This window comes from Plantibacter flavus (genome assembly GCF_900177615.1).
Lineage (GTDB): Bacteria > Actinomycetota > Actinomycetes > Actinomycetales > Microbacteriaceae > Plantibacter > Plantibacter flavus.
The window spans coordinates 520,543-635,311 of sequence record NZ_FXAP01000001.1 but is presented as its reverse complement, the minus strand read 5'-3'; the positions used below and the strand labels follow the sequence as shown (position 1 = coordinate 635,311).

Below are 114,769 nucleotides of genomic sequence, written 5' to 3'. Positions count from 1 at the left end.
AAGTTGGCCGAGATCGCCGCCAACAGCACGCCGACGAGCAGCAGGATCGGGAGGACCACGAAGGCGTCACCGAGATCGACGAAGTTGACGTACCGCATGCGGTCCGCCAGGTATCCCTGGACGAACACCTGGACGATGGTGATCACCGCCCCGGCCGCGAGGATGGAGCCGATGAGCGCGGCGAACACACCCTCGAGGATGAACGGTGTCTGGATGAACCGGTTCGATGCACCGACCAACCGCATGATGCCGAGTTCCCGGCGTCTCGAGTACGCCGACAATCGGATGGTCGTCGCGATCAGCAGGGCTGCGGCGACCAGCATGAGCGCTGCGATCCCGATCGCCGTGTAACTGGCGATGTTCAGGACCGAGAAGATCTGGTCGAGGTACTGGCGTTGATCCGTCACCTGCTCCACGCCCGCGACGCCGGAGAACGCCTCGACGAGCACGTCGGACTGCGAGGCGTCCTTCATGTTCACCCAGAAGGTCTCGGGCAGCTGGTCCGCCGTGACGAACTGTGCGATGTCGTTGCCCTTGAACTGCTCTTGGAAGTTCGTGAACGCCTGCGTCTGGTCCTCGAAGTAGAACTTGTCGACGAAGGGGGCGAGGGTCGACGACTCCAGGGCGCTCTGGACCGCGGCGCGCTGCTCCTCGGTCGCGGCGCCGGCGGCGCAGGTGTCGCCCGCGCTGTCGGCGGTGCAGAGGTAGATCGCGACCTGCGCGCGGTCGTACCAGTAGTTCTTCATCTGGCCGATCTGCATCTGCAGCAGGACGGCCGTACCGACGAAGGTGAGCGAGATGAACGTCACGAGCACGACGGAGACGACCATCGAGACGTTGCGACGCAGGCCGTTCCAGACCTCGGACCAGATCAGTGCGAGTCTCACTTGGTCGGCCCCACGTTCTGCTCTCCGTCTTCAGTGCCGCGCGCCGCGGCACGCAGGCCGAGTCGCTCGGCGAGCGACAGGTGTTCGACCTCGATCGGGTCGATCTCGTTGCGTGCCGGGAGCCCGATGGGGCCCGTGGCGTTGCTCAGGCGTTGCGGAGGCGCGACCTCCGGGACCGCAGCCGCCGGTGGCACGGCGGGCTCCGCTTTCGGCGTCGTCGGCTCGGCCTCGGGCGCTTCCGGTGTCGACTCCTCGGCTCGCGTCGCGGGGGTCTCAGGCTCGGCGACGGGCGCTGCGGCCGGCTCCTGGATCGGCGTCGAGCTGGACACCCGGGTGACGACCTCGTCGGTGTCGGCCTGTGGCGGGGTCTCGCGCAAGACCGCGGCGGGCGCGGTCGGTTCGACTGGAGCGGTCGGCGTGGCCGCGGTGGCGGCGACCGCGGCTGCGGCAACGGCACTCGTCGTGGGCTCGGAGCTGGCAGCGACGGACGAGGTCGTGGTCGTCACCGGAACCGACGAGGTCTCGACGGCGGGTGTGACCGGGGTCGAGGCCGTTGCGGGAGCGGTCTGTGCCGACGGGCCGGCAGCCTTGGAGGATCCTCTGACGAGACCCGGGATGGCCGCGGTCGTGCCGTATCCACCGTGGCGTTCGTCACGGACGATCTGACCGTCCTGCAGCTCGATCACCCGGCGCTGCATCTGATCGACGAAGCCGGCCTCGTGCGTGGCCATGACGACCGTCGTCCCACCCGCGTTGATGCGCTCCAGCAACTGCATGATGCCGGCGCTGGTGGCGGGGTCGAGGTTACCGGTCGGTTCGTCGGCGAGCAGGATCTGCGGCTTGTTGACGATCGCCCGGGCGATGGCGACGCGCTGCTGCTCACCACCGGACAGCTCGTGCGGCAGGCGCTGCGCCTTGCCGTCGAGTCCGACCATCTTGAGGACGTCGGGGACGGCCTCCTGGACGAAGCCGCGCGACTTGCCGATCACCTGGAGGGTGAAGGCGACGTTCTGGTAGACCGTCTTGCTCGGCAGCAGTCGGAAGTCCTGGAACACGACCCCGAGGCTGCGCCGGAAGTACGGCACCTTGCGGTTCGAGATGGAACCGAGGTCGTGGCCGAGCACATGGATCTTGCCCTTGCTCGGCTTGTCCTCCTTGAGCATCAGGCGGAGGCAGCTCGACTTCCCCGACCCCGAGGCACCGACGAGGAAGATGAACTCTCCCCGGAGGATCTCGAAATCGACGTCGTTGAGCGCGGGACGCGAGGTTCCCGGATACTTCTTGGAGATGTGATCAAACCGAATCATGGCTCCTTGAGCTTATGGAGCGACCTGCCGATTACGGGCAGGACACGCCCGCGATCCGTACCCTGTACGAGGGCTGGGCGAACACTATGCCGCGGTACGCTACTCCGGCTTCGACATCGACCGCCAGCGGATGCCCGCGGCGATGAACCCGTCGAGATCGCCGTCGAACACCGCTGCGGGGTTCCCCTGCTCGTGCTCCGTCCGCAGGTCCTTGACCATCTGGTACGGCGCGAGCACGTAGGAGCGCATCTGGTCGCCCCAGCTCGCCGTGATGGTGCCGGCCAGCTCCTTCTTGGTCGCGGCCTCCTGCTCCTTCTGGATGAGGAGGAGTCGCGACTGGAGCACGCGCATGGCCGCGGCGCGGTTCTGGATCTGGCTCTTCTCGTTCTGCATCGAGACGACCGTGCCGGTCGGCAGGTGGGTGATGCGAACGGCGGAGTCGGTGGTGTTGACCGACTGGCCGCCAGGGCCGCTGGACCGGAAGACGTCGACACGGATGTCCGACTCGGGGATCTCGACGATCTCCGTCTCCTCCATGAGCGGGATGACCTCGACGGCGGCGAAGCTCGTCTGCCGCTTGCCGGCGGCACCGAAGGGGCTCATGCGCACCAGGCGGTGCGTGCCCGCCTCGACGCTCAACGTGCCGAAGGCGTACGGTGCGTCGACCTCGAAGGTGGCCGACTTGATGCCGGCCTCCTCCGCGTAGCTCGTGTCCATGACGGTGACCGGGTACTTGTGCTGCTCGGCCCACCGCAGGTACATGCGGAACAGCATGTCGGCGAAGTCGGCGGCGTCCACACCGCCGGCACCGGCGCGGATGGTGACGACGGCGGGGCGAGGGTCGTACTCGCCGCTCAGCAGCGTCTGCACCTCGAGGTCGCCGAGCACCTTCTGGAGGCTGATGAGCTCCTGGCGGGCCTCTTCGGCCGACTCCTCGTCCTGGGCGTCGGTCGCGAGTTCGATGAGCACCTCGAGGTCGTCGAGCCGGTTCGCGATGCTGGTGATGCGGGCGAGCTCGGACTGACGGTGGCTGAGGGCACTCGTCACCTTCTGCGCGTTCGTCGTGTCGTCCCAGAGATCCTGGGCACCCGCCTGCTCGCTCAGCGTCGCGATCTCGGCTTCGAGACGGTCGACGTCGACGACGGTGCGGATGTCGTCGAAGGTCGAGCGGAGGGTACTGATCTGTGTGGAGAGGTCCAAGTCAAACATTTGGCTTCAGCCTACCGCGCAGGGCCGCGGGCGTACGATCGAGGGGATGACTTCCGACGAACGCCCGTTCCAGCTGCGCTCCGTGGCCGTCTCGGTCTTCCTCCCCACACTGTTGTTCTCGATCGGTGAAGGCGCCATCATCCCGATCATCCCGGCCGTCGCCGGGAACCTGGGGGCGACGCTCGCCGTCGCCGGCGTCATCTCATCGCTCATCATGCTCGGCGAACTCGTCGGCGACGTCCCCTCCGGGTGGATCGTCAGTCGGATCGGCGAACGCTTCGCGATGATGTGGGCGGCGCTGCTCGCGGTCGTCGGGGTCGCCACGGCGGCCATCTCCCCCAATCCGTTCGTCCTCGCCGTGGGCATCTTCTGTATCGGGCTCGCGACCGCCGTGTTCGGTCTGGCACGGCACGCCTTCATGACGACGTACGTGCCGATGCGGTACCGGGCGAGGGCGCTCTCCTCGCTCGGCGGCGTCTTCCGCGCCGGCACGTTCATCGGCCCGTTCCTGGCGGCGGGCGTCATCCACCTCACCGGGACGTCGCAGGCGGCGTTCTGGGTGATGGTCATCTGCTGCGCCGGGTCGGCGGTCACCCTGCTCGTCCTCCCCGACCCTGCGGAGATGTTCGGGCGACCGCCGTCGAAGCGCACCGCCGACGGCGAGGAGCGGACCGAGGGTGAGGAGCTCGCGTCCGAGGAGTCGAGTGGCCTGATCGCTTCGATCCGAGCCCACGGCGCGGTCCTCACCAGGATGGGGACGACCGCCGCGCTCGTCGGCGCCCTGCGCTCGTGCCGGGCGGTCCTGCTCCCCCTGTGGGCCGTGAGCATCGGCGTATCGGAGACGGACACGGCGCTCATCATCGGCGTCGTCGGCGCGGTGGAGTTCGCCCTCTTCTACGCCAGCGGTCAGGTCATGGATCGTTGGGGGCGGATCTGGACCGCCGTACCCTCGATGATCGGGCTGGGCTCCGGGTTCATCGTCCTGGCGTTCACGCACGACCTCGATGAGGCGCGGGTCTGGTTCATCGCCGTCGCGCTCGTGCTGGCACTCTCCAACGGGCTCGGTAGCGGCATCCTCATGACCCTCGGCTCCGACCTCGCGCCACCGGACCGTCCCGCGCCGTTCCTCGGCGCCTATCGCTTCCTGGGTGACGCGGGCACCGCCGCCGCTCCACTGGCGATGTCCGGGATCACTGCGGCTGCGTCGATCTCCCTCGCCGCCGGCACCATCGGCGGTGTCGGGCTCATCGGCGCATTCCTCCTCTTCCGGTTCATCCCCCGCTTCATCGACCGAGGCACGCGCCCGTTCCCCTGATCGTCGGGGGCCCGTCCGCCGTCACCAGAAAACACTGCGCGCGCTCGCCGTCGCCTCGATCCGGAGGCCCTGCGGGACGAACAGCGTCAGCATCGGCGGCCGCCAGTCCGACGCCAGCGAGACCTCCGCGCTCCGGCCGTCGGGCGTCCGCGCCGCGACGATCTCGACTCCGGTGAGCGCACCCGCACCACCGGTGGCGAGGTCGTCGCGCGCACTCGAACGGACCGAGTCGTCGTCGAGGACGGGTCGGAAGGTTCCGTCGGGCTGGATCGTGACGTCGTCGATGGAGAAGGACTCCGCGGCGGTCGCTGCCAGTCGGTCGGCGAGATCGAGGAGCCGCTTGTGCTCCACGTACAGGGATGTGGCAGCGCTCCCGACGAGGACCACGGCGAGCGCCACGACGGCGAATCCGATCGTCAGGAGCATGGTGGACCCGTCCTCCTCGCTGACATCCGGACGTCGGCGTCCGCCCGGCACTCTCATTCCGCCTCGCTGAACCGGTCGTCGAACCGGGAGATCGGTGCCGTGGCGGCGCCGGTCACGGGGACCGCGGCCTGGACGCCGACGATCTCGGGCATCAGCGGCAGGACGACGAGGATGTCGACGGTGACCGTGACGGCACCGCCGCGCTGCCCGCACGGGAGACCGGCTGGTGCGCAGTCGAGGGTGACGGACGACTGGGACCGGTCGAGCCCGAAGTCGTCGAGCGCGAGCGCGAGCGAGTCCTCGACGCGGTCGCGACCCGTGGCGTCGTCGTCGGCCCGCGCGTAGAGTTTCGCCGCCTGCGCCGCGGCCCCGCCGGCCGCGAGCACCGCCGCCTGCACCTCGGCGAGCGCGACGATGAGATAGACGATCGGCACGAGGAGGACCAGACCGACGGTGATGAACTCGAGGGAGGCCGATCCGTCGTCGTCCAGTGCGGTCGGTCGGCGACGCAGCTCATCACTCGAGTGTCTCGAGGACTGCATGACCCTCCACCTCCAAGACGCCGGGCAGCCCGATCAAGCCCACGACCGGAAGCGGTGCGCGGACGGTCACGGTGACGATGCCGGCTCCGCGACGTTCGGCCAGCGTGGTGCTGACGTCACCCGTGTAGCCCTCGCCCACGGCGACGGCGATGAGCTGGCGTGCCCGGTCGGCGCCGTCGAGCAGTTCGGTGTCGGCCAGTGCGCCGAACCGGGCTCCTTCCGCCGCCGCGTCGATGAGCGTGTTCCGGACGTGCAGGGCCAGTGCGAGCTGGACCACGGACATCATCAGGACGGTGAGGATCGCTCCGACGAACACGAACTCGGCGACGGCTGATCCGTCCTCGCCGCGCACGAGTCGCGTCCGCCATCCGCCGATCTCGGGCTCAGATGCCGGAGACACGGTCGATGGCCTGTTCGAACACCTGCGTGAGCGCCGGGCCGGCGACACCCCAGATGAGGAGGACGAGCCCGGCCGTCATGAGCGTGATGAGGACCCAGCCGGGGACGTCGCCGCGCTCCTCGGTGAGGAGGGAACGACTCCGGTCGAGCGTGCGGTCGAGGAAGGAGGGGGAGGACATGTGGAACCTTTCGTCAGAAGCCGGTCCGGAGCACGAACACCCCGGGGAAGACGGCGATGATGATGGACAGGGGCAGGATCAGGAAGACGAGGGGCACGAGCATCGCGACCTCTTTCTTCCCGGCGGATTCGAGGAGACGGCGTTTGGCGGTGTCGCGTCCGTCGTGTGCGTGGTCGAGGAGCACGGCTGCGACCGGTGTGCCGCGTTCGAGCGCACCGAGGATCTGGTCGACGCATCGCGACAGCATCGGCATCGCGAGTCGTGCCTCGAACTGCCGGAGTGCGGTGGCGAACGGGATACCGGTGGAGACCTCCGCCATCACCCGGCGGAACTCCCTGCCGAGTTCTCCGCTGGACCCGATGCGCGCCACGCGGTCCGTCGCGTCCGTGATCGCTTCGCCGGCCGCGAGACTCAGACTGAGGAACTCGAGCACCGTCGGCAGCTCCTCCTCGATCCGCGCGAGGCGCCGACTGGCGGCGAGCGCCAGCAGTTGGTCGCGGAGGACGATTCCGGCCACCGCCCCGACCGCGGGAAGTGGTGCGGCGAACGGGAGCGGGAGCCGACCGTTGCTGAAGGAGAACACGGCGAGCGCCGCGGCGACCGCGAAGCCGCCGAGCCCCCAGAGGAGTTGCAGCAGTCGGTACCGCTCGAGCGTCGGTCCCCCGGCTTGACCCAATCGACGGATGACGAGCTCCTGATCGGCGCCGACCAGGCCGAGCGACCATCGAACGGCGCGGAGGACCGGAACCAGCAGGGTCCCGAGGACTGGTAGCGGGTCGGTCGAGCGGCGCGCGGCTTGCGAGCGGGCGTCGCTGGAGAGGTCGGCGACGTAGGGGGCGATGCGGTCCGCGAGCCGTGGTCTTCCGAGTGCCGGCAGGAGCATCGCGAGCGCCCAGAGGCCGACCCCGAGGATCGCTCCGAGGCTGAGGGCCCACGCTCCGTCGGCACTCACCGGAACCACCGTCGTTCGGGCTGGAGCCGTCCGACGCGGAGCATCGCCTGGTAGGCGAGAGCGGAGACCACGACGCCGGCGATGATCAGGACCGCTCCCTCCCGGGAGTTGTAGGCGGCCGAGGCCTCCGGCCGGGACGACAGGAGCAGGAGGATCGCCCAGGGTGCCGCGACGCCCAACCTGGCGGCGTTCACCACCCAGGACTGCCGGGCCTCGGCTTCAGCTCGGATAGCCGACTCCTCGCGCAGCCCCGCGGACAGCGCTCGGAGTACCGCCGGCAGTTCCGTGCCTCCCACGTCGCGGGCCATGCGCACCGTCTCGAGGATGCGGTCCGCGACCGGGTCGGCGAGCGCGGTCTTCAGGTCGTCGATGCCGTCGGCGAAGCGGCCGGCAGCCCGGTAGTCGGCGCTGAACGCGGCGAACGCCGGGCGGAGCGGTGCGGGTCCGACGGTGTCGAGCGCGGCCACCGCATCCGGGAGCGAGAGCCCGGACCGGATCGCGGACAACAGGTGGTCCACGACATCCGGCCACAGTCCCCGCTGCAGGCGACGTCGCGAGGTGGCGCGGGCTCGGAGCACGATCACCGGGGCGACGAGTCCGGCGACGGCGACGACGACGCTCAACGGCAGGACCCGGCAGAGCGCCTGGACCACCGCGCCGGAGACGAGACCGGTGAGGACGGAGACCACGATGGCGGCCGCCCAGTACCGACCGGGCAGACCGGCCAGGATCAGGAGTTCGCGGAGCGCAGCAATCGGCCTCCATCGCTCCAGGGTGTCGCGCAGCGGCTCAGGGTCCGGCCACCACCAGGGTGCGACGGTGAGGAGGAGGCCAGCGGCGAGGACCGCTCCGACGACGAGACTCATCGCTCGCCGACGGCGAGGATCGAGGCGAGCGAGATCCCGGCCGCACGGTACTTCGCGTCGTTCAGCGGGAAGCGACCGGTGGCGCGGAGCTCTCCGTCTCGCTGCGCGAAGAGGGTGGAGGCCTCGATCGTGTGGGACTCCCCGCTCCCGCCGACCGCGATGATCTCCGCCACCCGTCGGCGTCCGGACCGGTCGAGCTCGCAGTGAACGACGAGGTCGACGCAGGATGCGACGGCCGGGCGCACGAACCCCGAGTCGATGTTCCGGCCAGCCAGCAGTGGCAGCGTGCAGAGCTTGCCGATCGCGTCGCGCGCGGAGTTCGCGTGGATACTGCAGAGCCCGGGCAATCCGCTGTTGAGGGCGATCAGGAGATCGAGGCTCTCCGCCTCCCGGACCTCGCCGACGACGATGCGGTCCGGCCGCATCCGGAGCGCTTCCTTGATGAGCCTGCGGAGGGTGATCTCTCCGGTGCCCTCGAGGCTGGCCTGTCGGCACTGCATCGCGACGACATCGCGGTTGCCCGGCGCGAGCTCGAAGGTCTCCTCGACGGTGACGATGCGGAGGGCCGGGTCCAACGAGGCGATGAGGGCGCCGAGCATCGTGGTCTTGCCGGCCTGCGTCGCGCCGGACACGAGCAGGTTGGCCCCCGCGGTCATGCTGGCGCGGAGGAACTCAGCGGCCTGATAGCTGATCGACCCTGCGGCCACGAGCTGACCGAGGTCGCGGATCCGCGCGGAGAACTTGCGGATGTTGATGGACATGTGCCGACGCGTGACGTCGGGGATGACGACGTGCAACCGCGAGCCGTCCGGAAGCGAGGCGTCGACGAACGGGTTCGCGAGGTCGACCCGACGACCGGTGGCGCGCAGCATCCGCTCCACGAGGTCGCGGACATCACCTTCGCCGAGGACCACGTCCGTGAGCTCCGACACCCCGCCGCGGGCGACGAACACCTTGGTCGGCTCGTTGATCCAGATCTCCTCGACACTCGGATCATCGAGCAACGGCTGGATCGCCCCGAACCCCGTCACCGCGGCGAGCACCTCGCTCGTCATCCCGTGCTCATCGTCGATGAGCGGCGTCGTGTCGTTCAACGCCCGCTCGTTGTAGCGACGCACCTCCTCACGGGCGATCCGCCCCGCGCCCCCACGCCGACCCGGCTCCCCGAACTCCTCACGCACCCGGTCACGCACGCGCGCCGTGATGATCTCCGCCGCTGTCCCCATGCCGCCATCCTGACGAACACCGGCCACACCCCGCAGAAGTTATCCACAGCACCACCCGCTCGACGCGTCACCGACCGGTCACTAGGCTCGGGGACCGTGCCGACCACCTTCCGCATCGACGGCTCCCGCATCCACGACATCTCCTCGTTCTACGACGTGATGAACGAGCTCGTGATGCAAGACGAGGACTGGGATCTCGGCCCCAGCCTCGACGCCCTCGACGACATCCTCTACGGCGGGATCGGTGCGCTCCGCGATCTCGACGACGTGCGCTTCGTCTGGACGGAGCATGACGCGAGCCGCACCGCACTCGGCGTCACGGCCACCCGCGCCTGGTTGCAGGAGAAGCTCGAGCGGGGCGCACCGTTCGACACGGCCCGGATCAACACGCAGCTCGACGACCTCGACGCCGGCCGAGGCAAGACCTACTTCGACCTCCTCCTCGAGGTCTTCGCCGGCCACCCGGACATCCGACTCGAACTCGCCTGACCCGGTCGGGACCCGGCGGTCTCGCTCACACCGTGGCGAACCGCTTCGCCGAACGCTCCTTCGCCTTCTGCGCCTCGACCTCGCGATCCTTCGGCGGGGCGGTCGTCACGAGGTCCTCGAGCAGGTGGCGGGTGATGTGGGCGATCTCCGCGACCGCCCGTTCGAAGGCCTCAGCGTTCGCCTGGGACGGCTTCGTCGACCCGCTGATCTTCCGCACGTACTGGAGCGCCGCGGCCTCGACCTCGTCGTCGGTCGCCGCCGGCTCGAAATTGTGAAGGGTGTGGATGTTCCGGCACATGCAGGCATGGTAGCCCTGGCACACGCCAGGATCCAGAGGTGATTCCTGTGCTGGTCCCACGCCGCAACCGCTTGCGGCGGTCGACCCGAGCCGGAAGAGTGGGCGCCATGATCAACGGCTACACCGCAGACCAGGTCCGAGCCGCAGAGGCACCACTCTTGGACGCCGGGGAACCGCTCACGGCGCGAGCCGCCCACGGACTCGCCGAAGAACTGCGGACGGTCCTCGCCGATCGCGCGGAGGGCCTCGAGGGCGAGGCACCCGACGTCTGGAAGATCCTGCTGCTCGTCGGCTCAGGCGACAACGGCGGTGACGCCCTGTTCGCGGCGGCAGAGCTCGCCGGCACGACCGGTCCGGACGACGTCCCGATCGACCTCGTCGTGGCCAGGACCGGCGACCACGCGCACGAGGCGGGCTACGCCGCGGCGGTCGAGGCCGGTGTCCGCTTCCTCATGAACTCCCCCGCCGAACCGGACGACACCGCCGACGAAGCCAAGGGCGCTGCGATCGTCGTCGATGCCGTCTTCGGGATCGGGGCAAGCCGGAACCCCACCCTGCGCGGTGCGCCGAAGGCGATCGTCGAGGCGGTCCTACCGGTCGTGCAGAACTCCGGCGGACCGACGGTGGTCGCCGTGGACGTCCCGAGCGGCATCGACCCCGACGAGGGAAGCGTCCCCGAGGGTGCCGTCCTGCCGGCGGAGGTCACGGTCACCTTCGGCGCGGTGAAGGCCGGGCTCCTCATCCCGCCCGGCTCGGCCTACGCCGGCGACGTCCGACTGATCGACATCGGCCTCGGCCCGCAGCTGGCCGACGTCACACCGTTCACGACGCTCGACCAGGCGGACGCCTGACCGACTGCTCAGCCCGGCCCGTCGCCTGGGCGATCGGCGTCACCGACCACCCAGGCAGTGCATGACGCTCAGGAGCCGACGGGGGCAGCCGATCGCCCGGACGCGACACCCGCGAGCGCGTGGCCCGCGAGCGACCCGAGGGTCCGGAGCCCGTCGCGCGACAGCACCGACTCGAGGTGCCCCTGGACCGACGCGAACCCGCGACCACGCATCGCGAACACGTCGCCAGACGCAGCATCGGCGGCGATCTCGACCCCACCGACCGGAGCCTCACCCGCCAGCCGTGCGGTGAAGGTGTTGTAGAACCCGATCAGCGACTGCTCACCGAAGAGGTCGAGGTCGAGCTGCAGCCCCTGTCGGGGCGCGTCGAGGCGTTCGATCGGCAGCCCGAGCTGGATCGCCAGCACCTGGTGACTCAAGCAGACGGCGAGCAGTGGCGCCCCGGCGGCGAGGCGCGCGGACACGATCTCGTGCATCCGGCGGACGCGCGGGTCGGCGAGGTCGAGCGGGTCGCCCGGACCCGGACCGGCGACGAGGAGGTCGACGTCCACGAGCGCGTCGGTCACCGCCGACCAGTGCTCAACGCTGACGGTCATCCCGAAGTGACGCAGCTGGTGGGCGAGCATCGCGGTGAACTCGTCCTCGGCGTCGACGATGACCGCGGTACGGCCCGACAGCGAACCGACGGGCGCCGGGTGCTGCGGCTGCAACCAGAAGGACGCCAACCGTTCGTTCCGCGCTCGGAGCGCGTCCTGTACTCCGGGTTCCGCCGCGAGGTCGACGGTCGGGCCGAGCTCGGCGGGTGCCATGACGCCGAGCGCGGTCAACACGCCGGCCGCCTTCGCCGCCGTCTCGGCGACCTCCGACTCGGGATCCGAGTGACGGACGAGCGTCGCACCGGCGGGAACGCGGACGAGACCCGCGTCGTCGACATAGGCGGTGCGGATGAGGATCGGTGCGTCGAGTTCGTAGTCGCCGTCGCCCACCGGGGTGAACAGCGCGAGCACGCCGGAGTAGTAGCCGCGCGCGTTCCGCTCGTGGCGGGCGATGACCGAACACGCGTTCTGCATGGGCGAGCCGGTGACCGTCGGTGCGAACATCGTCAACCGCAGGACCTCGCGGACGTCGAGTTCGCTCGTCCCGGCGAGCAGGTACTCGGTGTGGGTGAGGCGCGACATCTGCTTGACGTAGGGGCCGAGGATGCGTCCACCGGAGGCGCACACCCGGCTCATCATCTTCATCTCCTCGTCGACGACCATGAAGAGTTCCTCGGTCTCCTTGACGTCGCCGAGGAACGCGCGGAAGTCGTCGCCGGTCGCGCCGGAGCGTGGGTGGCGGAAGGTGCCGCTGATGGGGTTCATGGTGACGGTGCGTTCACCGGTCGTCGCGTCGCGGGCGACCGCGACGTGGCGCTCGGGCGTCGCGCCGGCCATCGAGACGCCCGGCGTGTGCACGGCGAAGGTCCAGTAGGCGCCGGTCTCCCCCGACAGGAGCGCGCGCAACCACGCGAGGACGGCGCGCTCGGCCGGCACCTCGGTCGTCGCGGTGAACTCGCGGCGGATGACGAAGTTGGCGCCCTCGCCGCGTCCGATCTCATCCTCGATGACGCGGCGCACGATCGACGCGTAGTCCTCGTCGGAGACGTCGAACCCGCCGTCGACCAGCGGGACCGCGTCGGCGGGGAGTCGCTCGAGCACCTCGTCGAGCGTCACCGTCTCACGCTCGCTCACCACGAGGCAGCGCAGCGGAGCGCCGTCGTCCATCGCCGCAAAGCCGCGCTCGCGCACCTGGCGATAGGGCACGAGGGTGAGGACCTCGGGCTGGTGGTCGTCGCCGGTGGCTCCGAGCGGGATGTCGGCGAGCGACTCGACGTCGACGACGTCGCCCGTGTAGAGGTCGACGGCGTCGCTGCCGTGTCGGCGGAGCACCGCGAACGGGAAGTCGGGGCCGGCGTGCAGCACGCGGTGGAGCAGGGTGGTCATGGTGGTGTCCTCAGGCTGGGACCGATCCGACAGGGCCTCCGAACGAGAACGACCGCCCTGTCAGGCGGTCGAGTCGTCGTGTGTGCACGTGCGCGGTCCGCCTAGGAGGCGGGCCACCAGCTCGTTGCACACGTCGTTCGCATGGTGCCGAGCATACACGGGCCGACCCGGGCTCCGCTGTCCATGGCTCCTCCCCCGAAGCTCAGGACGTTCCCGACCTCGCTCCCGTAGACTGAGCGGGCCGCGGGAGTGGTGGAATTGGCAGACACGCAGGATTTAGGTTCCTGTGCTTTCGAGCGTGAGGGTTCAAGTCCCTTCTCCCGCACGCGACATCGTCGTACGCCGTTCCATCCCTCCCCCTACAGCAGGAGCTCCGCATGGTCCACACCGCCCTCATCCCCTGGCTCGACCCGGAGGGCATCATCACGGCCGTCGGTCCCTGGGCCCTCGTCGTGGTCTGCGCGATCGTCTTCGCCGAGACCGGCCTCCTCGTCGGATTCCTGCTCCCCGGCGACACCCTGCTCGTCATCACCGGCCTCCTCGCGTTCGGCTCCGCCCGCGTCATCGAGATCGACATCTGGTGGGTCTGCCTCGCGATCGGGTTCGCCGCGTTCCTCGGCGGCGAGGTCGGATACCTCATCGGGCACAAACTCGGGCCGAAGGTGTTCGAACGCAAGGAGTCCGGCCTCTTCAGCATCAAGAACGTCGAACGGACGAACGCCTTCTTCGAGCGCTTCGGCGCTCTCGCGGTCATCCTGGCGCGCTTCGTGCCGATCGTCCGGACCTTCGCCCCGGTCGCGGCCGGCATCGGCCACATGAACTACAAGAAGTACTCGCTCTACAACCTCATCGGCGCGCTCATCTGGGGCGCCGGGCTCACCTTCTTCGGCTACCTGCTCGGATACATCCCCCCGGTCGCCACCTTCGTGCAGAACTACATCGACGTCATCCTCATCGGAGCCGTCGTCCTCACCCTCATCCCGACCACCTGGCACTACATCCAGTCGAGCCGGAAGGCGAAGGCGCTGCAGGGCACCATCACCGAGGAGGAGCGTCGGGCCGCGGCTTCGAAGCTCGCCGACCAGGACGTCTTCAAGCGCGACCGCGGGAACGACACGGTCTGATCACCGGTGGCGCCGCCCGCACGAGCGGTCGCCACGGCCGGACCGCCCACGCGTCAGCGGTGGTGCGACTCCTCATGCGAGGCGTGTTCCTCGGGTTCCAGCTGGAACGTCGAGTGCTCGACGTCGAAGTGGTCGTGGAGGCACGAACCGAGACGGTCGAGCAGCTCCCCCGTGCCACCATCGGCGAACACCTGCTGCTCGACGACGACGTGTGCTGAGAAGACGGGCTGGCCGGACGTGATCTGCCAGACGTGGACGTCGTGGACGGCGACGACCCCCTCGGTGCCGAGCAGATGGTCCCTGATCTCCTGCACGTCCGTGTCGGACGGTGCGGACTCGCTGAGGACGTGGACGACGTCGCGGAGCAACGACCACGCCCGCGGCACGATCATCGCGGCGATCGCGAGCGATGCGATGGCATCCGCCTGAGCGAAACCCGTCGCCATGATGACCACCGCGGCGATGATCACGGCGATCGAACCGAGGAGGTCGCCGAGGACCTCGAGGTAGGCACCGCGCATGTTGATCGACGTGTCACGGCCACCGCGCAGCACCTGGAGGGCGGCGAGGTTCGCCACGAGACCGATGACGGCGACGATCAACATCGGCAGGCTCTTGACCTCCGCGTCCGCCGGCTCGACGAGGCGGGACACGCCCTCGATGAGGACCGACACCGCGACGGCGATCAGGATGAGCGCGTTGATGAGCGCGCCGAACACCTCCGCGCGCTGATACCCGAAGGTCTGGCGGTCGGTGGCCGGTCGGGCGGCGACGATCGTGGCGACGAGCGCGATGATCAGCCCGGTGAGGTCGGACAGCATGTGCCCGGCGTCGGCGAGGAGGGACAGCGAACCGCTCACCCAGGCGCCGACGAGTTCGACTACGAGGACGGTCGCGATGATGGCGATCGCCACCGCGAGTCTCCTGCGGTTGGCGGTGCCGGCGTGTGCGTGATCGTGACCCATGATGCATCAACCGTAGGAGCTTCCCAGCGCCCGCGGAAGGGTTCATGCCGAGATAGGAATGGTCCTGAGTATCATGCTCAGCTGGCGGTCGAGGCGGGCTCCTCGGGCACGAGCCGCTGCAGCACCGGGACGAGTGCTCGGAAGGCGAGCGCGCGGTGGCTCAGCTCGTTCTTCTCCGCCGGTGACAGCTCCGCCGCCGTCCGTCGCTCGCCGTCCGGGATGAACGCCGGGTCGTACCCGAAGCCGTTCGTCCCGCTCGGCTCCGTCGCGAGGGTTCCGCGCCAGGTGCCGACGGCGACGTGCTCGAACGGCTCCATCCCATCGATCCCCGGTGGCACCACGAGGGCGAGGTGGCAGGCGAACCAGGCGGCACGATGCTCCTCGTGCACGTCCCGCAGCTGATCGAGGAGGAGGGCGAGGTTCGCGGTCGCGTCGTGCTGCGAGCCGGCCCAGCGCGCCGAGAAGATACCCGGCGATCCACCCAGGATCTCGACGCCGATGCCGGAGTCGTCGGCGAGCGCGATGGAGCCGGTGTGGGCGGCGGCGACCCGCGCCTTGATCAACGCGTTCTCGCTGAAGGTCGTTCCGTCCTCGACGGGCTCCGGGCCGTCGTAGGCGAGGACCGTGATCCCGGGGACGTCGCGGCTGACGAGCCGCTGGAACTCCTCGACCTTGTGCTGGTTGTGCGTCGCGAGGACGATCTCGACGCCCATCAGCGTCCGAGGGCCTCGAACTGGATGGCCTTGAGCGACGCAGCGCCACCGACGGCGAGGTCGAGCAGGGAGTCGAGTTCGCGGCGGTCGAACGGGGCGCCCTCGGCCGTCCCCTGCACTTCGACGAACGATCCGCCGCCAGTGACGACGACGTTCATGTCGGTCTCGGCGCGCACGTCCTCGACGTAGGCGAGGTCGAGCATGGGCACACCGTCGATGATGCCGACCGAGACGGCCGAGACGCTGTCCGTGAGGGGCGACGCCTTCTGCGAGATGAACTTCTTGCCGCGCGCCCACTCGATCGCATCGGCGAGGGCGACGTAGGCGCCGGTGATCGCCGCTGTGCGGGTGCCACCGTCCGCCTGCAGGACGTCGCAGTCGATGACGATCGTGTTCTCGCCGAGGGCCTTGGTGTCGATCACGGCGCGGAGGCTCCGACCGATGAGTCGCGAGATCTCGTGGGTACGACCGCCGATCTTCCCCTTGACCGCTTCACGGTCCATCCGCTCGTTGGTGGAACGGGGCAGCATCGCGTACTCCGCGGTGACCCAGCCACGACCCTTGCCGTTCAGCCAGCGCGGCACGCCGTTGGTGAACGAGGCCGTGCAGAGCACCTTCGTCCGGCCGAAGCTGATGAGTGCCGACCCCTCGGCCTGCTCGCTCCAGCCGCGCTCGATCGTGATGGGACGCAGCTGGTCGTTGGTGCGGCCGTCGGCGCGCGCGATGTCACTCATGGATGTGCTCCTCGAACTGGTGGGATGGAAGGTCGATGACGCCGGTCTGGACGAGCGAGACGGTGGAGATCTCCCGACCCATCAGACGGTTGGCGAGGGCGATGAAGTCGTCGGCACTGCTCCCGGTCGCCTCGTACCGGTGGGTGGCAGGTTCGCTGCTGTCGCGCAGCAGGTCACGGGTGACGAGCACGCGGTAGACGTCGTTCGCGGTCTCGGTGTCGCTCGAGACGAGCGACACCTGCGGACCCATCACGTAACTGATCGCGCCCTTGAGGAAGGGGTAGTGGGTGCATCCGAGGACCACGGTGTCGACGCCGGCGTGCCGGAGCGGGGCCAGGTACTCCTCCGCGGCCTCGAGGAGGTCGGGGCCGGTCGTGACGCCGGCCTCCACGAACTCCACGAACCGGGGGCAGGCCTGGCCGAACACCGTCAGCTCGGGATTGACCTCGAAGAGGTCCTGATACGCCCGCGAGTTGATCGTGCCCTCGGTCCCGATGACGCCGATGCGCCCGTTCCTCGTGCTCCGGACCGCGGTCCGCACAGCGGGCTGGATCACCTCGACCACCGGCACCGAGTAGCGTTCGCGTGCATCGCGGAGCATCGCCGCCGATGCGGTGTTGCAGGCGATCACCAGCATCTTCACGCCCTGGTCGACGAGCGAGTCGAGGACCTCGAGCGAGTAGCGCCGCACGTCGGCGATGGGCTTCGGGCCGTAGGGCGAGTGGGCCGTGTCGCCGATGTAGATCACGGACTCGGCGGGGAGCTGGTCGCTGACCGCTCTCGCCACCGTGAGTCCGCCGACGCCGGAGTCGAAGATGCCGATGGGTGCGTCGTTCACGATGACCCAGCCTACCGTCCCTGCCGATGGACGTCGCTGACCGACCGATCACCACGTTCCGAGCACGCTCGCGGCTAGGCTGAACGGGTGCACGAGTCCTCAGCTCTCCTCACCGACCGATACGAACTCACGATGCTGGACGCCGCCCTCCACCGCGGCACCGCGGATCGGGAGTGCCTGTTCGAGCTGTTCGCCAGACGCCTCTCCGGCGGCCGTCGCTACGGCGTCGTGGCCGGCACGGGCCGATTCCTCGAACTGCTCAAGCACTTCCGCTTCGGCGAATCGGAACTCGAGTGGCTGCGCGAGGAGGGCGTCGTCAGCACGACGGCGCTCGACTGGCTCGCCGACTACCGCTTCTCGGGATCGATCTGGGGCTACCGCGAGGGCGAGGTCTTCTTCCCCGGTTCGCCGATCCTGGTCGTGGAGGGCACGTTCGCCGAAGCCGTCATCCTCGAGACCTTGGCGCTCAGCGTGTTCAACTACGACAGCGCCGTCGCCACGGCCGCCGCGCGCATGACCTCAGCGGCGGGCAGCCGCCCCCTGGCCGAGATGGGCTCCCGTCGGACGGGCGAGCGGTCGGCCATCGCCGCAGCCCGGGCAGCGTACATCGCCGGCTTCAGCGCCACCTCGAACCTCGAGGCCGGACGCAGCTGGGGCATCCCGACGATGGGGACGGCCGCGCACTCCTTCACCCTCCTGCACGACTCCGAAGAGGACGCCTTCCGAGCCCAGATCGACACGATGGGCGCCGGTACAACGCTGCTCGTCGACACCTACGACATCGAGGAGGCCGTGCGACTCGGCGTGCGCCTCGCCGGCCCGGAGCTCGGAGCCGTGCGCATCGACTCCGGCGATCTGCCGATCGTCGTCGGCCAGGTCCGCCGCCTCCTCGACGAACTCGGCGCCACGTCGACCCGCATCACGGTCACCAACGACCTCGACGAGCACGCCGTCGCGGCCCTGGCCGCGTCCCCGGTCGACTCCTACGGTGTCGGCACCTCCGTGGTCACCGGCTCCGGCTCCCCCGCCATGGGCATGGTCTACAAGCTCGTGGCGCACCGCGACGACCAGGGCGACTGGATCAGCGTCGCGAAGAAGTCAGCCGAGAAGGCGACCGTCGGCGGCCGCAAGACCGCTGCGCGTGCCTACGATCGGCACGGTATCGCCCGCGAGGAGCGCATCTACCTCGGCGACGGTCCTGCGGGCGAACACGAGGGTGCGGCCGATCCCGCCTCGGAACGCCCCCTGATGGTCCAGCTCGTCGAAGGCGGACTCGTGGACGAGCAGTACCTCGGTGCCGCGGGGACGCGTCAGGCCAGGGAACACCGGGCGCAGGCGGTAGCGGAACTGCCACCCCGGGCCGTCAGCCTCACCCGCGGCGACCCCGTGCTCCCGACCGTCTACCTCGAAGGCTGACCGCGGCGACGCGTCTCAGCGTCGGCCGCGGTGCGCTCCAGCGTCAGTCGCGGAGGAGCTTCTCGTAGATCTCCTTGCAGGCCGGGCAGATCGGGAACTTCTCGGGGTCGCGACCCGGCGTCCACTTCTTGCCGCAGAGCGCCTTCACCGGCTTGCCGCTCAACGCCGACTCGAGGATCTTCTCCTTCTTGACGTAGTGCGAGAACCGCTCGTGATCGCCGGGCTCGATGTTCTCGCTCTCGATCAGCTCCTCGAGCTCACGATCCATGATCGCCGTGCTCCCACCGTCGGGCGTGCCACCGGGATCGATCGTGCTCATCTGCTGCTTCGTGCTGTCATGCTGCGCCATGGCTCCATGGTACCGCCGGACGGCACCCGGGTCTCCTGCGGGCCGATCCGGTCGCCGACGTCGGGTCAGTGCGAGCTGGCGAAGCCGACGATCTCGGGGCTGCGACGGTCGAAGACGCGACCTCCGGCGAAGATCCCGATCACGAGGACGAGGATGCCCGTACCCGCACCGACCGCGAGTGCCCCGAAGTTCCAGTTCGGTTCACCGGTGAGCCCGAGCACGGCCAGCCAGCCGGCGGGAATCGTGAGGAGCACCGTACCGAGCAGGCTCAGGAACTGCGCGGACATGCCGCTGCTGCCCGGGACCTGCGGCTGCTGGAACGGGCTGTCGCCGGGAAGCGACGTCGGGTACGGGAACCGCGCGGACACGAAGCTCGCGACACCGGCACCGCTGAACAACAGGCACGTGCTCACCCCGATCATCGACGGCAGGGCGTCCCAGTCGCCGTAGAACAGGATGCTCAGCGTCGACCCGACCGCGATGAGCGGGATGCCGATGAGGAGCACGGGGAAGAGCCGGCCGATCCGATCCGATCGTCCGCGGACCCCCGAGGCGACGTGCAACCAGACCGCGGTCGAATCGAAGGCGAGGTCGTTGTGCAGGAGCCAGCCGAGGAACCAGCACACGACCGGGAGTGGGACGAGTGCGAGGACATTCATCGGGATGCCGGCGACCAGCATGGGCACGAAGAAGATGAAAGGCGCGATCGGGATGATCACCAGCGAGACGAGGTACCGCGGGTCGCGCAGCCAGTAGGTCATGCTCCGAGCGGCGATGGCTCCGGACGGGGAACCGGGGAGCAGGTCGAACCAGCCCAGACCGGTGCTGTCTCGGCCCGTCCCGAGGCGTTCCGGCGCCACGAGCAGTCGGGCGACGAACGCCTGCCAGGCGAACCAGAGCAGAGCGATGGTCGCCGCGGTGAGCAGCAGCTTGACGACCGCCGGTGCGATGCCGCCGAGTGCGGCATCTCCGGGGAACGACCAGACGGCGCCGAGCGGGGTCCAACTGAGGATGTCAGCGACCCGGCCGAGGACGGCGAATCCGTCGCGCTGCCAGTCCACGGTGGTGAGAGCGATGATCGCCGGGGCCACGGCGATGATGAGCACCAGCCCGAGGACACCCATGACCTCCTTGGCGCGACGCGTCGAGAGGAGACTCGCGGAGATCGAGGTGGCGATCCGGGCCAGGAGCGCGCAGAGCAGCACGCCGAGGACGGCGGAGACCACGGCGAGGACGGCGGGTAACGGCGACCGCGACCAGGTGACCACCGACGAGGCCGCGAGGACGGCGAGGACGAGCGACGGCACCGACACGAGCGCCGCCACGAGCAAGCCGGCGGACAGGGTGCGGTTGGGCAGCCCGAAGAGGGAGAACGCCCGAGGATCCAGCTGATCGTCGACACCGAAGACGAGCGGAAGGATGATGAACCCCAGGACGACGGCCGATCCGGCCAGCACGAGCAGGTTGCGGGTGACCTCCGGATCGCCACCGCGCAGCGCGACGAGACCGGTGCTCGCGAGCACGACGATCCACACGCCGACCGCGATCGCGAGGACGAGCCCGACCAGTCGCCAGGGGCTGCGGCGGAACGCGTTGAGCGTCAGCTGCAGTTTCAGTCGGAGAAGCTGTGCAACCATTCCATTCCCTCTGCCGACTTGCGGCCCCCGGCGAGCTCGACGAACCGCTCCTCGAGCGTGCCCGTTCCGCGCACCTCGTCGACGGACCCGGCGGCCAGCACCTTGCCCTGCACGATGATGGCCACGTGATCGCACACGCGCTGAATGAAGTCCATGCCGTGGCTCGAGAGCACGACGGTTCCGCCGTTGGCGACGTACCGCTGGAGGATCTCGATGACGTTCGCCGCGGAGACCGGGTCGACCGATTCGAAGGGCTCGTCGAGGATGAGGAGCCGCGGCGAATGGATGAGTGCGGCTGCCAGCGCGATCTTCTTCGTCATGCCCGCCGAGTAGTCGGAGACGAGACGACCGAGCGCGTCGTCGAGGCCGAAGGCACGGGCCAGATCGGCGGTCCGCGACTTGACGGTCGCGGGGTCGAGCCCACGCAGGACGCCGGAGTAGTACAGGAGCTGACTACCGGTCAGGCGGTCGAACAGGCGCAGCCGGTCGGGCAACACACCGATCGCCCGCTTGGCCTCGGCGGGATCCTGCCAGACGTCGACCCCCTGGACGGTGATGGACCCTGCGTCGGGACGGAGGAGCCCCGTGACCATGGACAGCGTGGTGGTCTTGCCGGCGCCGTTGGGCCCGACGATGCCGTAGAAGGAGCCCCGGCGGACCTCGAGGTCGACGCCGTCGACCGCGACCGTGTCGCCGAACTGCTTGACGAGTCCCGAGATCGACAGGACGACGGGATGTGCGTCGTCGTCGGCAGCCTCGGTGCGCTGCGCCGTCGTCGCTGCGGGCGACGAGGTGGCGGCGGCCGGCGGGGTCGACGCGGGACGACCGACAGGACGCTTGGGGGCTGCCGCCGGAGCGACGACCTCCTCCGGCGCAGGCGCCACCGACACGGACTCCGACGGCGTCGTCTGCCGGGCCGTGTCGTCCGGAGTCTTCTCGGCAGTGGATGACGCGTTCGTCGGGGTCTCGGTCTGCGTGTCGTCGGGCCGAGGCTCGTCGACGGCGATCCGGTCGACGACCTCGGGGGAAGACTGCTCGGGCGCGGTCGACGTCGTCGCCCGGTCGACCGATCCCGGTGCGCTGACCTCGTCGAGGACGGCGGCACCCGCGGCGGCCGTCTGTTCGGTCTGCTTCGCGGCGCTGGTGCGCGCCGGTGTGCGCTTGGCCGGAGTCCGGGCCGTCGTGGACTTCGTCGTCGAGGTCCGGGCGGTGGTCGTCTTGGCGCCTGCGGCCTTGGTCGCCGGCTTCGCGGCTGCGGGGCGCGCCGTCGTCGACCTGGGCGTCTTCGGGGCGGTGGTCGTCTCGGCCGACTCAGTGCTCTCCGCACCACCGGCTGCAGCGGCCGACTTCGCGGGCGTGCGCTTCGCGGCGGTGGTGCGCGCCGTCGTCGACTTGGTGGCCGTGGTCTTCGCCGCCGAGGTCCGAGCGGTCGTCGAGCGTGCCGTGGTCGTCTTGGGTGCCGGTGCGGCCGCGTCCTCGGACTCCCCCGAGGTCTCGCTCGCCGACGTGGTGCGGGTGCGTGGCGTGCTCGCTCGCTTCGCCGGAGCCTTCGCCGTTCCGGATGCCCGAGCCGTCGTCGAGCGCGGTGCGCGCTTCGGTGCTGTCGGCGCCGCAGCGGCCTGATCGTCGGAAGCGGCCGTCGGCGCAGGTGCACCAGCGGCGTCGGCGGGGTTCGGCGTACCCGGACTCGTCGACGTGCCGTCGGCAGGCGCGGGCTGCTGAGCGGGATCTGGCGGAGTCGTGGAAGTCACCAAGCAAACCTACCAACAGCGGCGGCCGCAGCGGACAGCGGAGTCTCAGGATGAACGGTTGACACATCTCCCCCAAGCTGTGTAAACGCCGGGTGGTCGATCACAAAACGACAACGGACCCTGGGAACCCCTGACAGACGGAGTTCACCGCGGCTAGCCTGTATTTTGGCATAACGGAGTGTCTTTCAATGCACGTCTTGGTTAATCCTCGGTGAATCGTCCACAGCATCGTGGCACCGCGTGATTCCATACCCACACTGAGGAGAACAACGTGACCACCCAGGTAGTGATCCTTGCCGCAGGGATGGGCAGCCGTCTCGGCCGCTCGCTCCCCAAGCCCCTGACCGAGCTCAGCGACGGCCGCACCATCATGCAGCAGCAGTTCGACAACATCCACCACGCGTTCGGAGCGAGCGCCAAGGTGACGATCGTCGTCGGCTACAAGCTCGAGCACATCATCGAGGCCTTCCCTGACGCCTCCTTCGTCTACAACGAGCAGTACGACCAGACCAACACCTCGAAGAGCCTCATGCGCGCCCTCGCCGCATCTCAGGCCGGCGGCGTGCTCTGGATGAACGGCGACGTCGTCTTCGACCCCGCTGTCCTCGATCGCGCTGCCGCGATGATCGCCAAGGACCGGTCCTTCGTGACCGTCAACACCTCCAAGGTGTCCGACGAGGAGGTCAAGTACACGACCAGCGCCGAGGGCTACATCAAGGAGCTCTCGAAGACCGTCGTCGGCGGGCTCGGAGAGGCCGTGGGCATCAATTACATCTCGTCGCAGGACAAGACGATGCTGCACCGCTACCTGACCAAGGTCGGCGACCAGGACTACTTCGAGCGCGGCATCGAGCTCGCCATCGAGCGCGAAGGCATGCTCGTCGAGCCGGTCGACATCTCCGACCTCTACGCGGTCGAGGTCGACTTCGCCGAGGACCTCGAGCGCGCGAACCTCTTCGTCTGAGGGTCCCGTCCACATCGCGCACGAACGCCGTCCCGACGCTGAGCGTCGCGGGCGGCGTTCCTGCGTCGCCTCGATAAGGTTGGTCACGTGAGTTCTTCTGCTGAAACGCGGCCAAGGATGTCGCGTTCGGCGAGGTATCGCCACGCGCTCTGGATCCTGACCGTCCGAGACCTGCGTGTGCGCTACTCGACGAGCGCGCTCGGCTACGTGTGGTCCATCCTCGACCCCCTCGTCATGAGCGGGATCTACTGGTTCGTCTTCACGCAGGTGTTCCGGCGCGACGTCGGCGAGGAACCGTACATCGTGTTCCTCCTCGCCGCCCTGCTGCCGTGGATGTGGTTCACGGGCTCGGTGTCCGACAGCACGCGCGCCTTCCTGCGCGAGGCGAAGCTCGTGCGTTCGACGACGATCCCCCGCACCATCTGGGTGAATCGGATCGTGCTGTCGAAGGGCATCGAGTTCCTCGCGGCGCTCCCGGTCCTCGCGGCCTTCGCGATCTTCAGCGGCGCGCAGGTGAACCTCGACATCGTGCTGTTCCCGCTCGCCATCGTCATCCAAGCCGTCCTGACCATCGGGCTCTGCCTGATCGTCGCTCCGCTCGTCGTGTTCTTCCGCGATCTCGAGCGAGCCGTCAAGCTCGTCCTGCGGTTCATGTTCTACGCGACGCCGATCATCTACAGCACGACGGCGCTGCCCGACAAGATCGAGCCCTTCGCGGCGTTCAACCCGCTCAGCGGCATCTTCGCGCTGTACCGTTCCGCGTTCTTCCCACAGGAACTCAACTGGCACCTCGTGGGCGTGTCCGCCGCCATGTCGGCGGTCATCCTCGCAGTCGGTCTCCTCGTCTTCAAGCGCTGCGAGCGCTCCGTGCTGAAGGAGATCTGATGCCCACAGGTAACGCAACCGCCGGTCGACCGGCGATCTCGGTCTCCGACGCAGGTATCCGGTTCCGGCGCAACCGTGGCGGTCGGCGGAGTTTCAAGGACCTCTTCGCTGGTCGCGACCGCCGCTCGAAGCCGGGCGAGTTCTGGCCCCTGCGCCACGTCTCCTTCGATGTCGCCCCGGGCGAGGCGATCGGCGTCGTCGGTCGGAACGGTCAAGGCAAGTCGACGCTGCTCAAGCTCGTCGCGGGCGTCGTGCTGCCCGACGAGGGCACCATCGGTGTGCGCGAGGGCGTCGCGCCGCTCATCGAGATCACCGGTGGCTTCGTCAACGACCTGACGGTCCGCGACAACGTGTACCTGACGGCCGGCCTCCACGGCATGTCTCGCCGAGAGATCGACGGACGGTTCGACGACATCATCGCGTTCGCCGAGATCGCCGACTTCATCGACACCCCGTACAAGCACCTCTCGAGCGGGATGAAGGTCCGCATCGCCTTCGCGGTGATCGCGCAGCTCGAGGAGCCGATCATCCTCGTCGACGAGGTCCTCGCCGTGGGCGACCGGGCGTTCCGCGAGAAGTGCTACCGGCGCATCGAGGAACTCCTCGAGGGCGGGCGCACCCTGTTCTTCGTCTCGCACAACGAGAAGGACCTCAGGCGGTTCTGCACGAGGGGGCTCTACCTCGACAAGGGGGCGCTCGTACTCGACGCCCCGATCGACGACGTGCTCGACCGCTACAACGCCGACTACAACAGCTGAGGCCCGCCAGCAAGCGTCAGTCGACCCGCAGTGGGTCGACGTAGACTGGCCGCCCCGCCCACGAGGAGGTCGTCATGACCGGACCGCAGCAGGGACCCGTTCCAGGTCCCGCCCAGTTCCCCACCGCCGCAGCACAGCAGCCCATGCTGCCCGAGCCGGGATGGGTGCGGGCGCTCGACCGACTGCTCTGGGTCCAGCGACCGGTGGTCGTGGCGCACATCCGCTCGATCCGGCGGATGTACCCGAACGCGACGGCCGACCAGCTCATCCGCGTCCTGGAGCGCCGGTACCTCACGACGGTGACGACGACGGGGGCCGCCGTCGGCGCGACCGCTGTCGTCCCGGCGATCGGGACGGCGACGACCCTCGCGCTCTCCGGTGTCGAGACGGCGGGGTTCCTCGAGGCGACCGCCCTGTTCGCCCAGTCGGTCACCGAGGTCCACGGCATCGCCCTGGCGGATCCGATGCGATCCCGCGCGCTCGTCATGACCATGATGCTCGGCAAGGCCGGCACCGACCTCCTGCGCAACTTCGGTTCCCAGGCGGCCGGCAAGGGAGTCCCGCGGCAGGCGTTCTGGGGCCAGACGATCACCCAGGGTCTGCCGTCGATGATCGTGGGCCCGGTCGCCGACCAGCTGCGAGTGCGCTTCGTGAAGCACTTCGCGGCGAGCGGCAGCGCCGGCGTCATCGGCAAGGCGCTCCCCTTCGGCGTCGGAGCGGCCGTCGGCGGGATCGGCAACCACATGCTCGGTCGCCAGGTCGTCCGAGCAGCGCGTCAGGCGTTCGGGCCGGCGCCGTTCGTCGTCCCGCTCGACCTCGAGCCGCGGATGCGGGCCGTCTCCGGCAGCTCCGGCTTCGGCAAGGTCCGCGATCAGGTGTTCCGTCGCCGGAAGCACCTGGCCATCGAGCAGGGCGGCGAGGCGTCCGGCAGCGACGGGCCAGAGCAGCGCCCCTGATCCACCCCTGGAGGACCTCAGATCACTCCCGGCCGGTCCGCGCCGGATGCGGCATCCCTCCAGGTCCATCGCGTACCGTCGGAGGGTGAGACTTCCCTTCCTGCGCCGCCCCCAGAAGCCGTTCCCGGAAGGTCGCCACTTCGCGGTGACCTGGGGCCTGTCGGACGACTTCGGCGGCATGACCGAGGCGATGCTCCAGCGCTCCCGCGCGTTCATCCGACTGGCGGGCACCCCGGTCGACGTCATCACCTTCGACCACCGACCGGACTACCCGGAGTTGGAGGGGCGGCTGCGTACGCGCGGAGACCTGATCGACGGCCTCCGGGTCGTCAACCTCTGGGACTGGCTGCGCGACAACCCCCTGCCGGGTGGGTCCCTCGATCTGGCGCGCCACGGATTCACCCCGCTCCCCCTCGACGACCTCGGCACCGAACGGCGTCGCGGTGACGCCGTCCTCAGCCGCGAGCGACACGACGACGCGGGTCAGATCCTGCAGGTGGACGTCTACCGAGCCGACGGCACCCTGCTCTTGTCCGACCGCCGCGACACGCGTGAACGGGGTGTGAAGGGCGGCCGGTCGGTCGTCCTCTGCGACGAGCAGGGTAGCCCCGTCCGATCCTGGGGACGCATCTGGTCCCTGTATCGCGCCTGGTTCGACGCGCTCACCGCGGGCGCTCCGGCTTGGATGATCGTCGACAGCAAGACCATCGCCCCGTTCGTCCTGAGCTACCGGAAGCGCAATGTCGTCACCGCGCACGTGGTACACGCCTCGCATCTCCAAGGCACGGAACGGCCACACGGTCGGCTGCGGGAGTCCCGGCGAGCGGTGTTCGAGGCGCTCGACGACTTCGACCTCGTCGCGCTCCTCAGTGATCGACAGCTCGCGGACGTGACGACCATGCTCGGCGAGCACGCCTCGCTCAGTGTCATCCCGAACTCGCGCGAACTCGTCGCCCCGGAGGTCGCACGTGCTCCCCGGCCTCGCAGCCGCGGGATGTTCCTCGGCTCGCTCACGGCCCGGAAGCGGCCGGCGCACGCGATCCGCGCCGTCCTCGCCACCACGTCCACGGATGGGCCTCCCCCGACGCTCGACGTGTACGGCGGCGGTGAGCTGCTCGACGAGCTGCAGTCGCTCCTCATCGCCGAAGACCCGGAGCACCGCGTCGTCCTTCACGGCTACGACCGCTCCGCCCGGCAGCAGCTCGGCTCGGGTTCGTTCCTCGTCATGACCTCGACCTCGGAGGGCTTCCCGCTCGTGCTCATCGAGGCGATGGCAGCCGGGTGTCTTCCCATCGTGGTCGACGTCCCCTACGGACCGGCCGACATCGTCCGCGACGGTTGGAACGGGTTCCTCGTGCCGTCCGCGGAACCGGCCGTCGTGTCGGCCGCCATCGAGCGCCTGCTCGCCCTTCCTGAAGCCGAGGTCGACGCGATGCGTCGCAACGCCAGGACGACCGCGGAGCAGTACGACGACGAAGCCGTCACCCGTCGGTGGGCTCAGGAGTTGCACGCGGCCGCTCGCCGGAAGAAGCGGAACGCGCTCGTCCCTCGCGTCGGCTGAGCATCCGGGAGCGCACCGCCGCGACCCCCGTCTGCACCCCTCGGCCGACGCGGCGCGCCAGACCATGGGACGGACGCTCGACGAGCTGGAAGAACCCGGCGGCGATCAGCAGGCTGAGTGGCACGCCCACGATGCCGACCAGCCACCAGCGCTCGTCGCCGAACATGAAGGCGAGCGTGGCCAGGATCGGGGCGTGCACGAGGTACAGGCTGAACGACACCTTGCCGAGCCACAGGACGGGCGGGGTCTCAAGGAGCCGTCGGGCGAACGGGCTTCCGATGGCGACGACGATGAGACCGGCCGCACCCACGCCAGACAGGCCCCAGAGCGCCTGACCCAACGTGGAGGAGGACTCGACGTAGGGTCGGGAGAGCCAGCTCGCGACGAGCAGGAGCGCGGACCCGCCCGTGAGCGACGCCCACTGTAGGGGGCGGGACCGATCCGCCGCCCAGGCGCGAAGGTCATCGAGTCTGACAGCGAGGAGCGTCCCGATGAAGAAGGCCGGCAGGTACACGGCGGCGTCCATCCCGGCAACCCGTCCGAGCACCATCACCACGGCCATCAGTGCGGCGACCGGCCACGCCCAGCGACGCAGCAGCCGAGCGAGCAGGACGGCGACCGGGAGGAGGAGGGTGAAGATCAGCTCCCAGCGCAGTGACCACAGGGTGTTCACCAGGTCGTAGCTCACCGGCGTCAGGGTCGCCTCCGTCAGGAGGTGCAGCGGGTCGACGCTCGTCGCGTTCGCATTCGCGATCCACTCACCGGTGGTCACCGAGGCGGGATCCCTCGGGATGAGCAGGATGAGTGCGGCGGCGAACAGCAGCGACCCCCAGACGGGGAGGTAGAGCCGCACGAATCGCGCGGCGAAGAACCCCGGCCAGCTCGCGCCGCCTCGCAACAGCGGGAGCGCGACGACGAGACCGCTCAGGACGAAGAACACCTGCACGGCCTCGGTGCCGGCGAAGAGCAGCTTCAGTGGTGTCTCGGTCGCGATGTCCCAGGCGGGCTCCGAGATCCGACCCGTCGCGAAGGGTCGGGCGAGCAACGACACGTGGTAGAGCACCACGACGACGCTGGCGACGCCACGAACTCCGTCGAGGGAGGCCAGTCGCCCGGAGGACGGATTCACCTGCCCGACCCTACGCGGTTCTCCTGGGCGCGGACTCAACGGCTCAAGGCGCCTCAGGCGCGTCCTTCGTCGTCGTCATCCTCGTCCTCATCGTCCTCATGCTCGTCGAGCTCCGGCCGGCCATCGGCGTGCACGAGGGCGAACCGTTCCCACTCCGACATCAGATGCTCGATGGCGCTGTGGAACCTCGCCGTCGTCACCCCGGGCGTCGTGTCGCCGAAGTAGTACTCGACCCAGTGCTGGAGTCGCGCGACCGTCTCGGGATCGCCGAGGAGCCGGTCGACCCCGTCGACGATGTCCGCGGCGTCCGAGGCATCGAGCCATTCGCACGCCGAGAGGTACCCTCCGGTGTCGATCTCCGCCTCCGGATTCACGGGACGGGTGATCATGAGCGGCTTCCCGCTCGCGAGGCGGTCGTAGACCATCGCGGAGATGTCGACGATGGCCGCGTCCGCTGCCGCCAGCTGCCAACCGAGGTCGGCACCCGTGTCGACGACGTGCTGGGCCGAGGCGTCCGCACGGTTCGCCTCCTGGAGCGCGGCCATGATCTCGCGGTTCGCGCTCGCGTACACCGGATCGACGACACCGCTCCTCGGGTGCGGGCGGTACACGACGCGGTGCCGCCCGGTCGCGATGAGTGCTCGGACGAGAACCACGCCGTGGCTCGCGATCGAGCCGTATGCCGCAGCCGTGCGGTCGCCCTCCCAGGTGGGTGCGTACAGGACCACGGTCCGCTCATCGGGCGTGTAGGGCAGTTCGCCCGAATAGTGGTCGGCCTGCGGGCGGCCGATCATGATCGCGCGCTTGTCGAAGTCGTAGTCCCAGAGCACCCGCTCCAGCCGGTTCCTCGCCGCTTGGCCGGCGATGAGGCTGTAGTCGTAGGCCTTGAACTGGTTCGTGGTCATGTACATCTTGTCGCTCTCGCCATGGTTGACGAAGACGTGCCAGCGGGAGCCGTAGCGGAACATCTGGAAGTTCTTGGCGTTCTGGTTGACGTACAGCACGACGCGGATGTCCTGTTCGGCCAGCGTGCGCTCGAGGGCGACGACCGTCCGGACGTAGGCCGTCGGGATCGGCGACTCCTCGAACAGCTTGGCCGCAGCGGTCGCACCGCGACTGAGGATGAGGACGGGCCACTGCTTCGACAGTTCGGCGAGCGGCCGATACCACTGTCGGATCTGGTACATGTTGACGGCACCGTCCGCGAAGTACACGGCCACCTTGTAGCGCCCCGGCTCGATCACGGGAGCCGCCTGCATCTGCGCGGCGAGGACGGCTCTGGCCCGGCGGTTGGCGAGCAGGTCCTTGGCGAGCGTGATGGCACGACGACCGTCTCTGATCAGTCCCATGTCAGCTCCAGCATCCGTCAAGCGTAACGACGCCAGGTCACGGTGGGATCACGACGGGTGCCCGCCGCTCAGATGAGGGGAGGTCGCCCTGCGCGCGTCATCCGCCAGACCGTCCGCCAGCGCAGTGGGCGACGTTCGCCGGGGGCTGTCCGCCAGCCCTCGCGCCAGCCGCCGAACCAGGGACGGAGGGCCTCCGGCTTCCGCCACCACCGGATCACCTGGATCGCGGTCCAGGAGCCCACGTACAGCGGAATGAGCGGCACTGGGAGGTTCCGCCTCGCGAGCCAGACCCGGTTCCGCGCGTTGAGCCGGTAGTAGGCGGTATGCCTCGTCGGTTCGGTCACCGGGTGGTTCGCTTCGAGGGACGCCTCGTACCAGGCTCGCCTCCCCTGGTCCCAGACCCGCCAGGCGAGCTCGATGCCCTCATGCGCGTAGAAGAACGGGTCTGCCCATCCGCCGACGGCGTCGAACACCGACCGCGGCAGTAGGACGGCCGCTTCGAGGCAGGAGAACACGGCGCTCGAATGCCCGGGGTCCTTGTCGCGGGTGCGCGGCACCCAGCGGGACGGTGTCGCTGCACCGTCCGCGTCGGCGAGCCGGGGCTGGATGAGGCCGATGGAGCGGTCCGCGTCGAGCATCGCGATGGCGTCGCGGAGGAACGTGGTGGACGGGATGGTCGCGTCGTCGTCGAGGAAGAAGACGAACTCCCCCTGCACGGCGTCGGCACCACGGTTGCGGCCGGCCGGGATCCCGAGGTTCTCCGGCAGGGCCAGGCCTCGAGCACCGTCCGGAAGTCCGCTCGGCTGCCAGCCGTTGCCGACCACGACCACGTCGAGCTCCACCGCTTCTTGGGCGAGCACGCTCTCCACGGCTGCGGTGAGCTCGACCGGGCGGGTCCCCTGCGTCAAGACCACGACGCCGACGGAGCGCGTCACTGGGATCGGGCCGGACATCACGCGTGGAGCCGCTTCGACGAGACGATCGCGATGAAATGCCCGACGAGTGTCAGGAACGCGAGCGGTACGAGGATCACGAGCACCCAGCGCATCGCCGCGACGTCACCGACGAACAGGCCGACCACGGACGCGGCGAAGATCACCATGGTGAGTTCGACCGAGTGGAACAGCCGGTGGAACGGGAGGAACCGCGCCACCGTCCGCGCCGTCGCCAGCAGTCCCCCGCGCGGCGCCGACTCCTCGGTCGAGTAGGTGAGTTTCGGCGCCCCGAACCCGGCGCGGGCGACCCGCACCATGTCGTTCAGCGCCTTGTTGAGCACGACGAACAGCGCGAGTGCGAATCCGAGGGTTATCCAGACGAGATCTTCGGGCGCATCGACCGGCCACGCGGCGGCACGGATGCCGAGCGCGATCGCGATGAGCGACTCGGTGGAGTAGTGGCCGACGGAGTCCAGGAACGCGCCAGCCGGACTCGACGTCCGCCGCCAGCGCGCGACCTCACCGTCGCAGCAGTCGACGAGCATCTGCGTCTGCCCGAGCACGAGCGCAAGGGCCGCGCCTCCGAACCCGGGGATGAGCAGCGCGGCGGCCGTGGCCCAGCCGGTCAGGATCATCAGACCCGTCACGCCGTTCGCGCTGATGCTCGTCCGGAGCAGCAACCACGTGACGTACGGCGACAGGTCTCGCAGGTACAGGTCGGCGGTCCAGTGCTCGGCGTTCTTCCGCGCGCGGACCTCCGGCGGTTGCGCCACGGCACGGAGTTCGGCGATCGTCCGCGGGGGCGTGAGCCTCGGCCCGGTTCCGGCCGTGCTGGGATCCGACATCTAGACCGCCTTCGGTGGATTGCGCAGCGCGGAGATGCCCTTCGCGAGCGAGCCGTAGCCGAGCACGAACCCGGTGCCCCAGCAGAAGTGGATGCACGGCAGTACGGCGAGCATCCAGAGGCTCGTGCGTACCCCGTCCCGCCCGGTGACGACGATGCTCGCGAGCAGCACGATGGCCGCGTAGGCGATGGGGGCCGTGAACCCGAGGAGCAGCCACGGCGTCGCTCCCGCACCCAGCTGGACCAGGCCCCCGAGCCCGAGGAGCGTGCCGAGCACGATGCCGAGCACCAGGACCGGCGGCGCGAAGTAGCGGAGCGTGCCGCGGGTGGGGAAGCTCCGGCTGAGCTCGCCGCGCCAGAGTCCGGTGGAGAAGAACTGTCGCGCCAGGGCCCGCATGCTCGCACGCGGGCGGTAGACGACCCGCAACGCGGGCGTGAACCAGACGAGGCCGCCGGCCTGCTTGATCCGGCGGTTGAGCTCCCAGTCCTGTCCGCGTTTGATGCGTTCGTCGAACATGCCCACCCGCATGAGCATCTCGCGGTCGAAGACGCCGAGGTAGACCGTGTCTGCCGGCCCCTCTCGACCGCCGACGTGGTGGGGTGTGCCACCGAGCCCGACGCGCGAGCCGTACGCTCGCGCCACCGCCGTCTCGAAGCTCGTGCGCCCTTGGGCGTCCATGATGCCGCCCACGTTCTGCGCCCCCGTGCGGAGCATGGTCTCGACCGCGAGTCGCGCGTAGTCGTCGGGCAGCTCAGAATGGGCGTCGACCCGGATGACGATCGGATGCGTCGACGCGGCGATCGCCAGGTTGAGTCCGGCCGGGGTCGACCCCACGCGGTTCTCCAGCACGTGGATACGCGGGTCGGCCGCCTGGAGCTCCCGGACGAGCTCGGTCGTGCCGTCGATGCTCGGCCCGACGGCGATCGTGATCTCCACGTCGCCGGTGTAGTCCTGCGCCAGGAGGCTGTCGACGGCTGCCCTGACGTGTCGGACGTCGTTCAACACCGGCATCACGTAGGAGACTCCGGGCGACGACGGTGCGTCGGCCTGGCCTGTGTCGTTCGACATGGGGGTTCACTCCGTGTTTCGTTCGATCGAGCCTAGCAGCCGGTCGTCGGGGTGGCCCGGACGCGGAGGACGCCCGCACGGTGGCCGTGCGGGCGTCCTCCGGGGCCTGACGCCCGTGGTGTCAGAGCGCGAGTTCGCCGAGCGTGACCTCGGCGGTCTGCGAGTCGTTGCCGCGGGTGAAGGTGAGCTTCGCCGTCGCCCCCGCCGCGAGCGCCCGCACCTGAGCGGTCAGGTCGTTCGCACCCGTGACCGGGACGCCGTTGAACTCGGTGACGATGTCCCCGGACTTCAGACCCGCGGCCTGCGCGGCGCCGTTGTCGGTGACCTTGTCGATGAGCGCGCCGGCGACCGTGCTCTTGGCGTCGCTGGAGGCATCCTTAACGGTCGCGCCGAGCAGGCCGTGGGTCGCCTTGCCCGTCTTGATGATCTCATCCGAGACGCGCTTGGCGATGTTCGCCGGGATGGCGAAGCCGACACCGATGCTGCCACTCTGCGACGACGAGTCGGTGCTTCCGGCGCTCGCGATCGCGACGTTGACACCGATGAGCTTGCCGGTGCCGTCGACGAGCGCGCCACCCGAGTTGCCGGGGTTGATCGCCGCGTCGGTCTGGATGACCGCGATGGAGATCGAGGAGGTCGGCGCGGTCGGGGTGGTCTGCCCCGGCACGTCGAAGTTCCACGGGCTCTGGTTGTCGCCGTTCGAGTCGCCGGATCCGCCGTCGTCGCTCGATCCGGAGTCCGGAACGGCGGAGGAGGCGACGGTGATGCTCCGGTTGAGCGCGCTGACGATGCCGTCGGTGACGGTTCCCGCCAGTCCGAGCGGCGCACCGATCGCGACGGCCGTCTCGCCGACGTTGAGCTTGTCGGAGTTCGCGAACTCCATCGGGCTGAGACCCGAGGCGTCCTCGAGTTTGATGACCGCGAGGTCGTAGATCGGGTCCGTGCCGACGATCTTGGCGTTGTACAGCTTGCCGTTCGCATCGGTGACCCGGATGGTCGGGTCGGCGACCTGGCCGTCCAGGGTGACCACGTGCGTGTTCGTCAGGACGTAACCGTCCTTGCTGAGGATGATCCCCGAGCCGGTGCCGGCGCTCTGCCCGCCCTGGACCGAGAGGGTCACGACGCTCGGCCCGGCCGTCGCGGCGATGGCCGTGGTCAGGCTGACATCGGCGTCGTCGTTGATGGTGAACGCCTTCGAGCCAGCCTCGTTGCTCGAGACACTCGACTTCGTCGCGTTCGTGACCCAGAGCGTCGCCCCGGCGCCGGACGCTCCTCCGATGAGGGCGCCGACGGCGAGCATCGCGACCATGCCCGCGAGCGGGCGGTTGGTCTTCTTCGTCCGCGCTGCCGGTGGCGTCGGGAGGCCAGGGTGCTGCCCGGTCGGCTGCTGGGCGTACGGGGACGCACCGTAGGGACCGTGCTGCTGACCAGGCTGCTGCTGGGCCGTGGGCTGCTGACCGGTGGGCTGCTGGTACGCGGCGTACGGGTTCGGCTGCTGCTGACGGGAGAAGGCTGCGGACGGGTGCTGCGGCGCCTGCTGGTACGACGAGCCCTGCTGGGCCGCGCCATACGGCTGATGCGTCGGCTGACCGGCTGGCGGTGCGACCGGTGGCATCGCGGTCGGGGGCGGGAAGTACGCTCCTGAGGTCGACGGCCGTGCCTCGCCCGCGGGAGGCACTGTGCCGCCCGCCTGCTCAGCGGGTGCGGACTGCGGCGCGGTCTCACCGTTCGGGGTGGACTGGGGGTGTTCGGCGGGCTGCTGTCCGTCTGCGGTGTCGGTCATGGCGATTCTGCTCCTTCCAAGCGCAGTCAGCTTCCCGTGCTGAGCTGAGTGTTTCATTCGCGCCCGCTGTGCGCCGGCTAGGGCTTCGCCGCAAGGACCTGCGCATGGTGTCCTAGATTGGGAGCGGCCCGCGCCCGCGGCCACGGAGGGAGATCGACATGGTGGTTGACGGACCCTGGCGGCGCACCGCCGAAGGCGCCGGCCTCGTCGACGAGGACGGACACGTCTCGTCGACGATCTTCGCGGAGATGAGCGCGCTCGCGCTGCGGACCGGAGCCGTCAACCTCGGCCAGGGGTTCCCCGACGAGGACGGACCCGAAGCGGTCCTGGCCGAAGCGGTCGCGGCCATCGAGCGCGGCGAGAACCAGTACCCGCCCGGCCCGGGCACCCTCGACCTCCGCACCGCGATCAGCGAGCACCAGCGACGGTTCTACGGTCTCCAGCCCGACCCGCAGGGAGAGGTGCTCGTCACCGCCGGAGCGACCGAGGCGCTCGCCGCGACCCTGCTCGCCCTCGTCGAGCACGGCGACGAGGTCGTGACCTTCGAGCCGTTCTACGACGCGTACGGCGGACTCATCGCCCTCGCCGGCGGCCGGCACCGGACGGTCAAGCTGCGCGCACCCGACTTCCAGCCGGACCCGGACGAGCTCCGCGCCGTCGTCACCGATCGGACCAGGATCATCCTGGTCAACACGCCGCACAACCCGACCGGCACCGTCCTCGACCGAGGGACGCTCGACCTGGTCGCCGAGTTGGCGGAGCGCCACGATGCGATCATCGTGACGGACGAGGTCTACGAGCACCTGACCTTCGACGTCCGGCACGTCCCCATCGCGACCCTGCCGGGTGCCGCCGGACGCACACTCACGATCTCGTCCGGTGGCAAGACCTTCAGCACGACCGGGTGGAAGATCGGCTGGTTGAGCGGACCCCGAGAACTCGTCACGGCCGTCTCGACGGTCAAGCAGTACCTCAGTTACGTCAACGGCGCGCCGTTCCAGCCGGCAATGGCGACCGGACTCCGACTGCCCGACGCCGCGTTCACGGCCATCGCCGACGGTCTGCGCGGCAAGCGGGACCTCCTGAGCGCTGGCCTCTCCGCCGCCGGTTTCGACACCTTCCGACCGGACGGCACCTACTTCATCGTGGCCGATGCGGCTCGGTTGGGCTTCGACGATGCTGCGGCGTTCTGCCGGGCACTGCCCGAGCTCGCCGGCGTCGTCGCGGTGCCGCTGTCGGCGTTCTGCCTCGACCGGCACGACCCGGACTACGCGTCACTGGTCCGGTTCGCGTTCTGCAAACGCATCGAGGTGCTGGAGCGGGCCGTCGACGGCCTCGCCCGACTCCGCAGCTGACGCTCCGATGCACAAGACGACGGGCACCGGATCGCTCCGGTGCCCGTCGTCTCATCGATCCGCTACTTTGTGAGCGAGTCCACGTACTCCTGGTTGTCGCTGATCCACTGCTTGACGACCGGCGCGTAGTCCTTCGAGTCACCCTCGTTGAACATCGCGTTCTCGAGCGAGAACAGTCGCTCCGAGTCGAAGTCGAAGTCCTTCAGCCACCCGGCGAGCGTCGGGTACTCGTCCGCGAAGTCGGCCTTGCCGAAGCTGTGGATGCCTTCGGCATCTCCGAGGGCGCCCTTCGGGTCCTCGAGGTCCTTGATCGGGAACGCGTCGTAGGCCCAGTGCGGACGCCACAGCGTGACGGCGATGTTCTCGCCGGCGTCGGTCGCGGCCTTCAGCTCCGAGAGCATGGCAGGAGTGCCCGAGGTCAGGAACTCCCAGTCGTCGAGGCCGTACTCGGGGATGACCTTGTCCTGGGTGGCCTCGGTCAGCCCGGCACCGGGGTCGATGCCGACGAGGCGGCTGTCGAAGAGGTCCGCGTTGGCCGCGAGGTCCTCGAGCGAGTCGACAGGGGCGTCCTCGTTGACGGCGATCGTGAGCTTGGCGTCGGTGTTCCAGGCGCCGAGGTCGACGACGTCGTCACCGAACTTCTCGATGTAACTCGCGTGCGTGGTCGGCAGCCAGACGTCGAGCGTCAGGTCGTAGTCACCGGTGCTGAGGCCAGAGAACACCGGGGCGGGCTCCGCCTCCTCGAGGGTGACGTCGTAGCCCTGCTCCTCGAGCACGGCCTTCCACAGCTCGGAGGCCGCGATGCCCTCGTCCCAGCCGCTGAACACGGCGATGGTCACCGCCTGCTTGTCGCCGTTCTCGAGCGTCTCGTCCGAGGCGCCCGCGGAGCAGCCGGAGATGGCGAGCGTCGCCGCCGCCCCCGCTGCGATGGTGGTTGCGATCTTGGTGCGGTACTGCATGTTCGATGATTCCTTTCGTCCCGCGTGACGCGGGGATCGGTGTCGTCGGATGGAAGCTGTGTGCCGGTGGGTCACCGCACGGTGGTCGGCGACTCGGCGGGCGTGCGCTGCTCCTCACCGGAGGCGGTGCTGTCGGTCGTCGTGGTGCTCGAGGCAGGCGCCGGTCGGATCCCGCCGGGCGAGGACGGGGCAGCCTTCGTGCCCTTCCCGCGCTGCTTGCGACCGCCGCCGAGGGAAGCCGTGAGACGGTCCAGGAAGATCGCCAGGATGACGACCGACAGGCCCGCTTCGGAGCCGAGCTGGATGTCGATCCGGGAGAGGCTCTTGACGACGTCGCCACCCAGGCCGCCGGCGCCGACCATGCCGGCGATGACGACCATCGAGAGCGAGAGCATGATGACCTGGTTGACTCCGGCCATGATGTTCGGCATCGCGAGCGGCAGCTGGATCTGGCGCAGGATCCGCCAGGAGGAAGCACCGAACGCGTTGCCGGCCTCGACGACCTCGCGGTCGACGTTGCGGATCCCGAGTTCCGTGAGACGGACGGCCGGGGCCAGCGCGAAGACGATCGTCGCGACGATGCCCGGGACGACGCCGATGCGGAACAGGATGAGCGCGGGGATGAGGTAGACGAACGCAGGAGTCGTCTGCATGAAGTCGAGCAACGGCCGGATGATCGACGACGCGACCTTCGAGCGCGCCGCCAGGATGCCGAGCGGGATCCCGATCACGATGGCGATGAGTCCGGCCACGAGCACGAGCGAGAGCGAGTCCATCGCGTTGTCCCACTGCTCGACGCCGACGATGATCAACAGCCCGACCGCGGAGCCGACGGCGAACACCGGGCCCCGTGCGACGAAGGCCAGCAGGGCGGCGACGATGATGATCACCCAGAACGGCGGACCGCTGAGCACGAGGTCGACGCCGTCGTACAGCCCCTGGAAGACGCTCCGGATGACGTCGAAGACGGGCTGGAAGACGTCGGTGATGAAGTCGACGAAGGCTTCGACCCACGCACCGATCTCGGGGCGGGTGATGGCGTCCAGGAACCCGGACGACTGGAGACGGATGCCGTTCATCGGACACTCCCTTCCGGCAGGCTCGCTGCCGGTTCGGCGGCGCTGGTCTCGATCGACGAGGTCACGTCATCGGGGTGCTGCGGGTCCTCCGCGGTCGACCGCAGGGTCGCCGTGATGAGCTCGACGGGCACCGTCGCCGGCGGCCCGACGAGGCTGATCTCGTCCGTGTTGGTCGAGACGTTGCCGACGGCGGCGAGCAGGGTCACCCGCGGGACGACGCCCAGCAGGCGCGTCCGCTCGTCCACGACCGCGACGGGCAGGGCACTCTCGACGGCGGACTCGAAGAGGTCGACGAGCGCCGCCTCCGGCGAGACCGTGGCGAGGTCGGCGGTGATGACGCTGCCGAGCTCGTGGTCGCCCGCGCGGACGAGACGCAGCACGTCCTTGTCGCGGACGACGCCGAGGAGCTGCCGACCCGGACCGACCACGAAGGCGGTCGAGGTCTGCAGGTCGCGCATGATGCGCAGCGCAGCCCTGGGTCCGGCGGATGCGGAGACGACGGAGCGCGCGGGTTCCATCACGCCACCGGCGGTCAGGACGCGGGCGCGGTCGACGTCCTGGACGAACTGGGCGACGTAGTCGTTCGCCGGGTCGGTCAGGATGTCGTTCGGGGTGCCGACCTGGACGATCCGGCCGTCGCGCATGACGGCGATCCGGTCGCCGAGGAACATCGCCTCGTTGAGGTCGTGGGTGATGAACACGATGGTCTTGCCGAGCTCGGCCTGCAGCTCGACGAGCTGCTCCTGCATCTCGCGGCGGATGAGGGGATCGAGCGCGGAGAACGCCTCGTCCATGAGGAGGATGTCGGTGTCCGAGGCGAGTGCGCGGGCGAGGCCGACGCGCTGCTGCATCCCGCCCGAGAGTTGGCCCGGGAGCTTGTCCTCCCAGCCTGCGAGCCCGACGCGCTCGACGACGGCCTGGGCCCGCTCGCGTCGTTCAGCGGCCGGCACACCCTTCACCTCGAGTCCGTAGGCGGCGTTCTCGAGCACCGTGCGGTGCGGCAGCAGGGCGAAGTGCTGGAAGACCATCGAGATGTTGTCCTGTCGGACTGCACGCAGCTGCTTCGAGGACACCCCCGAGATCGGCTTCCCGGCGATGGTCACGGTGCCCGCCGTCGGCTCGAGCAGGCCGTTGAGCATCCGGATCAGCGTCGACTTGCCCGAGCCGGAGAGGCCCATCACGACGAAGATCTCGCCCTGTTTCACCTCGAACGAGGCGTCGATGACGGCTGCGGTGGTCCCGCCGGAGGCGAGTTCGTCACGCGAGGCACCGGCCTGCAGGCGTTTCACGGCTTCCTTCGGCTTCCTGCCGAAGACCTTGTACAGTCCCGTCGCGGAGACGGCAATCGTTTCGGTCATGTGTTCTCCTGGAAGCGCACGCGGAACCGCGGTGCGCTCTTCCTGTCGATCGTCAGGCCGGGTCGAACGGCTCTCGATCCGCCCCATCGGCGCACTGATGGACAGCGCGCGGGCTCGGATCACGTGGGGCGACAACGGCTACCGCGTGGCGTTCGACCGTACGTCCAGCACGCCGTCACGGGGCGACAGGGGGCGGGACGCGGTTACGTAGGTCAGCCCTTGCGGGCCGTCGACAACGCTAACGAAACTCACAGCTGCTGGCTAATCGAGGATCCCCCAAAAGGCGGACATCGCGCACGGCCTCCATGGCAAAACCGAACATAGTCAGGGTTTTCCGCGGAACTCCTTCGTTATGCGTTCGTGACCTTCGCTCGGCCGGTGCCGGCGTGGATCGACCTCACTCCCCCACCGCGACGCCGATGAACGAGTGATCGAACACCAGGCTCGTGCGGGTCGAGGCGACCGTCGGATCGGCCGACAGGTGCTCGACGACGAAGTCGCGGATGTGGGCGCTGTCCCGCGCCGCGAGATGGATGACGAAGTCCTCGGAGCCGCCGAGGAAGAACACCTGCACGACCTCCGGGAGCTGTCGGATGCCGGCGCTGAACTCGGCGATACGGGCGCGAGCCCCTGCCCTGATGTTGACGCTGATGAGCGCCTCGAGACCGAGCCCGACCGCGACCGGATCGATACGCGCCGAGAACCCCGTGATCACGCCGCGGTCGACGAGCGACCGCACTCGGGCGACACACGTCGATGGGGCGATGCCGACGAGCTCCGCCATGCGGGCGTTCGTCATGCGCGCGTTCTCCTGCAGGAGGCGCAGCAGCGCGTGGTCGACCTCATCGAGGTCCGCGCGCGTGTGCAGATTGTTCGTCATTCTGCGCCCCTTCTGCGTTCCAATCGAATCATCATCGAATTCAAGCGTGAGTTCCGCGGAAGCTGCGGTGTTCATCCGTCTGAAACGCAGCAACCTCAGAATAGTCGCACACCGTCCACCGACGAGCGGGAGAGCCGAGCCTTGGCCCAGCCTGCGAGAGGAACCAGCCATGCGAATCGGCATCCCCACGGAGATCAAGAACAACGAGAACCGGGTCGCCGCGACACCCGGCGGCGTCCACGAACTCGTCCGACACGGCCATGAGGTCGTCGTCCAGGCGGGCGCCGGCCTCGGATCCGGCAATCACGACGACGCGTATCGCACCGCCGGGGCGACCATCGCCGCCGACGCGGCCTCCGTCTGGGCGGCTGGCGACCTCCTACTCAAGGTGAAGGAGCCCGTCGCCGCCGAGTACGGCTACCTGCGGGCCGACCAGACGCTCTTCACCTACCTCCACCTCGCGGCGGACCGTCCGCTCACCGACGCCCTGCTCGCCTCTGGGACCACCGCGATCGCTTATGAGACCGTGCAGCTCCCCAATCGCTCTCTGCCGCTCCTGCAGCCGATGAGCGAGGTCGCGGGACGGCTGTCGACCCAGGTCGGCGCCTACCACCTCATGCGCGCCACCGGTGGACGCGGGATCCTGCTGGGCGGCGTGCCCGGAACCCCCAAGGCGAAGGTCGTCGTCATCGGCGGCGGGGTCGCCGGCGAGCACGCCGCAGCCAACGCGCTCGGCATGCAGGCGGACGTCACGATCATCGACATCTCCATCCCTCGCCTGCGCGAGCTGGAGAACCGCTTCAATGGGCAGATCCAGACCAGGCCGTCATCGGCTTACGAGATCGCGGAGCAGCTCCGCGACGCCGACCTCGTCATCGGATCGGTGCTCATCCCCGGGGCGCAGGCCCCGAAGCTCGTCACCGACGCCATGGTGGCGGACATGAAACCCGGCTCGGTGCTCGTCGACATCGCTATCGACCAGGGCGGCTGCTTCGAGGGCTCCCGGCCGACGACGCACGACGACCCCACGTTCCGTGTCCACGACAGCCTCTACTACTGCGTGGCCAACATGCCCGGCGCCGTCCCGGAGACCTCGACGCGCGCGCTGACCAACGCCACCCTCCGGTACGCACTCGCCATCGCCGACCAGGGCACGGGAGAAGCGGTGGCGGCCGACGCAGCGCTCCGCGCGGGCGTCAACATCCATGCGGGTGCGGTCGCCAACGCCGGCGTGGCCGCGGCGTTCGGCCTCCCCGTCGCGACGATGGGCTGACCCGCCGCTCGCCGGCCGCGGGCGACCATTCCCGGAAACGACGAAATCCCGGTCTCGAGGAGACCGGGATTTCATCTTTTCTGTTGCAGGGGCAGGATTTGAACCTACGACCTCTGGGTTATGAGCCCAGCGAGCTACCGAACTGCTCCACCCTGCGGCACAAGAGATAAACCTAGCATGCATTCTGAGGGCGTGCAAATCGCGTGCCGTTGAGCACCCCGATTCCGGCCGAATCCCTCCTCCTGGAACGCCGAACGGCGCCGCCCGTCAGGGCGACGCCGTTCGGATTGCCGGCTCGGAATCAGCCGTTCAGCAGTGCGAGCGCCTGCGCCAGTGCGTCGGAGATCTTCTTGTCCGCCACCCCGTAGGCAGCCCAGTCACCGCTCGCCATGGCCGCGTCCTTCTCGACCATCGCTGCCTTCGCCTGGTCGAGCAGCGTCTTGATCTGCGCGTCCACCGTCGGGTCACCGGTGCTCGGGGTCGAGCCCGTGTCGGTTCCACCGCCGGTGTCCGTGCCGTCCGTCGGGGGCGTCGTGCTGTCGCCCGGGACGTTGGTGTCACCCGCATCCGCACCCGAGTCGCCGCCGAACAGGACGTCGAGCGCCTCGTCCAGCGTGTCTTCGAAGGCGATCTGGTCGCCGAAGGCGACGAGCACCTTCTGCAGGAGTGGGAAGCTCGTGTCGCCGGTGGACTTCACGTAGACCGGCTGCACGTAGAGCAGCCCGCCACCGACCGGCACGGTCAGCAGGTTGCCGTTCAGCACCTCTGTCTGGCCCTGCTTCAGGATGTTGATCTGGCTCGACACGCTCGGATCCGAGTCGAACGTGTTCTGCACCTGGCCGGGGCCCGGCACGGTGTCGTCCTTCGGCAGGGTCAAGAGTCTGATCTTGCCGTAGTCGGAGCTCCGCTTGCCGTCCTCGGCGCCGGCGTTCGCATCGACCGCGAGGTAGCCCGTCAACACGTTCCGCGACTGCTCACCGCCCTGACGCGGGATGAACGTGGAGTACAGGGAGAAGGACGGTGCGTCCTGCTCGGGCAGCTGCATCGTCAGGTAGTACGGCGGCTGGTACTTCTTCTCCGTGTCGGTCGACTGCGGGTCGTTGGGGGTGACCCACGCGTCCTCGCTGGAGTAGAACGAACCGGCGTTGGTGACGTGGTACTGGCCGAGCACCGAACGCTGGACCTTGAAGAGGTCGGCCGGGTACCGGACATGGCTCATCAGATCACCGGACATGTCCGACATCGGCTTGACCGTCGACGGGAACACCTTCTGCCAGGTCTTGAGGATCGGATCCTGGTCGTCCCAGCTGTAGAGCGTCACCTTGCCGTCGTACGCGTTGACGGTCGCCTTCACCGAGTTCCGGATGTAGTTGACGTCGTCGAGCGCGTAGTTCTGCGCCGGCGTGACCGAGTCGGAGATCGTGTCGGACAGGCTCACGGTCTTCGAGTAGGGGTAGCTGGCGCTCGTCGTGTAGCCGTCGACGATCCAGACGATCTGACCGTCCACCACGGACGGGTAGGGGTCGGAGTCGAGCGTCAGGTAGGGAGCGACCTTCTGGACCCGGGTGAGCGGATCGCGGTCGTAGAGGATCTGCGACTGGCTGTTCACGGAGTCGGAGAGGAAGATCTGCTCCGACTGGAACTTGAGCGCGTAGACGAGCTTCTTGAAGACGTTGTCGAGCTTTGGCCCGCCATCGCCGTCGAAGGTCGTGTAGGTCTGCGACTCACCCTGCGTGCCCGACGGGTAGTCGAGCTCCACCGGGTCCGCGCCCTTGGGAGCGCCGACGATGGAGTAGTCGGGCGACTGCTCACCGAAGTACACGCGCGGCTCGAAGTCGCCGAGCGCGCCGGTGGTGGGGATGCCCGACTCGAGGAAGACCGGCTCTCCGGAGGCCGAGCGCTGGTTGCCGTATGCGGCGACCAGACCGTACCCGTGGGTGTACACGACGGTGTTGTTGATCCACGACTGCGAGTTGTCGAGGCCGGCGACGTTCAACTCGCGGACCGCGACGACGGCGTCCTGGGTCTTGCCGTCAATGTTGTAGCGGTCGACGTCGAGCTGCTTGTCGAAGGAGTAGAACTGCTTGAACTGCTCGAGCTGTGCGACCGACGCGCTCACGAGTGACGGGTCGATGATCCGGATGTTCGCCGTGGTCTCCGCGTCCTGGCGGAGCGCACCGGGAGTGGCGTCGGTGGTGGCCGCGTACTCCTCCTCCTCGACGCCGGCGATCCCGTAGGCGTCGCGGGTCATGTCGATATTCCGCTTGATGTACGGCGTCTCGAGGCTCTTCGCGTTCGGCTCGACCTGGAAGCGCTGCACGATCCACGGGTAGAGGCTGCCGACGATGAGCGATGCGACGATGAGCAGCGCAGTGCCGACGAGCGGCAGACGCCAGCGGCCGGTGAACGCGGTGACGACGAACAGGACGGCGACCATGAGCGCGATGCCGGCGAGGATCACCCGACCGGGGATGGTCGCGGCGACGTCGGTGTACGAAGCTCCGGTGATGAGCGTGCCGGTGTCGTTCAGCGTCGTGTACTGGTCGAGCCAGAGGCTGACGGCCTGCAGGATCAGGTACAGCGCGGCGAGCACCGAGATCTGCACACGGGCCGCCATCGAGATCCAGACCTCGCGGCTGACCACCCGGATGCCTCCGTAGAGGTAGGTGACGACGGCGGTTGCGATGAGGGCGATCAGGACGACCGCCGAGGAGAAGGCGACCACGGCCTGGAAGAACGGCAGGTCGAAGAGGTAGAACGACACGTCGAGGTTGAACTGCGGGTCCTTGGTACCGGAGGGGGTCCCGTTCATCCACAGCAGCACCAGCTGCCAGCGCGAGGCTGCGGCGACACCGCCGAAGAGCCCGAAGAGCGCCGGGATCCCGTAGGTCGCGAGTCGGCGGAGCGGCTCGACCACCTGCTGGTAGCGGTCGACCTGCGAGCTGAGCTTCGCGTAGACCGGACGGGTCCGGTAGGCGATCTCGATGGCCAGCCAGACGGGGAGGGCCATCCCGACGAACCCGACGAGGAACATGGCGATCGCCGCGATCCACTGCGTGGTCAGGACCTCGGTGAAGCCGAGCTGTTGGAACCACAGCAGGTCGGCGTAGAACCCCGAGAACACGAAGAACCCGATGAGGAGCGCGGCGATGATCGCCACCGTGATCGCGATCGGGGCGCGTCGGCGCTGAGTGGACAGGGGCTTCTCTGCTGCTGCGGATGTCACGTGTGGCCTCTTCAGATAGGGGTCGTCCCACCTATCCTAAAGCGGCCGGGCTGGGAGAGCGCCCGAAGCGTTCAACCGGCCGAGCAGGTGGGCAGCTTGCTCGTGTCGGCTCCGTCCGCGATGGCCTTGAGCGCTGCGAGCGAATCGTCGAGGGTCTTCACGGCGAAGACCGTCAAGCCGTCGGGGACGTGTCCGGCGACCTCGTCGCAGTTGCTCTCCGGCGCCAGGAACCACTCGGCCCCGGCGTCCTTCGCGCCGAACAGCTTCTGCCGGATGCCGCCGATCGCGCCGACGTTCCCGTCGGCGTCGATCGTCCCGGTACCGGCGACGTCCTTGCCGCCGTTGAGCTCGCCCGGGGTGAGCAGGTCGATCATGCCGAGCGCGAACATCATGCCGGCGCTCGGGCCGCCGACGTTGTCGAGCTGGATGGTGATGTCGACGGGGAGGTCGTACGTGGTCTTGGTACCGATGCCGATCACGGTCGAGGTCGTCCCGTCGGACGCGGTCGCGGTCGTCGGCGTGATCTCGACGGTGCTCGCCGCTCCCCCACGCATGATGTCGAGCGTGACCGGCTTGTCCGTGCCGTTGGCGTTGATCGCGTCCCGCAGGCCGGCCAGGCCGGTCACCGGCGTACCGTCGACCGCGACGATCTCGTCGTCGAGCCGCAGCACACCCTGTGCGGGGGCGCCCTCCGCGATCTGTGCCACCACGATGTGCTCGGGAACCTCGTACCCGAGCTCGCGCAGAGCCGCCGCGACCGAGTCCTGCTGCGAATCGACCATGAGGGTCGCGTTCTGCTCGTCGCGCTGCTCGGTCGTGACGCCGGGCGGGAAGTAGAGGTCCATCGGCACGACGGCGCGGCTCGGGTCGAACCAGGCCGAGACGATGTCGAGCCAGCCCGGGCTCCGTTGCGGATTCCCGACCAGCTGGACCGTCAACATGTCGAGCGTGCCGCCGGTGTCGTAGGTCTGCTCGTCGTGGACCTCGATGAGCGGGACGTCGCCGTCGTCGCCCTCGGTCGTACCAAGCACGTTGAACACGGGACCCGGCTGTTCGATGACGTACGGCGCGGGTACGGCCGACAGCACGCCGAGGAGGACGAGCGAGAGGCTGAGCACGATCCACCCGAACCGGGCGCGACGATTGCGACCCTGACCGGTCGGCGCCGAAGCGGTGGGAGCCTCATCGGCGAAGAGCGACATGCAAGCCTTCCGGAGTGTTCGCGGTGGGCGGAAACCCGACCAACCATACCCCGGCGATTCTTCAGCGAGGTGCGACTAGCGTAGAAGGCCCAGCACCGAGCTATCTGAGAGGCGGCTGACGTGCCAGAGGATTCCGACAAGAGTCCGGAGGACGAGTTCCGCGACATGCTCCGCGAGCTCCTCTCCGGCAACGGTTCGTTCGACCCGAGCCAGCTCGCCGGCGCCGCCGGCCTTCCCAGCGATCCGGCCAGTCTCGCTGCGCTCATGTCGCAGCTCCAGGGCGCACTCCGCTCCGGTGGCGACGGCATCAACTGGGACACCTCGCTCCAGCAGGCCAAGACCATCGCCGGAGACGGCTCCCAGGACACGACCCCCGAACAGCGTGCGGCGTTCGAGCAGGCGTTCCACATCGCCTCCCTGTGGCTCGCCGACGTCACCGACGTGGCCGAGCTGTCGAGCGAACCGGCCCTGTACACGAGGACGCGCTGGGCCACGAAGACGATGCCGTTCTGGACGCAGCTCGCCGAGCCGGTGGCCACGAACATCGCGAACGCCCTGACCGGCGTGCTCACGGAACGCGCGCCCGAGGAGCTGTCGAGCATGATCGCGAACGCCGGACAGCTCGTCCGCGGCATCGGCGGCACGCTCTTCGCGATGCAGCTCGGACAGGTCGTCGGTCAGCTCTCCAAGGAGGTCGTCTCCGGCGGCGACATCGGCATCCCGCTGCTCGACGACAACGAGGCCGCCCTGGTGCCCCAGAACGTCGCCGACTTCGGCGAGGGTCTCGACATCCCGGCGGATCAGGTCCAGATCTACCTGGCGGTCCGTGAACTCGCACACGCACGACTCTTCCGCCACGCCCGCTGGCTCCGCCTGCACCTCATCTCCTCGATCACCGACTTCGCGCGCGGCATCCGGATCGACACCGAGCGACTCGAGGAGCTCGCCGAGAGCTTCGACCCGTCGAACCCCGAGGAACTCCGGGAGGCCATGACGAGCGGGGCACTCATCCCCGCCCGCACGGAGGCGCAGGACGCGAGCCTCGCCCGACTCGAGACGACGCTCGCCCTCATCGAGGGCTGGGTCGACGTGGTCACCGCGGCAGCCACCGAGCGCCTCCCCCGCTCCGCGGCCATCGCGGAGACCGTCCGCCGACGCCGCGCCGCCGGTGGACCGGCCGAACAGGCCTTGGGCGCGCTCGTGGGACTCGAACTGCGACCCCGCCGGCTGCGCGAGGCTGCGCAGATGTGGCAGCAGGTCACCGACGCCGTCGGCACCGCGCAGCGCGACGCCCTGTGGTCGCACCCAGACCTCGTGCCGACCGCGGCCGACATCGACGCCCCGGAGGCGCTCATCGCGCGCCTCGAAGCGGAGGCCAGGGGCGAGCGTCCCGAGCAGGACGAGATGGATCTCGCGCTCGAAGACCTCCTCCGTGGTGAGGAACGCGGCGACCAGCACGACGACGAGCCCGGTTCGGAGCCCTCCGGCCCGAACGGTGCCGGCGGTCCCCCGGTCTGATCCACGGCTACGCTCCACAGCTCGTCATTCCGGGCGGGCTGTGGAGAGTGCCGACGCGACCGGTCGTCGACCCGCCATCATCGATGGATGACGACGCGCCTCGATCCCAGGAGACCGCTGCTCTGGCGAACCCCGCACAGCCTGCAGGTGGGAGTCGATGAAGCGGTCGTGCTCGACAGCGTCCGGACCGAGACCGAGCAGGTCGTCGCGGCACTGCGTGCCGGCTTCCCTGCTCTGGTGGAACGACGACTGCCGGACGCCTTCGACATCCCAGCGCAGGAGTTCGATCGCGTCCTCTCGACGCTCGACCCGGTGATCGAGCACGACGACCCCACCTCCGGACCCACCGTGACGCACCGGGTCGTCGTGGACGGCGCGAGTCCGGCGGCCGAGCTCCTCCGACGCCTCCTCTCCGAGCAGGCGTCGGTCGGACTCCTGCCGCCGGAGTCCGGGTCGACCGGATCCGGGTCGCAGTCCGGCCACGTCGACGTCGCCGTCCTCGTCGCCGACTTCGTCATCCCGCCGAGTCGGTACACGCGCTGGCTGCGCGACGACGTCCCGCACCTGCCGGTCGTCTTCAGCGATCGTGTCGTGAGGATCGGGCCGTTCGTGACACCCGGTTCAGGGCCATGCCTGCACTGCGTCGAGCTGCACCGCACCGACGACGATCCGGCCTGGCCGGCCGTCGCCTCCCAGCTCCTCGGGCGCCGCTCGCCACTCGACACCCACCTCCTCGGTGCGGAGGTCGCGACCCGCGTGACCCGTCTGGTGCTCCGACACCTCGACGCGTCCCAGCCCATCCTCGCGAGCACCCAGCTCGTGGTCGACGCCGCGACCGGTGGGGTCAGGCGCCGCGTCGTCCGGGAGCACTCGAGGTGCGCATGCCGAGCTCTGCCAGGAATCGCGACGGCTCGCGTCGACCACCACGTTGCTGCGTCTCGGACCAGGACAGGTTGAGCAGCCGCTTGGCGCGCGTGATGCCGACGTAGAGGAGCCTCCGTTCCTCGTCCGCCTGCTCGAACTGTTTCGCGTAGGAGATCGGCAGATAGCCCTCGGAGAGCCCGATGAGGTGCACGGCCTCCCACTCGAGGCCCTTCGCCGAGTGCAGGGTCGCCAGCGTGACCGCCTCGACCGTCGGCTCGTGCTGCGCGGCCTGCCGCAGTTGCAGCTCATCCGTGAAGGCGCGGAACGAGGTCCCCTCCGGCGCCTGGTCGACGAGCCCCATGATCGCGTTGAGCGACTCCCAGCGGTCGCGCACCGCGCCGCCGCCGTCGGGCGGGGCCTGGCTCCAGCCGAGCGACCGGAGCACGTCGCTCACGGACTTGAACAGGGGCTCACCGCTGATCGAGACGGAGGCCGCGCGAAGCTGGAGCAGGGCCTGCCGCACCTCGGGTAGCTCGAAGAAGCGCTTGGAGCCGTGCATGACGTAGGGCACGCCGGCTTCACCGAGGGCCGTCTCCAACGCCGCCGCCTGAACGTTGATCCGGTAGAGCACGGCGATCTCCGAGGCCGGGACGCCCGCCTGCAGCTGCACGAGGATCTCCGAGGCCACGCCTCTCGCCTCGGACAGCTCGTTCGGGTACTGCCGTAGGCCGACCGCCGGCGTCTCGGGCCGTGCGGTCTGGGTGCCCTCGTCGTCGCGCGCGGTGGCCGCTGAGAGGTGCAACGCCCCCGGGCGACCCCGCATGAGCGTGTTCGCCGCGGCCACGACCGGCGGGGCGGAGCGGTAGTTGCGCTCGAGCCGGACGACCGTGGCGTCGTGGTACCTGGTCGGGAAGTCGAGCAGGTAGTCGGAACGGGCACCGGCGAAGGAGTAGATGGTCTGGCTCGCGTCGCCGACGACGCACACGTCCCGTCGTCCGCCCAGCCAGAGTTCGAGGAGCCGGTGCTGCAGCGGCGAGACGTCCTGGTATTCGTCCACGACGAAGAAGCGGTACTGCTCGTGCACCTGCATGGCGACGGCGGGCTCGGTCTCGATCATGCCGGCGCAGGCGAGCAGGACGTCCTCGAAGTCGATGCGCCGGCGCTCGTCCTTCAACTGCTCGTAGGTCTCCTGGAGCGAGACGACCTGCTCGAGGGACAGCTTGGCCGGCAGCGGCCGGTTCGACGCCGCGTACTGCTCGAGGGTCAGGCCGGACACCTTGCGCCATTCGATCTCGCCCGCCACGTCGCGCAGGGTCGCGGTGTCGACCCGCAACCGGAGCCGTTCGGCTGCGTGCCCGAGCACCCGGCCCTTGCTCTCGACGAGCGAGGGCACCTGTCCGCCGACGACCTGGGGCCAGAAGAAGTTCAGCTGCGAGAGCGCGGAGGCGTGGAAGGTCCTGGCCGAGACGCCCTCGGCTCCGAGTGCCCGGAGCCGGCCACGCAGTTCCGCAGCGGCGCGGCTGGTGAAGGTGAGCGCCATGACGCGCGACGCCGTGTACGTCCCGGTCGCGACCCCGTAGGCGATGCGATGGGTGATCGCGCGGGTCTTGCCGGTGCCTGCGCCGGCGAGCATGCACACGGGTCCGCGGAGCGCCTCCGCTGCGACGGCCTGGTCGGGGTCGAGTCCGGCCAGCAGTTCGGCCGGGCTGCTCATCGGCGACCCTCGGTGGTGCCGCGCCTCATCGAGACCAGGATCCGCGAAGCCACTCGTCGATCACGGCTCGTGCGATCGACGACGGCCCGGGGAGGATGACGTCGGTGGCCGGGTCCTCGAGTTCCTCCCGGGTGAACCACCGCAGGTCGAGGATCTCCTGGCCGTCCGGGACGAGCGCCTCCGGATCCTGATCCTCCGCGAGCGGGGCGACGAAGCCGAGCATGAGCGAGCGCGGGAACGGCCACGGCTGCGAACCGAGGTAGACGGGCGCACCGAGACGCATCCCCGACTCCTCGAAGATCTCGCGGGCGACGGCCTGCTCGAGGGACTCGCCGGCATCGACGTAGCCGGCCAGCAGTGAGTACCGGTTGTGCTCCCACATCGCGTTCGACCCGAGCAGGATCCGTCCCTGAGGATCGACGACCGCGACGATGACCGCGGGGTCCATGCGTGGGAAGAGTTCGTTGCCGTCGACCGGGCAGTGCCGTGCCCAGCCGGCGTTGCGGACGGTGGTCGGCGAGCCGCAGTGCGCACAGAACGGCTCGGCGCGATGCCAGCCGGCGATCGCCAGCGACGTCGCCAGGATCCCGACGTCGCGGTCGGACAGCCGGTGTCCGCTCCGGCGGAGGTCGAACCAGCGGTCCTCATCCTCGGTGATCGCGTCGGCATCGGCCTCGGCGAGGACCCACAGCAGGATGTCGGTGCCCGGTGGTGTCCCCTGGCTGTCCTCGACGGTGCTTCCGAGGTAGACCATGAGCTCCGGCTCGGGCAGCTCCGAGGGATCCAGGAGGTCGAGCGCGTCGCCGGTCACGAGTGCGCGCCGGCCGCGGAGGACGACGGCTCGGGCGTTCGGATCGACCCGCAGTCCGTCGAGCACGTCCGGTCGTGAACGGAGCTCGCCGTGACGGTCGAGTCCGCCTCTCGCAAGCGGTAGACCGGCGAGTGCGCGAACCTGAATCGTCATGGACAACCTCTCTGAGGGCGTGGCGAGCGCGGCTCACCGGGACGGCCCCGTACCCTGGATGTCATGGCCAGATCCCATCTCACTCTAGCCGCGTTGGCCACCTCGGCCGTCGCCGACCTCCAGGTCCGCGGGTCCGGCGCGCACACCGCCGGCGGCGAGGGGAACTACGACGCGGCCCGTCTCGTGACGGCCGACGGGCGCGAGCTCATCGTGCGCATCCCGACCTCACAGCAGGCCGAGACGGAGCAGTCCGCGGACCTCATCGCCCTCCGCGCACTCACGCCCGGTATCCGCAGCAGGTTGCCCTTCGACGCCCCGACCGTCGTGGGACAACTGCCCGTCGACGGCACTCGCGCCGTCGTGCTCGACTTCGTGGCCGGCAGTCACCTCGACCCGACCGCGCTCGGCCGCGACGAGGTCCTCTCCGACTCACTCGGTGCCGCGGTCGCCGCGATCCACTCCCTCCCGACGGCCTTCATCGCGGAAGCGGGCCTCCCGCTGCTGTCCACCGAGCTCATCCGGGCGGACGCGCACCGCATCGTGTCCCGCGCCGCCGAGACGAGGCTCCTCCCGACCGCCGTACGCGAGCGCTGGCAGGCGGCCGTCGAGGACCACTCGCTCTGGCAGTTCCAGCCCACCGTCATCCACGGATCCCTCGCCGCCGACCGGGTGCTCGTCATCCGTCAGGACGGCCACGGCCTGGTCAACGGCGTCATCGAGTGGGGCTCGCTGCGGGTCGGCGACCCGGCCCTCGACCTCCACTGGATCGCGACGCTCGGCGCGACCGGCGAGCAGGCGCTGACCGCCTACGCGGCCTCGTGCTCCCGCGGACCCGACCGCTTCGTCACGCTCCGCGCCCGCCTCTACGCGGAACTGGAGATCGCCCGCTGGCTCCTGCACGGCCGCGACAGCCATGACGAGACCATCGTCGAGGACGCGGTCGCGATGCTCGACGGACTCGTCGACCGCGTGCTCGGCGACGTGACGGACCCCCTCGGCACCACGACCGGACCCGTCCTCGACGTGGACGAGGTCGAGGACATGCTCGACCGCACCCCGATCGGCTCGTCGTCCCCCGGTATCGCCATGCAGACCGACACCTATGACCGGTCGGAGCTCGAGCGTGCCCTCGGCCGCGATCCCGGCGGCTCGGACGATGACGACACCGACGACGGTGAGACCGACGACGTTCGCGACCACGTCGAAACCGACGCGGACGCGAACGCCACGGATCAGATCGACACCTCGTCGTTCGAGCTCTGGGACTCGGCGGCCTCCCCGAAGGACCGCTCCCACTCCGACAGGAGCTCCTCCTCCGAGTAGAGGCGTTCCGGCCGGAGCTGCACGTCGTGGCTCACGTAGTAGAGCACGGCGTCGATGCGCTCGGGGTCGACCTCCCGGTGGTGCGCGTACGCCAGACGGTAGAGCGCGAGCTGGAACGAGGCGTTCCGCACGTCCTCCGGCGTCGTGGGTACCGCGCCGGTCTTCCAGTCGACGATCTCGAACCGGTCCCCGCGCTCGAACACCGCGTCGAGCTTGCAGACCACCACCCGTCCGGTGTCGCCGAGCGGCACGTGGATCTCGGTCTCGACCTCGATCGGTCGGACGTCCGCCCATTCCGAAGCGAGGAACCGCTCGGTGAGCTCGTCGAACCCGATCCCCTCCGACGCATCCGGCCCCGGGCGTTCGACGTCGAGCTCCTCGGGGAGCGCGTCGACCAGCTCCTGCAGCCCGAAGCGTCCGTAGTGCGCCTCGACCCACGAATGGAACCGGGTCCCGAGGCGGGTCTGCCGGTATGGCCGCTGCGGGACGGGGCGACGCAGACGTTCGAGTGCGGCCTCCGGTTCGGTGACGAACTCCTTGAACTTGGACGCGGGGATGCGCACGGGGAGTTCACCGCGCGCGGTCGTCGTCGCGGCACGGCGTCGTTCCTCGAGGAGCAGCGTCAGCTCGTTCTCGAGGGGGCCGAGGGTCGCGAGCAGCTCGGACTCGGACCGCCCGCGCCGCTGGTCGACCTCGGCCGCCGCCCGCTCGACGACGCTCCGACGCGCACCGAGCGGATCGAGTGGCCAGTCGAGGACCGCGGCACCGGAGTCGACCGGGTTCTCCTCGAAGGCGGATGCGGCTGGGAGCGGTGCAATGGCGCCCGCCGAGGCCAGCTCCAGGAGGTAGGTGCTCGCAGCGCGGGGCCGCTTGCGATCGCCCGACCAGAACGAGCCGGTGAGCAGGAGGTCGTGCTTGGCGCGGGTCACCGCCACATACGCGAGCCGGCGTTCCTCGTCGAGCGCACGTTCGCCGAGCGCCTCCGAGAAGGCGAGCTGAGCGTCGACGACCTCCTTCCGCGTCTCGGCCGTCCGCCAGGCGAACTCCGGCAGCTCCGCCGCGTCGCCTCGGAAGTCGTACGGCAGTGTCCCGAGACGCACCCAGCCTTTGCCGTCCTTCGGTTTGGCGGGCAGTTCGTCGACCACGAGCCGCGGGATCGCGACATGGTCCCACTCGAGGCCCTTCGAACCGTGGATGGTGAGCAGTTGGACCGCACCCTGGTCGGGTGCGTCGCTCGCCGGTCCGAGGTCGTCGCGGGCGAGCGAGCGGTCGATCCACGCCAGCAGGCTGCCGAGCGTCACCTGCTCCTCCGCCTGGATGAACGAGATGACCTCGTCGTGGAACGCCTGCAGTCTGGCCGGAGCGCGCGCCGCGGAGCCGGTCGACTCGTTCGCGACGACCTCGATGTCGAGTCGCAACTCGCGTTCGACCGCTCTGACGAGATCGGGGAGGCCGCTGCCCGCACGACGCCGCAGGGAGGCGAACACCAGTCCGGCCTCCCGAAGACGCGAACGCGCCTCGTCGGTGAACCCGGCGGCGAGGCCCGCCGGCACGCGGTCGGCGGCGATGAAGTCGAGTGCGTCGATGATCGACCGGCCGTCGTCGTCGGCGACCGACTCGCGGAGCCGGGCGGCCAGTTCGGCGTCGTACCGCTTCGTCTTCCAGTCGATGGCCTGCAGGTACCGGGCCACCTCCACGAGATGACCGAGGTCGTGGACACCGATCCGCCAGCGAGGCCCACTCAAGAGCCTGATGAGCGAGGACCCGGCACCGGGATCGTGGATCACCCGCAGTGCCGCCGTCACGTCGACGATCTCCGGCGATGAGAGCAGACCGCCGAGACCGAGGATGTGGTGGGGGACGCCGAGCGCGGCGAGGCCGTCGGCGAACTCCTGCATCGGTCGACGCGCCCGGAACAGGATCGCGGCCGAACCGGCCGGGTCTCCCCCGCGTTCGGCGAGCAACCGATCCGCGCACCACTCGGCGACCACCCGGATCTCCTCGGCACCGGTCTCGGGGAACTCGACGGCGAGGGAGCCCGCCCCGGCGCCGGGCTTCGGCTCGAGGTCGAGGACTCGCAGCTTCCCCGCCGTCTGCGCCTGCTGCTGCAACGGGCGGACGAGGACGTTCGCGGCTTCGAGGACCGTGCGGTCGTTCCGCCAACTCGTGGACAGGTTGAACTGGGTGGCGGCGACCTCCCGACCGAAGTCGCGGGAGAACCGTGCGAGGTTCGCCGCGCTCGCGCCGCGCCAGCCGTAGATGGACTGGTGCGGGTCGCCGACCGCCATGACGGGGTGGTCGGCGAACAGGGTCGACAGCAGTCTGGTCTGCACGACCGAGGTGTCCTGGTACTCGTCGAGCAGGACGACGCCCGCGCGATCGCGTGCGACGGCGGCGACCTTCGGCGAACGTTCGCAGGCGGCGAGCGCGAGGGCGACCTGGTCGGAGAACTCGACGAGTCCCTGCCGGCGCTTCTCGTCGGCGTACCGGTGCGCGAGGTCGAGCAGGACCGGCAGGGCACCCACGACCTCGACGGCCTGGTCGATCTGCGCGTACGCCCCGCGACCGCCGTCGGGGAGCTCGCCGATGCCGACGAACCGTTCCACGAAGCCGAGCAGCTCCTCGGTGGTGCCGTCGATCTCGGCGAGCTCATGGCTCAGCGAGAGGACGAGCTCGGCCACCTGGTCGACGGACTTGCCGAGGGTCGCGAGCCGTTCGTCTCCGTGCCGGACCACGACGCGCCTCGCGAGTCGCCAGGCGGACGCCTCGGACAGCAGGACGGACTCGGGCTCACGGCCCACCAGGAGGGCGTTGTCGCGGAACAGGGCGTTCGCATAGGCGTTGTAGGTGGACACCTCGGGACGGTCGAAGAGCGCGTCGGCAGCGGGATCCAGGATCCCGATGTCCTGCAGGGCCGCGATCCGCTTGCCGATCCGCGCCGCCAGCTCGCCCGCGGCCTTCCTGGTGAAGGTGAGCCCCAGGATCCCGTCGACGCTCACGTGCCGGTTGGCGAGCAGCCACACGACGCGTGAGGCCATGGTCTCGGTCTTGCCGCTCCCGGCACCGGCGACGACGAGCACGGGCGCCATGGGGGCCTCGATGACCTCGACCTGCTGCGTCGTCGGTTGTGGGAGGCCGAGCAGGCCGGCGAGCATCTCCGCCGAGTAGGTCTCCTCCGTACTCACGAACTCACCGCCGGGACGACGTGGATGGCGCACTCGCCGAACGCGAACGGGTCATGGCAGTGGGTCCCGACACGGGCCTCGAAGACCGCGCCCGCCATACCGACCGCGTCCGCCAGCACACGCTCGCGGAAGCGCTCGAGGGCTTCGTCGTCGAAGGCGGGCTGGGCCGGGTCGTAGTACTCCTTGCGCTTCGTGCCGGCCGACACGACGATGAGCTTCGCGCCACCGCTCAGCAGCCCCTCCGTACCGGTGATCGCACCGGACGCCACCGCGAGCTGGTAGGCACCGAGCTGCGCCATGTCGGCGACCTCCCGGTCCTGTCTGGGCGCCGAGCCGCCGGTCTTGAGGTCGGCGATCACGACGCGTCGCGTCCCGTCGGCGTCGGGCACGAGTTCGACGCGGTCGATCGAGCCGCCGAGCACGGCCGCGCCGCCCAGCTCACCGATGGGGATGCGGAGGCTGAACCGGCTCTCGTTGCCGATCGAGGTCACGCCCGCCCGCTCCGCGTCGTGGAGGTACGCGGACAGCCGGTGGACGAGTTCCGCTGCACGCCGTTTCGTCGCCGCGCCCTCCCAGGCCGCCTCGAAGTGGAGTTCGTCCCAGCGGTCCTCCACCGCTGCCCAGAGCGCGGCCTCGTCGGAGGACTCCGCGTGTTCGAGCGCGGCGTGAACGATCGTGCCGAGCCCGGAGGCGAACCCGGAGGCTCCGCCGCCCAGTCGGGCGATCGCCCAGTGCAGCGGGCACTCCTCGAAGGCCTCCATGCGAGACGGGGAGACCGGCAGCTCCTCGACGGCGGGGTCGTGGAGCGGTGCCGTCGAGCTCGGTGCGGCAACGCCGTACCACTCCTGGGTCGGAGCGCCAGCGACTCCCGCGGTGGCGAGGATGGCCAGGGCCGAGGCGGACGCGGCACGCTCGGCCGGGTCTGCGGGGCGGATCCGCCGCGTGAGCGAGCGACGCAGGGTGCCGACGAGGCCCCGGAGCGACAGGGGCGACAGGGACGCACGGTGCGGATCGGGTTCCGGGAGCAGGGTGAGGAACGGGCTCGCCTGGTGGTCGTCGTCGACGACCGCGACCACCATGAGCGACCGGTGCGCACGGGAGGTCGCCTGGGCGAAGAGCCTGAGCTCGTCATGGAGGACCGCACGTCGTGCGTCCGCCGTCGCCGTGGCCGTGCCCTCCAGCAGCTCCACGAGCTCCGAGGCGCCGAGCAGAGAGTCGCGGACCCGCAGGTTGGGCCACACGCCGTCCTGCATGCCGGCGACGACGACGGTGTCGAACGCGGTCCCGACCAGGGCGGCGGGCGTCGCGATCGTGACCGCCTCCCGGAGGCCCGTCGGCGCGAGGGAGTCGTCGCCGACCGTCTGTTCGAGCAGGCGGTCGAGGAAGACGGAGGCCGGGGTGTCGGGCTCCGCCTCGACGAAGGTGCGCGCCGCATCTGCCAGCTGGGTGATCGCGTCGAGGTCGCGGTTCGCCTCCTCGGCGGCCTGACCGCTGCCCTTCGACAGCGAGACCCAGGAGCGCTCGAGTCTGCTCCGCGACCAGAGGCCGTAGACGAGCTCCTCGGCGGACGCGCCCGCCGCGGCCTGCGCGCTCGCCTCGGCGAGGCTGTCGGCGAGTGAGCGGGCGCGGGCGGCGGAGGGCGTCTCGAGTCCGATGAGTGCGCCGGGGACGGCGAACGCCTCCTCCAGCAGGCGGTCCGCGCTGCGGTCGAGGCCCTCGGCGAGATCCGCGTGGCGGAGCGCGGCCCGGAGTCGCCTGACCCCGATCGAGTCCAGTCCGCCGAGCGCACTGTGGAGGAGTTCGGTCACGACCTCGGCGTCGAGCGGCGTCCGTCCGAGCGCCACCGACATGGCGAGGAGGACCGACCTGACGAACGGGTGGTCGCGCAGCGGTGCTCCGCCCGTGCTCGCCCGGGTGGGCACCTCGAGGGAGGACAGGCCCCGTTCGATCGCCGGGATCAGCCCGCCGCTGCGGACGACCACCGCCATGTCTGCCCATGCGACGCCGTCGAGGACGTGGCGCTCGCGGAGGAACCGTGCGACGACCGCGATCTGCTCGGCCGGGGAACCGGCCGCCACGGTGACGACGGAGTGTTCGGGCGTCTCCGCGTCATCGACCGGTGACGCGGCCGTGCGATGGAGGCCGGCACCGGCCGTGCCGATGCGCTCGGCGACGCCGCGGACGGTCGCCCGGATGTCCGGTGTCCCGCGGTGGACCTGCCCGAGGACGAACATGTCCACCGGGCGGCCGAGCACCTCGGCGAACCGCCCGAGGGCGTCGGCTCGGGCACCGTGGAAGGCACCCGTCGTGAGGTCGGGGTCGCCGAACGCGACGATCGTGACCCCGTGTCGGGCGAGCGCGGCGAACAGCTGCAGGACGCCGTGGGTCGCCTCCTGGGCGTCGTCCACGAAGACCACCCGCAGGCTGCCGAGCACGCCCGTTCCCGGTTCCTGTTCGTCGAGGAGACGGACGGCGCGGGCGAGGGCCGCCGCGGGCGTGAGGTGTCCGCGCCAGTCGTCGGCGAGGAACCCCTCGATGAAGCCCGCGGACGCGACCCACTCGTGACGCCCGTGCTCCGTACCGAGCCGGCGCAGCTCGGCAGGCGCGACGTCGTGTTCGACGCTGCGTTCCATGAGGTTCCGGAGCTCGGTGCGGAACCCCTGCAGGCGTCTGACCTCGGGACCGAGCTCGGAAGGCCACAGCGGACCGGTCGCGTCCTGTTCGTCGCCGAGGAGTCGCTCGGCGATGGTCTGGTCCTGCTCGCCGCCCGTCAGCAACCGCGGTCGTCCTGAACCGGCGAACGCCCCGGAGCCCGCGATGACCTCGAGCGCGAGGGAGATGGCGGTGCGCGCCAGGGATCCGGGTGTGGCGCGCGCGACCCGTGCCTCGAGGCGGTCGCGGAGGACCTGCGCCGACGACCGGGAGGAGGCGATGACGAGCACCTCGTCGGTACGCAGACCGCGCGAGTGCACGCGTTCCGCCACCGCTTCGATGAGCGTCGTGGTCTTGCCCGTGCCGGGAGCACCGAGCACGACGGCGGACCGGTCGTCCGCGAGCCGCAGCACGGCCTCCTGCGAGTCGTCGAGCCGGACCCCCGTGCCGACAGCCGGGTCGCCGATGGGCGCGCGGTCCGCGTCACGGACCGCACCCGTCGGATCGTCGGAGGCGTCGGGAACGGTCATGGTCCGCACGTTACCGGAGCCTCCCGACATCATCGCGACGGCTGACCGGTGTTCCGCTGTTCGCTGACAGCAGCCGACCCGCGCCGGTCGGAGGACCACGACTCCCGTAGTCTTGCCCTACGCAACCGAAAGGCACTCAAGGTGGAAATTCGCATCGGAATCCTCAACAGCCCTCGCGAGATCGGCTTCGAGACCTCGCAGCCGGCGTCGGAGATCGAGCAGGCGGTCAAGACCGCGCTCGAGACGGACGCCAAGCTGCTCGCACTCAAGGACGACAAGGGCACCAGCTACCTCATCCCGACCGCGGGCATCGGCTACGTCGAGCTCGGAACCGAGGAGTCCCGCCGCATCGGATTCGTCGGCTGACCATGGAACTCCTCTTCGTCGTGCTCGGCGGTGCCATCCTCGGTCTCGCCGTCCGCTACCTCCTGCCCGGCCGCGACCAGCACGGGGCCGCGCTCATCCCGGCGGTCGCGACGCTCGTCGCCGCCGTCGTCTGGGTCACGGCGACGTGGGCCGGCATGGCGTGGGACGGCGGCTGGATCTGGGTGCTCGCCTTCGGCGCGTCCGTCGTCGTGAGTGTGGTGGTCGACCTCGTGCTCGTCCGCGTTCGCACCGCCTCGGACGAGGCGATGCTGAACCGCTTGCAGCAGGGCGTTGCCGCCTGACCCGAGGCGCTCGATCAATCGCCGCCGTCGCTCCATTCGGAGCGGCGGCGGCGTCGTGTCGGAGGGGACGACCGGTCAGGCTGTGAGCCCGAGCGCGTCCATCCGCCTGGTGTGGTTCGCGATGAGCTCCGTGTAGACCGGTTCGACCCGGGCGTCGTCCGGCAGCGCCTTGCTCTCGGTCACGAGGGCCGATCTGGCGACGAGCATGGTGTCGCCGAGCAACCGGCGGCCCCACATGGCGAGCGTCGAAGCGCGCTCGGGGTGCGCTGCGATCACCCGGTGCAGGATCCCGACGAGGGGGTCCTCCTCGGGACCCGGAGCGACGATCGCAGCCAGGTCACGAGCGTCCGCCCCGTCCAGGCCGCGTGCGAGCTGCGCGAAGAACTCGTCGAGGAAGCCCCGCGCCACGAGGACGCCCAGCAGGAGTTCGTCCCAGGTGCCGGTGCGCAGGATCGCCTGGAACTCGTCCCGCGTGCGTGCATAGGGTTCGAGCACGGCGCCCGGGTCGTCGCTCGTCCGGCGGAGCCAGGCGAGTAGCGCCTGGTGCTTGCGCAGCGCCGTGGCGGCGGCCTCGGCGACCGTCTCCCGATCGGCGTCGTTCGGAGCGTGTTCGACGGCGAACGACAGCGTCATGAAGAACCCGAGCTGCAGCTGCGCCACCTGACCGAGGTAGTCGGCGGTGCTGGGCGCGAGCTCGTGAAGGTCGACGCGGGTCGCCTGGACGGCGTCCTCCCGCGAGCGCAGACGAGGCGTCTGGGTGCCGGGACGCCGACGTCGTGCAAACCAACGAGCCATGCGACCACCCTATCCGCAGCGCGCCGATCGCCGTGTTCCGCGCGCCCAGCGGCCTCTCGGGACGTCCCGGGTAGAATAGCCGTGCCCCGGCGTCGGATCGGGGCCCTACACCTGTGTGCAATCGAAGGTGTAGACCATGACTGCACTGACAGGTATCTCCGTGACTTTCTCTGATCTCGGTGTCGACCAGGACATCGTCGACGCCCTCACCACCAAGGGCATCATCGAACCATTCCCCATCCAGGAGCAGACGATCCCGCTCGGGCTCGCCGGCCAGGACATCATCGGCCAGGCCAAGACGGGGACGGGCAAGACCTTCGGGTTCGGCATCCCGATCGTCCAGCGCCTCGGCCTCGACCCGGCTCCCGGGGTCAAGACCCTCGTCGTCGTCCCGACCCGTGAGCTCGCCGTCCAGGTGTCCGAGGACATCGAGATCCTCATCTCGAACCGGTCGACGACGCTCGTCTCCATCTACGGCGGCAAGGCCTACGAGGGTCAGATCGAGCAGCTGAAGGCCGGCGCCCAGATCGTCGTCGGCACGCCCGGCCGTCTCATCGACCTCAACAACCAGCGTCTCCTCGACCTCTCGGGCATCACCGAGATGGTGCTCGACGAGGCCGACAAGATGCTCGACCTCGGCTTCCTCGCCGACATCGAGAAGCTCTTCTCCAAGACCCCCGCCGCGCGTCACACGATGCTGTTCTCGGCGACCATGCCCGGTCCGATCGTGGCCCTGGCCCGCCGCTTCATGAGCAAGCCGATCCACATCCGGGCGAGCGACCCCGACGAGGGGCTCACGCAGGCCAACATCAAGCACCTCATCTACCGCGCGCACTCGCTCGACAAGGACGAGGTGATCTCCCGCATCCTGCAGGCCGAGGGTCGCGGCAAGACCGTGATCTTCACGCGGACCAAGCGTGCCGCCGCGAAGCTCGTCGAGGAACTGACCGACCGCGGGTTCAACGCCGCGGCGGTGCACGGCGACCTGAACCAGGAGCAGCGCGAGCGGGCGATGGCGTCGTTCAAGGCCGGCAAGCGCGACGTCCTGATCGCCACCGATGTCGCCGCCCGTGGCATCGACGTCGACGACGTCACCCACGTCATCAACCACACGATCCCCGAGGACGAGAAGACGTACCTCCACCGCGTCGGCCGTACCGGTCGCGCCGGGAAGACGGGTATCGCCGTCACGTTCGTCGACTGGGACGACCTCCACAAGTGGGCGCTCATCAACCGCGCCCTCGAGTTCGGTCAGCCGGAACCGACGGAGACCTACTCCTCGAGCCCGCACCTGTTCACCGACCTCGGGATCGCCGAGGGCACGAAGGGCCGACTGAAGCCCGCCAAGGCCGTCGAGCCCGCTCCGCGGCGCGAGGGTTCGCGGAGCGCAGGCGGACGCGACGGTTCGCGGACCGGCGGCGGACGCGACGGTACACGGACCAGCGGCGGTCGCGGTGGTGAGCGCGGCGGACGCGGAGGCGACCGCACGCAGCCGACCAGCACCCGGCTCGAGTCCCAGCCGAGCACCCGCGCCCACTCGCGGACGCACGACGCCGCCTCGACCGACATCGTCGACCGCAGCGCGCCCGCAGCAGGCACCCACGACGGCCACGGTCCGGAGCACCGCGACGGCAACAGCGCTCCCCGGCGCCGGAGCCGGACGCGCCGCACCGCTCCCCCGGCTCCCACCGCGTAGATCCGCCATGCAGCACGCCCGCACCCTTCCGGATGCGGGCGTTCTGCATGTCGCGAGCGCTGCGCTCGACACGGTTGGTGACCGAAGGATACCGGTCCCTGAGCCTGTCGAAGGGTGCTCCGACCGGCGTCCCCTCACATCCGCTGCGCCCCCGTGGGCACTTCGACAAGCTCAGTGACCGGGAGAAGTAAACCCGGTCCCTGAGCGTGTCGAAGGGCACTCCGGCCGAGCCGCAGATCAGTCGGGCAGGACGGGCGCCGAGCCGGTGGCTTCGGCCACGATGCGCCGGACCACGTCGATGTCCGTGGTGTTCTCGCCGAGGCGGTTCGGCTTACCGGTCCCGTGATAGTCGCTCGAACCGGTCGCGACGAGGCCCAGCTCGGAGGCGATCCGCCGCACGACGACCTTCCCCTCCTCGGTGTTCTCGCGATGCTCGATCTCGAGCCCGAACAGGCCCGCGTCAGCGAGTTCGCGGAAGTACGGCTCCGGCAGCATCCGGTCGCGGCCCGCCGGGACCGGGTGGGCGATGACGGGGACGCCACCGGCGGCGCGGACGAGTTTGACCGCGGTGAGCGGGTCGGGCGCGTAGTGCGGCGCGTAGTACCCGGTGCGCGGATGCAGGATGCCGTCGAAGGCTTCGCCACGGTCGGCCACGATCCCGAGGGCGACGAGGGCGTCGGCGATGTGGGGCCGTCCGACGGTCGCACCTTCGCGGGTCTGCGCGAGGACGTCCGCCCAGGACAGCGGGTAGTCGCCACCGATGCGCGCCACGATGCCTTCGGCCCGCCGGAGCCGGGACTCCCGGATCTTCGCGGTCTCCTGGAGCAGGTCGCCGTTCAGCGGATCGATGAGGTACGCGAGCAGGTGCACGCTCCGCCACTCGTAGCGGGTGCTCAGTTCCATTCCGGGGAGCAGGGTGATGCCCTGGCGACGCGACTCGACGGCCGCCTCGGCCCAGCCGGCGGTGGAGTCGTGGTCGGTGAGGGCGATCGTGCCGAGCCCCGCGGCACCGGCCGCGCGCATCAGCTGCGTCGGCGTCTCCGTGCCGTCCGAGACGCTCGAGTGCGTGTGCAGATCGGCGGGGCCGTGCATGTCTCGAGCGCTCACCACGCATCCACCCTAGTCGCAGGTCCTGCCCCGAGGACTCTCAGACCGCTCGCCTACGCTGACGCGGGTGCTGAAGACCGTCGGTGGCGTCGTCGCGGCCGTGTTCGCGATCGCGACCACGGCCCTGCTCGTCGTTGCCGTCCTCCCCGGGCTGTTCGGTCTCGAGCAGGCCCAGGTCGTCGTCCAACTGAGTGCGTTCCGCCTCCTCGTGGCGATCGCCGCCGCTGGCGGCGCCCTCCTCTGCCTCGTGACGGCGATCCTGGTCCGGGGATCCCGCCGCGTGCTCCCCGCCATCCTGGCGGTCGTCCTGGCCGCGGTCTCGGTCACCGGCGCCGTCGTCACAGCCAACCGCGGGGTCGACGACCAGATGGTCGCCGGAGAGGCGACCGACCTCGCGGATCAGGTCACGGTCCTCGCCTGGAACACCCTCGGCGACGCCGTCGACCCCGGTACGATCGCGGCGATCGCGGTGCGTGAGGGCGCCGACGTCGTCTCCCTGCCGGAGACCTCGTCCGACACCGCGGCGGTCGTCGCGGCCGCGATGACCGCCGCCGGACGGCCGATGGTTGCGCATTCGACCGATGCCGACGCAGGAGGGACGAGCCTCCTCATCAGCACGGGACTCGGCGAGTACGCGGTCCGTGCACCGACGGTGACCGGCCCGACCGCCATCGAGCGCTCGGAGACCCTCATCGCCGATCCGGTCCTCGGTCGCGGACCGACCCTCGTCGCCGTCCACACCACGGCCCCGCTGCCGAGTCGGCTCGACGACTGGCGCGCGGAACTCGCCGATCTCGCCGGCCGCTGCACCGACGACGCGGACGTGATCATGGCCGGTGACTTCAACGCGACGCTCGATCACCTCGCCGGGTTGCGCGGCGTCGGCGACCTCGGCGCGTGCCACGACGCCGCCGCGGCCGACGCGGCAGCCGGGCTCGGTACCTGGCCGACCGAGCTCCCGGCGGTCCTCGGCGCGCCGATCGACCACGTCATGGCGACGACGGGATGGGTCACCGTGTCGGCGCACGTGCTGACCGACGTCGACGGCACGGGCAGCGATCACCGACCCGTGGTCGCGACGCTGCTCCCCCGCACGGCGAGCTGAGCGTCGGGTGCCGGTCGCGGTCGCAGTGCGACAATGGAGGCATGGCGACTTCCGCAGACACATCCAGTTCGAACACCGTCCAGACCGAGGCGACCTCCAACCGGGCGGCCGCCTGGTCCGAAGGCTTCCGCGCTTTCATCGGCACCGGGTGGGCAGACCGCCCAGAGGTCCTGCCGGAGCCGCGGGAGACCTCCGGCCTCGCAGCGGCTCGTCGTGAACGCCTCTCGGCCCAGTTCCCCGGTCAGCGTCTCGTCCTCCCCGCGGGCGGGATGAAGCAGCGGTCGAACGACACCGACTACCTGTACCGGGCGCACTCCGCCTTCTCGTACTACACCGGCTGGGCGGCCGACACCGAGCCCGACAGCGTCCTCGTGCTCGATCCCAAGGAGTCCGGCCACACCGCGACCCTGTACTTCCGCGAGCGAGCGGGACGCGACACCGACGAGTTCTACACGAACGCCGCGATCGGCGAGTTCTGGATCGGTGCGCGTCCGTCGCTCGCCCAGGTGGCCGCCGACCTCGCGGTCGCGACCGCCGACCTCTCGGCGTTCACGGCCGACGCCGCCGATCTCACGGTCGACGTCGACGACGACCTGACGCGCGCCGTGTCCGAGATGCGGCTCGTGAAGGACGCCTACGAGATCTCCCAGATGCGTCTCGCCGTCGACGCGACCGCGCGCGGCTTCGACGACGTCGTCGCCGAACTCCCGAAGGTCCTCGCGCACGAGCGCGGCGAGCGCATCGTCGAGGGCGTCTTCGCCGGACGGGCTCGCGCCGACGGGAACGGCGTCGGGTACGAGACCATCGCCGCCGCCGGGCCGCACGCCTGCATCCTCCACTGGACGCGCAACGACGGACGGGTCGTCCCGGGCGACCTCATCCTCATCGACGCCGGCGTCGAGCTCGACAGCTACTACACCGCCGACATCACCCGCACGATCCCGGTGTCCGGCACGTTCACCGAGGTCCAGCGCCGGGTCTACGAGGCCGTCCGTGAGGCGGCCGACGAGGCCTTCGCCATCGTCCGCCCCGGCATCCGGTTCCGCGAGGTGCATGCGGCCGCGATGGCGGTCATCGCCCGCAAGACCGCCGAGTGGGGCCTGCTCCCCGTCACCGCCGAGGAAGCGCTCCTGAAGGAGAACGAGCAGCACCGGCGGTACATGGTGCACGGGACGAGCCACCACCTCGGCACCGACGTGCACGACTGCGCCCAGGCTCGCCGCGAGATGTACGCCGACGCCGTGATCGAGCCCGGCATGGTCTTCACGATCGAACCCGGCCTCTACTTCCAGGTCGACGACCTCACGGTCCCCGAGGAGTACCGCGGTATCGGCGTCCGGATCGAGGACGACATCCTCGTCACCGAGGACGGCGCGGAGAACCTGTCGGCCGGCATCCCGCGCACCGCGGACGAGGTCGAGGCCTGGCTCGCGCGCTGAGCCCGTCCGCCGGGCGACGGCTCGGAGCCTGACGCGGCTGGATCAGCCCGCGTCGGGCTCCGGGCCGCGCTCCAGGAGGTTGCGTGCGCGGTTCGCGAGCTCACCGCCGACGATGAGGTCGTAGCGCGTCGCCACGACGAGCGTGGCCGAGGTGTACTCCTGCCGCTTGCGGGTCACCGAGTACGACACGATGCCGAACAGCATGCCGAACGCTGCCCCCATGAGCACCGCGGCACCGAGCAGCATGAGGTTCGTCTCCGGGTTGAAGATGACGAGGACGAGCCCGAGGAACAGACCGAGCCAGGCACCGCTGACCGCACCGGCTCCCGCAGCCCGGCCGTAGCTGAGGCGACCGGTGACGCGTTCGACGCTCTTGAGATCACTGCCGACGATCGAGATCTCCTTGACCGGGAAATCGGTGTGGGCGAGCGACGAGATCGCGGCCTGCGCGGACTCGTAGCTCTCGTAGCTGGCCACCGTCTCGCCTCGCGGGATGACGCCGAGCGCCGGGGCACCCTTCCGGCCGAACTGTCGCGGATCACTCATGACTCCATCCTCTCACCCCGCCCGGAGCGGGCACTCCAGGCCGACCACCGGCGGGTAGGTTAGTAGTCGTGAGTGCAACCAGAGTGTTCGTCGCCAGGCTCGCCGGGTGCACCGTCTTCGACCCCGCGGGCGATCGTGTCGGCAAGGTCAGGGACGTGCTCGTCGTCTACCGCACCGGCAAACCCCCGCGGGTCGTCGGCCTCATCGTCGAGATCCCCGGGAAACGCCGTGTGTTCGTGTCGATCGGCCGCGTGACGAGCATCGGCGCCGGGCAGATCATCACCACGGGACTCATCAACGTCCGCCGGTTCGAGCAGCGCGGTGGCGAGGTGCGCGTGATCGCCGAACTCTTCGGCCGACGCGTCGTCTTCCGCGCCACCGGCGAGGAGGCGACGATCGAGGACGTCGCCATCGAGGAGCAGGGCCCTGGCGAGTGGCAGGTGTCCCAACTGTTCGTCCGCCGCCCGAAGACCACCGCCTCCCCCTTCGTGAAGGGCCCGACGACCTTCGCCACCTGGAACGAGCTTCGCGAGGAGCAGGAGATCGGCGAGGCCCAGTCCGCCGAACAGCTCATCGCGACCTACGCCGACCTGAAACCGGCCGACCTCGCGAACACGCTCCTCGACCTCCCTCGCGACCGGATGATCGAGGTCGCGGAGGAGCTGTCGGACGACCGCCTCGCGGACGTGCTCGAGGAGATGCCCGAAACGGACCAGGTGCAGATCCTCGCCCAGCTCGACGACGACCGTGCAGCCGACGTCCTCGATCAGATGCAGCCGGACGACGCGGCCGACCTCATCGCCCAGCTCCCCGAGGACCGCGGTGAGCACCTCCTCGAACTCATGGAGCCGGAGGAGGCGGAGGACGTTCGAATGCTGCTCCGGTTCGACCCGGAGACCGCGGGTGGCCTCATGACGACCGAGCCGATCATCCTCTCCGCCGACGCCACCGTCGCGGAGGCCCTCGCGTCGATCCGACGCTCCGAGCTGGCGCCGGCGCTGGCGGCCGGTGTCTGCATCACCCTGCCGCCGTACGAGTCGCCGACGGGACGCTTCCTCGGGATGGTGCACTTCCAGCGCATGCTCCGGTACCCGCCGCACGAGCGCCTCGGGACCCTGCTCGATCAGAGCCTCGATCCGGTGGGCGTACGGACCTCCGCCGCCGAGGTCTCGCGGATCCTCGCGAGCTACAACCTCGTCCAGGTACCCGTCGTCGACGAACAGCACCGGCTCCTCGGGGTCGTGACGATCGACGACGTCCTCGACTACCTGCTCCCGGACGACTGGCGCAGCATCGACGAGAACGATGAACTCCCGGCGTCGGAACAGCGGCTCGGATCGAACGGAAGGAGGGCAGGTCGTGGCACGAGCTCCCCGCAATGAGGTCAGGCTCGACGCTCCGAAAGGACTTCGGAGCTCGGTCCGTTCCATCCGCCGCGCCCCGGCCTCGCGCGACCGCTTCGGTAGGTTCACCGAGTGGATCGCCCGGGCGATGGGCACCCCGTGGTTCCTCCTCGGTCTCACCCTCTTCGTCATCCTGTGGATCGCCTGGAACACCTACGGTCCACTCGCCCTGCGGTTCGACTCCGTCGACATCGGCTTCGTCGCCCTGACGCTCGTGCTGTCGCTCCAGGCCTCGTACGCCGCTCCCCTCATCCTGCTCGCCCAGAACCGCCAGGACGACCGCGACCGCGTGCAGATCGAGCAGGACCGGCAGCGGTCCGAACGGAACCTCGCCGACACCGAGTACCTCGCGCGTGAGGTCGTCGCGCTGCGACTGGCTCTCAAGGACATGGCGTCGAAGGACTTCATCCGCGCCGAACTGCGCTCCCTCCTCGAGGAACTCGATCGGGATCGCACCGACCAGCCCGAACACGACGGGCCCGAGCGTCGGCGTGGCTGACGCCGGGGCAGCTGACACCGGCCTCGCCGAGCGGATCAGGACCGCGCTCGCCCGCGTCATCGACCCCGAGATCCGCAAACCGATCACCGAACTCGACATGGTCGGGCCGATCACGGTGGATGACACCGGAGCCGCCGACGTCACGATCAAGCTCACGATCGTCGGCTGCCCGGCAGCGGCGAGCATCGAGCGCGACGTGCGTGAGGCCACCGCGGCGACCCCCGGGGTGACGAGCGTCGCGGTCGACGTCCAGGTGATGTCGACGGCCGAACGTCAAGCGCTCACGGAGCGCCTGCGAGGCGGCCGCAGCGCCCGCGGCATCCCGTTCGGCCCGGAGTCACTGACCCGCGTGTACGCCGTCACGAGCGGCAAGGGCGGTGTCGGGAAGTCGACGGTGACCGCGAACCTGGCCGTCGCACTCGCCGCCAGCGGCCTGCGGGTCGGCCTGGTCGACGCGGACGTCCATGGGTTCTCCATCCCAGGGCTCCTCGGCCTGGTCGAGGACGGCCTGGCCGTCAAACCGACGCAGGTCGGCGACATGATCCTGCCACCCGTCGCCCACGGCGTGAAGGTCGTCTCGATCGGCATGTTCATCGACGCACCGACGGACGGCACCACCGCCGTCGCCGTCGCCTGGCGCGGACCGATGCTCCACCGCACCATCCAGCAGTTCCTGACCGACGTGTTCTTCGGCGACCTCGACGTACTGCTCCTCGACCTCCCGCCCGGCACCGGGGACGTCGCCATCTCCATCGGCCAGCTGCTCCCCCACGCCGAGGTGCTCGTCGTCACGACACCGCAGCCGGCCGCCGCCGAGGTGGCCGAGCGCAGCGGCGTGGTGGCACGCCAGACCGGGCAACGCGTCCACGGCGTCATCGAGAACATGGCCGGTCTCCCCCAGCCCGACGGAAGCGTCCTGCAACTGTTCGGCTCAGGGGGTGGCGAGGCGCTCGCAGCGCGGCTGTCGATCGGCCAGGACGCCCCGGTACCGCTCCTCGCCTCGGTGCCGCTCAGCGTCCCGCTTCGGGAAGGTGGAGACGCCGGGCTGCCGATCGTGCTCTCGGATCCGACGGATCCCGCGGCGGCCGAGATCCTCCGCCTGGCCGGTCAGCTCGCTGCGAGACCGCGTGGCCTCGCCGGTCGTCGTCTCGGCGTCAGCACGAACTGAGCCGTCCGGGTCGGACGTGTGCGACCGAAGCGGACTCAGGTGGCTTCGAGGTCGAACGGCGGCGCGGCGGTCTCGCCGGCGGCCAGCCGGCGCAGGCGCTCGTCGGTCGCTGCCTGGATCGACTTCGGCTTCTCGAGCGACGGGACGGCTGCAGCGGCGGCCGCGGCTGCAGGAGCCGCGTCGAGCGGGGCGGTCGTCGCGACCGTCGGCGTCACCGGAGGCTCGTCGTCGAGGAGCGCCTCGCGGATGATGCGTCTCGGGTCGTACTGACGCGGGTCGAGCTTCTTCCAGTCGACCTCGTCGAACTCCGGCCCCATCTCCTCGCGCATCCGGTCCTTGGCGCCGGAGGCGAGGTCGCGGAGGGTGCGGACGAGTCGCGCCAGTTGCGAGGCGTAGTACGGCAGCCGTTCCGGACCCAGCAGGAACACGGCGATGACCCCGATGATGAGGAGTTTGTCGAAGGTCAGACCGAACACGACATCAGACTACCGCGCGAGCCTCAACTGTCGGAGCAGTTGCAGGCCATACGCTGGGATCCGGAGGCAAGGTGTCAGAACACAATCTCAACTGGAAGTACGCGGGCGACGTCGTCGTCGAGAGCGCGGCGATGCTCACGGCGCGCGCTCACGCGCACGAACTGGGCGTCGAACCGATCTCCCCGGCGATCGGCGCGCAGATCGCGGTGGTGGCCGCGGCCACCCGCGCGGAGTCCATCGTCGAGGTGGGCACCGGCACCGGTGTCTCCGGGCTCTGGCTGCTCCGCGGTGCCACGAGCGCGGTGCTGACGTCCATCGACACCGAGATCGTGCACCAGCAGCAGGCGCGCGCGGCGTTCACGGAGGCCGGCATCACGACCAACCGCATCCGCCTCATCACCGGCAGCGCGCTCGACGTCCTGCCGCGGATGAACGAGAACTCCTACGACCTCGTCCTCGTCGACGGCGACCCGGGATCGGTCATCGAGTACGTCGAGCACGGACTCCGTCTGGTGCGTCCCGGCGGCACCGTCCTCGTCCCGCACGCGCTCTGGCGGGGCCGCGTGGCCGATCCGGCTCAGCGGGACGAGACCACAGGACTCTTCCGCTCGCTCGTCCAGGAGATCTCCGCGTCCGACGCGGTCGTCAGCGCCCTGTCCCCCGCCGGCGACGGCCTCCTGCAGATCACCAAACCGAACCTCTGAACCCTCCGTACGACGACGAACCGGCCGCCATCCTGACTCTGAGAGCAGTGATGACGGCCGGTTCTCGGCTCATGCGGCGTCGGTGACGGGGTTCAGCCCGCGCTCACCACACCCGCGAGTGCATCGTGCAGTTCTTGAGCCTCTGCGTCGTTGACCGACACGACGAGACGCCCTCCCCCTTCAAGAGGCACTCGCACGATGATGAGCCGACCCTCCTTCACGGCCTCCATTGGCCCGTCTCCGGTGCGTGGCTTCATTGCGGCCATGCGAGTCCCCTCTCGTTATTCGACTGACCCCTATTATCTCGTATCACGGGGGCTCGTGATAATCCTGAGCGCGGCGAGGCGCAGGATGACGCTCGATCCGCACTCAGGGAATGGTCCAATACGCGTTCGCGAGGCCGTACATGACGAAGATCCAACACCATTGCAAGGCCAGCGAGACGATCACGACGCCACCGCGGTACCAGCGGTTCCGTGGGACGGCGACCGCACCGAGGAGCGGGAAGACCGGCACGAGCAGTCGGAAGACACTCGTCTGCGGAAAGAACACCGCGAAGAGGTAGAGGAGGTAGGACCCCACCCACAACCTGAGGTCGGCACCGAGCCGGCGCACCGGCGGGAGGAACAGGAGCACGACGGAGCCGACGAAGATCGCGGCGACGACGACGAGGCCCGGACCATCCCCGAACCAGAACTGGCCGCCCTGGATCCAGGCGGAGAACGGGACGAGGGGCTGCTCCCCGATGAAGGCGGCCCGCCACGCCAGCTCCGTCTCGAGGTACGCCTCCGGCGTCCCGGTGACGATGCCGGCGATGACCATCCACGCGAATCCGGCGACGGCGGCGAGGGTCCCGCCCGCGAGGATGAGGACGACCTCCCGGCGCGCGAGCGGGTCGCGGTGACGGGTGACGATCCGCACGATGAGATGGAGGCCCAGCAGGAGCGAGAAGGCCAGGACTCCGGGGCGGGTGAACGCCATGACCGGGATGAGAGCGAGGAGCCAGCCGTACCGGCGCGTCACGAGCAGGAGCAGCGCGAGCGTCAGCAGCAGGAGGAACATCGATTCCGCGTAGGCGACCTGGAACAGGGCGCTGAGCGGGGCGATGCAGAACAGCACGACGGCGAACAGCGCCCGTTCGTCGCCGAGGCGGATGCGCAGGAGCCGGTGGAACAGCAGGGCCGCCCCCAAGCCACAGCACAGCGAGACGATCACGGCCATGACCGGCCACGGCAGGAAGGTGACGACCGAGAGCGCCTTCACGACCCCCGGATAGACCGGCATGAACGCCCACGCGTTCTCCGCGACCCGGCCGGCGTCGTCGAGCGGCAGCTGGGTCGGGTAGCCGTACGTCGCGATCCACCAGTACCACTGTCCGTCCCAGCCGGCGGCGAGCGTGCCGAGCGAGGGGAACGCGCCGAACCGGGAGTCCGGCGCCTGCAGCAGACTCGCGACCGCGAACATCGCGGACGTCACCAGGCGGGACAGCACGTACACGATGGTGATGCGCCCCCACCAGGGCAGGCGGGCCCAGCGCCGGAGCATCGACGGCCGCTCCTCGACCTCGGTCGAGTGGGCCGCGTCAGCGACCATCGGGCCCGGTCAGCCAGGCGCGGAGCCCGCGCTCACAGTCCTCGATGTGCGCGAGCGGGACGCGCTCGTCGTCGGCATGGGCGAGGAGCGGGTCACCCGGTCCGTAGTTGACGGCGGGGACGCCGAGTGCGGAGAAGCGTGCGACGTCCGTCCAGCCGTACTTCGGGGCCGGTGTCCCGCCGACCGCGGCCAGGAAGTCCTGGGCGATCGGCGCGTCGAGCCCGGGACGAGCGCCCTCCGCGACGTCCGTCTGCACGACCTCGAAGCCGGAGAAGAGCTCCTCGAGGTGGGCGAGCGCCTCGGCACCCGTCCGGCTCGGAGCGAAGCGGTAGTTCACCTCGACGGTGACGAGGTCGGGGATCACGTTCCCGGCGACACCGCCGGTGATCCCGACCGCGTTGACGCCCTCCCGGTAGACGAGACCGTCGACCTCGACCTCCCGTGGCGTGTACGAGGCGAGCGTCGCGAGGACCGGGGAGATCGCGTGGATCGCGTTGACGCCGACCCAGCTCCTGGCCGCGTGGGAGCGCTTGCCGTGGGCGCTCACGTGCACGCGCAGCGTTCCGTTGCAGCCACCCTCGACGCCGGCGTTGCTCGGCTCGCCGAGGATCGCGAAGTCGCCGACGAAGAGGTCGGGACGGTTCCGCGCGAGACGACCGAGGCCGTTGAGGTCGGATGCGACCTCCTCGTTGTCGTACCACATCCAGGTGATGTCGACGATGGGATCGGTGAGCTCAGCCGCGAGCTTCAGTTGGACCGCGACACCGCCCTTCATGTCGACCGTCCCTCGGCCCCAGAGCATCGCCTGGCCGTCGCGCTCCTCGAACCGGGTCGGGACGTTGCCGTTGATCGGGACGGTGTCGATGTGGCCGGCGATGATGACCCGCTGCGCACGGCCGAGCGAGGTCGATGCGACGACCGTGTCGCCGTCGCGCACGATCGTCAGGTGCCCGAGGCCCTCGAGCGACGCCTCGATCGCGTCGGCGATGCGGGCTTCATCCCCCGAGACGGAGGCGATGTCGCACAGCTGCTGGGTGAGTTCCACCGAGGAGACGGACAGGTCGAGTACGGGGACTTCGGCTGGCATGGCACCAGTGTATTGGCCGTCGGCCTGAGTGTTGGCCGGTACCCTGGAGCCATGACCGCTGCGCCTGCCGAGACCCCTGTTCCGACTCACGCCTGGGGCTCCGGCCTCGCGACCATCGCCGCCGACGGCACCGTGCTCGACACCTGGTTCCCCGAGCCATCGCTCGGACGGATCCCCGAAGGCCGCGACCGCTGGATCGCCCCCGCAGACCTCGAGGCCCTCGCGACCGACGACGAGCGCCGGGCCGTCCGCATCGACATCGTCACGGTCGAGATCGAGCTGCAGGCCGCTCCGCAGAGCACCCCGGACGCCTACCTGCGATTGCACCTGCTCAGCCACCTGCTCGTCCAGCCGAACACGATCTCGCTCGACGGCGTCTTCGCCCACCTCCCCATCGTCGTCTGGACCAACGCCGGCCCCGTCCACCCCGCGGACTTCGACCGCCTCCGACCGTCGCTCCTCCGCGCCGGCATCCACGCGACCGGCATCGACAAGTTCCCGAGACTCCTCGACTACGTGACGCCCGACAAGGTCCGGATCGCCGACGCCTCGCGCGTCCGGCTCGGCGCCCACCTGGCACCGGGCACCACCGTCATGCACGAGGGCTTCGTCAACTTCAACGCCGGGACCCTCGGCGCGTCGATGGTGGAAGGCCGCATCTCCCAGGGCGTCGTCGTCGGCGACGGCAGCGACATCGGAGGTGGTGCGTCGATCATGGGGACGCTCTCCGGCGGCGGGACGCAGCGGGTGGCGATCGGTCAGCGCGCCCTCCTCGGCGCCAACTCCGGCATCGGCATCTCGATCGGCGACGACTCGGTGGTCGAGGCTGGTCTCTACGTGACCGCGGGCACCAAGGTCGTCCTCGCGGGTGCTGCGGCCACGGCCGAGGGCGCGCCGCGCATGGTCAAGGCGGTCGAGCTGTCGGGTGTCCCCAACCTCCTGTTCCGTCGGAACTCGCTCACCGGTGCCGTCGAGGTGCTCCCCCGCTCGGGCTCGGGCGTCGAGCTGAACGCGGCACTGCACGCCTGACGCCGGCGTCCCGGTACGCAGAACGGCCCCGCATCCGAGGTGGATGCGGGGCCGCCCTTCGACAGGCTCAGGAACCGCCCTTCGACAGGCTCAGGAACCGACGGGACTAGCGCGTCGGGAAGGGACGCTCGGGCGAACCCGTGTACAGCTGCTGCGGGCGCCCGATCTTGGTCTGCGGGTCGAGGTTCATCTCACGCCAGTGGGCGATCCACCCGGGCAGGCGCCCGATGGCGAAGAGCACCGTGAACATCCGCGTCGGGAAGCCCATCGCCTTGTAGATGACGCCGGTGTAGAAGTCGACGTTCGGGTAGAGCTTGCGCTCCTTGAAGTAGTCGTCCTCGAGGGCGATCTGCTCGAGCTCCTGGGCCAGGTCGAGCAGCGGGTCGTTGATGCCGAGCGCCCGGAGCACCTCGCCGGCGCTCTCCTTGACGAGCTTGGCGCGCGGGTCGTAGTTCTTGTAGACGCGGTGCCCGAAGCCCATGAGCTTCACGCCGTCTTCCTTGTTCTTCACGCGGTCGACGAAGCGCTGCACGCCCTCGCCGGACTCCTGGATCCGGCCGAGCATCTGCAGCACAGCCTCGTTCGCGCCACCGTGCAGCGGACCCGACAGGGCGTTGATACCGGCGGACACGGAGGCGTAGAGGTTCGCGCCGGTCGAGCCGACGAGGCGGACCGTGGAGGTCGACGCGTTCTGCTCGTGGTCCTCGTGCAGGATGAGCAGGAGGTCGAGCGCCTTCGACAGGACGGGGTCGATCTCGTACGGCTCGGCGAGGTTGCCGAAGTTCAACTTGAGGAAGTTGTCGACGAAGCTCAGCGAGTTGTCGGGGTAGAGGAACGCCTGCCCGACCGACTTCTTGTGCGCGTAGGCGGCGATCACCGGGAGCTTCGCGAGCATGCGGACCGTCGTGAGCTCGACGTGGTCGGGATCGTGCGGATTGGCGTCCGACTCGTAGTAGGTCGACATGGCCTGCAGGGCGCTCGACAGGACGGCCATCGGGTGCGCCGTGTGCGGGAGCGCCGAGAAGAACCGCTTGAGGTCCTCGTGGAGGAGCGTGTGGCGCCGGATCTTCTCGTCGAATCCGCCGAGTTCGTCGGCCGTCGGGAGCTCCCCGTGGATGAGCAGCCACGCGACCTCGAGGAAGGTCGACTGCTTGGCGAGCTGCTCGATCGGGTAGCCGCGATAGCGCAGGATGCCCTGATCGCCGTCGATGTAGGTGATCGCCGACTTCGTCGCCGCGGTGTTGACGAACCCGTAGTCGAGCGTGGTCAGGCCGGTCTGCCGCGTGAGCGAGGAGATGTCGATACTCGACGCGCCCTGGGCTGACTGGTGGATCGGGAATTCGGCCGTTCCGCCGGGGTAGTTCAGGGTGACCTGATGCGTCTCGGTGGAAGCCTGTTTCTCGACGTCGCCCACGGCGCCTCCTCATATCTTTGTGCGATAGGGACTCGACATCGCCCTCCGATACGACGGCGTGTCACATACAGCCTAATCGGCTTCGGACCCTACTGCTGTTTCCCACAGTGATCCGGCGACTTCCTTGGAGTTCACCCCGAAATCGGGCGGAGTCCCCGAAGTCTGGCTGCGGCGGCTGCGATGCGCTCGTCGGTCGCGGTCAGGGAGAGCCGCACGTGTCGTGGTCCGGCCTCGCCGTAGAACACCCCCGGGCCCGCCAGGACACCGATCGACGCCAGGCGGTCGATACTCACCCAGGCGTCCTGGCCCTCGGTGATCCACAGGTACAGTCCCGCCTCGCTGCGGTCGACCCGGAACCCTGCCTCGCGGACGGCCGGGAGCAGCACCTCACGACGGGCGCGGTACCGGGCCTTCTGCTCCGCCACGTGTGCGTCGTCGCCGAGCGCCGCGATCATGGCGGCCTGCAGCGGGGCAGGCAGCATGAGACCAGCGTGCTTCCGGACGGTGACCAGCCGACGCACCAGGCGCTCGTCGCCCGCGAGGAACGCGGCACGGTAGCCGGCGAGGTTGGACTGCTTGCTCAGGGAGTAGATCGCGAGGACACCCTCGGTGTCGCCGTCGGTCACGCGTGGATCGAGTACGGACGGGGTCGGTGTGTCGGACCACTCCCCCTCCCAACCGAGTTCCGCGTAGCATTCGTCGCCGACGAGGACGGCACCGAGTTCGCGGGCTCTGGCTCGGGCCGCACGCAGCTCGTCGACCGACAGGACACGGCCGTCGGGGTTGCCGGGGGAATTCAGCCAGACCAGCCGGGTGTTCTCCGGCCATTCGGCGGGGTCGTCGGAGGCGAACGCCTCGGCTCCGGCGATCGCCGCGCCGACCGCGTACGTCGGGTAGGCGGCCACCGGGTGGACCACGGTGTCGCCGGCGCCCAGGCCGAGGAGGAAAGCGAGCAGCGCGACGAGTTCCTTCGAGCCGATCGTCGGGAGGACGGCGTCGAGGGTGAGACCGTCGACACCACGACGGCGCGCGAACCAGTCGACGATCGCCTGCCGGAGTTCGGGCGTGCCGACCGTGGTCGGGTACGCGTGAGCGTCCGTGGCCGCCCGGAGCGCATCCCGGATGAGGCCGGGAGTCGGATCGACCGGCGAACCGATCGAGAGGTCGACGATGCCGTCGGGGTGCCGACGGGCCTGCTCCGCATACGGGACCATGAGGTCCCAGGGGTAGTCGGGCAGCGGCTGCAGTGCCACGCGACTACTCGTGGGCTTGGGGCGGCAGCGCGGCGATGAGCGGGTGGTCCGAGGGGATCACACCGACCTTCGCGGCCCCGCCCGGGGAACCGATCTCGTCGAAGAACTCGACATTGGCCTTGTAGTAGTCCGCCCACTCCTCGGGAAGGTCGTCCTCGTAGTAGATGGCCTCCACCGGGCAGACCGGCTCGCACGCACCGCAGTCGACGCATTCGTCGGGGTGGATGTAGAGCGACCGTTCACCCTCGTAGATGCAGTCGACGGGGCATTCGTCGATGCAGGCGCGGTCCTTCACATCGACGCACGGCAGGGCGATCACGTAGGTCACGGGCGGGTGGCTCCCTTCACGAGCACTGAGTTGTCCAGTCTACGCCTGCGGCGAGACGGGGAGCGGTTCGGGCGCCGGTCCCGTGGGACGGTCGTCACGCTTGCGGGCGCGCTCCGGGAGCTTCGGCCACGCCACGACGAGGACGGCGATGAGACCGGGCGCGATGGTCCAGACGAGGCCCGAGACGCTCTGCGGGATGAGGACGGAGCCACCGGTGCTCTCGAGCAGCAGGATCCCGATCATGAGGATGACCCCGAGCGCCGCGGCCGACGCTGCGAGCCGGTCCCCCAGGACGATCCGGAGTCCGACCAGGAGCATGGCCACGCCGAGGACCCCGAGCACCAGGCCGACCGGGAGGGCGACACCGAGGACGGAGGGCGCCCAGGCGTGCGCGACCGTGCCGATGGCGCCGTACGCCAGACCGACGAGGAACGCGAGGACGAGCCCGATCACCCGCGACGCCGTGGACTGCCCGTGCGATGCGTCCTGCTGCTGCGGTGTCGGCGGGAACCAGCGGTCGTCGCCGACCGTGCGGCCGTCTGGGAGGCTGGAGTCGGGGGCCGGATCGGTCATCCGCCGATTGTATCTGGACAGCCTCAGCATCAGGCGCTATGGTCGACGTCGGATAAGGTTAGCCTTACCCAACCGCGTTCCGAAGTCGCAGCGCCCCGCCCGGACCACGGTCCCCGCCCGGCGCGCCCTCGGATGCATCCCCACCCCGCAGACGACGGCCTCCCCCGGGCGACCGCCTGCTCGACGCCCGAAAGTCCGGTCACGTGCTCGCGAACTACCTCATCGGCCTCCGCGAAGGCCTCGAAGCCGGCCTCATCGTCGGCATCCTCGTCGCCTACCTGAACAAGCTCGGCCGCCGGGACGTCCTCCCCCGGCTGTGGCTCGGCGTCGCCGTCGCGATCGTCGTCTCGCTCGGCGTCGGTGCCATCCTCACCTGGGGGCCGTACGGGCTGAGCTTCCAGGCGCAGGAGATCCTCGGCGGCGGACTCTCCATCCTGGCCGTCGGGCTCGTCACCTGGATGATCTTCTGGATGGGGCGCAACGCCCGAGAGCTCAAGCACGACCTCGAGTCACGACTCGACGCCGCCGTCGCCGGTTCGGCGGTCGGCATCGTCGTCCTCGGCTTCATCAGCGTCGGCCGCGAGGGCATCGAGACCGCCCTCTTCATCTGGGCGAGCGTCAATTCCGGCGAGAACGCCGTCGTCGGCTCGATCGGCGCACTCCTCGGCATCCTCACCTCCGTCGTCATCGCGTATCTCATCTACCGCGGATTCGTCCGGATCAACCTCGGGACCTTCTTCACGTGGACCGGCCTGTTCCTCGTCGTCGTGGCTGCCGGCGTCCTCGCCTACGGCGTCGGCGACCTCCAGGAGGCGGGCGTCATCCCCGGTTGGGGCAAGGCCGCCTTCGACCTGAGCGCCGTCGTCCCTCCGACGAGCTGGTACGGCACCGTCCTCGGCGGACTCTTCAACTTCACCCCCGCCCCGACCTGGGCGCAGTTCGGCGCGTGGCTGCTGTACCTGGTCGTCACGCTCGTCTGCTTCATCCGGGTGTCGGGTCTCGGCCGTCGGCGCCCGACCTCCGTCACGAAACCGGTCACGACGAACGTCTGACCGGTCCCCGACCCACCGCGAACCAAGCACCAGCACCTTCCGACAGGAGTCTCCATGCAGCACCGCATCATCGCCGGCCTCGCCGGCGCGGGCGTCCTCGCCCTCGCCCTCACGGGATGCGTCCCGAACAAGACGGGAAGCGACGCACTCACCGTCGCCATCACCGACGACTCGTGCTCGGTGTCCGTCGCGAAGGCGACGGCCGGTGCCGTGACGTTCTCGATCACCAACAACGGCACCGACGTCAACGAGTTCGAGATCCTCGCCTCGGACAAGCTGCGCATCGTGGGCGAGAAGGAGAACGTGACGCCGGGCCAGACGGTGTCCTACGTCGCACAGCTGAACCCCGGCACGTACTACACGGCCTGCAAGTTCCAGCTCGTCGGCGCACCCGTCGGCCTCGCCGAATTCACCGTCACCGGTCAGAACGCGACCGTCTCGAAGGACGAGCAGGCGCTCACCGACCAGGCCGTGACGAACTACGTCGCCTACGTCAAGTCGCAGGTGGCCGAACTCGTGCCGCAGGTGAAGGCCTTCACCGACGCGTACGCCGCCGGCGACGACGAGACCGCCCGTCAGCTGTTCGCGACGACGCGCGTCTCGTACGAACGCATCGAGCCGACGGCCGAGGCGTTCGGCGACCTCGACCCGAAGATCGACTACCGCGAGGTCGACGCCGTGGCTGAAGGACTCGACTGGACCGGCTTCCACCGGATCGAGAAGGACCTCTGGCCACCGGCAGCCGACGCGCTGAACTCCGACGGCACGAGCGCGCTGACGGACTGGACGCCGTCGACGCCGGAACAGCGTCAGCAGTTCGCCACCGGACTCGTCGACGACGTGCAGCAGCTGTTCGACCTCGTCTCCGAGAAGGACTTCACCGTGAGCCTCGGCGACATCTCGAACGGTGCCATCGGTCTCCTCGACGAAGTCGCCGTCGGCAAGATCTCCGGCGAGGAGGACTGGTGGTCCCACACCGACCTCTACGACTTCGCGGCCAACGTACAGGGAGCCGAGGTCGCGTTCGGCAACGTGAAGGACATCGCCGCGAGCAAGGGCGACGCGGGCACGAAGCTCGTCGGCCAGATCGAGACCGAGTTCACGGCGCTGCAGGACCTGCTCGCGAAGTACGGCAGCCTCGACAGCGGCTTCGTGGGCTACGACACCGTCACCGAGGAGCAGCGCAAGGAGCTCTCCGACCAGGTGAACGCCCTCTCCGAGCCGCTGTCGCAGCTCACCCACACGGTGCTCGGCGTCGCCGAGTAGCACCGAACGGATCCACCGCCGCCTCCGCGGCGCGCCGGGCCGGAACCGCTCAGAGCATTCTGGGGGTTCCGGCCCTGCGGCCTTCCAGCCATCCCTGAATAGCATGAGGTCCGATGACCGAGCACACTCCCCCCACCACGCCTGCACGCGAGGCAGGATCGACGCCCACCGCGGCTGAGCTCGGCGCCGCGTCCGCACCACCGAGCGACCCGCCGCGGCGCGGGCTGTCGCGCCGGGCGCTGTTCGGCCTGGCCGGAGCGGGCGCCGCGGGGCTGGCAGCGGGAGCCGGGGCGACCGCGGCCATCACCGCCGCCGTCAGCGCCCCGGCGAGTGCCACGGGCGTCACGACGGTCTACCCGTTCGGCGGGGCCCACCAGAGCGGGATCACGACGCCGGCGCAGGACCGCCTGCACTTCGCCGCGTACGACGTGTCGGCTGGGACCACCCGGGAGGAGCTCATCGAGCTGCTCCAGGACTGGAGTGTCGCCGCGGCACGCATGACGCAGGGCCAGGAGGTCGCCGACGGCGGTGCCGTGGACGGCTCCCCACTCGCTCCCCCGGTCGACACCGGAGAAGCGCTCGGACTGCCCGCCAGCGGGCTCACGATCACCTTCGGGTTCGGACCCACGCTCTTCACCGCCGAGGACGGCACGGACCGGTTCGGTATCGCCGACCGTCGCCCGGCCGAGTTGGAGAAGCTCCCCCGCTTCACGGGCGACAACCTCCAGGCGGGCCTCACCGGCGGCGACCTCTGCATCCAGGCGTGCGCCGACGACCCGCAGGTCGCCGTGCACGCGATCCGCAACCTGAGCCGCATCGCGTTCGGACGTGCCTCCATCCGCTGGTCGCAGCTCGGCTTCGGTCGTACCTCGTCGACCTCCACCAGTCAGGTCACCCCGCGCAACCTGTTCGGCTTCAAAGACGGCACCGCGAACGTCAAGTCCGAGGAGACCAAGACGGTCGAGGAACAGGTGTGGGTCCAGGACGGAGACAGCGCCGCCTGGCTGAGCGGTGGTTCCTACCTCGTGGTCCGCAAGATCCGCATGATCATCGAGACCTGGGACCGCGCGCAGCTCCAGGAGCAGGAGCGCGTCATCGGTCGGAGCAAGGGCGAGGGCGCACCGCTGTCGGGCGGCAAGGAGTTCACGGAGCCCGACTTCGACGCGGTCGGCGCGACGGATCAGCCGCTCATCGACAAGCACTCACACGTGCGTCTGGCGCACCCGACCCAGCTCAAGGGCACGAAGCTCCTGCGACGCGGGTACAACTTCGTCGACGGCAACGACGACCTCGGGCGGTTGAACGCCGGGTTGTTCTTCATGTCGTACCAGCGGTCGCCGAAGCAGTTCATCGACGTGCAGCGCGCGCTGGCCACGGATGCAATGAACGAGTACATCAAGCACGTGGGGGCGGCGATCTTCGCGGTGCCCCCGGGCGCGAGCAAGGACGGCTGGGTCGGCGAGACGCTCTTCGCGTAGGACCAACCCCGGTCACTGAGCCCTCCCCACCCGGTCAATGAGGCCTCCCCACCCGGTCACTGAGCCTGTCGAAGTGCCCTTCGACAAGCTCAGGGACCGGAACTGCGCTCGGGGACCGGAACTGCGCTCGGGGACCGGAACTGCGCTCAGGGACCGGAAGGGCGCTCAGGGAGCAACGCCGGTCGCTGAGCCTGTCGAAGTGCTACTTGACCGTCACCGTGTAGAGGATGCTGTCCGCCGAGGCGACGAGCTTCACGTCATAGGCCGTCGTCGACAGCGTCACGATCGAACCGTCGCCGTTCGCGATCTCCCCGTCGACTGTGAAGCCCGCCGCGACGAGCGCGTCCTTGGCTGCGGTGGCGGCGTCGGTCGCCTGCACCGTGACGACGAAGGTATCCTTGCCGTCGACCGTGCCACGTCCGCCGTTGACCGTGCCGTCGACCACCGGGACCGCGTCGACGGGGTATCCGTCCGGCAGCCCCTCGTCGAGGTTCACGTCGAAGTCGCCACCGGTGGCGTCGCGGATGCCCTGCTCGACGGAGTCCTTGACGGTGGACTCGATGACGCTGCACCCGGCGAGCGTCGGAGCGAGGACGAGAGCGGCCAGCAGGGCGAGGGAGGCGGGTCGGCGCATGCCCATCAGCTTAACGACCGGATGCCCGGTCTTCCTGAGAGGACCGGGCATCGGGTTGGAGCGGTTAGCGCCTACTCGGACTGCTTCTTGAGACGCGAGTAGCTGCGCTGGCGGGCCTGAGCGTCGAGCTCGACCTTGCGGATGCGCACGTGCTCGGGCGTGACCTCGACGCACTCGTCCTCGCGGGCGAACTCGAGGCTCTCCTCGAGCGTGAGGACGCGCGGCGGCGTCATCGACTCGAAGTTGTCGGCCGAAGACTGACGCATGTTGGTCAGCTTCTTCTCCTTGGTGATGTTGACGTCCATGTCGTCGTTGCGCGAGTTCTCGCCGATGACCATGCCCTCGTAGACCTCTTCGGTCGGCTGCACGAAGAACGACATGCGCTCCTGCAGCGCGATGATCGCGAAGGGGGTGACCACGCCTGAGCGGTCGGCGACGATCGAACCGTTGTTGCGCGTCGTGATCGCGCCGGCCCACTCGCCGTATCCGTGTGCCAACGCGTTGGCGATACCCGTACCGCGCGTGGCGGTGAGGAACTCGGACCGGAAGCCGATGAGGCCGCGCGACGGGACGATGAACTCCATGCGGACCCAGCCGGTGCCGTGGTTCGCCATGTTCTCCATGCGGCCCTTGCGAGCGGCGAGGAGCTGGGTGATCGCGCCGAGGTGCTCCTCGGGGGCATCGATGGTGAGGTGCTCGTACGGCTCGTGGACCTTGCCGTCGATACGCTTCGTGACCACCTGCGGCTTGCCGACGGTGAGCTCGTAGCCTTCGCGACGCATCTGCTCGACGAGGATCGCGAGCGCGAGCTCTCCACGGCCCTGGACCTCCCACGCGTCGGGACGACCGATGTCGAGGACCTTGAGCGAGACGTTACCGATGAGCTCGCGGTCGAGGCGGTCCTTGACCATACGTGCGGTGAGCTTGTGGCCCTTGACCTTGCCCATGAGCGGCGAGGTGTTGGTACCGATCGTCATCGAGATGGCCGGGTCGTCGACCGTGATGGCCGGCAGCGCGCGGACGTCCTCGGGGTCGGCCAGGGTGTCGCCGATCATGATGTCGGCGAAACCGGCGACGGCGACGATGTCGCCGGGGCCGGCGCTCTCGGCCGGGTAGCGGTCGAGGGCCTTCGTGATCATGAGCTCGGTGACGCGGACGTTGTGGACGTCGCCGTCGTGGCGGACCCAGGCGACCGTCTGACCCTTCTTCAGCGTGCCGTTGAAGATGCGCAGGAGCGCGAGGCGACCGAGGAACGGCGAGGCGTCGAGGTTCGTGACGTGCGCCTGGAGCGGGTGCTCGTCGTCGTACTGCGGAGCCGGGATGTGCTCGAGGATGGCTGCGAACAGCGGCTCGAGGTCTTCGCTGTCGGGCAGTTCGCCGTTGGCGGGCTTGTTGGACGACGCACGGCCGGCCTTACCCGAGGCGTAGACGACCGGGACGTCGAGGACGGCGTCGAGGTCGAGGTCGGGGACGTCGTCGACCATGTCGCTGGCGAGACCGATGAGGAGGTCCTGGCTCTCGACGACGACCTCGTCGATGCGCGCGTCGGGGCGGTCGGTCTTGTTGACCAGGAGGATGACCGGCAGCTTGGCCTCGAGCGCCTTGCGGAGCACGAACCGGGTCTGCGGCAGGGGGCCCTCGGACGCGTCGACGAGGAGGACGACGCCGTCGACCATGGACAGGCCGCGCTCGACCTCTCCACCGAAGTCGGCGTGGCCCGGGGTGTCGATGACGTTGATCGTGATCGGGCCGTCGGTGGCGTGTTCGCCCTTGTACGAGATCGCCGTGTTCTTGGCGAGGATGGTGATGCCCTTTTCGCGCTCGAGCTCATTCGAGTCCATGGCGCGTTCTTCGAGGTGGGCGTGTTCGGCGAAAGAGTTGGTCTGTCGCAGCATGGCGTCGACGAGGGTCGTCTTGCCGTGGTCAACGTGGGCCACGATCGCGACATTGCGCAGATCGGAACGAGTGGCGAGCGCCATAAAAGGGTGGCTTCCTTCAAGTGGATGGGATTCGGGCACGATGGTGCCGACGGACCATCATACCGCAGGAGTCCTGGCCGGGGGCTGAACGACGACGGGCACCGGCGGTTTCCCGCCGATGCCCGTCGTCCTCCGGGTTCAGGAGGAACCCGTCGTGTCGCTTACTTCTTCCAGCCCACGTTCTTCCAGTCGATGGTCTCGAACTGGGTCGGCCCGTAGTTCACGAGGCCGGTCTTGACGCCGTAGGTGTACGGCACCGGGAACAGCGGGAGCGTGGTCGCGAGGGCGACGATCTTCTTGTCGATCTCCTTCGCGATCTCGAGGCGCTTGTCGGGGTCGAGCTCCGCGTTGGCGCTCGCCCACAGCTCGCCGAGCGAGTCGTCGGTGACGCCGGGGAAGTTCTGCCCGGAGTCGGCCGGGTAGAAGATCGACTCGGTGCTGGAGATCGGGAAGGCCGTGCCCTGCCACGCGAAGCTCACGGCGTCGAAGTCGCGGGTCTCGGTGGTGACGTACTTCGTGAAGAAGTCGTCCGAGGGGACGGTGTCGATCTGCAGGTCGAAGCCCGCCTCCTTCACCATGGCCTGCACCTGCTGCGACGTCTCGGCGGAGACCGGGTTGTCGGAGTCGATGACGTAGCGGACGGTCAGCTTCTGGCCGTCCTTCTCGCGGATGCCGCCGCTGCCTTCCTTCCAACCGGCGTCCTCGAGCTGCTTCTTGGCGGCCTCGATGTCGTAGCCGAGCACCTTCGAGGCGTCGTCCTCGTAGCCGTCCTGGCCCGGGAGGAAGATGAGGTTGTTCAGCAGGTCGGTCGGTGCGTCGATCGCTGCGAGGCGGGCCTCGGCGATGGTCTGACGGTTGATCGACTTGGCGAACGCCTGGCGGACCTCGGGGTCGCTGAGGACCTCGGACGTACCGTTCAGCGTGATGTGGTTGTACGTCGTACCGCGCGAACGCTGGATCTCAGCGTCGCTGCGCTTCTTCGCCGTCTCGTAGTTGTCGGCGTTGGAACCGATGCTGAAGACGTCGATCTCACTGTTCGAGAACGCCTGGGCGAGCCCGGACCGCGAGACCTGCTTGAAGATGATGTTGTCGAGCTTGGGCTTGTCGCCCCACCACTTCGGGTTCGGCTCGAAGGTGACAACGGCACCGGTCTGATCGATCTTGCTCACGATGTACGGACCGCCGGAGACGTAGGTGGTGCCGTCAGCCGCGTAGGGGCCGGTCGCCCAGAGGGTGTTGAAGGATTCCGGCGTCGCGCCGAGCCACTTCGGCCAGATGTTGCCGAGGATGGAGGGCCAGTCGGCGTTCTTGTTCTTGAACGTGATGAGGACGTCCTGCGGGCTGTCGCCGGCGGTGACGGACTCGATGTCCTTCCACACGTTGGTCGCGGTCGGCGCGTACGCCGGGTCCACACCGTTCAGCGACTTCCAGGTGGCGGCGAAGTCCTCGACGCTCATGGCGGTGCCGTCCGACCAGACGGCGTCCGGGTTGATCTTGATCTCGACGACCTGCGGGTCCTCGGTCTTCAACTCGACGGATGTCGCGAAGTCGGGGTTCGCCTCCCAGGTGCCGTCCTCCTTGATGTTGATGAACGACGGCGTGTACAGGTTGCTGAGGAACTGGTCGTCGACGGTGCCGCTGTCGAGGTTGTAGAGGTTCCAGTTCGCGGGGATCGCGTCGACGGCGAGGTTGAGCGAACCGCCCTGGGCGATCTGGTCGGCGTCGGCGCGCTCCCAGCCGGTGCCGGACAGCTCGGCGGGCTTCGACGTCGAGCCGCCACCGCCTGAACCGCCTCCGGTGCAAGCCGTCAATGCGAGGGCGACGATCGAGACGCCGGCGAGGATCATCCCGCCGCGCCGCTTCGATCCCTGTGTTCTGGAACTCATCGAGATCCACCTTTCGTGACGTGTAACTGCGCAGCGCCGCACCGATGCGGAGCGGAAGGCGCGCAGGCCAATGTGGACCATCTTGCACCCGCACCGGGGATCCCCCACAAGAGGGCACGAATTGTTACCGTTTCGATTTGTCGACGGTACGAGCCGGAAACATACGTTTCGTTTCCTGAGAACACGCGTCGTTTTCTGATTCCAGACACTTGGGGGTTACAGTGTCTCCACCCCCACGAGGGGAGCACAGCTGACGGGACGACGCGGTCCCGCACAACGACTTCGCAAGGCTGGTACATGATCGGGTTCATTGCACGGCGGTTGGTCAACTACCTGTTCCTCTCCGCGATCGCCACCATGCTGGGCTACGTGCTCGTGAGCATGACGCTCCAGCCGTCGGCCCGGTTCCTCGGGAAGAACCCGCCCATCCCCCAGGCGTCCATCGATGCGGCGCTGGACAAGATGGGCGTGAACCCGAAGGTCCCGCTGCTCGAACGCCTGTGGGACTGGGTCACGCAACTGGTGACCACCGGCTCCCTCGGGATCAGCACGCGCGGCACCCAGGTCACCGCCGACATCTTCGAGCGCTCGGGCACGAGCCTCCGCCTCCTCGTCATCGGCACCATCCTCGGCGCGGTCATCGGCGTCGCCCTCGGCGTGTGGGGCGCGGTCCGCCAATACCGGGCCAGTGACCAGATCATCACCTACGCCTCGTTCACGATCCTCGCGATGCCCGTCTTCGTCATCGGCGTCGTGCTCATGATCCTCGCGACGTCCCTCAACCAGGCGGTCGGCACGAACGTCATCAACTTCACCGGCGAGTACACCGCCGGCCTCCAGGGCGGGTTCTGGACACAGTTCGGCGACCGGGCGATGCATCTGCTGTTGCCCACGATCACCCTCACCGTCGGCGCCGTCGCCTCGTACTCGCGGTACCAGCGCAGCGCCATGCTCGACGTGATGAGCGCCGACTACATCCGGACCGCGCGCTCGAAGGGCCGGACCCGCGGTTCCGCGATCATCCGCCACGGCGTCCGTGTCGCGCTCATCCCGATGTCGACGTTCTTCGCCTACTCCTTCGGGCTCATCCTCACCGGCGCGAGTGTGACGGAGAACGTCTTCAGCTGGCACGGCATGGGCGAGTACCTCCTCACGAGCGTCTCGAACTCGGACATCAACGCCGCCGCCGGGACGATCCTCTTCACCTCCATCCTCGTCCTGATCGCCGGAACCCTCTCCGACGTGATCTATGCGGCGCTCGACCCGAGAGTGCGGGTGTAACGACATGGCACTGACCGACCCATCGACCCTCACCGTCGGGGAACCCGAGACGATGCGGGATGCGCCCAAGCGGCCGCAGTCCCGCGGACGCACGATCCTCCGGAAGGTGCTCGCCACCAAGCGGGCCCGCATCGGTGGAGGCGTCCTCCTCTTCATCATCCTCTGGGCCTTCATCGGCCCGCTGCTCTCCCCCTGGTCCTTCACCGACCAGGACGGCCTCGCCTTCAGCCAGCCGCCGTCGCTGTCGCACTGGTTCGGCACGAACAACATCGGCCAGGACGTGTACGCGCAGACCCTCGTCGGTCTGCAGAAGTCCATCGTCATCGGCCTGATCGTCGGCCCGGGGGCGGCGATCATCGCCGGACTCGTCGGGGCAATCGCCGGTTACGTCGGCGGCGTCTGGGACAAGGCGATCGTCTGGCTCATCGACCTGCTCCTCGTCATCCCCGGCTTCTTCCTCCTCGTGCTCCTCAGCCCGGCGTTCAAGTCGCTCTCCTGGCTCGCCCTCGTCGTCTTCCTCGTCCTGTTCGGCTGGATGGTGCTCGCCCGCGTCATCCGCGGGCAGACGATGTCGCTCCGCGAACGCGAGTACGTCAAGGCCGCGCGCTTCATGGGCGTCCCCGGGTTCACGATCATCCGTCGGCACATCATCCCGAACGTCGCGAGCCTCCTCATCATCGACGCGACACTCGGCATCGGCGCGGCGGTCCTGTCGGAGACGACGCTGAGCTTCTTCGGCTTCGGCGTCCAGGCGCCCGACGTCTCGCTCGGCACTCTCCTCGCCGCCGGTGCGAGTGCGGCCGTGACGCGGCCCTGGCTGTTCGTGTTCCCCGCAGCGATCCTCGTCATCACCGTGCTCGCTTCGAGCCTCCTCGGCGACGCCCTCCGCGACGCCATCGACCCGACCTCAGGAGCCAACCGTGACTGACCCCCAGGCGACCGCGCCGCTCCTCAAGGTCGACGACCTCAGCGTCACCTTCCCCAACGCCGGCACGCCCGTGCACGCCGTCCGCGGTGTCTCCTACGAGGTGCGGCGGGGTGAGTTCCTCGGCATCGTCGGCGAGTCGGGCTCCGGCAAGAGCGTCTCCTCGATGGCCGTCATGGGGCTGCTCCCGACCAATGCGCAGGTGAGCGGCAGCATCCGTTACGACGGCGTCGAGCTGCTCGGCCAGTCGGACAAGGAACTGTCGAAGATCCGCGGGCGCGACATCGCCATGATCTTCCAGGACCCGCTCTCGGCTCTCACGCCCGTCTACACGATCGGTCAGCAGATCGCCGAGGGGCTCCGCCTCCACGACTCCGCGCTCTCGCAGCGCGCCGCCGAGACCCGGGCCGTCGAACTGCTGAAGATCGTCGGCATCCCGAACGCGGAGCGGCGTGCCAAGTCGTTCCCGCACGAGTTCTCCGGCGGCATGCGCCAGCGGGCCATGATCGCGATCGCCATCGCGAACGACCCGCAGCTGATCATCGCCGACGAACCGACCACCGCGCTCGACGTCACCATCCAGGCGCAGATCCTCGAGGTGCTCCAGAAGGCGAAGGACATCACCGGCGCCGCCGTGGTGCTCATCACGCACGACCTCGGTGTCGTCGCCGGCAACGCCGACCGGGTCGCCGTGATGTACGCGGGCCGGATCGTCGAGACGGCGCCCGTCGTCCCGCTGTTCCGCGAACCCCTCATGCCGTACACGATCGGTCTGCTGCGCTCCATGCCGAACATGGCCGCGAACCAGCAGGAGCGACTCGTGCCACTCGAGGGACGCCCACCGCTGTTGACGACCGTGCCGACCGGCTGCCCGTTCGCCCCGCGCTGCCCGATCGCCGTGGCCGCCTGCCTCGAGGGTGAACCGGCGCTGCTCCCCGTCCTCGACGGTCCCGTCGAGGACCCGACGACCTCGGTCAACCACACCGCGGCGTGCATCCGCGCCGGCGAGATCGCCGACGGATCGCTGCGCCGCCCGGAGATCTTCCCTCGGCCGGACGAGGTACCGGAGGAGCTCGTCGCCGAGGTCGCTGCGGAGACCGTCCTCGACGTCCGCGACCTGACCCGCGCCTTCCCGCTCACGAAGGGCGTCGTGTTCCGTCGCAACATCGGGACCGTCCGCGCGGTCGACGGCGTCTCGTTCAGTGTGCAGCGCGGGCGCACCCTCGGCCTCGTCGGGGAGTCCGGCTGCGGGAAGACGACGACGATCATGGAGATCCTCGAGCTCGCCAGAACGCAGGGCGGCAGCATCCACGTGAACGGGGTCGACACCGCGACGCTGTCGAAGCCCGACCGCCGGAAGCTGCGCAGCGACATCCAGGTGGTGTTCCAGGACCCGATGGCCTCGCTCGATCCGCGCATGACGATCGAGGACATCATCGGCGAACCGTTGACCGTCCACGGGGTCTCCCCCGCGGAGATCCGCTCCCGCGTCGGGGCCATGCTCGAACTCGTCGGCTTGGAGCCGTCCTTCGCCGGCCGGTACCCGCACGAGTTCTCGGGTGGCCAGCGACAGCGCATCGGCATCGCCCGGGCGCTCGTCGTCGAACCGAAGATCCTCGTGCTCGACGAGCCGGTCTCCGCGCTCGACGTCTCCGTCCAGGCGGGCGTCATCAACCTGCTCGAAGACCTCAAGCAGCGACTCGGACTCTCGTACCTCTTCGTCGCCCACGACCTCGCCGTCGTCCGGCACATCGCCGACGACGTGGCGGTCATGTACCTCGGGCGCATCGTCGAGTACGGACCCAGCGCCACGATCTTCGACGACCCGAAGCACCCGTACACGCAGGCGCTCCTGTCCGCGGTGCCGGTCCCGGACCCCGAGATCGAACGCAGTCGTCAGCGCATCCTGCTGAACGGCGACCTCCCCTCCCCCAGCGACGATCGGGTCGGCTGCAGTTTCCGGAGCCGGTGCCCGCTGTTCCAGCTGCTGCCGGCCGACAAGCAGGCGGTCTGCGAACGCGACGATCCACGGGAGCGCCCTGTCGACGGACGGCTCGTGGCGTGTCACCATGCGGAGAGCGACCGGCTCGTCTCCGTCTGATCGAGCCGCGCGGCCTCCGCGGGTCGGCGGCCTGGAAGGATGGTGGACGTGAACGACGCGACGAACGCCGGCAATCGGACCACCCTGCGGAGCACGAGCGGCTTCTGGATCCTCGGGGTCACCGCCCTGCTCATGGTCTTCTTCATCATCGACGCCGTCGGCCGCGGGGCCTGGGGCTTCGCGGTCCAGGCGCTCCCGTGGGAGCTCCTCGTCGTGTGGCTGGTCTACCTCGTCCTCGTCCGTCCCTGCATCGTCATCGAGCCGTCGCAGCTGACCGTCGTGAACGTGGGGCGTCTGCACGACATCCCGTGGTCGCGCATGGAGGAGGCGACGAGCCGCTACCAGCTCACGGTGCTCCTGCGTGACGGTCGGAAGATCACGAGCTGGGGCGCACCGAGCGCCGGTCTCGACCGCCCGTCGATGATCGGCGGACGCGCCGGACGACGCGGGGTCGACCACCAGGACCGCGCGGCGGGTGTCCGCCGACCTGGTCGCGCCGGGAACGAGGGTCCGACGGCCGTCGACCTCATCGACCGCGCGCACGAACGCTGGGGCCGGATCGACCCGAAGGACCACCGCCTCGCCACCTCGCGCTGGGATGTCGTCGCCCTCGGCGTCACGGCCGCACTCGTCCTCTGGGGTGTCGCCTCGGCGCTCCTCGGCTAGCGGCCGACGGTCGCCTCCTGCAACACCGAAGGGCGGTGCCCCGGATCACTCCGCGGCACCGCCCTTCGGCTTGGTGCGCCGGCTACAGCGCGAGTTCGATCCCGGCGCCGGGGATGGCGTCGAGGAGTTCGCGCGTGTACTGCTGCTTCGGGTTCTCGAAGACGTCGTCCGTGGTCGACGCCTCGACGATCTTCCCCTTCTGCATGACCGCGACGTTGTCGGCGATCACGCGCACGACCGCGAGGTCGTGTGTGATGAAGAGGTACGTCAGCTGCAGCTCCGACTGGAGGTCGGCGAGCAACTGCAGGATCTGCGCCTGGACGAGGACGTCGAGCGCGGACACCGCCTCGTCGAGGACGACGATCTCCGGCTTCAACGCGAGTGCGCGGGCGATCGCGATGCGCTGACGCTGTCCACCGGAGAGCTCGTTCGGGTACCGGGTCGCGACCGCCTGTGGCAGCGAGACCTGGTCGAGGAGCTCCAGCACGCGCGCACGGCGGGAGGCCTTGTCGCCCACCTTGTGCGTGACGAGCGGTTCAGCGATCGTGTTGCCGATGTTCCGCAGCGGGTCGAGGGATCCGTAGGGGTCCTGGAAGACCGGCTGCATCTTCCGGCGCAGCGTGAGGAGGCCCTTGCGATCAAGCCCCTCCATCGCCTTCCCACCGATGCGGATCTGGCCGGATGTCGGCGTCTCCAGCTGCAGGAGCAGCTTCGCCACGGTCGACTTGCCGGATCCGGACTCGCCGACGAGCGCCATGGTGGTGCCCCTCGGGATCTCGAACGAGACGCCGTCGACGGCCTTGAGCTCACGCTCAGCCGCCTTCTGCCCACGGATGTTGTAGATCTTCTCGAGATCCTTCACCACGATCGCGGCTTCCGCGTCCGGCTGGGCGGCCTGCGCTGCGGCGCGGTGCTCGGCAGCGACGATGAGGTCGATGCCCTCCGAACCGGTGGGAGCCTCGTGGTCGAGGGTCTCGAGTGATCCGGTCGCCGACTGGATGCGACGCGAAGCCAGGCTCGGCGCCGCTGCGACGAGCCGCTTCGTGTACGGGTGCACCGGGTTCTGCAGGATCTCGACCGACGGACCGGCCTCGACGATCTGCCCCTTGTACATGACGATGAGCTTCTCAGCGCGCTCGGCGGCGAGGCCGAGGTCGTGCGTGATGAAGAGCAACGCCGTGCCGCTGTCGCGGGTCAGGCTCTCGAGGTGGTCGAGGATCTTCCTCTGGACCGTGACGTCGAGCGCCGAGGTCGGCTCGTCAGCGATGAGCAGCTTCGGACTCGACGACAGACCGATACCGATGAGCACGCGCTGACGCATGCCGCCGGAGAACTGGTGCGGGAACTGCTTCAGGCGACGGTCGGCGTCGGAGAGGCCGGCCTGCTGGAGCACCTCGATAGCCTTGGCACGGACGGCCTTCTTGCCGTGGGCGATGCCGTTGGCACGGATGGCCTCCTCGACCTGGAAGCCGATGTTCCACACCGGGTTCAGGTTGGACATCGGGTCCTGCGGCACGAAACCGATCAGGCGTCCGCGGACGTCCTCGATCTCGTTGCGGGAGAGCTTCGAGAGGTCGCGCCCCTCGAAGAGGATCTCGCCCCCGCTGATCTTGCCGGTACCGGGCAGGAGGTTGATGATCGCGTGCGCGGTCGTCGACTTCCCGGATCCGGACTCACCGACGATCGCGACGGTCTCCCCGGGCATCATGGTGAACCCGGTCTTGCGGATGGCCTGGACCGTTCCGCTCTGGGTACGGAAGGTGACCTCGAGGTCCTTGACTTCGAGCAGCGGCTGCTGGGTGTTCATCTGGCTCGCGTTCAACGCAGGGCCCTCGCCTTCGGGTCGAGCGCGTCTCGCAGGACTTCGCCCATCATGATGAAGCTGAGCACGGTGAGCGACAGCGCGATCGACGGGTAGATCAGCACCTGCGGGGCCGTGCGGAGGTCACGCTGCGCCTGGCTGATGTCGTTGCCCCAGGACATGGTCTCGCTCCCGAGCCCCACGCCGAGGAAGGACAGCGTCGCCTCGGCGACGATCGCCGACGCCAGCGAGATCGTGATGACGACGATCACCGGAGGGATCGCGTTCGGCAGCACGTGGCGCAGGAGGATCTTGAAGCGGGAGACACCCAGCGCGATGGACGCTTGGACGTAGTCCGCGTTCTTGACCCTCAGCACCTCCGCTCGAAGCACTCGCGCGACGGATGGCCAGGCGAACAGACCGATCGCCAAGGAGATCGTCCACACGCTCCGGTACTTCGCGAGCACCGACATGACGACGACGGCCGCGAGGATGTACGGGATGGAGAAGAAGATGTCGCCGATGCGGGACAGCACCGAGTCCACCCAACCACCGTAGAAGCCGGCGAACGCGCCGAACACGATGCCGAGCGTGGCGGTGATCAACGTCACGATGAGCCCGACGGACAGCGACGTGGAGGTCCCGTAGATGACCCGCGCGAAGATGTCGCAGCCCTGCTTCGTGAACCCGAGGATGTGGCCGGCCTCAGGCCCGCCGTTGCTGTTCTCGAGGAAGCACTGGTTGTTCGGGGGCGTCTGCGTGAAGAGGAAGGGGAACAGACCCACGACCACGACGAGCAGGATGAGGACGGACGAGATCCAGAACATGGGACGACGGCGCATGAACGCCCACGCGTCGGTCCACAAGTTGCTGACCTTCTCGTCGACCTTGACGGCGTCGATGACCGCGAGGGGGGTCTCTTCGAGCGGCGCGACGAAGTGATTCGGGGATCGCTTGATCGTCGGCTCCTGATCATTACTTGACATAGCGGATCCTTGGGTCGAGCACGGCGTAGAAGAGGTCGATGACGAGGTTGATGATGAGGTAGAACAACACCATCACCGTCACGAAGGACACCACGGTCGGGCCCTCTCCTCGGAGGATGGCCTGGTAGAGCGTGCGGCCGACACCGGGGACGTTGAAAATGCCCTCGGTCACCGTGGCGCCGACGATCAGCACACCGAAGTCCACCGCGAGGTAGGTCACGACCGGGATCAGGGAGTTGCGCAGGATGTGCACGGGGATGACCCTGCGACGGCTGAGGCCCTTCGAGTACGCCGTGCGGACGAAGTCGAGCGACTGCGTCTCGATGACCGAGGACCGGGTCAACCGCACGATCTGCGCGAAGCTGATGGTGGCGAGGACCAGTGCGGGGAGTAAGAGGTCTTGTATCGGCGCGCCCGGGCCGACCGTCGGTCTGAACCACCCGAGCTGGATCCCGAACACGTACTGCGCGACGAACGCGATGACGAAGACGGGGAGCGAGATGAGGATCAGGCTGACGACGAGGAACGAAGCGTCGAAGATGCCGCCCTTGCGGATGCCGGAGATGAGACCGATCGTGATGCCGGCGACCATCTCGAAGAAGACGGCGATGACGGCGAGCCGCAGCGTGACCGGGAAGGCCTGCGCGAGGATCTCGCTGACCGGCTGCCCGGAGAAGGACGTTCCGAGGTCGCCGGTGAAGATGCCGCCGAGGTACAGGAAGTACTGCACGATGAACGGCTTGTCGAGGTTGTACTCGGCGTTGAGTTGAGCGATCTGCGCGGCGCTCGGCGTCTTGTCGCCGAACAATGCGAGCACGGGATCACCGGGCAACGCGAAGACCATGAAATAGATGAGGAAGGTCGTGCCGAGCAGTACGGGGATAGCCTGCAGGACACGACGAAGAATGTAACCGCCCATGGTGTGGGACTCCTGAACTCGTGAAGCTGGGTGGGCCCGGAAGAACCGGACCCACCCAGCTATGCCGCTACAAGACTACTTGGTGATCTCGTAGTACAGCGGCACCGAGTTCCAACCGAACTCGACGTTCTGCACGCCTTCGCCGAAGCCGCCGCTCACGTTCTGGTACCAGAGCGGGATGGCCGGCAGGTCCTTGAAGAGGACCGCCTGAGCGTCCTGGAACTTCTTGTTCGCAGCATCCAGGTCGGTCTCGGACGAACCCTCGGCGAGGAGCTTGTCGAACTCGGGGCTCGAGTAGTCACCGTCGTTCGAGGATGCACCGGTCGCGTAGAGCGGAGCGAGGAAGTTGTACAGACCCGGGTAGTCGGCCTGCCATCCGGAGCGGAACGCCGTCTCGATGGAGCGGTTGGTGATGCCGGCGCGGAAGTCACCGAAGACGGCGACCGGGACGCCCGAGGACTCGATGCCCAGGACGTTCTTGATGCCGTTGGTCACTGCGTCGACCCAGGCCTGGTGCGGGCCGTCGGCGTTGTACGCGATCTGGAAGGAGCCGTCCCACGGGGAGATGGCGTCGGCCTCGGCCCAGAGTTCCTTGGCCTTCTTCTCGTTGTACTTCAGGACGTCGTTACCCTCGATGTCCTTCGAGTAGCCGTCGATGACCGGCGAGGTGAAGTCGGTCGCCGGCGTGCGGGTCCCGTTGAAGATGACCTTGGTGATCTCTTCGCGGTTGATCGCGTACGAGATCGCCTGACGACGCAGCTGGCCCTCTTCACCGCTGAAGTGCGGGAGGCGGGACGGGATCGTGAAGGACTGGAACACCGCGGCCGGCTGGTTGACCGCACGGTCGCCCAGGTCGTCCTGGTAGGTGGAGAGCGCCGAGTCCGGGATCTGGTCCAGGACGTCGAGGTTGCCGCTCAGCAGGTCGGCGTAGGCGCTGTCGAAGTCCTTGTAGAACGTGATGGTCAGGCCACCGTTCTTGGCTTCGCGGCCACCCTTGTACTCGTCGTTCTTGACGAGCTTGATCGACTCGTTGTGCTTCCAAGCCTTGTCGCCGTCGACCTTGTACGGGCCGTTGCCGATCGGGTTCTGTCCGAACTCGTCCGTGACCTTGCCGGCCGCGTCGAACGCTGCAGCGGGCAGCGGGTAGAACGCGGAGTAGCCGAGGCGCAGCGGGAAGTCGGAGGCAGGTGCGGACAGCTTCACCGTGAAGGTGGTGTCGTCGACGACGCTCAGGCCGGTGAGGGGCTGGCCGTCTTCGTTGTAGCCCTCGACGTCGGCGAAGAACGAGGCGTTCTTGCGGAGGTTGACGACGGCGTCCTGCCAAGCCATGACGAACGAGTCCGAGGTGACGGGGTCGCCGTTGGTGAACTTCTGATCAGCCTTGATCTTGATCGTGAACGTGGTCGAGTCGTCGGTGTCGATCGACTCGGCCAGGTCGTCGACCGGCTTGCCGTCGGCCGCGTAGTAGCGGAGGCCTGCGAAGACCTCGTCGATGATCTTTCCGCCACCGACCTCATTGGTGTCGCTGGGGATGAGGCCCGACTCCGGCTCGGAGCCGTTGGTCGTGATGATGGATGATGCGCTGCTGGTGCTCTCGCTGCTGGAACCGCCACCGGAACAACCGGTGAGGACGAGAGCCCCTGCTGCGATGATGGCGGCGGCAGAGCCGAACCGACTGAACTTCACAGTTCCTCCTTGGGGAAAGGGCAAGCGAAACCAGCGCATCGTGTGCGCTGGATCGCTCTTTGAATACTCTGACGATAAGCAGAAGCAGGACGGCGAGCAAACTGGGACGCCAAACGTTACACAGCGGTAACCCAATCGACGGATTGTTGCTCGCGGATGCTTTTTCGTGCACGGATCCCGCCCACGACGCAACAGAATGATCACGATCGCAAAACTCGTGCGGTCGCCTCCTCGTTCTGGATACGAATCGTAAGGCGCTCATCTCCCGATATCCGCCGAGCGGACGCGCAGATGGTATGCGGTGCGCTCGGAGCCACCAGCCAGCAGAATGGACCGGTGAGCGAGCAGAACACCACCGAGCGGGGACCGGACCTCCCCGAGGGCGCCGGAGACAGCCGTCGGTGGTGGGAGATCGGCATCGTGCTCGCGCTGAGCCTCGGGGCGTCGGCGGTGTACTCGATCATCTCGCTCATCGCGAAGCTCACCGCGGGGCCGCCGCTCTCCGATCAATCTGCGGCGATCAACACCACGCAGGCCACCCGGGAGTGGCTCGACTTCAGCTACCAGTTCCTCGGGCTCTTCTTCCAGCTCGCGCCGGTCGCCCTCGTCGTCTACCTGCTCTGGCAGCCCGCACGCAGCGGCTTCGCGCGGATGGGACTCGACCTCCGCTCCCCCGGACGCGACCTCGGCCGCGGTCTGGTCCTCGTCGCCGCGATCGGTGTCCCCGGCATCGGTGTGTACGCGTTGGGCCGCGCACTCGGCGTGACGGTCGCGGTCTCGACCTTCCCCGACACCATGTACTGGTGGACGATCCCGATGCTCGTCTTCTCCGCGCTCCGCGCCGGCCTCCAGGAGGAGGTCATCATCATCGGCTACCTGTACACCAGGCTCCGCGAGATCGGGTGGGGGTGGTGGACGATCATCCTGTCGACCGCCGTCCTCCGCGGGAGCTACCACCTGTACCAGGGCATCGGGCCGTTCTTCGGCAACGTCGCCATGGGGATCGCGTTCGGCTGGTGCTACAAGCGCTGGGGTCGGGTGATGCCCCTCGTCGTCGCGCACACGGTCATCGACATCATCTCGTTCGCGGGCTTCCCGCTCGCCGTCGCCTGGTGGCCGGAGATCTTTGCCGCGACGCCGTCCTCCTGACGACCCGTTCGCCCATCAGTGGGCGAACGAAGACTCCCTCGCCCACGAATGGGCGAGGGAGTGCTCATGGACCGGCTAGGCGAAGGCCTCGGGAGGTGGGCAGGCGCACACCAGGTTGCGGTCGCCGTACGCCTGGTCGATGCGACGCACCGGCGGCCAGTACTTCGTGCGCACGAGCGTGTGCACGGGGTAGACGGCGAGCTCGCGCGAGTACGCGTGCGTCCACTCCCCCTCGATGACCGACTGGGCCGTGTGCGGCGCCCCGACGAGCGGGTTGTCGTCGGCAGGCCACTCGCCCGCAGCGACGGCGTCCGCTTCCGCCTTGATCGCGATCATCGCGTCGACGAAGCGGTCGACCTCGGTGAGGTCCTCGCTCTCCGTCGGCTCGACCATGAGCGTCCCCGCGACGGGGAACGACATCGTCGGCGCGTGGAAGCCGTAGTCGACGAGGCGCTTCGCCACGTCGTCGACGGAGATCCCGGTCGCCTCCTTGAGCGGACGGAGGTCGAGGATGCACTCGTGCGCCACGAGGTCGCTGTCGCCCGTGTACAAGACGGGATAGTGGTCGCGCAGTCGCGCGGCGATGTAGTTCGCCGCGAGCACCGCGGCCCCGGTCGCCTCGCGGAGCCCTTCCGAACCCATCATGCGGACGTAGGCCCACGAGATCGGCAGGATGCTCGGGCTGCCATAGGGAGCCGCCGAGATCGGACCGCCGTCGTGCACGACCGTCCCGCCGCCGAGCAGCGGGTGCTCGGCACGCTGCGCCAGCGGGTGACCGGGCAGGAACGGCGCGAGGTGCGCCTTCGCCGCGACCGGCCCGACACCGGGGCCGCCACCGCCGTGCGGGATGCAGAAGGTCTTGTGCAGGTTCAGGTGCGAGACGTCGCCGCCGAACTCCCCGAACCGTGCGTAGCCGAGCAGGGCGTTGAGGTTCGCGCCGTCGACGTAGACCTGGCCGCCGGCGTCGTGCACGGCCTGGGTGATCGTCTTCACCTCGTGCTCGTACACGCCGTGGGTGGACGGGTAGGTGATCATGAGCGCGGCGAGGGACTCGGCGTTGGCCTCGATCTTCGACCGGAGGTCGTCGAGGTCGACGTTGCCCTGCTCGTCGCACGCGACGACGACGACCCGCATGCCGGCGAGGACGGCGGAGGCCGCGTTCGTGCCGTGTGCGCTCGAGGGGATGAGGCAGACCGTCCGCTGCTCGTCGCCGTTCGCGCGGTGGTAGCCGCGGATGGCGAGGAGACCGGCGAGCTCGCCCTGGCTGCCGGCGTTCGGCTGGAGCGACACGGAGTCGTATCCGGTGACCTCGGCCAGCCAGGTCTCGAGCTGGTCGACGAGTTCGAGCGAGCCTGCGACGTCCTCACGCGGGGCGAACGGGTGCAGCCCTGCGAACTCGGGCCAGGTGACGGCCTCCATCTCGGTGGCGGCGTTGAGCTTCATCGTGCACGAACCCAGCGGGATCATCCCCCGGTCGAGCGCGTAGTCGCGGTCGGCCAGCTGCTTGAGGTACCGCATCATGGCGGTCTCCGAGTGGTGCGTGTTGAACACCGGGTGCGTCAGGTACTCGGTCTCGCGGGCGAGCGCGGCCGGGTACTCGTGGACCGCGTTCGGGGCGAAGGCGTAGAACGAACCTCCCTGATCGAAGACGTACGACGGCACCTCCTGCTCAGTGGAAGCGCTCCCGTCGCCGAGCACCTCGACGAGCTGAGCCGTCACGTTCTCGACCGCACTGACCTCGTCGAAGCTGACGGACACGGTCGTCTCGTCGACGGCCCAGAGCAGCAGTCCACGATCATGCGCGGCTGCGACTGCGGCCGCGCTGTCCGGCACGCGGACCTGCAGCGTGTCGAAGTAGTGCTCGGACAGCACCTCGGCGCCGGCCTTGCGCAGCGCGTAGGCCGCGGTGGCCGTAGCCGCGTGCACCGACTGGGCGATCCGCTTGAGCCCGTCGGGCCCGTGGTACACGGCGTACATCGCGGCCATGACCGCCAGCAGGACCTGGGCCGTGCAGATGTTGCTCGTGGCCTTCTCACGGCGGATGTGCTGCTCGCGCGTCTGCAGCGTGAGCCGGTAGGCGGGGTGACCCGCCGCGTCCTGGCTGACGCCGACGAGACGACCGGGCATCTGGCGCTCGAGGCCCTTGCGGACCGCGAGGTACCCCGCGTGCGGCCCGCCGAAGCCCATCGGCACGCCGAAGCGCTGGCTCGTCCCGACCGCGATGTCCGCGCCGAGGGAACCGGGCGAGGAGATGAGCGTGAGGGCGAGGAGATCGGCCGCGACGACCGACACGCCGCCGGCCGCCTTGACCGCGGCGATGACGGCCGACGGGTCCCACACGAGCCCGGAGGCACCGGGGTACTGCACGAAGACGCCGAACGCCGCCGGCAGGTCCTCGGGCGAGGTGGTCGACAGCGGCAGCTCGGCGAGGTCGATGCCGACCGCTTCGGCGCGGCTCCGGAGGAGCGCCTTCGTCTGCGGGTACGCGTCGGCGTCGACGATGAACGTCGCGTCCGCGAGCTTCGAGGCCCGGCGCGCGAGGAGCATGCCCTCGACGACCGCGGTGCTCTCGTCGAGCATCGAGGCGTTGGCCGTGTCGAGACCGGTGAGGTCGGCGACCATCGTCTGGAAGTTGATGAGCGCCTCGAGGCGGCCCTGCGAGATCTCGGGTTGGTACGGCGTGTAGGCCGTGTACCAGGAGGGGTTCTCGAGCACGTTCCGCTTGATGACCGCCGGCGTGATCGTGTCGAAGTAACCGAGACCGATCAGGCTCCGGTTCACCGTGTTGCGGCCGGCGAGCTCACGGAGTTCGGCGACCGCCGCCCGCTCGGTGGCGGCGTCGGGGATGCTCGAGGAGGCGAGTTCGGCGGCCGTGATCGCGGACGGGACGGCCGCGGCGAGCAGGGCGTCGACGCTGTCGTACCCGACGGCGGCGAGCATCGTCGCCTGGGCGGCGGTGTCGGTTCCGATGTGCCGTTCTGCGAAGCGGTCCGCCATCACTCGCCCACCAGCGCGGCGTAGTCGTCCCAGCTGAGGAGCGTGTCGGGCAGCGCGTCGTACCGGACCGAGACGAGCCAGCCGGCACCGAACGGGTCGCTGTTGACGAGCGACGGGTCGTCGACGACGGCGTCGTTGGCCTCGACGACCTCGCCGTCGAGCGGGGCGAAGAGCTCGCCGACGGACTTCGTGGACTCGATCTCGCCGACCACGGTGCTGGCCGAGAGCGCCGCGCCGACGGCGGGGAGGTCCACGAAGACGACGTCGCCGAGCTTCTCGGCGGCGTAGTCGGTGATGCCGATGACGGCGAGATCGCCCTCGACGCGGATCCACTCGTGCTCGGCGGTGTACTTGAGGGTGGTCTTGTCGGCCATGGGTTACTTCTCTCTCGAATAGAAGGGGAGCGTGGTGACGGTCGCGGGGATCCGCGTGCCGCGGACGTCGATGTCGAGCACGGTGCCCGGCTCGGCGTGGTCGGGGTGCACGTAGGCCATGGCGATCGGGTGTCCGAGGGTGGGCGACAGCGCCCCGCTCGTCACCTCGCCGACGGTCGTGTCGCCAGCGAGGACGCGGTAACCGGCACGACCGGCACGACGCCCCTCGGAGACGAGGGCGACGAGCACCGGTGCGCCCTCCACCGGACCGGCCTCGACCGCGTCACGACCGATGAACGTGCCGTGCTTGCCGAGTGCGACGACGCGGCCGAGTCCGGCCTGCACGGGCAGCATGTCCGGACCGAGCTCGTGGCCGTACAACGGCATGCCGGCTTCGAGGCGGAGCGTGTCGCGACTGGCGAGCCCGGCGGGGACCAGTCCGAGCGGTGTCCCGGCGGCGACGAGGGCGTTCCACAGCTCCACGGCGTCGGCGGCGTCGACGTACAGCTCGAACCCGTCCTCGCCGGTGTAGCCGGTGCGCCCGATGAAGACCGTGCCGTTCTCGAAGGAGGCACCCGTCGCGCGGTAGTACTTCACCTCGTCGAGGGAGGGCAGTTCGTCGAGGATGTGGAGCCCCTCGGTCGCCTGGAGGATGGCGCGGGAGGCGGGCCCCTGGACGGCGATGAGCGCGATCTCGTCGCTGCGGTCCATGACGACCACGTGCTCGAACGCCGCGGCCCGCTCGGTGAGCGCTGCGACGACGGCGTCGTGGTTGCCCGCGTTCGCGACGACGAGGTACTCGTGCTCGCCGTTGCGGTAGACGACGAGGTCGTCGATGATGCCGCCGGCCTCGTTCAGCAGCAGGGAGTATTTGGCCTGGAGCAGGTCGATGGCGGACAGCTTGCCCGCGAGCGCCTGGTCGAGGAAGTCGGCTGCATCGTCGCCCACGACCTGGATCTCGGCCATGTGGGAGATGTCGAAGATGCCGGCGGCGGTGCGTACGGCGTGGTGCTCGGCGAGGTCGCTCGAGTACCGCACGGGCATCTGCCATCCGGCGAAGTCCGTGAAGCTCGCGCCGGCGGCTTCGTGGACGGCATGGAGCGGGCTGGTTCGTTCGAGGTCGGTCACGAGTTCTCCGGGGTCGCGTGGTGCGCTGCGGACGCCTGACGGTGCCCGTTGGGAACTCCCCCTCTGTCATTGGCCTGAGAGCTTCACGAGCGCCGCTGCTGCGGACACCGCTTTCACCGTCGGCGAGCGCACCACAAACGCGCGCTGCTTTCCAGAGTGGCCAGTCCGATGCGGTACAGGACCTGAGAGATTGGCGGGGAGGCTTGCTCCTTCGGTGCCGGCGTACCGGCTCTCCCGCATCGTGTTTGCGGCCCGATGTTCGATTGAGCCGCCAGCATATCGCGAGTGGTCGCCTCGGCGCAGGACCTTGTTCGAGTCAGGTGTACACTAAGCATGTATTGAGTACAGGTCATTTCTACCTGAAGTGCCGCCCGTGCTCGGGAACACGGAGATCCCCCATGCAGCGATCGACGACTCCCGTTGAGCAGACGGACCCGCAGGTCGGCCTCGCGGTCTCGACCGTCATCTTCACGCTCCGAGCCGACGACGGGTTCGGCGCGACCGACCCGGAGCCGGGCATCTGGCTCCCGCTCGTCCGGCGCATCCGTGAGCCCTACGACGGCCTCTGGGCGCTGCCGGGCGGCCCGCTCGGTGCCGCGGAATCCCTCGCGGACGCGGCCTCGTCGACCCTGGAGACGACCACCTCCCTCCGCCCGCGGTACCTCGAGCAGTTGTACGCGTTCGGCGACCTCGACCGCTCCCCCGCCGAGCGGGTCGTCTCGATCGTCTACTGGGCGCTCGTCGGGTCCGATGAGGCCAAGCGCACGCGGCTCGGCCAGAACGTCCGCTGGTTCCCGGCCGACTCGCTCCCCCCGTTGGCGTTCGACCACCGCGACATCGTCGAGTACGCCCTGTGGCGGCTCCGCAACAAGCTGGAGTACAGCCACATCGCGCACGCCTTCCTCGGCGAGACCTTCACCCTCTCCGAACTCCGAGAGGTGCACGAGGCGGTGTTGCAGAAGCAGCTCGACCCGGCGAACTTCCGACGCCAGGTCGAGTCCTCCGGTCTCGTCCTGCAGACCGACGAACTCCGCACCGGCGGGCGTCACCGCCCGGCGCGGCTCTACCGGTGGACCCAGCCCGTCACCCGACCGGAGGCCCCGTCGCCCGGACGGTCGACGAACCGCAGGCCCACGACGTCCACCCCGACCACCCGTCAGCAGTCCGAGGAGCCAGCATGACCATCACCGCATCCGTCGACGACACCATCCAGCAGATCACCGAGGGTGCGTCCGACGGCGCGACCTGCGCGCCCGAGCTCGCGGCCGGGCCCTGGGTGTTCGACCTGCAGCCGCCCAGCTACGGCCCTGGCGCGTCGATGGGCGACGTCATCCCGACCGGTTCGCCGCGCCAGGGACAACTCCCGGCCGCCTATCGCGACGCCTCGGGCGACGAGCTCCACCGCCGCATCGTGGCCGCGAAGCAGACCCTCGGAGACCGCGTGGTGATCCTCGGGCACTTCTACCAGCGGGACGAGGTGGTCCAGCACGCCGACTACATCGGTGACTCCTTCCAACTCGCGAACGCGGCGAAGGCACGCACCGAGGCCGAGGCGATCGTGTTCTGCGGCGTGCACTTCATGGCCGAGACCGCCGACCTGCTGTCCGGACCCGAGCAGGCCGTGATCCTCCCGAACCTCGCCGCCGGCTGCTCGATGGCCGACATGGCGGACATCGACCAGGTCGAGGAGGCGTGGGAGGCGCTCGAGGCGCTCTACGGGACCGAACCGGACGCCGACGGCCGGGTACCGGTCGTCCCCGTCACCTACATGAACTCCTCGGCGGCACTCAAGGGCTTCTGCGGTCGGCACGGCGGGATCGTCTGCACGTCCAGCAACGCGGAGACGGTCCTGCGGTGGGCCTTCGAGCGCGGGCAGCGGGTGCTGTTCTTCCCGGACCAGCACCTGGGTCGGAACACCGCCAAGAAGCTGGGCGTGCCACTCGAGCACATGCCGATGTGGAACCCGAACCGCCCGCTCGGCGGCAACCAGGCGACGGACCTCGAGCAGGCAGAGGTCATCCTGTGGCACGGCTTCTGCTCGGTGCACAAGCGGTTCACCGTCGACCAGATCGACCGCGCCCGGGCACAGCACCCCGGCGTCCGGGTCATCGTGCACCCCGAGTGCCCGATGGCGGTCGTCGACGCCGCCGACGAGGCGGGATCGACGGACTACATCCAGAAGGCCATCGCGGCGGCGCCCGACGGCACCACGTTCGCGATCGGCACCGAGATCAACATGGTGCAGCGCCTCGCCGCGCAGTACCCGCAGCACACGATCTTCTGCCTCGACGACGTGATCTGCCCCTGCTCGACGATGTACCGCATCCACCCCGGCTACCTGGCCTGGGTGCTCGAAGGACTCGTCGCGGGCGAGGTGCTCAACCGCATCACCGTCTCCGACGACGTGGCCGTCCCGGCGCGGCTGTCGCTCGAGCGCATGCTCGCCGCGAAGCCGCCGGTCGCCGCCGGAACCCAGGCCGGCTGACATGGCGACGGTGCTCGTGGTCGGGAGCGGGATCGCCGGTCTCGTGGCCGCGATCCACGCGAGTGGACGGCACGAGGTGGTGGTCGTCACGAAGGACGTCCTCGGCCAGAGCAACACGCGCTATGCGCAGGGCGGGATCGCCGGGGTCATGTTCGACGACGACCGCGTCGAGGACCACGTCCGGGACACACTGCTGGCCGGCGCGGGGCTGTGCGACGAGGAGGCCGTGCGGGTGCTCTGCACAGAGGGGCCCGAACGGATCCGCGAGCTCATCGCCTTCGGTGTGGCGTTCGACCGCGACGGCGACGGCTTCGCGAAAGGCCTCGAAGCGGCCCACTCCTACCCCCGGGTGCTGCACGCCGGCGGTGACGCGACCGGCGCGGCTATCGAGACGGCGCTCGTCGAGACGCTTGCGGCCCGGCGGGTCACCGTGCTGGAGCACACCGTCCTCGTCGACCTGGTGGTCACCGCCGGGACGGTCACCGGTGCACACCTCCGGTCCTCCGAGCGCGGTGCGTTCACCGTCGACGCCGACCAGGTGATCCTCGCCACCGGCGGTGTCGGGCAGCTCTACCCGTTCACGACCAACCCGGCGGTGGCGACGGGCGACGGCGCCGCTGCAGCGCTCCGTGCTGGAGCGGTGCTGGCCGACGTGGAGTTCGTCCAGTTCCACCCGACCGCGCTCGCCGCACCCGGCAGCTTCCTCGTCTCCGAGGCCGTTCGCGGCGAGGGTGCCGTCCTCCGGGACGCGAACGGTGAACGCTTCATGCGGGCGCTCCACCCGGACGCCGAGCTGGCACCACGCGACGTCGTCGCCCGAGGGATCGCCCGGGCCATGGCCGCGCAGGGCGGTGCCCCGGTGACGCTCGACGCGACCGCGCTCGGCGCGGACCGCCTCGCCGCGCGGTTCCCGGGGATCGACGAGCACCTCCGAGCCTCCGGCGTGGACTGGTCACGCACACCGGTCGCCGTCGCCCCGGCCGCACACTATTGGATGGGCGGTGTCGCCACGGACCTCGACGGCCGGACCACCCTGCCCGGGCTCCTCGCCGTGGGCGAAGTCGCACGCACGGGCGTCCACGGTGCCAACCGCCTCGCCTCCAACTCGCTCCTCGAGGGTGCCGTCTTCGCGGCCCGCGCCGTGGCGGCGATCGATGCGGCACCGGGTCCGATCGCCGGTCACCCGAGGGTCGGCAGCGCACGGGTCGTCCTGGATCCCCGTGCGGCCGATGACGATCCCGGGCTCCCGACGGATCCCGTCGAGCCCTTCAGCCGGTCGGCGCTCCACGCCGTGATGTGGCGGGATGCCGGGCTGGTCCGTGACGCGCGTGGTCTCGAGCTCGCGCGCCGGACCCTGGACCGTTGGTCGATCGAGCTCGACGACGTCGTCACCACACCGCGATCGGTCGCGGCCGCGGAGGACCGCAACCTCCTGCTGCTCGCCCGGGCCGTGGTCGCCGGCGCCCTCGCGCGCACCGAGTCTCGCGGTGCCCACGCCAGGGACGACCATCCCGGTGTCGATCCTGATCAGGCGTCGCCCCTCGCGATCGTCCTCGCCACGTCGGCCGACGCGCCCCAGCCCACCACCCACCCATCCGTGAACGGAACCGTGCTCGCACCATGCTGACCCCACACCTCATCGACACCACCGTCACCGCGGCCCTCGTCGAGGACGCCCCGTGGGGCGACCTGACGGCGGCGACCCTCATCCCGGAGGACGCCACGGCCTCGGCCTCCCTGGCCGCGCGCGAGGCGGGCGTCTTCAGCGGGTCGGCCGTGTTCGAGGCGGCGTTCCGGCTGACCGACCCACGCATCACGGTCGCGTTCCTCGTCGCCGACGGCGAACGGTTCGCCGCGGGCGACACGATCGCCATGGTGTCGGGTCCTGCGCGTGCCGTCCTGACCGCTGAGCGCGTCGCCCTCAACTTCGTGCAGCGGATGAGCGGCATCGCGACCATCACCGCGGCGTACGTCGAAGCCGTGTCGGACACCCGTGCCCGCATCGTCGACACCCGGAAGACGACCCCGGGCCTGCGCGTCTTCGAGCGCCACGCGGTGCGATCGGGCGGCGGCCACAACCACCGCCATTCGCTCTCCGACGCCGTCATGGTCAAGGACAACCACCTGGCGGTCCTCCTCGAGCGCGGCCTGACGGTCACCGAGGCGCTACTGCGGGCTCGCGAGGAGCTCCCGCACACGACGACGATCGAGGTCGAGGTCGACCGCCTGGACCAGATCGAGGCGGTGCTCGCGGCGGGCGTCGACACGATCATGCTCGACAACTTCAGCGTCGACCAGCTCCGCGAGGGCGTCGCACTCATCGCCGGCCGCGCCATCGTGGAGGCGAGCGGGAACGTGGCGCTGTCGACGGTGCGGGCCATCGCGGAGACCGGCGTGGACGTCATCTCCTCCGGTGCCCTCACCCACAGTGTCCGTTCCCTCGACCTCGGACTCGACGTCTCGGTCGACTGAGATGCTCTACCTCGACAACGCGGCGACGACGCCGGTACGCCCCGAGGTGCTCGAGGCGATGTGGCCGTACCTGACGAGCACCTTCGGCAACCCGTCGAGCCATCACACCGTCGGCGAGACGGCGGCCGGGGCATTGCGGGACGCCCGGCGACGCGTCGCGACCGTGCTGGGCGTCCGACCTGGCGACCTGGTGTTCACCTCGGGCGGCACCGAAGCGGACAACCTCGCGGTCAAGGGCATCACCCTGGCGGCGCTCGATCGCGGACGCCACGTCGTCACCTCGCCGATCGAGCACGAGGCGGTCGCGGAATCGGTCGCGTACCTCACGCGGTTCCACGGGGTCGAGGCCACCGTGCTCCCGGTGGACGGGACCGGCCTGGTCGACCCGGCCGAACTCGCCGCTGCACTCCGGCCGGACACGGTGCTCGTCTCGGTGATGGCGGCCAACAACGAGATCGGCACGGTCCAGGATCTGTCGGCGCTCGGAGCCGTCACCCGGGCCGCAGGTGTCCCGTTCCACACCGACGCCGTGCAGGCCGCGGGATGGCTGCCGCTCGGACTGGATCGCCTCGGCGTGGACGCGCTGAGCCTCGCCGGCCACAAGCTCGGTGCTCCGAAGGGCGTCGGACTGCTCGCCGTGCGCGGCTCCCTGCCGCTGGAACCGCTCCTCCACGGCGGCGGGCAGGAACGCGGGCGCCGGAGCGGGACCGAACAGGTGGCCGCCGCGGTCGGGCTCGCGACGGCGCTGGAGCTCGCCGAGCGTGATCGAGTGGAAGCGGTCGACCGCGTCAGTGGGTTGCGTGACGCGTTCATCGCGAGGGTCCTGACAGAGGTCCCGCGTGCTCGGTTGACGGGCCACCCCGGACGACGCCTGCCGGGTATCGCGTCGTTCGTGTTCCCCGGCACCTCCGGTGAGGCGGTCCTCCTCGAACTCGAACGCCGCGGCGTCATCTCCTCGAGCGGCTCCGCGTGCGCCGCCGGCAGTGACGAGCCGTCGCCGGTCCTCCTCGCTATCGGCATCGCTCCGGAGGTCGCGCAGACCGCCGTGCGCTTCAGTTGGACCGCCGCCGTCACCGCAGCCGAGCTGGACCGGACGGCGAGCGCCGTCGTCGCCTCGGCGGGGGCCGTCGCGCGCCTCCGCTGACCCTCACGACGACCGACCGGACGGATCCGGCCGCGCGCTCGGTGCGGGTGTGCGATGCCGGGTGTCTGGCGGCACCCATCGCCGGACGCTGGGCTACGGTGGGATCCATGAGCACCGAGCAGGACGCGGCAGACCGCGCACGACGTCGACACGACAACGAGGACGCTGACGCCGTCACCCGGTTCCTCGCCGAGCGTGACCCGGAGTACGACCTCCACACGGAGCGTCTGGTCGACCCGGAGGAGGTCATCCTCAAGGACTGGCTGCCGCACGCGACCCCGACCGACGGGGGCGCTCCCGCGCCCTGAGCGACGACGCCCACCCGCGCCGGGTCGTCTCATGATCTAGCCGTCGACGCCTTGGAACACAAGTGGTTGCCGCGCAGGCATCGGTCCGCGAGGCTGGGGTCGTGACCGACAGTCGGGATCAGAGACGGAGCTGACATGGGATTCCTGGACAACGCCAAGGACGCTGCTGAGGCGACCGGCCGGAAGATCGGCGAGACCGTCGAAGACGCCAAGGACCGGATCGGCGACAAGGTCGACGAGGCCAAGGCCGACGCGAAGGTGAAGCAGGCGGAGGCCGACGTGAAGAAGGCCGAGGCCGAGCGCGACACCACCGAGGCGAAGAACGACTACAAGGAGCAGCTGCGCGACTGACGCGCCCTCTGAACGACGAGGACCCCGCCTGGCGAACGCCGCGGGGTCCTCGCTCATTGTCGGGGCATGCGTGATGCTCCCGGCGACGCCCGGACCCGGTGATGCGGATACGATCGCCAAAAGGTGTTCTGACAGCGCCGATCTCGAGTGCCATCATGAACGGTAGCCGCGGACGCCCGGCCCGCGACCCGTTCCGACGAGGTGGCCGACATGTCGATCCTCCACACCATCCCCGAAGCCGATGCCGATGCGACGACGGCCGCGATGTACGACGACGACATCGCCGACCAGGGTTTCGTCGCTGCGCACACGAAGGTGATGGCCTTGAACCCCGGTGCCTACGCCGCGTGGGAGGCGCTGATCGGTGAGATCGCCCGACCGCTCGGCCTGCGACGCTACGAGCTCGTGACGCTCGCCGCGGCGCGAGGGACGCGGTCACGGCATTGCCGTCTCGCTCACGGCCGGAGATCGCTTGCGCTGTTCGAGGGGGACCAACTCGTGCGCATCGCGGCGGATTATCGCGACGCCGACCTGAGCCCCGCGGAGGTCGCGATGATGGCCTACGCGGAACGGGTGGGTCGCGACTCGGACCGGATGACCGACGCCGACAGCCTGACTCTGCGCCAGCACGGCTTCTCCGACCGGGAGATCCTCGACATCACGCTCGCTGCGGCCGCCCGCAACTACTACAGCCGGGCGATCCAGGCGCTCGCGGTCGACGTCGACGTTCCCGAGGACATCGGACCTGAACTCCGTGACGCGCTCCTCCGGGGCCTGTGAGCCGCGACGCCGCGGGCTAACGCTCCGTGACCTGGCCGGCCTCGACGACCCACCGCCGTTCGATCCGGACGGTGTCGAGCATGCGGCGGTCGTGAGTGACGAGGAGGAGTGTTCCGTCGTAGCTCTCGAGTGCCTCCTCGAGCTGTTCGATGGCAGCGAGGTCGAGGTGGTTCGTCGGCTCGTCCAGGACCAGCAGGTTGATCCCCGTCGCCTGGAGCACGGCGAGCCCGGCGCGGGTGCGCTCCCCCGGCGACAACTCGTCGACGGGCCGGTTCACGTGGTCGGCCTTCAGCCCGAACTTCGCCAGCAGCGTCCTGACCTCTCCCGGGCTGAGGTCGGGCACGATCGCCTCGAAGCGGTCGGCGAGCGGCTCCGAGCCGACGAGCAGTGAGCGGGCCTGGTCGATCTCGCCGATCCGTACACTGGAGCCGAGGCTCGCGCTGCCCGCGTCGGGTTCGCGACGACCGAGCAGCGTCGCGAGCAGGGTGGACTTGCCGGCGCCGTTGGGCCCGGTGATGCCGATGCGATCGCCCACGTTCACCTGGAGCGACAGTGGGCCGAGCTGGAAGTCGCCCTGCCGGACGACGGCCTCGGAGAGCGTCGCGACGACCGTGCTCGAGCGCGGAGCGCTGCCGATCGTGAACTGCAGCTGCCACTCCTTGCGTGGTTCCTCGACCTCGTCCAGCCGGGCGATGCGGCTCTCCATCTGCCGGACCTTCTGGGCCTGCTTCTCCGAGGACTCCGCCGAGGCCTTCCGCCGGATCTTGTCGTTGTCGGGCGCCTTCTTCATCGCGTTCCGCACGCCCTGGCTGGACCACTCCCGCTGCACCCGGGCGCGACCGATGAGATCGGCCTTCTTGTCGGCGAACTCGTCGTAGGCGTCGCGGGCGTGCCGCCTGGCGACCTCGCGCTCCTCGAGGTAGGCCTCGTATCCGCCCCCGAAGACGCGGTTGCTCTGCTGCGCGAGGTCGAGTTCGAGGATGCGCGTGACGCAGCGGGCGAGGAACTCGCGGTCGTGGCTGACGAGCACCACACCCCCGCGCAATCCCTGCACGAAGCGTTCGAGCCGCTCCAAGCCGTCCAGGTCGAGGTCGTTGGTCGGTTCGTCGAGGAGGACGATGTCGAATCGGGACAGCAGCAGCGCCGCCAGTCCGACGCGAGCGGCCTGCCCACCCGAGAGTGACGTCATCATCGTGGTCGTGACATCCGCGTCGAGGTCCAGTCCGAGGTCGGCGAGGACCGCGGGGATCCGCTCCTCGAGATCGGCCGCACCGCTCGCCAACCAGCGGTCGAGGGCGGCGGAGTAGACGTCCGCGGGGTCCGTGCCTGCCTGCGGGGGTTCGGCGAGCGCCGCGGCGGCCGCGTCCATCGCCTCGGTCGCCGCAGCACAGCCGGTGCGCCGGGCGATGTACGCGGCGACGCTCTCACCGACGACGCGCTCGTGTTCCTGCGGGAGCGCGCCCACGAAGGCGTCGGACGGCGTCAGCGTGATCGTGCCGGCCTGCGGTTCGAGCGAGCCGCCGAGGAGCTGGAGCAGCGTCGACTTCCCCGCGCCGTTCATCCCGACGACGCCGATGACGTCGCCCGGCGCCACCGTCAGATCGAGGCCGTCGAACAGGGTGCGGTGGCCGTGTCCTCCGGCCAGGCCTTGGGTCACGAGCGTTGCAGTCATGCTGCAATCGTCTCATTCCGATCAGGCTTCGCCGAACGTTCATTCCGCGCCACGAGTCGGCGGAGTAGCGTATCGCATCACGATAACGATTGGCTACATCAGGAGCGCTAGCTGATCGAGCGACCCCCGAAGGTGGTACACAGGGAACAGTTGCGGTTGATGTCGCCATCCTCTTTGGCTTCGCGCCCCTCCCACACGGAAGGGGCCTTCATGCGCCTCGAACTCTCCCCACCTGACCACAGCGCAAGACCCGGTCGCACTCGCCCACGGCTCTTCGCCGCAGCGGCAGTCGTGACCGTCGGACTCCTGGCCATCGGTGCCGGACCGGCGAACGCCGCGACCTCGATCGACGGCCCGATCTTCCTCGGGACGGCAGCCGACTACGGCGTCCTCGCCGCATCGGCCGTCACGAACACCGGCGCGACCACGATCAACGGCGACCTCGGGCTGAGCCCGGGGAGCTCCGTGACCGGCTTCCCGCCGGGCCTCGTCAACGGCACCCAGAACGTGACCAACGAGCCCGCCGCCCTGGCCAAGAACGACCTCCTCAAGGCGATGGGCGTCGCCTCCAGCCTCACGCCGGCCCCGCAGCAGGTCGGCGACCTCACCGACCTCATTCTCACTCCCGGCGTGTACGCCGGCGGAGAGATCTCCCTCACCGGAAACGTGACGCTCACCGGTACCGCGGAGTCGGTCTGGGTCTTCCAGGCGGCGAGCACGCTGAAGACCGGCACCGGTTCCTCGGTCACCCTCGTCGGCGGCGCGAGCGCCTGCAACGTCTTCTGGCGTGTCGGCAGCGAAGCCACGCTCAACGGAGGCGCGCCCTTCGTCGGCACGATCCTCGCCGACACGTCCATCTCCACGGGAGCGGGTACGGTCGTCGAAGGACGTCTCCTCGCGTCCACCGGTGCCGTGACGCTCATCAACACCGTCATCAACCGGCCGGCCGGCTGCGACGACGGCAGCGGCTCCGAGGTCACGACGAGCCCGGAGATCACCTCCGCTCCGCTCCCCGGCGGCACCGTCGGCACGACGTACGACAGCACGGTCACCTCGACCGGCAGCCCCGACGCGACGTACACGGTCACCTCGGGTGCCCTGCCCCCGGGCCTCGTCCTCGACAGCGTGACCGGTGGGGTGACCGGTACGCCCACAACACCCGGGACCTACACGGTCACCATCACCGCGAGTAACGGCAGCGCGCCCGACGACTCCATCGAATCGACGATCGTCATCGTCCCGCCGGGCACCCCGCAGGTCCCCGGTCAGCCGGCGGTTCCGGCCGGAGACATCACGAGGCTCCCCGACACCGGGTTCCAGGGATCGACGTTGGCGATCGCAGCCGGCTCCCTGCTCGGCCTCGGCCTGCTCGCGGGTATCGCCTCGGTGATCGTGCGACGACGCCGACGCGACCAGCTGGGTGGCTGACGCGACACTGGTCGGCAGCCTGACGCCGTGACCGTAGGCTGAGGGCATGGATCACAAACAGCTGCGCTCCTTCGTCGCCTCCGCGGAGACCCTCCACTTCGCGAAGGCGGCCAAGGCGCTCGGTGTGCCGCGGAGCACCGTCGTCGCCGACGTCCGGAAGCTCGAGGAGAGCGTCGGAGCGGATCTGTTCGCCCGCGACGTGGAATCCACGCAGCTGACGGACGCCGGCTACGCGTTCCTCATCGAGGCGCGCCGCCAGCTCGACGCCTCTGCGGCTGCAGCAGCGAAGTCGGCTCCCGCGCCGGGCGGCAAAGCCAAGGCGAACAAGGGCAAGGGTCGCGCGCCGAAGGTCAAGGGCGAGCCGCTGCCGTACAAGAAGCGCCAGGGTCGCTGAGCAGCACCCGCCGTCAGCGGTCCTGCGTCTCCGACGCGGACTCGACGACCCGCACCGATTCGCCTCGCCGCTCGGCGTCGGCTCGGGCCGTCCGTGCGACAGACACGAGGGTCTCGACGGGCGTCGGCGCGGCCGAATCCACCGCGACGCCGAGGTTCGCAGCACCGGCGAAACCGTCGAGCTGCTGCGTCACGGCCTCCCGGTAGCCGGCGGCGATCGGCGCCGCGAGGTCGTGGAGACCCGAGAGGCCGGTCGGCCCCGATTCGACCGACGTGGCCACGAGGATCGTCCCGCTCCACACGCGGGTACAGACGGACCCGGCCGGCAACTCACGGAAGACCGCGGCAGCGAGCAGTGCCTCCAGCTCCCCCGCCGTCGCCATCCCGTAGGCGCGGCGGAGGTCGCCGTAGCCGTCGATCGCCACCGCGAGGATCGCGAGGCGACGATCGGATTGCTGCCCGTCGCGGAGTCGGGTCGCCTCGGCGATGAACGCCCGGCGGCCCACCGCGCGGACGCCCACCCGCTCCGAGGAGAGGCGCTGCTTGCGCTCCCAGGAGCGCAGGAGGACGAGACCGACGGCGACCGCGACGACGAACACGAGGTTCATGTAGGTCACGATGGGCGTGCTGAACAGCCGCTCGAAGATCTCCGAGTGGGGACCCGCCGTGAGGTAGACCGCGAGGCGCACGGCGGTGAACACCGCGTGCAGGATCATGACGACGACGAGCACCAGTGACGCCGGTGCCGTTCGCATCCGCCCCCGTCGCGCCTCGTACGCGACCAGCAGCGACAGCATGATGAGCGAGATGAGCCGGGCGATGGTGCCGGCCCACTCCGGGTCGTCGGTGGGGTCGAGGACGGCGGAGATCGCCGTCACGCCGACGAAGAGGGTGCCGAGCAGGACGAGGCTGCGTCGACCGTTGAACAGCCGGGACCCGACCCACAGGGCGGCGATCGAGGCGACCATGGCGGCGTTGGCGACGGCGACGATCCATACCGAGTCGCCGTTGAGCGTGGCGGCGAGGTAGCTGACCGCCGAGAGCAGGGTGGTGGCGAATCCGGACATCCAGGCGGCCAGGTGGCGTCCGGCGAGGGTTCGCGCGCTGTCGAGTCCGTAGAAGATCCCGCACGCGGCACACACGATCACCGCCACCACCAGCATGCTCGCCAGATCGATCGTCACCCGTGGCCTCCCGAGGCGCCCGTTCGGGTGGCGCCTCATCGAGCGTACCGCTGGAGCAGCACCCCGCTGGCGGCAGGGGCGTCGGAAGCATCAGGCTGCTGAACCACGACGAGCCGATGTGCCACCATCGATCCATGCGCGAATCGCCCGACCGTCCCGTCGCCGTTCGCGCGACGGCGTTCCGTGGCACGTCGAGATGGCGCCGACGGCCGCTGCGGTTCGTCGGCTACGACGCCCTCCTGCCGGACGGTTCCGTCAGGTTCGACGTGGATCTCGCCGCAGCCATGCCTGCCCACCCAGCGGATGCCTCGACCCGCGACACGAACGTCCACGGCCGCTGCCCCGAGGTCGGTGCCGGTCCGTGGGTCGACGGGTTCGGGCGTGCCGTCGACGGGCCAGACGACGGCGGACCGCCGCTGAGTGCACGGCGCCGCGCGCGCCCGCGACCCACCGACCCGCCCGACCGCCGCCCATCCGCGAAGGCCGGGCGACGCTGGCGCACCGGGTTCGGTGTGGCAGCGCTCGGCCTCGGCGCCCTACTCATCATCGGGCCGCTCCGCGACACCCCCATGGGCTTCCTCGGGGTGGTCA

102 protein-coding genes, 2 tRNA genes and 2 riboswitches (2 of these 106 running past the window's edge) are annotated in these 114,769 nt (G+C 69.4%); of the genes, 45 read left to right on the top strand and 59 right to left on the bottom strand.

Going from position 1 to position 114,769, the window contains the following annotated elements:
* The 3 genes from ftsX to prfB all read right to left on the bottom strand — a co-directional run.
* On the bottom strand, positions 1-887 hold the 5' portion of the coding sequence (gene ftsX / locus B9Y95_RS03010; RefSeq protein WP_085510571.1) for a permease-like cell division protein FtsX. It extends 28 nt beyond the left edge of the window; the window shows 887 of its 915 coding nt (coding positions 1-887); the start codon lies at positions 885-887; its stop codon lies off the left edge, out of view.
* Positions 884-2,194: a cell division ATP-binding protein FtsE gene (ftsE, locus tag B9Y95_RS03005; protein ID WP_085510570.1), complete on the bottom strand. Its 1,311-nt coding sequence runs from the start codon at positions 2,192-2,194 to the stop codon at positions 884-886. Before ftsE ends, ftsX begins: the two co-directional genes overlap by 4 nt.
* Positions 2,195-2,293: 99 nt before the next feature.
* Positions 2,294-3,403: a peptide chain release factor 2 gene (prfB, locus tag B9Y95_RS03000; protein WP_079705593.1), complete on the bottom strand. Its 1,110-nt coding sequence runs from the start codon at positions 3,401-3,403 to the stop codon at positions 2,294-2,296.
* Positions 3,404-3,449: 46 nt separating this feature from the next.
* Here prfB and B9Y95_RS02995 point away from each other — a divergent pair, with 46 nt between their 5' ends.
* Positions 3,450-4,718 (top strand): MFS transporter, encoded by a 1,269-nt coding sequence (locus tag B9Y95_RS02995; protein WP_085510569.1) that lies wholly within the window; start codon positions 3,450-3,452, stop codon positions 4,716-4,718.
* A gap of 21 nt (positions 4,719-4,739) precedes the next feature.
* Here B9Y95_RS02995 and B9Y95_RS02990 read toward each other — a convergent pair whose 3' ends face one another.
* Genes B9Y95_RS02990 through B9Y95_RS02960 form a run of 7 tightly spaced genes read right to left on the bottom strand, consistent with a single transcriptional unit; the run spans position 4,740 to position 9,308 of the window.
* Positions 4,740-5,144, bottom strand: coding sequence for a hypothetical protein (locus tag B9Y95_RS02990; RefSeq protein WP_137241923.1), 405 nt, complete (start codon positions 5,142-5,144; stop codon positions 4,740-4,742).
* A gap of 53 nt (positions 5,145-5,197) precedes the next feature.
* Positions 5,198-5,686, bottom strand: coding sequence for a hypothetical protein (locus tag B9Y95_RS02985; protein WP_085510567.1), 489 nt, complete (start codon positions 5,684-5,686; stop codon positions 5,198-5,200).
* Positions 5,661-6,086, bottom strand: a complete 426-nt coding sequence (locus B9Y95_RS02980) for a TadE/TadG family type IV pilus assembly protein (protein WP_234993941.1) — start codon at positions 6,084-6,086, stop codon at positions 5,661-5,663. The genes B9Y95_RS02985 and B9Y95_RS02980 overlap by 26 nt, the downstream gene beginning before the upstream one ends.
* On the bottom strand, positions 6,070-6,264 hold the full coding sequence (locus B9Y95_RS02975) for a hypothetical protein (protein ID WP_085510565.1): 195 nt from the start codon (positions 6,262-6,264) through the stop codon (positions 6,070-6,072). Before B9Y95_RS02975 ends, B9Y95_RS02980 begins: the two co-directional genes overlap by 17 nt.
* 13 nt (positions 6,265-6,277) lie before the next feature.
* Positions 6,278-7,216, bottom strand: coding sequence for a type II secretion system F family protein (locus tag B9Y95_RS02970; RefSeq protein WP_085510564.1), 939 nt, complete (start codon positions 7,214-7,216; stop codon positions 6,278-6,280).
* A complete protein-coding gene (locus B9Y95_RS02965; RefSeq protein WP_085510563.1) occupies positions 7,213-8,082 on the bottom strand; it encodes a type II secretion system F family protein in 870 nt (289 codons plus the stop codon). The genes B9Y95_RS02970 and B9Y95_RS02965 overlap by 4 nt, the downstream gene beginning before the upstream one ends.
* The gene (locus B9Y95_RS02960) at positions 8,079-9,308 is read right to left on the bottom strand and encodes a TadA family conjugal transfer-associated ATPase (protein WP_085510562.1); all 1,230 of its coding nucleotides are present in this window, start codon (positions 9,306-9,308) and stop codon (positions 8,079-8,081) included. The genes B9Y95_RS02965 and B9Y95_RS02960 overlap by 4 nt, the downstream gene beginning before the upstream one ends.
* Before the next feature lie 96 nt (positions 9,309-9,404).
* Between B9Y95_RS02960 and B9Y95_RS02955 the strand changes: the two genes are divergently transcribed.
* Positions 9,405-9,797, top strand: a complete 393-nt coding sequence (locus B9Y95_RS02955) for a barstar family protein (protein ID WP_234993940.1) — start codon at positions 9,405-9,407, stop codon at positions 9,795-9,797.
* Positions 9,798-9,822: 25 nt separating this feature from the next.
* Here the strand turns inward: B9Y95_RS02955 and B9Y95_RS02950 are convergent, their stop codons facing one another.
* Positions 9,823-10,095, bottom strand: coding sequence for a DUF2277 domain-containing protein (locus tag B9Y95_RS02950; RefSeq protein WP_085510561.1), 273 nt, complete (start codon positions 10,093-10,095; stop codon positions 9,823-9,825).
* A gap of 107 nt (positions 10,096-10,202) precedes the next feature.
* Between B9Y95_RS02950 and B9Y95_RS02945 the strand changes: the two genes are divergently transcribed.
* A complete protein-coding gene (locus B9Y95_RS02945; protein ID WP_085510560.1) occupies positions 10,203-10,946 on the top strand; it encodes an NAD(P)H-hydrate epimerase in 744 nt (247 codons plus the stop codon).
* 68 nt (positions 10,947-11,014) lie between these two features.
* On the opposite strand, the gene B9Y95_RS02940 is transcribed toward B9Y95_RS02945, so the two are convergent.
* Complete coding sequence (locus B9Y95_RS02940; RefSeq protein ID WP_085510559.1) at positions 11,015-12,928, bottom strand: anthranilate synthase family protein; 1,914 nt, start codon at positions 12,926-12,928, stop codon at positions 11,015-11,017.
* A 243-nt stretch (positions 12,929-13,171) separates the two neighbouring features.
* On the opposite strand from B9Y95_RS02940, the gene B9Y95_RS02935 reads away from it, so the two are divergent.
* Positions 13,172-13,253: transfer RNA gene (locus tag B9Y95_RS02935), tRNA-Leu, on the top strand.
* 52 nt (positions 13,254-13,305) lie between these two features.
* Positions 13,306-14,052, top strand: coding sequence for a DedA family protein (locus B9Y95_RS02930; protein ID WP_085510558.1), 747 nt, complete (start codon positions 13,306-13,308; stop codon positions 14,050-14,052).
* Between the two features lie 53 nt (positions 14,053-14,105).
* Here B9Y95_RS02930 and B9Y95_RS02925 read toward each other — a convergent pair whose 3' ends face one another.
* The 4 genes from B9Y95_RS02925 to murI all read right to left on the bottom strand — a co-directional run bounded on the left by B9Y95_RS02925 (position 14,106) and on the right by murI (position 17,302).
* On the bottom strand, positions 14,106-15,017 hold the full coding sequence (locus B9Y95_RS02925) for a cation diffusion facilitator family transporter (protein ID WP_085510557.1): 912 nt from the start codon (positions 15,015-15,017) through the stop codon (positions 14,106-14,108).
* 77 nt (positions 15,018-15,094) lie between these two features.
* Positions 15,095-15,730 carry an RdgB/HAM1 family non-canonical purine NTP pyrophosphatase gene (gene rdgB / locus B9Y95_RS02920; protein WP_085510556.1) on the bottom strand — a complete coding sequence of 212 codons (636 nt, stop codon included), beginning with the start codon at positions 15,728-15,730 and terminating at the stop codon, positions 15,095-15,097.
* A complete protein-coding gene (gene rph, locus B9Y95_RS02915) occupies positions 15,730-16,464 on the bottom strand; it encodes a ribonuclease PH (RefSeq protein WP_064296204.1) in 735 nt (244 codons plus the stop codon). Before rph ends, rdgB begins: the two co-directional genes overlap by 1 nt.
* Positions 16,457-17,302, bottom strand: coding sequence for a glutamate racemase (gene murI / locus B9Y95_RS02910; RefSeq protein WP_071260977.1), 846 nt, complete (start codon positions 17,300-17,302; stop codon positions 16,457-16,459). Before murI ends, rph begins: the two co-directional genes overlap by 8 nt.
* 87 nt (positions 17,303-17,389) lie before the next feature.
* Between murI and B9Y95_RS02905 the strand changes: the two genes are divergently transcribed.
* The gene (locus B9Y95_RS02905; protein ID WP_085510555.1) at positions 17,390-18,718 is read left to right on the top strand and encodes a nicotinate phosphoribosyltransferase; all 1,329 of its coding nucleotides are present in this window, start codon (positions 17,390-17,392) and stop codon (positions 18,716-18,718) included.
* Positions 18,719-18,761: 43 nt separating this feature from the next.
* On the opposite strand, the gene B9Y95_RS02900 is transcribed toward B9Y95_RS02905, so the two are convergent.
* The 3 genes from B9Y95_RS02900 to B9Y95_RS21180 all read right to left on the bottom strand — a co-directional run bounded on the left by B9Y95_RS02900 (position 18,762) and on the right by B9Y95_RS21180 (position 22,455).
* A complete protein-coding gene (locus B9Y95_RS02900; RefSeq protein WP_064296346.1) occupies positions 18,762-19,037 on the bottom strand; it encodes a DUF3039 domain-containing protein in 276 nt (91 codons plus the stop codon).
* Positions 19,038-19,132: 95 nt separating this feature from the next.
* Positions 19,133-20,704 (bottom strand): hypothetical protein, encoded by a 1,572-nt coding sequence (locus tag B9Y95_RS02895; protein WP_085510554.1) that lies wholly within the window; start codon positions 20,702-20,704, stop codon positions 19,133-19,135.
* Positions 20,680-22,455, bottom strand: a complete 1,776-nt coding sequence (locus B9Y95_RS21180) for an ABC transporter ATP-binding protein (RefSeq protein ID WP_412458812.1) — start codon at positions 22,453-22,455, stop codon at positions 20,680-20,682. Before B9Y95_RS21180 ends, B9Y95_RS02895 begins: the two co-directional genes overlap by 25 nt.
* Before the next feature lie 271 nt (positions 22,456-22,726).
* Between B9Y95_RS21180 and B9Y95_RS02885 the strand changes: the two genes are divergently transcribed.
* The 5 genes from B9Y95_RS02885 to B9Y95_RS02865 all read left to right on the top strand — a co-directional run bounded on the left by B9Y95_RS02885 (position 22,727) and on the right by B9Y95_RS02865 (position 27,579).
* Positions 22,727-23,419 carry a phosphocholine cytidylyltransferase family protein gene (locus B9Y95_RS02885; RefSeq protein WP_064296200.1) on the top strand — a complete coding sequence of 231 codons (693 nt, stop codon included), beginning with the start codon at positions 22,727-22,729 and terminating at the stop codon, positions 23,417-23,419.
* Between the two features lie 117 nt (positions 23,420-23,536).
* The gene (locus B9Y95_RS02880; RefSeq protein WP_085510553.1) at positions 23,537-24,304 is read left to right on the top strand and encodes an ABC transporter permease; all 768 of its coding nucleotides are present in this window, start codon (positions 23,537-23,539) and stop codon (positions 24,302-24,304) included.
* Complete coding sequence (locus tag B9Y95_RS02875; protein WP_085510552.1) at positions 24,304-25,062, top strand: ABC transporter ATP-binding protein; 759 nt, start codon at positions 24,304-24,306, stop codon at positions 25,060-25,062. The genes B9Y95_RS02880 and B9Y95_RS02875 overlap by 1 nt, the downstream gene beginning before the upstream one ends.
* 74 nt (positions 25,063-25,136) lie before the next feature.
* Entirely contained in the window at positions 25,137-26,018 is an 882-nt protein-coding gene (locus tag B9Y95_RS02870) for a hypothetical protein (protein WP_085510551.1), read from the top strand.
* An 85-nt stretch (positions 26,019-26,103) separates the two neighbouring features.
* Positions 26,104-27,579, top strand: coding sequence for a glycosyltransferase (locus B9Y95_RS02865; protein WP_159453322.1), 1,476 nt, complete (start codon positions 26,104-26,106; stop codon positions 27,577-27,579).
* Here B9Y95_RS02865 and B9Y95_RS02860 read toward each other — a convergent pair.
* The 6 genes from B9Y95_RS02860 to B9Y95_RS02835 all read right to left on the bottom strand — a co-directional run bounded on the left by B9Y95_RS02860 (position 27,500) and on the right by B9Y95_RS02835 (position 34,688).
* The gene (locus B9Y95_RS02860; RefSeq protein ID WP_085510549.1) at positions 27,500-28,708 is read right to left on the bottom strand and encodes an acyltransferase family protein; all 1,209 of its coding nucleotides are present in this window, start codon (positions 28,706-28,708) and stop codon (positions 27,500-27,502) included. The two genes, B9Y95_RS02865 and B9Y95_RS02860, sit on opposite strands and share 80 nt — an antisense overlap.
* A gap of 53 nt (positions 28,709-28,761) precedes the next feature.
* Positions 28,762-30,057, bottom strand: coding sequence for a CDP-glycerol glycerophosphotransferase family protein (locus B9Y95_RS02855; RefSeq protein WP_085510548.1), 1,296 nt, complete (start codon positions 30,055-30,057; stop codon positions 28,762-28,764).
* A gap of 68 nt (positions 30,058-30,125) precedes the next feature.
* Positions 30,126-31,010: a glycosyltransferase family 2 protein gene (locus B9Y95_RS02850; protein WP_085510547.1), complete on the bottom strand. Its 885-nt coding sequence runs from the start codon at positions 31,008-31,010 to the stop codon at positions 30,126-30,128.
* Positions 31,010-31,837: a CDP-alcohol phosphatidyltransferase family protein gene (locus B9Y95_RS02845; RefSeq protein ID WP_085510546.1), complete on the bottom strand. Its 828-nt coding sequence runs from the start codon at positions 31,835-31,837 to the stop codon at positions 31,010-31,012. Before B9Y95_RS02845 ends, B9Y95_RS02850 begins: the two co-directional genes overlap by 1 nt.
* Positions 31,838-32,905 carry a glycosyltransferase family 2 protein gene (locus tag B9Y95_RS02840; RefSeq protein ID WP_085510545.1) on the bottom strand — a complete coding sequence of 356 codons (1,068 nt, stop codon included), beginning with the start codon at positions 32,903-32,905 and terminating at the stop codon, positions 31,838-31,840. It lies immediately after the preceding gene.
* A 121-nt stretch (positions 32,906-33,026) separates the two neighbouring features.
* A complete protein-coding gene (locus tag B9Y95_RS02835) occupies positions 33,027-34,688 on the bottom strand; it encodes a trypsin-like peptidase domain-containing protein (RefSeq protein ID WP_085510544.1) in 1,662 nt (553 codons plus the stop codon).
* 158 nt (positions 34,689-34,846) lie between these two features.
* Between B9Y95_RS02835 and B9Y95_RS02830 the strand changes: the two genes are divergently transcribed.
* A complete protein-coding gene (locus B9Y95_RS02830) occupies positions 34,847-36,043 on the top strand; it encodes an aminotransferase class I/II-fold pyridoxal phosphate-dependent enzyme (RefSeq protein ID WP_085510543.1) in 1,197 nt (398 codons plus the stop codon).
* 62 nt (positions 36,044-36,105) lie between these two features.
* Here B9Y95_RS02830 and B9Y95_RS02825 read toward each other — a convergent pair whose 3' ends face one another.
* The 4 genes from B9Y95_RS02825 to B9Y95_RS02810 all read right to left on the bottom strand — a co-directional run bounded on the left by B9Y95_RS02825 (position 36,106) and on the right by B9Y95_RS02810 (position 40,319).
* The gene (locus tag B9Y95_RS02825) at positions 36,106-37,002 is read right to left on the bottom strand and encodes a glycine betaine ABC transporter substrate-binding protein (RefSeq protein WP_079705563.1); all 897 of its coding nucleotides are present in this window, start codon (positions 37,000-37,002) and stop codon (positions 36,106-36,108) included.
* Between the two features lie 71 nt (positions 37,003-37,073).
* Positions 37,074-38,081, bottom strand: coding sequence for an ABC transporter permease (locus B9Y95_RS02820; protein ID WP_085510542.1), 1,008 nt, complete (start codon positions 38,079-38,081; stop codon positions 37,074-37,076).
* A complete protein-coding gene (locus B9Y95_RS02815) occupies positions 38,078-39,439 on the bottom strand; it encodes a quaternary amine ABC transporter ATP-binding protein (RefSeq protein WP_085510541.1) in 1,362 nt (453 codons plus the stop codon). The genes B9Y95_RS02820 and B9Y95_RS02815 overlap by 4 nt, the downstream gene beginning before the upstream one ends.
* Positions 39,440-39,836: 397 nt before the next feature.
* Positions 39,837-40,319 carry an Lrp/AsnC family transcriptional regulator gene (locus tag B9Y95_RS02810; RefSeq protein ID WP_085510540.1) on the bottom strand — a complete coding sequence of 161 codons (483 nt, stop codon included), beginning with the start codon at positions 40,317-40,319 and terminating at the stop codon, positions 39,837-39,839.
* Between the two features lie 169 nt (positions 40,320-40,488).
* Between B9Y95_RS02810 and ald the strand changes: the two genes are divergently transcribed.
* The gene (gene ald / locus B9Y95_RS02805) at positions 40,489-41,592 is read left to right on the top strand and encodes an alanine dehydrogenase (RefSeq protein ID WP_085510539.1); all 1,104 of its coding nucleotides are present in this window, start codon (positions 40,489-40,491) and stop codon (positions 41,590-41,592) included.
* Positions 41,593-41,675: 83 nt separating this feature from the next.
* Here the strand turns inward: ald and B9Y95_RS02800 are convergent.
* The 3 genes from B9Y95_RS02800 to B9Y95_RS02790 all read right to left on the bottom strand — a co-directional run bounded on the left by B9Y95_RS02800 (position 41,676) and on the right by B9Y95_RS02790 (position 46,020).
* Positions 41,676-41,749 (bottom strand) — tRNA-Met (locus B9Y95_RS02800).
* 144 nt (positions 41,750-41,893) lie between these two features.
* The gene (locus B9Y95_RS02795; RefSeq protein ID WP_234993939.1) at positions 41,894-44,818 is read right to left on the bottom strand and encodes a UPF0182 family membrane protein; all 2,925 of its coding nucleotides are present in this window, start codon (positions 44,816-44,818) and stop codon (positions 41,894-41,896) included.
* A 71-nt stretch (positions 44,819-44,889) separates the two neighbouring features.
* Positions 44,890-46,020, bottom strand: a complete 1,131-nt coding sequence (locus B9Y95_RS02790) for a YlbL family protein (RefSeq protein WP_085510538.1) — start codon at positions 46,018-46,020, stop codon at positions 44,890-44,892.
* Between the two features lie 165 nt (positions 46,021-46,185).
* Between B9Y95_RS02790 and B9Y95_RS02785 the strand changes: the two genes are divergently transcribed.
* On the top strand, positions 46,186-47,538 hold the full coding sequence (locus B9Y95_RS02785; protein WP_082916189.1) for a zinc-dependent metalloprotease: 1,353 nt from the start codon (positions 46,186-46,188) through the stop codon (positions 47,536-47,538).
* Positions 47,539-47,625: 87 nt separating this feature from the next.
* Positions 47,626-48,495 carry a TOMM precursor leader peptide-binding protein gene (locus B9Y95_RS02780; RefSeq protein ID WP_085510537.1) on the top strand — a complete coding sequence of 290 codons (870 nt, stop codon included), beginning with the start codon at positions 47,626-47,628 and terminating at the stop codon, positions 48,493-48,495.
* Here B9Y95_RS02780 and B9Y95_RS02775 read toward each other — a convergent pair.
* The gene (locus tag B9Y95_RS02775; protein ID WP_085510536.1) at positions 48,383-50,116 is read right to left on the bottom strand and encodes an ATP-dependent helicase; all 1,734 of its coding nucleotides are present in this window, start codon (positions 50,114-50,116) and stop codon (positions 48,383-48,385) included. The two genes, B9Y95_RS02780 and B9Y95_RS02775, sit on opposite strands and share 113 nt — an antisense overlap.
* A gap of 25 nt (positions 50,117-50,141) precedes the next feature.
* Entirely contained in the window at positions 50,142-51,080 is a 939-nt protein-coding gene (nudC, locus tag B9Y95_RS02770) for an NAD(+) diphosphatase (RefSeq protein ID WP_085510535.1), read from the bottom strand.
* Between the two features lie 63 nt (positions 51,081-51,143).
* Here nudC and B9Y95_RS02765 point away from each other — a divergent pair, with 63 nt between their 5' ends.
* Positions 51,144-52,403, top strand: coding sequence for a phosphotransferase (locus tag B9Y95_RS02765; RefSeq protein WP_085510534.1), 1,260 nt, complete (start codon positions 51,144-51,146; stop codon positions 52,401-52,403).
* On the opposite strand, the gene B9Y95_RS02760 is transcribed toward B9Y95_RS02765, so the two are convergent.
* A complete protein-coding gene (locus B9Y95_RS02760) occupies positions 52,313-55,621 on the bottom strand; it encodes an ATP-dependent DNA helicase (RefSeq protein ID WP_234993938.1) in 3,309 nt (1,102 codons plus the stop codon). The genes B9Y95_RS02765 and B9Y95_RS02760 overlap by 91 nt on opposite strands.
* Positions 55,585-58,770: a UrvD/REP family ATP-dependent DNA helicase gene (locus B9Y95_RS02755; RefSeq protein ID WP_123539697.1), complete on the bottom strand. Its 3,186-nt coding sequence runs from the start codon at positions 58,768-58,770 to the stop codon at positions 55,585-55,587. Before B9Y95_RS02755 ends, B9Y95_RS02760 begins: the two co-directional genes overlap by 37 nt.
* A gap of 141 nt (positions 58,771-58,911) precedes the next feature.
* Between B9Y95_RS02755 and B9Y95_RS02750 the strand changes: the two genes are divergently transcribed.
* Positions 58,912-59,136, top strand: coding sequence for a DUF3107 domain-containing protein (locus tag B9Y95_RS02750; RefSeq protein ID WP_064296179.1), 225 nt, complete (start codon positions 58,912-58,914; stop codon positions 59,134-59,136).
* Between the two features lie 2 nt (positions 59,137-59,138).
* Entirely contained in the window at positions 59,139-59,438 is a 300-nt protein-coding gene (locus B9Y95_RS02745) for a hypothetical protein (protein ID WP_085510531.1), read from the top strand.
* Positions 59,439-59,513: 75 nt separating this feature from the next.
* On the opposite strand, the gene B9Y95_RS02740 is transcribed toward B9Y95_RS02745, so the two are convergent.
* Positions 59,514-60,233: a ferritin-like fold-containing protein gene (locus tag B9Y95_RS02740; RefSeq protein ID WP_085510530.1), complete on the bottom strand. Its 720-nt coding sequence runs from the start codon at positions 60,231-60,233 to the stop codon at positions 59,514-59,516.
* 136 nt (positions 60,234-60,369) lie between these two features.
* Here B9Y95_RS02740 and B9Y95_RS02735 point away from each other — a divergent pair, with 136 nt between their 5' ends.
* Complete coding sequence (locus B9Y95_RS02735) at positions 60,370-61,929, top strand: DEAD/DEAH box helicase (RefSeq protein WP_200811343.1); 1,560 nt, start codon at positions 60,370-60,372, stop codon at positions 61,927-61,929.
* 237 nt (positions 61,930-62,166) lie between these two features.
* Here B9Y95_RS02735 and B9Y95_RS02730 read toward each other — a convergent pair whose 3' ends face one another.
* Entirely contained in the window at positions 62,167-63,021 is an 855-nt protein-coding gene (locus tag B9Y95_RS02730) for a PHP domain-containing protein (RefSeq protein ID WP_085510529.1), read from the bottom strand.
* Positions 63,022-63,103: 82 nt separating this feature from the next.
* Here B9Y95_RS02730 and B9Y95_RS02725 point away from each other — a divergent pair, with 82 nt between their 5' ends.
* Positions 63,104-64,141: an endonuclease/exonuclease/phosphatase family protein gene (locus B9Y95_RS02725; RefSeq protein ID WP_085510528.1), complete on the top strand. Its 1,038-nt coding sequence runs from the start codon at positions 63,104-63,106 to the stop codon at positions 64,139-64,141.
* A gap of 41 nt (positions 64,142-64,182) precedes the next feature.
* Complete coding sequence (locus B9Y95_RS02720; RefSeq protein ID WP_085510527.1) at positions 64,183-65,580, top strand: aminopeptidase P family protein; 1,398 nt, start codon at positions 64,183-64,185, stop codon at positions 65,578-65,580.
* A 42-nt stretch (positions 65,581-65,622) separates the two neighbouring features.
* Here the strand turns inward: B9Y95_RS02720 and B9Y95_RS02715 are convergent, their stop codons facing one another.
* Positions 65,623-66,126, bottom strand: coding sequence for a YflT domain-containing protein (locus B9Y95_RS02715; protein WP_085510526.1), 504 nt, complete (start codon positions 66,124-66,126; stop codon positions 65,623-65,625).
* Positions 66,127-66,194: 68 nt separating this feature from the next.
* On the opposite strand from B9Y95_RS02715, the gene B9Y95_RS02710 reads away from it, so the two are divergent.
* Genes B9Y95_RS02710 through B9Y95_RS02700 form a run of 3 tightly spaced genes read left to right on the top strand, consistent with a single transcriptional unit; the run spans position 66,195 to position 69,196 of the window.
* Positions 66,195-67,508 carry a magnesium transporter MgtE N-terminal domain-containing protein gene (locus tag B9Y95_RS02710; protein ID WP_085510525.1) on the top strand — a complete coding sequence of 438 codons (1,314 nt, stop codon included), beginning with the start codon at positions 66,195-66,197 and terminating at the stop codon, positions 67,506-67,508.
* On the top strand, positions 67,486-68,028 hold the full coding sequence (locus B9Y95_RS02705) for a DUF1003 domain-containing protein (protein WP_071261025.1): 543 nt from the start codon (positions 67,486-67,488) through the stop codon (positions 68,026-68,028). Before B9Y95_RS02710 ends, B9Y95_RS02705 begins: the two co-directional genes overlap by 23 nt.
* A complete protein-coding gene (locus tag B9Y95_RS02700) occupies positions 68,021-69,196 on the top strand; it encodes an Mrp/NBP35 family ATP-binding protein (RefSeq protein ID WP_085510524.1) in 1,176 nt (391 codons plus the stop codon). The genes B9Y95_RS02705 and B9Y95_RS02700 overlap by 8 nt, the downstream gene beginning before the upstream one ends.
* 35 nt (positions 69,197-69,231) lie before the next feature.
* On the opposite strand, the gene B9Y95_RS02695 is transcribed toward B9Y95_RS02700, so the two are convergent.
* Positions 69,232-69,672: a twin-arginine translocase TatA/TatE family subunit gene (locus B9Y95_RS02695; protein ID WP_079705542.1), complete on the bottom strand. Its 441-nt coding sequence runs from the start codon at positions 69,670-69,672 to the stop codon at positions 69,232-69,234.
* A 71-nt stretch (positions 69,673-69,743) separates the two neighbouring features.
* Between B9Y95_RS02695 and B9Y95_RS02690 the strand changes: the two genes are divergently transcribed.
* Positions 69,744-70,376, top strand: a complete 633-nt coding sequence (locus B9Y95_RS02690) for an O-methyltransferase (RefSeq protein ID WP_064296167.1) — start codon at positions 69,744-69,746, stop codon at positions 70,374-70,376.
* 92 nt (positions 70,377-70,468) lie between these two features.
* On the opposite strand, the gene B9Y95_RS02685 is transcribed toward B9Y95_RS02690, so the two are convergent.
* The 3 genes from B9Y95_RS02685 to dapE form a co-directional block, all read right to left on the bottom strand.
* Positions 70,469-70,642: a DUF3117 domain-containing protein gene (locus tag B9Y95_RS02685; RefSeq protein WP_079002123.1), complete on the bottom strand. Its 174-nt coding sequence runs from the start codon at positions 70,640-70,642 to the stop codon at positions 70,469-70,471.
* Positions 70,643-70,745: 103 nt separating this feature from the next.
* On the bottom strand, positions 70,746-71,969 hold the full coding sequence (locus B9Y95_RS02680) for a hypothetical protein (RefSeq protein ID WP_234993937.1): 1,224 nt from the start codon (positions 71,967-71,969) through the stop codon (positions 70,746-70,748).
* Positions 71,959-73,056, bottom strand: coding sequence for a succinyl-diaminopimelate desuccinylase (dapE, locus tag B9Y95_RS02675; protein WP_085510523.1), 1,098 nt, complete (start codon positions 73,054-73,056; stop codon positions 71,959-71,961). The genes B9Y95_RS02680 and dapE overlap by 11 nt, the downstream gene beginning before the upstream one ends.
* Positions 73,057-73,107: 51 nt before the next feature.
* Between dapE and dapD the strand changes: the two genes are divergently transcribed.
* A complete protein-coding gene (dapD, locus tag B9Y95_RS02670) occupies positions 73,108-74,085 on the top strand; it encodes a 2,3,4,5-tetrahydropyridine-2,6-dicarboxylate N-succinyltransferase (protein ID WP_085510522.1) in 978 nt (325 codons plus the stop codon).
* Between the two features lie 106 nt (positions 74,086-74,191).
* Here the strand turns inward: dapD and B9Y95_RS02665 are convergent, their stop codons facing one another.
* The 4 genes from B9Y95_RS02665 to B9Y95_RS02650 form a co-directional block, all read right to left on the bottom strand.
* Positions 74,192-75,451 carry a citrate synthase gene (locus B9Y95_RS02665; protein ID WP_064296340.1) on the bottom strand — a complete coding sequence of 420 codons (1,260 nt, stop codon included), beginning with the start codon at positions 75,449-75,451 and terminating at the stop codon, positions 74,192-74,194.
* A gap of 179 nt (positions 75,452-75,630) precedes the next feature.
* Positions 75,631-76,752, bottom strand: a complete 1,122-nt coding sequence (gene dapC, locus B9Y95_RS02660) for a succinyldiaminopimelate transaminase (RefSeq protein ID WP_085510521.1) — start codon at positions 76,750-76,752, stop codon at positions 75,631-75,633.
* A gap of 4 nt (positions 76,753-76,756) precedes the next feature.
* Positions 76,757-77,080 (bottom strand): ferredoxin, encoded by a 324-nt coding sequence (fdxA, locus tag B9Y95_RS02655; RefSeq protein WP_079705538.1) that lies wholly within the window; start codon positions 77,078-77,080, stop codon positions 76,757-76,759.
* A gap of 39 nt (positions 77,081-77,119) precedes the next feature.
* On the bottom strand, positions 77,120-77,653 hold the full coding sequence (locus B9Y95_RS02650) for a hypothetical protein (RefSeq protein WP_085510520.1): 534 nt from the start codon (positions 77,651-77,653) through the stop codon (positions 77,120-77,122).
* A 203-nt stretch (positions 77,654-77,856) separates the two neighbouring features.
* On the opposite strand from B9Y95_RS02650, the gene efeU reads away from it, so the two are divergent.
* The 3 genes from efeU to efeB all read left to right on the top strand — a co-directional run bounded on the left by efeU (position 77,857) and on the right by efeB (position 81,449).
* Complete coding sequence (gene efeU / locus B9Y95_RS02645) at positions 77,857-78,705, top strand: iron uptake transporter permease EfeU (protein WP_085510519.1); 849 nt, start codon at positions 77,857-77,859, stop codon at positions 78,703-78,705.
* A gap of 54 nt (positions 78,706-78,759) precedes the next feature.
* Positions 78,760-79,971: an iron uptake system protein EfeO gene (efeO, locus tag B9Y95_RS02640; protein ID WP_085510518.1), complete on the top strand. Its 1,212-nt coding sequence runs from the start codon at positions 78,760-78,762 to the stop codon at positions 79,969-79,971.
* 113 nt (positions 79,972-80,084) lie between these two features.
* Positions 80,085-81,449 carry an iron uptake transporter deferrochelatase/peroxidase subunit gene (gene efeB, locus B9Y95_RS02635; RefSeq protein WP_085510517.1) on the top strand — a complete coding sequence of 455 codons (1,365 nt, stop codon included), beginning with the start codon at positions 80,085-80,087 and terminating at the stop codon, positions 81,447-81,449.
* A 202-nt stretch (positions 81,450-81,651) separates the two neighbouring features.
* Here efeB and B9Y95_RS02630 read toward each other — a convergent pair whose 3' ends face one another.
* The 3 genes from B9Y95_RS02630 to B9Y95_RS02620 form a co-directional block, all read right to left on the bottom strand.
* A complete protein-coding gene (locus B9Y95_RS02630) occupies positions 81,652-82,083 on the bottom strand; it encodes a hypothetical protein (protein WP_121289998.1) in 432 nt (143 codons plus the stop codon).
* Between the two features lie 71 nt (positions 82,084-82,154).
* Positions 82,155-84,062, bottom strand: coding sequence for a translational GTPase TypA (typA, locus tag B9Y95_RS02625; protein WP_056007297.1), 1,908 nt, complete (start codon positions 84,060-84,062; stop codon positions 82,155-82,157).
* 161 nt (positions 84,063-84,223) lie between these two features.
* On the bottom strand, positions 84,224-85,948 hold the full coding sequence (locus B9Y95_RS02620) for an ABC transporter family substrate-binding protein (RefSeq protein ID WP_159453321.1): 1,725 nt from the start codon (positions 85,946-85,948) through the stop codon (positions 84,224-84,226).
* 297 nt (positions 85,949-86,245) lie between these two features.
* On the opposite strand from B9Y95_RS02620, the gene B9Y95_RS02615 reads away from it, so the two are divergent.
* The 4 genes from B9Y95_RS02615 to B9Y95_RS02600 are packed head-to-tail and all read left to right on the top strand — an operon-like array spanning position 86,246 to position 90,921.
* Positions 86,246-87,229 carry an ABC transporter permease gene (locus tag B9Y95_RS02615; protein WP_064296413.1) on the top strand — a complete coding sequence of 328 codons (984 nt, stop codon included), beginning with the start codon at positions 86,246-86,248 and terminating at the stop codon, positions 87,227-87,229.
* A 4-nt stretch (positions 87,230-87,233) separates the two neighbouring features.
* Positions 87,234-88,157, top strand: coding sequence for an ABC transporter permease (locus B9Y95_RS02610; RefSeq protein ID WP_085510514.1), 924 nt, complete (start codon positions 87,234-87,236; stop codon positions 88,155-88,157).
* Complete coding sequence (locus B9Y95_RS02605) at positions 88,150-90,255, top strand: ABC transporter ATP-binding protein (RefSeq protein WP_085510513.1); 2,106 nt, start codon at positions 88,150-88,152, stop codon at positions 90,253-90,255. The genes B9Y95_RS02610 and B9Y95_RS02605 overlap by 8 nt, the downstream gene beginning before the upstream one ends.
* A gap of 48 nt (positions 90,256-90,303) precedes the next feature.
* A complete protein-coding gene (locus B9Y95_RS02600; protein ID WP_143736317.1) occupies positions 90,304-90,921 on the top strand; it encodes a hypothetical protein in 618 nt (205 codons plus the stop codon).
* Between the two features lie 82 nt (positions 90,922-91,003).
* Here B9Y95_RS02600 and B9Y95_RS02595 read toward each other — a convergent pair whose 3' ends face one another.
* The 4 genes from B9Y95_RS02595 to B9Y95_RS02580 form a co-directional block, all read right to left on the bottom strand.
* The gene (locus B9Y95_RS02595; RefSeq protein ID WP_085510511.1) at positions 91,004-92,728 is read right to left on the bottom strand and encodes a dipeptide ABC transporter ATP-binding protein; all 1,725 of its coding nucleotides are present in this window, start codon (positions 92,726-92,728) and stop codon (positions 91,004-91,006) included.
* Positions 92,729-92,739: 11 nt separating this feature from the next.
* Positions 92,740-93,708, bottom strand: coding sequence for an ABC transporter permease (locus B9Y95_RS02590; protein WP_064296417.1), 969 nt, complete (start codon positions 93,706-93,708; stop codon positions 92,740-92,742).
* Positions 93,698-94,627 carry an ABC transporter permease gene (locus tag B9Y95_RS02585; protein WP_064296418.1) on the bottom strand — a complete coding sequence of 310 codons (930 nt, stop codon included), beginning with the start codon at positions 94,625-94,627 and terminating at the stop codon, positions 93,698-93,700. The genes B9Y95_RS02590 and B9Y95_RS02585 overlap by 11 nt, the downstream gene beginning before the upstream one ends.
* 75 nt (positions 94,628-94,702) lie before the next feature.
* The gene (locus B9Y95_RS02580) at positions 94,703-96,313 is read right to left on the bottom strand and encodes a peptide ABC transporter substrate-binding protein (RefSeq protein ID WP_234993936.1); all 1,611 of its coding nucleotides are present in this window, start codon (positions 96,311-96,313) and stop codon (positions 94,703-94,705) included.
* A gap of 336 nt (positions 96,314-96,649) precedes the next feature.
* Here B9Y95_RS02580 and B9Y95_RS02575 point away from each other — a divergent pair, with 336 nt between their 5' ends.
* Positions 96,650-97,462 carry a CPBP family intramembrane glutamic endopeptidase gene (locus B9Y95_RS02575; RefSeq protein WP_234993935.1) on the top strand — a complete coding sequence of 271 codons (813 nt, stop codon included), beginning with the start codon at positions 96,650-96,652 and terminating at the stop codon, positions 97,460-97,462.
* Between the two features lie 75 nt (positions 97,463-97,537).
* On the opposite strand, the gene gcvP is transcribed toward B9Y95_RS02575, so the two are convergent.
* Genes gcvP through gcvT form a run of 3 tightly spaced genes read right to left on the bottom strand, consistent with a single transcriptional unit; the run spans position 97,538 to position 101,961 of the window.
* On the bottom strand, positions 97,538-100,459 hold the full coding sequence (gene gcvP, locus B9Y95_RS02570) for an aminomethyl-transferring glycine dehydrogenase (protein ID WP_085510508.1): 2,922 nt from the start codon (positions 100,457-100,459) through the stop codon (positions 97,538-97,540).
* A complete protein-coding gene (gcvH, locus tag B9Y95_RS02565; RefSeq protein ID WP_064296422.1) occupies positions 100,459-100,833 on the bottom strand; it encodes a glycine cleavage system protein GcvH in 375 nt (124 codons plus the stop codon). Before gcvH ends, gcvP begins: the two co-directional genes overlap by 1 nt.
* 3 nt (positions 100,834-100,836) lie before the next feature.
* A complete protein-coding gene (gcvT, locus tag B9Y95_RS02560; protein ID WP_085510507.1) occupies positions 100,837-101,961 on the bottom strand; it encodes a glycine cleavage system aminomethyltransferase GcvT in 1,125 nt (374 codons plus the stop codon).
* Positions 101,962-102,017: 56 nt separating this feature from the next.
* Positions 102,018-102,121: riboswitch (glycine riboswitch) on the bottom strand.
* Position 102,122: 1 nt separating this feature from the next.
* Positions 102,123-102,208, bottom strand: a riboswitch (glycine riboswitch).
* A 151-nt stretch (positions 102,209-102,359) separates the two neighbouring features.
* Here gcvT and B9Y95_RS02555 point away from each other — a divergent pair.
* The 8 genes from B9Y95_RS02555 to B9Y95_RS02520 all read left to right on the top strand — a co-directional run bounded on the left by B9Y95_RS02555 (position 102,360) and on the right by B9Y95_RS02520 (position 109,501).
* Positions 102,360-103,142 carry an NUDIX hydrolase gene (locus tag B9Y95_RS02555; RefSeq protein ID WP_159453320.1) on the top strand — a complete coding sequence of 261 codons (783 nt, stop codon included), beginning with the start codon at positions 102,360-102,362 and terminating at the stop codon, positions 103,140-103,142.
* Positions 103,139-104,446: a quinolinate synthase NadA gene (gene nadA / locus B9Y95_RS02550; protein WP_085510506.1), complete on the top strand. Its 1,308-nt coding sequence runs from the start codon at positions 103,139-103,141 to the stop codon at positions 104,444-104,446. Before B9Y95_RS02555 ends, nadA begins: the two co-directional genes overlap by 4 nt.
* A gap of 1 nt (position 104,447) precedes the next feature.
* Positions 104,448-106,073, top strand: a complete 1,626-nt coding sequence (gene nadB, locus B9Y95_RS02545; RefSeq protein WP_085510505.1) for an L-aspartate oxidase — start codon at positions 104,448-104,450, stop codon at positions 106,071-106,073.
* Positions 106,067-106,918 (top strand): carboxylating nicotinate-nucleotide diphosphorylase, encoded by an 852-nt coding sequence (nadC, locus tag B9Y95_RS02540; protein ID WP_085510504.1) that lies wholly within the window; start codon positions 106,067-106,069, stop codon positions 106,916-106,918. The genes nadB and nadC overlap by 7 nt, the downstream gene beginning before the upstream one ends.
* A 1-nt stretch (position 106,919) precedes the next feature.
* Complete coding sequence (locus B9Y95_RS02535) at positions 106,920-108,062, top strand: cysteine desulfurase family protein (RefSeq protein ID WP_085510503.1); 1,143 nt, start codon at positions 106,920-106,922, stop codon at positions 108,060-108,062.
* 107 nt (positions 108,063-108,169) lie between these two features.
* The gene (locus B9Y95_RS02530) at positions 108,170-108,370 is read left to right on the top strand and encodes a hypothetical protein (RefSeq protein ID WP_064296429.1); all 201 of its coding nucleotides are present in this window, start codon (positions 108,170-108,172) and stop codon (positions 108,368-108,370) included.
* 135 nt (positions 108,371-108,505) lie between these two features.
* Positions 108,506-108,721 (top strand): hypothetical protein, encoded by a 216-nt coding sequence (locus B9Y95_RS02525; RefSeq protein ID WP_079705518.1) that lies wholly within the window; start codon positions 108,506-108,508, stop codon positions 108,719-108,721.
* Between the two features lie 210 nt (positions 108,722-108,931).
* The gene (locus tag B9Y95_RS02520) at positions 108,932-109,501 is read left to right on the top strand and encodes a carboxymuconolactone decarboxylase family protein (protein WP_085510502.1); all 570 of its coding nucleotides are present in this window, start codon (positions 108,932-108,934) and stop codon (positions 109,499-109,501) included.
* Positions 109,502-109,517: 16 nt separating this feature from the next.
* On the opposite strand, the gene B9Y95_RS02515 is transcribed toward B9Y95_RS02520, so the two are convergent.
* Positions 109,518-111,173, bottom strand: coding sequence for an ABC-F family ATP-binding cassette domain-containing protein (locus tag B9Y95_RS02515; protein WP_085510501.1), 1,656 nt, complete (start codon positions 111,171-111,173; stop codon positions 109,518-109,520).
* A gap of 210 nt (positions 111,174-111,383) precedes the next feature.
* Here B9Y95_RS02515 and B9Y95_RS02510 point away from each other — a divergent pair, with 210 nt between their 5' ends.
* Positions 111,384-112,601, top strand: coding sequence for an ice-binding family protein (locus tag B9Y95_RS02510; protein WP_085510500.1), 1,218 nt, complete (start codon positions 111,384-111,386; stop codon positions 112,599-112,601).
* Between the two features lie 46 nt (positions 112,602-112,647).
* The gene (locus tag B9Y95_RS02505) at positions 112,648-112,995 is read left to right on the top strand and encodes a LysR family transcriptional regulator (protein ID WP_085510499.1); all 348 of its coding nucleotides are present in this window, start codon (positions 112,648-112,650) and stop codon (positions 112,993-112,995) included.
* Positions 112,996-113,008: 13 nt separating this feature from the next.
* Here B9Y95_RS02505 and B9Y95_RS02500 read toward each other — a convergent pair whose 3' ends face one another.
* A complete protein-coding gene (locus tag B9Y95_RS02500; protein WP_085510498.1) occupies positions 113,009-114,178 on the bottom strand; it encodes a hypothetical protein in 1,170 nt (389 codons plus the stop codon).
* 134 nt (positions 114,179-114,312) lie between these two features.
* On the opposite strand from B9Y95_RS02500, the gene B9Y95_RS02495 reads away from it, so the two are divergent.
* Positions 114,313-114,769 carry the 5' portion of a hypothetical protein gene (locus B9Y95_RS02495; protein ID WP_085510497.1) on the top strand. It continues 62 nt past the right edge of the window, so 457 of the gene's 519 nt are visible here — the first part of the coding sequence; the start codon lies at positions 114,313-114,315; its stop codon lies off the right edge, out of view.

Coding starts and splice junctions, on each gene's coding strand:
- ftsE (WP_085510570.1), bottom strand. CDS start 2,194: ATGATTCGGTTTGATCACATCTCCAAGAAGTATCCGGGAACCTCGCGT.
- prfB (WP_079705593.1), bottom strand. CDS start 3,403: ATGTTTGACTTGGACCTCTCCACACAGATCAGTACCCTCCGCTCGACC.
- B9Y95_RS02995 (WP_085510569.1), top strand. CDS start 3,450: ATGACTTCCGACGAACGCCCGTTCCAGCTGCGCTCCGTGGCCGTCTCG.
- B9Y95_RS02990 (WP_137241923.1), bottom strand. CDS start 5,144: ATGCTCCTGACGATCGGATTCGCCGTCGTGGCGCTCGCCGTGGTCCTC.
- B9Y95_RS02985 (WP_085510567.1), bottom strand. CDS start 5,686: ATGCAGTCCTCGAGACACTCGAGTGATGAGCTGCGTCGCCGACCGACC.
- B9Y95_RS02975 (WP_085510565.1), bottom strand. CDS start 6,264: ATGTCCTCCCCCTCCTTCCTCGACCGCACGCTCGACCGGAGTCGTTCC.
- B9Y95_RS02965 (WP_085510563.1), bottom strand. CDS start 8,082: ATGAGTCTCGTCGTCGGAGCGGTCCTCGCCGCTGGCCTCCTCCTCACC.
- B9Y95_RS02960 (WP_085510562.1), bottom strand. CDS start 9,308: ATGGGGACAGCGGCGGAGATCATCACGGCGCGCGTGCGTGACCGGGTG.
- B9Y95_RS02950 (WP_085510561.1), bottom strand. CDS start 10,095: ATGTGCCGGAACATCCACACCCTTCACAATTTCGAGCCGGCGGCGACC.
- B9Y95_RS02945 (WP_085510560.1), top strand. CDS start 10,203: ATGATCAACGGCTACACCGCAGACCAGGTCCGAGCCGCAGAGGCACCA.
- B9Y95_RS02940 (WP_085510559.1), bottom strand. CDS start 12,928: ATGACCACCCTGCTCCACCGCGTGCTGCACGCCGGCCCCGACTTCCCG.
- B9Y95_RS02930 (WP_085510558.1), top strand. CDS start 13,306: ATGGTCCACACCGCCCTCATCCCCTGGCTCGACCCGGAGGGCATCATC.
- B9Y95_RS02925 (WP_085510557.1), bottom strand. CDS start 15,017: ATGGGTCACGATCACGCACACGCCGGCACCGCCAACCGCAGGAGACTC.
- rdgB (WP_085510556.1), bottom strand. CDS start 15,730: ATGGGCGTCGAGATCGTCCTCGCGACGCACAACCAGCACAAGGTCGAG.
- rph (WP_064296204.1), bottom strand. CDS start 16,464: ATGAGTGACATCGCGCGCGCCGACGGCCGCACCAACGACCAGCTGCGT.
- B9Y95_RS02900 (WP_064296346.1), bottom strand. CDS start 19,037: ATGAGCACGATCGATCCCGGTGGCACGCCCGACGGTGGGAGCACGGCG.
- B9Y95_RS02895 (WP_085510554.1), bottom strand. CDS start 20,704: ATGGTTGCACAGCTTCTCCGACTGAAACTGCAGCTGACGCTCAACGCG.
- B9Y95_RS02880 (WP_085510553.1), top strand. CDS start 23,537: ATGTCGCGTTCGGCGAGGTATCGCCACGCGCTCTGGATCCTGACCGTC.
- B9Y95_RS02875 (WP_085510552.1), top strand. CDS start 24,304: ATGCCCACAGGTAACGCAACCGCCGGTCGACCGGCGATCTCGGTCTCC.
- B9Y95_RS02870 (WP_085510551.1), top strand. CDS start 25,137: ATGACCGGACCGCAGCAGGGACCCGTTCCAGGTCCCGCCCAGTTCCCC.
- B9Y95_RS02855 (WP_085510548.1), bottom strand. CDS start 30,057: ATGGGACTGATCAGAGACGGTCGTCGTGCCATCACGCTCGCCAAGGAC.
- B9Y95_RS02850 (WP_085510547.1), bottom strand. CDS start 31,010: ATGTCCGGCCCGATCCCAGTGACGCGCTCCGTCGGCGTCGTGGTCTTG.
- B9Y95_RS02845 (WP_085510546.1), bottom strand. CDS start 31,837: ATGTCGGATCCCAGCACGGCCGGAACCGGGCCGAGGCTCACGCCCCCG.
- B9Y95_RS02840 (WP_085510545.1), bottom strand. CDS start 32,905: ATGTCGAACGACACAGGCCAGGCCGACGCACCGTCGTCGCCCGGAGTC.
- B9Y95_RS02835 (WP_085510544.1), bottom strand. CDS start 34,688: ATGACCGACACCGCAGACGGACAGCAGCCCGCCGAACACCCCCAGTCC.
- B9Y95_RS02830 (WP_085510543.1), top strand. CDS start 34,847: ATGGTGGTTGACGGACCCTGGCGGCGCACCGCCGAAGGCGCCGGCCTC.
- B9Y95_RS02825 (WP_079705563.1), bottom strand. CDS start 37,002: ATGCAGTACCGCACCAAGATCGCAACCACCATCGCAGCGGGGGCGGCG.
- B9Y95_RS02820 (WP_085510542.1), bottom strand. CDS start 38,081: ATGAACGGCATCCGTCTCCAGTCGTCCGGGTTCCTGGACGCCATCACC.
- B9Y95_RS02815 (WP_085510541.1), bottom strand. CDS start 39,439: ATGACCGAAACGATTGCCGTCTCCGCGACGGGACTGTACAAGGTCTTC.
- B9Y95_RS02810 (WP_085510540.1), bottom strand. CDS start 40,319: ATGACGAACAATCTGCACACGCGCGCGGACCTCGATGAGGTCGACCAC.
- ald (WP_085510539.1), top strand. CDS start 40,489: ATGCGAATCGGCATCCCCACGGAGATCAAGAACAACGAGAACCGGGTC.
- B9Y95_RS02790 (WP_085510538.1), bottom strand. CDS start 46,020: ATGTCGCTCTTCGCCGATGAGGCTCCCACCGCTTCGGCGCCGACCGGT.
- B9Y95_RS02785 (WP_082916189.1), top strand. CDS start 46,186: ATGCTCCGCGAGCTCCTCTCCGGCAACGGTTCGTTCGACCCGAGCCAG.
- B9Y95_RS02780 (WP_085510537.1), top strand. CDS start 47,626: ATGACGACGCGCCTCGATCCCAGGAGACCGCTGCTCTGGCGAACCCCG.
- B9Y95_RS02775 (WP_085510536.1), bottom strand. CDS start 50,116: ATGAGCAGCCCGGCCGAACTGCTGGCCGGACTCGACCCCGACCAGGCC.
- nudC (WP_085510535.1), bottom strand. CDS start 51,080: ATGACGATTCAGGTTCGCGCACTCGCCGGTCTACCGCTTGCGAGAGGC.
- B9Y95_RS02765 (WP_085510534.1), top strand. CDS start 51,144: ATGGCCAGATCCCATCTCACTCTAGCCGCGTTGGCCACCTCGGCCGTC.
- B9Y95_RS02755 (WP_123539697.1), bottom strand. CDS start 58,770: ATGACCGTTCCCGACGCCTCCGACGATCCGACGGGTGCGGTCCGTGAC.
- B9Y95_RS02745 (WP_085510531.1), top strand. CDS start 59,139: ATGGAACTCCTCTTCGTCGTGCTCGGCGGTGCCATCCTCGGTCTCGCC.
- B9Y95_RS02740 (WP_085510530.1), bottom strand. CDS start 60,233: ATGGCTCGTTGGTTTGCACGACGTCGGCGTCCCGGCACCCAGACGCCT.
- B9Y95_RS02735 (WP_200811343.1), top strand. CDS start 60,370: ATGACTGCACTGACAGGTATCTCCGTGACTTTCTCTGATCTCGGTGTC.
- B9Y95_RS02730 (WP_085510529.1), bottom strand. CDS start 63,021: ATGCACGGCCCCGCCGATCTGCACACGCACTCGAGCGTCTCGGACGGC.
- B9Y95_RS02720 (WP_085510527.1), top strand. CDS start 64,183: ATGGCGACTTCCGCAGACACATCCAGTTCGAACACCGTCCAGACCGAG.
- B9Y95_RS02715 (WP_085510526.1), bottom strand. CDS start 66,126: ATGAGTGATCCGCGACAGTTCGGCCGGAAGGGTGCCCCGGCGCTCGGC.
- B9Y95_RS02685 (WP_079002123.1), bottom strand. CDS start 70,642: ATGGCCGCAATGAAGCCACGCACCGGAGACGGGCCAATGGAGGCCGTG.
- B9Y95_RS02680 (WP_234993937.1), bottom strand. CDS start 71,969: ATGGTCGCTGACGCGGCCCACTCGACCGAGGTCGAGGAGCGGCCGTCG.
- dapE (WP_085510523.1), bottom strand. CDS start 73,056: ATGCCAGCCGAAGTCCCCGTACTCGACCTGTCCGTCTCCTCGGTGGAA.
- dapD (WP_085510522.1), top strand. CDS start 73,108: ATGACCGCTGCGCCTGCCGAGACCCCTGTTCCGACTCACGCCTGGGGC.
- B9Y95_RS02650 (WP_085510520.1), bottom strand. CDS start 77,653: ATGACCGATCCGGCCCCCGACTCCAGCCTCCCAGACGGCCGCACGGTC.
- efeO (WP_085510518.1), top strand. CDS start 78,760: ATGCAGCACCGCATCATCGCCGGCCTCGCCGGCGCGGGCGTCCTCGCC.
- efeB (WP_085510517.1), top strand. CDS start 80,085: ATGACCGAGCACACTCCCCCCACCACGCCTGCACGCGAGGCAGGATCG.
- B9Y95_RS02630 (WP_121289998.1), bottom strand. CDS start 82,083: ATGCGCCGACCCGCCTCCCTCGCCCTGCTGGCCGCTCTCGTCCTCGCT.
- typA (WP_056007297.1), bottom strand. CDS start 84,062: ATGGCGCTCGCCACTCGTTCCGATCTGCGCAATGTCGCGATCGTGGCC.
- B9Y95_RS02620 (WP_159453321.1), bottom strand. CDS start 85,948: ATGAGTTCCAGAACACAGGGATCGAAGCGGCGCGGCGGGATGATCCTC.
- B9Y95_RS02615 (WP_064296413.1), top strand. CDS start 86,246: ATGATCGGGTTCATTGCACGGCGGTTGGTCAACTACCTGTTCCTCTCC.
- B9Y95_RS02610 (WP_085510514.1), top strand. CDS start 87,234: ATGGCACTGACCGACCCATCGACCCTCACCGTCGGGGAACCCGAGACG.
- B9Y95_RS02595 (WP_085510511.1), bottom strand. CDS start 92,728: ATGAACACCCAGCAGCCGCTGCTCGAAGTCAAGGACCTCGAGGTCACC.
- B9Y95_RS02590 (WP_064296417.1), bottom strand. CDS start 93,708: ATGTCAAGTAATGATCAGGAGCCGACGATCAAGCGATCCCCGAATCAC.
- B9Y95_RS02585 (WP_064296418.1), bottom strand. CDS start 94,627: ATGGGCGGTTACATTCTTCGTCGTGTCCTGCAGGCTATCCCCGTACTG.
- gcvP (WP_085510508.1), bottom strand. CDS start 100,459: ATGGCGGACCGCTTCGCAGAACGGCACATCGGAACCGACACCGCCGCC.
- gcvH (WP_064296422.1), bottom strand. CDS start 100,833: ATGGCCGACAAGACCACCCTCAAGTACACCGCCGAGCACGAGTGGATC.
- B9Y95_RS02555 (WP_159453320.1), top strand. CDS start 102,360: ATGCAGCGATCGACGACTCCCGTTGAGCAGACGGACCCGCAGGTCGGC.
- nadA (WP_085510506.1), top strand. CDS start 103,139: ATGACCATCACCGCATCCGTCGACGACACCATCCAGCAGATCACCGAG.
- nadB (WP_085510505.1), top strand. CDS start 104,448: ATGGCGACGGTGCTCGTGGTCGGGAGCGGGATCGCCGGTCTCGTGGCC.
- nadC (WP_085510504.1), top strand. CDS start 106,067: ATGCTGACCCCACACCTCATCGACACCACCGTCACCGCGGCCCTCGTC.
- B9Y95_RS02535 (WP_085510503.1), top strand. CDS start 106,920: ATGCTCTACCTCGACAACGCGGCGACGACGCCGGTACGCCCCGAGGTG.
- B9Y95_RS02530 (WP_064296429.1), top strand. CDS start 108,170: ATGAGCACCGAGCAGGACGCGGCAGACCGCGCACGACGTCGACACGAC.
- B9Y95_RS02525 (WP_079705518.1), top strand. CDS start 108,506: ATGGGATTCCTGGACAACGCCAAGGACGCTGCTGAGGCGACCGGCCGG.
- B9Y95_RS02520 (WP_085510502.1), top strand. CDS start 108,932: ATGTCGATCCTCCACACCATCCCCGAAGCCGATGCCGATGCGACGACG.
- B9Y95_RS02515 (WP_085510501.1), bottom strand. CDS start 111,173: ATGACTGCAACGCTCGTGACCCAAGGCCTGGCCGGAGGACACGGCCAC.
- B9Y95_RS02510 (WP_085510500.1), top strand. CDS start 111,384: ATGCGCCTCGAACTCTCCCCACCTGACCACAGCGCAAGACCCGGTCGC.
- B9Y95_RS02505 (WP_085510499.1), top strand. CDS start 112,648: ATGGATCACAAACAGCTGCGCTCCTTCGTCGCCTCCGCGGAGACCCTC.